This window comes from Eisenbergiella tayi, from assembly GCF_001881565.1.
Lineage (GTDB): Bacteria > Bacillota > Clostridia > Lachnospirales > Lachnospiraceae > Eisenbergiella > Eisenbergiella tayi.
On the sequence record NZ_MPDJ01000005.1, the window covers coordinates 539,890 to 647,325 of the forward strand.

Below are 107,436 nucleotides of genomic sequence, written 5' to 3' on the forward strand. Positions count from 1 at the left end.
CCTTCAGATTCCACCTCGCGATGGACACCCTTGCTTTCGGCTATATCCTTCCCACTACCGGGCGGATTCCGGACTTGCACCGGTTAGAAACGTGCGCCGCCGGGCGCACTGCAAAAGGGGGAAGCACCCTGGGGCACTTCCCCTCTTGCCTATTGCTGCAGTGTTTTTGCTATTACTTCATCTCCTGATGTCTTCCAGTCTCTTATCATATCTTCCGCATCCTTATCTCCGGTAAAATAAGACTGGAGCTGTACATAGAATGTCTCTCTGAAATCGGACCACCAGGGTTCCAGAACACCGATGGAAGAATCCGCATATGCCGCCGTACTGGCTGCCGCACGTTTTGCCTGTTCATTCAGCACTTCATCTCCGTAATCCACATCCAGATCCTTTAGTACGGTGGAGTTTCCTGTCTGAACACATACCTCCTGGCTGTATGCCTCATTTTCCAGAAAAGTCTGAATTACCTTACGGGCCGCTTCTATTTTTGTTTCATCTCCATTATTCTTAAATACGGTAAATCCTGTGCTTCCCCAGCTCATAACATGGGGATCCGCCTTTCCGTCCGGTGTTGGAATTTCATAAATATCCACATCAAAGGGCTGGATATCGCCGCTGTCAATCTGTTTTTTTACATTGACTGCTTCCCCTGTTCCCGTACTGACAAACATACAGGCCAGTTTCTGGCTGTACCAGTTGGGACGGATGTCATTATCCACAGTGGTTGCTGCACCTGCGGGAACCAGGTCCTCCTCTATCAATGTACGGAACAGATCGAGGGTAACCGCTGCTTTAGCTTCATCCACAGCCATTTCCGTATGCTCTCCATTGAGAATGCCGCTTCCCCCGCTCATCAGGAAGGAGTAATATACAGAGTCTGACGATTTGCTTCCTGCAAAAAGCTGTGTGGCATATATATTCTGTTCTTTCCCTTTTTCTCTTGCTGCCCTGCAGAATTCCAGGAACTCCTCATATGACCAGTGAATCTTATCCTCCGGCAGAAGATCGTAAACGCCCAGTTCCTTTGCCAGGGACACATTTACCGTTATGTTATAACCCTGAGACAGATTAATGGGAATATACCCCTGAATACCATTCAGCTTCCCCGTATCCAGCACTCCGTCATACAGCAGGGGACTGAGTTCCTCTGCTGTGGCAGAAAGATCTGCTGCCAACCCTCCGCCGATTGCAGGCGCAATTCTGGAATACGTATCCAGATACAGATCCGGCGTGGCTCCGGTAGCCATGGCAACCGTAACCTTCTCAGGCCCCGCATCCCATGTCAGAACCTCCGTATTCAGGATGATTCCATACTTATCCTTTACTTCCTGAGCCAGATCCCTGCTCATTTTTTCATCAAAGCCTTCATATAATGGCATATACCAGAAAGTAACTTCCGCTCCTTCCAAATCTGTCTGCTGTGTATCCGCCGCAGTTTCCTTTTCAGCAGCATCGGAAGCAGCCTGGCTTTCCTCTCCTGATGCAGCCGTCGTATCCTTTGTTTCCGCCACCTCCGCCTTATTTCCGCATGCCGTAAGCATCACACCTGCGAGCATTAACGCAAGCAGTTTTTTCCCATTCTTTTTCATAGAACCCCCTCTCTGTCCGTCCCTGCGGACATCGATTTCTTCCGTAAACAGATACCAATCTTGCAAGATAGCTATATTATAATTTTTTAGGCATAACGATAAAATCAGGCCTGTTTGGAAATTCTCCGGATTTTTATGTTAAAATTCCTCACATTTTCCTAATATTCCGGATTTTCCGCATATTCCCGAGGTCTTTTCCCCGTAAGCTTTTTAAATACTTCATAAAAATAAGAAGGATTGCTGTATCCGGCTTCCAGAGCTATCTGATAAATTTTCATATTGCTGTTTCTCAGAAGCTCTTTGGCCTGTTCAATCCTGACCATATTCAGATATTCTACAAATGTAAAACCTGTTTCTTCCTTAAAAAGGCTGCAGAAATAAACGGCGGAAAGGCCGATAGCCTCGCTGACCTGGGACAAATTCAGTTCTTCTTCCTTATAATGCTCCCGGATATATAGCTTCGCCTTTTCTATTACTCTTTTGCCTTTTTTCTGGCTTTGCTGCTGTTTATATGCTTTTATCTGCCCGCATACATCCAGCAGCACTCCCTGCAGCTCCAGAGGCTCTCTGCACTGAAGCAGTGAAAAATAAGGATCCTCCGTGAAACAGCCTTCCATATCCCAACGGATTTCCTGACATGAGGTCAGTATTTCCGACAGCAGCTTGATACACTCCTTTTGAATACAGGAAAAAGAACCCTTAGAAGCGATCATCAGACGGTTCATATAATTTCCTATCGCCTGTCTGATATCCAGAAAGCCTGAAGAATCCGAGTAACGGAGTACCTCTGCCATCTCTTTTTCCAATCGGATAGGCTCCCGCTCCTCCAGAACCAAAACGTTTTCTATCATAGTCACATGATTCCTGCCATATATATTGCTGTAATCCAATGCCTGTCTGGCTCCTTCGCAGCTCACAGGCAATTTTTTCATACTGTCCACCAGACTGCCTATCCCTGCCTGAAAATCATAATGGGAATAGGTCTGAAGCTTGTCCCGTACCCTCATCATCATTTTTTCCGCCGCTTCTTTGTCAGGACTCTTCATCTGAATAAAAACGAACCCCTGTGAAAAATCTTTCCAGAGAACCCGGCATACCAGGTGGTATTCGTTTCCGATTTCCGATATCATGTTCTGAAGAGCGAACTGAAATATCTCCTTATCCGCAATTTTCATACGTCCGAAATCAGGAACCAAAACCACTACCTGAAAATTACTTCCCACTATTTCCAGATTCAGCTTGTCCATATGCAGCATCAGTTCTTCCTCCGTCTCCTCTGCACCTTCCAGCACTTCCAGCATATATCTGTCCTGAAGGAGCGGAAGATTTTCCTGAAGAATCTCTTCCATACGCTGGAACTTTGCCAGCTCCTCCGTCTTCTTCTTGATATTATCCACAGCCTTCTGCAGGGCACCGATAAGCTCACCCGAATCCAGAGGCTTTAAAAGGAAATCCACGGTACCGGCTTTAATAGCCTCCCTCGCATATTCCAAAGTCCCAAAGCCGGTAATGAGCACAATCTGAATATCCTTTTCCCTCTCTGCAAACCTTCGGGCCAATTCCATTCCGTCTATTAGCGGTATATTAATATCTGTCAGGACAATATGAGGCTCATATTGCATGAAAAGAGCCATCGCTTCCTCACCTTCCGAAGCTTCGGCTGCCAGCTCAAGTTCCATGCTCTCCCATGGGATGCTTTCCTTTATATGTTCCCGGATCGCCTTATCATCATCAATTATCATCAGTCTGTACATGTTCTGTCATCTCCTCCGGTATGGTCAAAATAACTTTTGTATATTCTCCGAATTCACTTTCCAGGCACATAGTGCATCGGGGACCGTAATATAGCTTCAGTCTCCTGTACACATTCCAGAGCCCGTAACTGTTTCCCTGGCATTTTTCTTCCCGTATTGCTTCCTCTATCCGCATGGTTTTATCCTCCTCCATTCCCATGCCGTTATCCGTAATCTCTATACAGATTCCGTTTCCATCCCCACTTTCCACCCGGGCCATGCTTATCCGGATCCATCCGTCATTTATATTTCCTGAAAACGCATGAAGATAAGCATTTTCCACGATTGGCTGAAGGGTAATACGAGGTACCCTGACAGAAAGAAATTCTTCCGCAATATCCGTTATCAGTTCAATTTTCTTCCCTCTGCATAACATCTGCAGCCGCATATAATAGCTTATGTGATCAAGTTCGGTACGTATGGTATGAAAGGCATCCCCTTTCCCCAATGACAGCTTGAAAAATCCGCTCATGGAACGCAGTATCTGCAGGGCCATATCCATATTACTTTTTTCCATATAAAAAATAGCCACATCCAGAGTATTATACAAAAGATGCGGGTTGATCTGCGCCTGAAGGAACCTGATCTCTCCGAACTGGATTTGTTTCTGCTTTTTCTTATCCTCCGCAATATAGCCCCGAATATCATCCAGCATTTTATTATAGGTTTTTCCCAGGTAATCCACTTCATCCCTGCTTTTCCCCTGATACCTCAGCTCCAGATTGCCGGCTCCCGTACGTTCCATAATATCCTTTAAATGCTTGATATTACGGGTTAATCCCCGGGAAATGAAATAAGCGGCCGCCATGGAAAGCAAGGTGCATATTCCTGCTGCCGCAAGCATGGTGAAAAAGACAGTATCCTGTGTGGTTTTCAGGATCGTATTTTCCGGAACCGCAGCCAGATACCATCCCTTGTCCCCTACCGGAACATAAAAAAGCGCACCGGATTCCTCCTCCTTCAAATCAACCCTTTTTCCGATTTCCGCTCTGTCTCTCGCCGAAATCACAATGCCGTCTTCATCAGTCAAAAAGCTCTCCTCACCGAAAAAAGAATACATATCCTCCAGAACCTTTTCTTTCACATAGAACACCAGCATTCCTACCGGTTCATTAGAACCGGTATCCCGCAAAATACGCACATTCATAAAATAGGGTTCCCTGATACCATTCTGCAGATCTATTGCCATGGGGATCCATAATGCATAGCTGCTTTCCTCAGAAAATCCTTTTTTATATTCCTCTATTACCTCCATACAGCTGCCATAGTCATAATGCCCGAAATAATTTTCCAGGCCTGCGGAAACAGAAAATCCATCCTTCCGGTACAGAGTAATCTGGCTGATGGATGAGGCGGCATTCAAAATTCTCAGGAAATTGCCATATACCTGATTATGCAGCCCCACAGGATCCTCAACCGCATGCTTGCTCAGCAATATATTTCTCATATCCTTGTCAAAAAAAAGTGAAATCGCCGTATATTCCGCTGCATCCATTTTTTCCACAATATTCTTTCCCGCAATCTCCAGATTTGACTCCTGAAGCAGCCGGTTCATTCTTACTGCTTCCGATCTGAATCTTGTATAAAGAAGTGCAATACCTAAAAACATGATGATCAGACTGGTAATAAACAAGCTTCCTGCTATTTTCCGCATCAGGCCGGACCGTTTTTTCAATATGCATACCTCCTTTGTGTAGAAACACCCAATTTCAGCATAACATATCTGTTTTTCCAAGCCTATCAGGAATCTTATCATTTAATCTGGTAAATTAAGGTCACAGGTTATTTCTCCCTCGTATTAAGATACTGCATGATCGACATATGAATATTCCAGGCCACCTTCTCCTGATAATAATTATCACAAAGCTTCTCGGCCTCGGCGCTGTTGGACAGGAAACCGCACTCTACAATAACAATCGGTTTTCCCGTTTTTTTCAGCAGGTAATAACTGTCGTTTGCCTTGGCCTGCCGGTGATTCTCCGGATCCAGATACTGTATCATCCGGTTTTGGATCATCTCTGCCAGCTCCTTGCTTTTTACACTTCCATTGTAATAAAAAACCTGGGCGCCGTTCACATACTCCTCGCCATAGCTGTTCTGGTGGATACTGACCGCCAGATTAGGCTGTGCCTCTTCTATAATCTGAATCCGGCGTTTCATATCCTGCACCTTTTTATTGGAGGCATTTTCGTCGTAAAGGCCTCCGTCACTTTCCCGTGTCATGACCACCTTCACGTCCGACGCTTCCAGAAACATTTTCAGCTTCTCCGCAATCTGCATGTTCACTTCTTTTTCCAGGGCCCCGTTTATTCCGATTTTTCCCGGATCGTCTCCTCCATGCCCTGCATCTATGACCACGCAAAACTGTTCCGTCTTCTGCGCCGTTCCTTCGTTGACCAGCACAGCCGCCTGCCTTGCGGCAAAAAAAACGGACGTACACAGAATAATCGTCACTACGCCCTTAAGAAGCTGTTCTTTAAGTTCCTGCCTCATAGGAACCTCCCGACTTTTGCTTATTCCATTCTATGTCCTTTCCATAAAAATAAGAACTCATCGACGGATCCTTTCCTTTACAGCGCAAATATAGATCAAAAAATGTTTTGCCCGCAGTCTTCGCAGGCAAAACATTCTTTTTTTATAACATATTAGTTTGGTTCAGGCTCAGCCGTTAGCGAAACCGGACAAAACATCCCATACCTCAGGATGTCCCTTTTCATATCCCAGCTTCCATGCAGCCACACCGCCTATATTATAACTTTTCATGATATTCATCTTAACTTCCAGAGACCTGGCATCTTCGATCCAAACCTGATAGAAGGAATCACCATCCTGTACCTCGGCATAATTCTGACAGGTATCCTCATCCCAGACCGCCTCTATATTTCTGTCGGAAAGGAACTTCTGTACAGCGCTCATACCTACGGCCTGGCTCTTCACCTCACCGCCGGACGTTTCCCAAATCCGCGTGTAGAAGGGTACGGCATTAATCACTTTCTCCGGAGGCACGGACTGGACCATGGTGCTGATCCCTTCCTCCACATAACCGATGGAAGCCACGCTGCCCGGCTCCTGGGAACCGCCGTAATGCTCATCATAGCCCATGATAATTACGTAATCCGCCACTTTCCCCTGTTCCTTCCAGTCATAATGCGCATTGTAATTCTTAGGCACATAATTATCCACGGAAAGCACCAGGTTATTCGCCCTGCAGGATATGGACAACTCTCTTAAAAACTCCACATAATCTTCTCCTGCTTCACTGCTCACCTGCTCCAGATCCACATTAATCCCGTCAACTCCCAGGGCAAGCGCCTCATTTACAAGGCCCTCAATCAGCTTAGCCCTCTTACTTGTATAGGATAAAATTTCTTTTGTATTCACATCATAGGTAAAATTGTCCAGAAGCGCCCATACTTCAAGCCCTCTGCTGTGAGCCTTGTTTACATAATCCGTACTTCCGATGCTCACAAAATTTCCATCATCATCGCTCAGGAAAAACCAGGTCGGGGATATTACATTCATACCGGTAATGCCCTCCAACACCGATTCCAGTGTGGAGTTGGCGGATTCACTGGTAACCTGATGCCATCCCAGATTGATTTTGTAATCCCTGCGGATACTGGTATATTCCGGCTCCTGATAGTCCGTTACCGGGATAAGCGTCTCGCTGTGCTGGTTCTTCAGCCGCTTATTCTCCACATATCCCAGAAATCCATCCTCAGTAGCCACCTTGCTCCAATTTTCCATTTCTTCCAATATAACGACCTTATCTCCGGCTGTCATATCCGTAAGAATATCGCTTTTTACACCGCCCTGATAGCGGACAGCGGTATCCTTCCCTATTTCCGCCGCCTGATGCTCATTCCAAATAGTTGTGAGTACAGCCCTGTTCGGCTCCTGATATAATGTAAAGGAAAAATTAGTGAATTTCTTTACATAGTCAAGCGCTACATACATTATGCCGTTATCCAGAAAAGCGGGAATGTATCCTTCTTCCCCGGAAGCACCTGCCTCCGCCCGGATAATGGAATCCGGAGTGGTATATAAAAGCAGCCCTTCGTTATAATCGGCATAAAACCGGTCATTAAGGTACTCATGCACCGTATCCAAATCCAGATAGCATCTGCCCTCTGACAATTTTCCTTTTTCTTCTTTAATTTCATTATTTAATACGAGGGCTACATCCTCCCCCGTTTCCAAACCATAATATGCATTCAGGTCCATCCTCTCTTTGGAATAAGAGAAACGTTCCAGAATCTTCGTCCCTGCAGTAATGGCAATAATCACGATAATAAGGACGACAGCGATTATTACCGGAAGCTTTTTTTTCATTATCCGTAACCTCCTGACCGTCCTTATTATAACAGACTATTTAAACATCGTCATTACCTATTTTTACATAAACCGACAGAAATTGACTCTTCCATATTCCGCAGCGGCGGTACGGGGGACCGCTTTTGTGCGGATAACGGAATTCGTGATTTTTTAGTATTTTGATTATGAATCAGATAGGAAACAATTCTATTGTTTGGCAATAAGAGTTATTAACGGTATTTTACCTTATCATACCGTACTTCCCGCAATTTGCCATCCGTATCGGTGACAAAATCGGGCATGTAGACGGCATCTTCGCTGACAAAAAATTTCCTGGCGATTTCCTCCGGGGAAGCAGGCCTGTCTTCAAGATATAAATTTACACCTTTATTGTGCATTTCCCTTAAGTGCTCCTCCAGCTTAATCTCGTCATCCTCTTTGTGCATGTCTAACATCCTCCGTAATTTCTATACGAAAAAAATACCCTCAGCAAAAACTGCTGCTCTCCAAAAGGAACGTGATATATAAATGGATATTCTTCCGTATGACTGTTACGGCAATGACGACATTTAAACAGAAAAAAATAAGATGCTCCAGGACATGTATCGCGGAATAAGATAAAAAAAACAAATACAACATGAATTTTGCGAATTAAACGGAACTTAGTGATAATTTTGGAAATGATTTTTACCACGACAAGCACATAAGCCTGTAAGACATCCTCATACTATATAGATGAGGAGAAGATATAGCGCATGCAGGAAAAATCCGATGCAACTATAATGTTTGCTTAAAATATGATATAATAGAATCATAATAAATGAGATATTACAACATCTCATTCCGGCTGAAAACCGCCCTCCTTCTGACACTGATTGTCCAGAAGCATCTCTGAATGAAATTATATCCGAAAAATGGAAAAATATCAAGCAAAAATCTTAAAAAAGTTTAAACAGTTACTCAGGACGCTTGACTTATTTCTTTCTTAAGTATAATATATTTGATAATTGCAGATACTATACAGATATGTTCATTTTACAGGCATTTTCAGTCACACAAGACAACAATTTCAATATCTTTATATTAAGGATGTGAGAACATGAAAATTGAAAAAGTAAATGATCATCAGATTCGTTGTACACTTACAAAAGCTGACCTGGCAGATCGTGAATTAAAAATCAGCGAGCTTGCCTATGGTACGGAAAAAGCAAAAAGCCTTTTCCGCGACATGATGCAGCAGGCATCCCTGAAATTTGGTTTTGAAGCAGAAGATATTCCGCTTATGATAGAAGCTATCCCTCTGAACTCCGATTGTATCGTACTCATCATCACTAAGGTGGAGGATCCGGAAGAGCTGGATACCCGTTTTTCCAAATTCGCGCCAAGCGTTCAGGATGATGAGAGTCTGGATGACATGATCCAGGATCTGAATGAAGGGGCTGACGATGTGCTCGATTTATTCAAGCGTATTCATGAAGGACGCGTCAATGGCTCACAAAACGGACAGAAGGCTTCTTATCAGGATGCGGGAACAGCAGAAGATGCGACCGGCAAAGAAAATTCTGCCGACAGCCTGGCATCAGCTGATTCCTCACTCAATCTGGCAAAGATTTATTCCTTTGATTCATTGAATCATTTAACAAGGCTCGCCCATATTTTGAACGGCTTCTACCACGGTGTAAATTCCCTTTATAAGGATGGAAGTACCGGACGATATTTCCTTATCGTCACAAGTTCCTCTCATACACCCGAAGAATTCAATAAACTCTGCAACTGCCTGTCCGAATATGGACGCCAGGAAAAATCAGTACCCGCCGGAGCAGCTTATTTTGAAGAACACTACGAACTGATAATCAGCGAACGCGCTTTACAGAACTTAAGCAAAATTTAATCATGCATTGCAAAAAGGCACGTACATTTCTGCACGTGCCTTTTTTGTGATAATACATTTTATAATGCTTCGATTTTACTCATCAAATCATTAATATCCATTCCATGAACCATAGCAGCTTCTTCCAGGCTCTCTCCCTGAGCGGAAGGACATCCCAGACAATGCATGCCTGCTTCCATCAAAATGGAAGCTACATCGGGATTGGTTCTTAAAATTTCACCAATTGTCATTTCTTTCGTAATTCCAGCCATTATGCCATCCTCCTTTTCCTCTGAAACTATCAGCGGCGCATGCCTGCCGATTTCTCTTAGTATAATACTTTTCCCTGAAATACGCAAGATATGCGTTTTTCTTTAAATATAAAAATTTTCGAAATAAAGTTATATACTTTACTCTTATTGATCGATTTTTATTAAAAAAGCATAAAACCGCCCTTTGTTTGAGAAAAAGAACAGTCCGCGCCTTGACGAAGCACTTTAGGAAACATATAATACAGATGCGGGTGACGCCTGACAGAGGTCTTATCCGCCGTTTTACCCGGCAGACGGCTCCGCCGTGCTGCTGACTGATTATCTTACAGTTCATGCTGCTTTGGCAGCGAAAAGGAGGAAAATCTTGAGAACAGAATGGAATGGTTTTATTGGCGGTGATTGGGAACATGAAATCAACGTGCGTGATTTCATCCAAAACAATTACCACCCTTATGACGGGGATGAAGCTTTTCTCGCAGGCCCTACCCGGAATACTCTGGATCTTTGGGAACAGGTGCTGGATCTGAGCCGCAAAGAAAGAGAAGCCGGCGGTGTCCTGGATATGGATACAAAGGTCATTTCCACCATTACGTCCCATGGTCCCGGATATCTTGATAAATCCAAAGAAACTATTGTAGGAGTGCAGACTGATGCTCCCTTTAAACGTTCTTTACAGCCTTATGGAGGAATCCGTATGGCGCAGAAGGCGTGTGCCGATAATGGCTATACCCTCGATCCTGAGGTGGAGGAATTCTTTTCCACTCACAGAAAAACGCATAATGCAGGTGTTTTTGATGCCTATACCTCAGAAATGCGCGCGTGCCGGAGCGCCCACATCATAACAGGCCTTCCGGATGCCTACGGACGGGGAAGAATCATCGGTGATTACAGAAGAATTGCCCTCTACGGAATTGATCGTCTCATTGAGGACAAGCTTGCACAGAAGGATTCCACCGGCAGTGTAATGACTGATGATGTCATCCGTCTCAGGGAAGAAATTTCCGAACAGATTGTCGCTCTGAAAATGATGAAACAGATGGCTGCTTCCTATGGCTGTGATATTTCCAGACCGGCCGCAAATGTTCAGGAGGCCATCCAGGCCACTTATTTCGGTTATCTCTCCGCAGTGAAGGAACAGAACGGCGCCGCCATGTCACTTGGCCGCACCTCAACCTTCCTTGATGTCTATGCGGAACGTGATCTTGCACTGGGAACCTTTACGGAAGAACAGATTCAGGAATTCGTGGATCACTTCATCATGAAGCTGAGAATTATAAAATTTGCCCGTACTCCGGAATATAACGATCTCTTTTCCGGCGATCCTGTCTGGATTACCGAATCCCTGGCAGGTGTTGGCGTGGACGGACGCCACATGGCGACAAAAATGTCCTTCCGCTATCTGAATACCTTAACCAACCTGGGGCCTTCTCCCGAGCCCAACCTGACGGTTCTGTGGTCCACCAGACTTCCGCTTAACTTCAAGCGCTACTGTGCGAAGATGTCCATCCAGACCTCTTCCATCCAGTATGAAAATGATGATCTGATGCGTGTGACCCACGGTGATGATTACGGCATCGCCTGCTGTGTATCTTCTATGAGAATCGGCAAGGAAATGCAGTTCTTCGGAGCCCGGGCGAACCTGGCAAAATGTCTTCTTTATGCATTAAACGGCGGCATTGACGAGAAGAGCAGAAAGCAAATCGGGCCGAAATACCGGAAGTATGAAGGGGATGTCCTGGAATACGACAAGGTTATGGAAGCCTTTCACGATATGATGGAATGGCTGGCCGGCGTTTATGTAAATACCTTGAATGTCATCCATTACATGCATGATAAATATTGTTATGAAAGAGCGCAGATGTCCCTTCATGACAGAGATGTGCGCCGGTATTTCGCTACCGGTATCGCAGGTCTTTCCGTAGTGGCGGATTCACTTTCCGCCATCAAGTACGCAAAGGTGGAACCCATCCGTGATGAGTCCGGTATTATCGTGGATTTCAAAACAACCGGTGATTTCCCCAAATACGGAAATGATGACGACAGAGTGGATACCATAGCAAGAGAACTGGTTTCCAGTTTCATGACTATGGTCAGAAGACATCATACCTACAGGGATGGTTTCCCCACTACTTCCGTACTGACCATCACTTCCAATGTGGTATATGGAAAAGCTACCGGAGCCACACCGGACGGACGTAAGGCCGGAGAACCCTTCGCCCCCGGAGCCAATCCCATGCACGGAAGGGACAGCCACGGAGCCGTAGCTTCTATGGCATCCGTAGCCAAGCTGCCCTTTAAGGATGCGCAGGATGGTATTTCCAACACCTTTACCATCATCCCCGGAGCCCTCGGAAAAGAGGATGAGGTTTTTGCAGGCGACATTGAAATCGACCTGAATCTGAACGAATAAAAAAGGAGCTGTTTTATGGATCAGAAGGCTATGATAGATGATTTGGTCCGGATGCTGGACGCTGGTGCAGCAAAAGGCGTAGGCCATATCAACGTCGCTTATGACGAAGCCCTGCCGGACAGCAAAGAAATACAGACCTTGGGGTGCCCGGACTGCTCAGCCGCACCGCTGGCGTGCAGCGTTCCCACCCTCCATGAGGGCCTTGACGGGACCGAAGACGAATAACCCACTCAATAAAAGAAAGGAATACAAACTATGGAAGCAAACAGCGCACAGATAGATAACCTTGTTTCTTTACTTGACGGCTATGCAGAAAAAGGCGGCCATCATCTCAATGTAAATGTATTAAACCGTGAGACTCTTCTGGATGCCCAGAAGCATCCGGAAAATTATCCCCAGCTGACCATCCGTGTATCCGGCTATGCCGTTAACTTCATCAAGCTTACACCGGAACAGCAGGCGGATGTTATTTCCCGTACGTTCCACGAAGCTCTGTAACCGCATAAATCCATAATTGCATTTTAAGCAGTTATAAGGGGGACTGGCGCATATGCGGCAGTCCCTTTTCAGTCCGCTTCCATCGATTGTGAAAATCCGTTTTTCATGGTATACTTTATTACTGAAACACGGGCTTGTCCATAAGGCAGCGGAACTCTTACAGAAAGGCATGCCCGATTAACAGCAGTCTGTGATGGAGGGTTTGATATGCAGGCCAATCGCAGTAAATCATCCGGTTCCGGAACCGCGCTTTTGTCCCTTACCAGGGAGCAGATCCTCTCCTTCCGGCTTAAAAGCCATAACTTAACAGGAATATCTCCGTCCGATATTCCCGATGCCTTTGGAGGGTGGATTATGCAGAACTCACCTCCCGGGGCCTGGGAATTATCTGTCTTCTCACGGATGCCTGATATTACCCTTTCCGCATTAGATGAAGCTCTTACCGAATCCCGGACACTCATTCAGGCCTGGAGCCTGAGAGGCGCCCCCTGTATCTTTCCGGTGCAGGATTGTGACGTTTTTCTCACGGCCCTGATACCCGAAAATGAACCCTGGATATATACAAGAGGCATTGCACTCGTCCTTGAACATTTACATATGTCAATGGAGGAACTGCTCCCTCTTGTAAAAAATGCCGCCCTGATTCTGAATGAAAATGAAATAGTCGGAAAGCCTTCTCTGGATCATATCCTGGCCGAAGAAGCCGCCAAATCTCTTGACAGCGTAAAAAGAGAACTCTGGTATTCCCCGTCCTTTTTTTCACCCGAACAGACCATGGGAGAAGCCGCCGTTTCCTTTCTTCTTCGACCCTGCTCTTTAGAAAAGCTTGTTGTATTCGGCAAACGGGAAAAGAACTTACCCACCTTTACTTCTCTGCGGAGCTGGAGTCCATCTGTCTTCGATCCGGACCGCCGCGTACCGTCTCCCACAGCCGTACTGGTGAAACGCTTTCTGCACAGCAATGGGCCTGCTTCTCCGGCAATGCTTGCCGACACACTGGGCTGTTCCCCCGCCCAGGCCAAACGCATGTGGAAGGACGCGGAACGCATCTATCCGATTATCCCTGTCCGGTCAGGCAATAAAACGGCTTTTATTCTGGAAGAAGACCTTCCTTCTTTCATGGCGCCGGACTCATCTCTTACCGACTGCGATATGTCTGTTGCCATCCTTGCGCCCCACGATCCGTATCTGGATGTCCATGACCGTGAGCTCCTGCTTCCTGATAAGCAGCTTCAGAAGCAGGTCTGGAAGACAGTAGGGAACCCCGGTGTAATCCTTCGGGGAGGTATGATCGCCGGGATCTGGCGTTCAGCAAGAAAAAACGGTTCGCTGTCAGCCGAGTTTTCTCTTTGGTTCACTCCATCCGCCTCACATAAGAAAATAATAGAACGATGGTTTGAAGGCTATGCCAAATTGTACGATTTAAAGCAAAAAGAATTAAAAATAAATATTATGTAAATAACTAACAACATCTGCTCACCAGAGGGCAAATTTCTAAAGAAATTGCATTTTGCTCCGCAAAACATGGAGGATTATTATGCAGACAAATATACCGACCAATACGCAGGGACGCATACATTCCATCGAAAGCTTCGGTACCGTTGACGGGCCGGGTGTGCGGTTTGTCATTTTCCTGCAGGGCTGTCCCATGCGCTGCGCCTACTGCCATAATCCCGATACCTGGGAACTGAATGCAGGAACCCCGGCTTCCCCGGCCAAAATTATGGAACGCTACGAACGCAACAAAAGCTTTTATAAAGACGGAGGCATCACCGTGACCGGCGGGGAGCCTCTGCTTCAGTTGGATTTTCTTATTGAATTATTTACCCTTGCCAAAAAAGAAAATATTCATACCTGTATCGATACCTCCGGCATCCCTTTCGCACTCTCCAATAAGGAATGGATGGAAAAGCTGAAAACGTTGATGTCCATGACAGATCTCGTCATGCTGGATATCAAGCATATCGATCCCAAAGCACATAAAAACCTCACGGGCTGCTCCAACGACAACATTCTGCGTTTTGCCCGGTATCTGGACAGGGAAAAAATACCGGTCTGGATACGCCATGTTGTTGTTCCCACGGTTACCGATGATGAAGCCAGCCTTTACCGGTTAGGCTGGTTTATCGGAGGCCTGGGCAATCTGAAGGCGCTTGATGTGCTTCCCTATCATACCATGGGCAAAGTAAAATATGAAAAGCTGGGCATTCCCTACCGCCTGGAAGGCATTCCTCCCATGGACAGGCCCACTCTTCTTCTGAAAAAGCAGGCCATTTTAAAAGGGATCCGGGACCGCCGGAACCAGCGGCAGCCCGCCTCGTAAAATCTGTATATTTGTTCTTTAAAAAGTACAAAAAATCGCCGTATATTCACAAAAAATGTCTTGTACAAAATCATTTTCTATATTAGAATAGGTAATGATAATCAATAGAGAATAAAGGAGGATATCATTATGGCATATGTAATTAACGATTCTTGTGTAAGCTGCGGAACCTGCGAAGGACAGTGTCCTGTTGGCGCTATCTCTGCAGGAGATTCTCAGTATGTAATCGATGCTGATACCTGTATCTCCTGTGGTTCTTGCGCAGGCGTTTGCCCTACAGGTGCAATCTCTGAGGAATAATCCCGGAAAACACACATAAGAAGCATTCAAGAAAGAAGCATTCAAAAAAATGAATGCTTCTTTCTTTTTTCTCCGTTAGCAGCCGCCTTGCTCTCCTCCTGTTTTTTCTGTTCCTTTTTTTCTCTTCCGGTAAGTCTCTTCCTGCTGCGCTGCCGGAGCAGCTCGTCCAGTTTTCTGTAATGCTCTTCTTCTCTGTCGATTCTCAGCTGTTCCCTTCGTTCATTTTCTTCTTCCTGCACACGGAACTGGTAGTCCATTTCCTTCATGATGGTTTCTTTGATTTCTCTTGTGAGATCTTCATTATTTTCCCTTACCGCCTGGGAAATCAGACTGTGCAGAAGCAGCTGAAGCCGTGCTCCCTTATCCTGTATATCCCGGCCTCCGGTTTCCGAAAGTTCCTCCTGTACGTTGCGGGCGGCCTGGCTGTGTTCTCTGAGGGGAACCATTACCTGCATGCTGCTGTCCGTGAGTACTGTACGGATCGCCTTCAGCTGAAGCCCCTGCTCTTTCAGCTTTTTAATTTCCTTAAACTGCTCCACGTCCTCCTTTGTATAATACCTGTGCCCTAAATCATTTCTGCGTATGGGCAGCTTCAGTTCTTCTTCCCAATACCGGAGCACGTGGCTTTCCACTCCCACCAGCTTTGCGGTTTCCGAAATCAGGAACATATCCTTTTCCGGTTCCTGCTTTTTTCCTTCCTCCGTTCTATTTTTTGCCGTCATTTCTTCTTCGTTCCTGCCTGTCCTCTCCTCTTTTAACAAAATCACCTTACTGCTTTCTTTTTTATTTCCCATGCTTTCCTCCTGTCTGCCGTCTGACGGCACTTCCTTTTTATATAAGCTACGATGAACTGGTTTATCCGGTTATCTATATAAAAAAAGAGAACTCCGGCATAACCGTATGTTCTCTTTTGTAAGTGTATTCCTATTTTGTTGTGCACAGCTATTTCTGCAGATTTGCGAACTTGGTAAATTCGGGAAGCCATACCAGGTCAATGGTTCCGATAGGACCGTTTCTCTGTTTGGCTATGTTGATTTCCGCAATTCCTTTCTTCTCCGTATCGGGATTGTAATAATCATCACGGTATATGAACATAACCACGTCGGCATCCTGCTCGATGGCCCCGGATTCACGCAGGTCGGAAAGCATGGGCCTGTGATCCGGCCTCTGCTCCACCGCACGGCTCAGCTGGGATAATGCCAGCACGGGAACCTGCAGTTCCCTGGCCAATGCCTTCAGCGAACGGGAAATATCTGAAATTTCCTGCTGTCTGGAATCCGTTCCCCTGCCGCTTCCCGACATCAGCTGCAGGTAGTCAATGATAATCATCTTCAAATCCATTTCCAGCTTGAATTTACGGCATTTGGAACGCATATCCGCGATGCTGATACCCGGGGTATCATCAATAATAAGCTTGGACTGTCCGATCATGCCGGCGCTCTCTATCAGCTTTTCCCATTCCATGTCGGAAAGGTTGCCGGTACGCAGATGCTGGGAATCCACCTTGGACTCCATGGCGAAGAGACGGTTGACCAGCTGTTCCTTACTCATTTCCAGACTGAATATGGCGACGCACTCACCGGAGTGAAAAGCCACATACTGGGCAATATTCAAAACAAACGCTGTCTTACCCATGGAAGGCCTGGCAGCTATAAGTACAAGGTCCGACGGCTGCATTCCCGCCGTCCGGTAATCCAAATCAATGAAGCCTGTGGCAATACCGGTTACGCCCCCGCTGTTGTGGGAAGCCTTTTCGATTTTGTCCATGGCGTTCATAACCACTTCACGGATAGGGACGTAATCTCCGGTATTTCTCCTCTGAACAAGGTTAAATACCTTTTTCTCCGTCTCCTCCATGATGACTTCCATGCTGTCCTTGCCGGCATAGCAGTTGTTGGCAATCTCCTCCATCAGCCGGATCAGACGGCGCAGCATGGCTTTTTCCGCCACAATGTTGGTGTAATATTTAATATTGGCAGAGGTAGGCACCGCCGTGATCAGATCCCTGATAAATTCCAGACTGCTGATTTCCGGAGGCACATCCTTTTCTTTAAGCCTGTTCTGTAAGGTAACCAGATCCACAGGCTGTCCCTGGTCATTCAATTCCACCATGGAGTCAAAAAGCACGCCGTAGGACTTATTATAAAAATCTTCTCCGCATATCAATTCAGATGCGACAACAATCGCTTCTCTGTCCATTATCATGGAACCGATAACGGATTGCTCCGCTTCCAAACTATGGGGCAATACTCTTTTTAAAATAGCCTCATCCATCGATGCCATTGATAATTCCTTCTTTATTCTTCTACTTTAACCTTCAGTATACCAGTTACCTTCTGATGCAGCTTCACGGGTACATCATAGGTCCCGAACGCTTTGATCGCATCAGTCAGCTGAATCTTTTTCTTGTCAATGTCCAGTCCGCACTGATCCTTGAATGCGGTGGCTATTTCCTTGGAGGAAACGGAGCCGAACACCCTTCCGCCTTCTCCGGCCTTCATCTTAATCACAACGGATTTGCTCTCCAGATCCTTTGCAAAAGCCTGAGCCGCTTCCAGTATTTCTTTTGCCTTCTTTTCTTCGTTGGCATTCTGCAGCTTCAGGTCATTCAGATTCTTTGTATTGGCTTCCAGGCCCAGCTTTTTAGGCAGTATAAAGTTTCTGGCATAGCCGTCATTTACATTTACAATTTCACCCTTTTTCCCCAGGGCTTTTACATCTTCCAGTAATATAACCTTCATTATCTCAGTTCACCTTCCTCTATCATTTTATCCAATGTGCCTTTTATTGTACCAATAACAGCCCCAAGCTCCGAATTATCAATCTGACAGCCGGCTACATTCATATGTCCGCCGCCGCCCATCCGCTCCATGATTACCTGTACATTGACCTCATCAATGGAACGGGCACTGATATATATCCGGCCCTGGTATTCCGTCAGAACAAAGCTTGCCTTGATCCCCCTGATATTAAGAAGTTCGTTGGCAGCCTGCGCCCCCACGATAGTAGGACTCTGAATCCCGTCGCTTCGGCATACGGAAATGGCATAATCATTACGATAGATTTCCGCCTGCCCCACCGCATCCGCCTTGGCCTTATATTCGGCCGCATTTTCACGGAACAGCTTTCTCACCCTTGTTACATCCGCGCCGTTCCTTCTCAGGAAAGCAGCGGCCTCAAAGGTACGCACACCGGTTTTCGTCATAAAATTATTGGTATCTATCATGATGCCGGAATACATGCAGTCAGCTTCTTCGCCTTTAATGCGTACGCCGTCATTGATATACTGTAATATTTCCGAAACCATTTCGCAGGTGGAGGAAGCATAGGCCTCCACATAGGAAAGGGTAGCATTTTCAATCGTCTCTGTTCCCTGCCTGTGATGATCCAGCACCACAATGGACTTGCATACCTTAAGCAGCTCCGGGCATTCGGTAATGCTGGGTTTATTTACATCCACCACCACCAGCACAGTATTGCTGCCTGCCGTCTCCAGCGCCTGCTGGCTCTTTAAAAACATGTCCTGCTCATACTCCTGGCTGTTCTGGAACATTTCAATCAGGGGCTGTACGGAAGTCGTAATTTCATTAATGACAATCTGGGCCCTGCGATCCAGCGTCTTGGCTATGCGGTAAATACCGATTGCCGCACCAAAGCTGTCCACATCCCCGATCTGGTGCCCCATAATCAGAACCCTGTCCTTGCTGGTAATGATTTCCCTGAGGGCATGAGCCTTAACACGGGCCTTAACACGGGTGTTCTTCTCCACCTGCTGGCTCTTTCCGCCATAATAGCTGATCTGCTCCGGTGTCTTGACCACACACTGGTCGCCGCCGCGGCCCAGGGCCAGGTCAATGGCCGTTCTGGAAAACTCATAATTCTGGGAATAGCTCAGCCCGTCCAGGCCGATGCCGATACTTATGGTAACCGCCATCTCATTGCCTATGTTTACGGTCTTCACGTCCTCCAGAAGTTCGAAACGCTTCTCACTCATCTGGGCTACCGCTTTCTTACGCAGCACCGTCAGATACTTGTCCTTTTCAATTTTCTTGCAGATTCCGTCGAAACCGGAAACATACTTGTTCACTTTCCTGTCAATCAGCGCCATCAGCAGTGATCGTCTTACCTCTTCCACGCTTTCCAGCGCTTCATCATAATTATCCAGGTAAATCATTCCCACAGCCAGAGACTGATCATCATTTTCCCGCAGAGCGATCTTCAATGCCGTCTCATCAAACAGATACATGGCATACAGACATCCTCTGTAGTCTTCCTCTCCTATTATATCGCTGTCATCCGCCATTTCCCGAAGGGAAATCCTGGTGAATCTGGCGATATACTCGCTTTCCTCGTAAGAAATCTCAAATTCTGCAATGCCTTCTTCTTCCGTGGGAAGCCTGTCCTTTGTGGCGGAAGAAAAAAAGGACGTAACGGATTTGTGCAGGGCTTTCTCATTATGTATCGCCCTGGCAAATGCATTATTGTTCCATACGATCTTTCCGTCCTCATCCAGTAAAGCATAAGGAATGGAAAGCTCCCGAAGCAGTTCCTTCTGTATCTGTCCGTACTGCGTGGCAAAGCTCACCAGTTCATTAATTATAATAGGCCTGTTATACAGCATCAGATACAGAATCATCGCAAAATAGAATACAAGAAAACAGGTAATAAGAAAACCCGCCCGCATATCCAGAAAATAAATACCAATATCCACTAACAAAAGCAAAAGGCCAAGATACATGGAAATCTGCATATATATCTTCAGCCTTCCTTTTAGTTTGACTCTTTTCTTCATCTCTATCCTCATCCGTAGTCCGAGCCGGCCCACACCTTGCCAGCGGGCCATACATCGCCTGAAAATCTTCTGATTACTATACCCCGGAACCAGGTCCGGAAATACATATCTTTGATATTATACCATTTTTTTTTCCAGATTACCACACTTTTCATAGGTTTGACGGACGACGGTAGCCATGTCTTTTTTCCAATTCCTGACAAAAAAGGACCAGCCATCCCACAGGACAGCCGGTCCGACTTTTAAATTTACCGCTCAGTACGCATCCGTACAATTCCCGCTGCTTAGTCTGCTACGTAAGGCATTAATGCCAAATGTCTTGCACGCTTGATAGCAACGGTGAGTGCTCTCTGATGCTTTGCACAGTTTCCGGTGATTCTTCTGGGAAGGATTTTCCCTCTTTCGGAAACGTATCTTTTCAATTTATTTACATCCTTATAATCGATGGTATTATCTTTTCCGCAGAATACGCAAACTTTTTTTCTTCTGCGCATACCGCCTCTTCTCTTCATCGGAGAATCAGATCTCTCTGCTCTATTAAAAGCCATAGTATTGCCTCCTATCTGAAAATCACATTAATTAAACGGCAGTTCCTCATCAATTCCATCCGGAATATTCATGAAACCATCGCCGGGTGCACTGGGTTCAGGCCTGGATACCGGTGCGGAATAACCCCCGTCGTTACTGGCCGCAGCGTTCTTGCTTTCGGCAAACTCCTGGTCTTCCACAACAACATCAGTGGTGTAAACCTTAACACCGTCTTTGTTCGTGTAGCTGCCAGTCTGAATACGTCCTGTTACAACGACCTTCGTCCCTTTGCGCAGATATCTCTCTGCGAATTCAGCGCTTCTTCCGAATGCAACGCATCCGATAAAGTCTGCGGAGTTCTCGTCGTTATTGCGGTTGAACCTTCTGTCCACCGCCAGTGTATATCTGGCAATTGCCGTTGCGCTCTCTCCCTGGGAATATCTCACTTCAGGATCCCTGGTTAAACGTCCCATAAGAATTACTTTATTCATATTACCTCCTGTACTGCGAATGCATCCTCAGTACAAATTCAGGACAGCACACCGCATCCACAAAATTTACTGATTATGCTTCTTCGCGCTTAACAACTAAATATCTCATAACGTTGTCCATAATGCGAATACGGCTTTCGATCTCTGCAGGTGCAGTGGTCGGTGCGTCGAACTGAACGATGTAATAGAAGCCTTCTTTCATTTTCTGGATTTCGTAAGCCAGTCTTCTCTTACCCCATTCATCAACGTTTGTAATTGTGCCGCCGAATCTTTCGATCAGAGCCTTGCATTTGTCTACAACTGCCGCTCTTTCGTCATCTTCGATTTTCGCATTCACAACAAATGTTAATTCATATTTGCTCATGCTTTGTTACCTCCTTTTGGTCTCTGGCCCCCTTTTCGGGAGCAAGGAAATTTATATATCACGGAGTAATATGATATCACAGAAAACCGGTTAATTCAAGCCTTTTCCCGTATTTCCCGCACGTTTTTTTCCACAAGCTTCCTGGGAACCATGATTTGATGGCCGCAGCCCATGCATTTCAAACGAAAATCCGCCCCGATCCGCAGAACCTCCCATTCCCTGCTGCCGCAGGGATGCTGTTTTTTGAGTTTCACTATATTTCCAACCTGGATATCCATTTCCGCCGCTCCTGTTCTTTACGTAACAGTTCAGACAGGTCTGTACTGTTGCTTCTTTACAGCCTTGAAAAAATTTCCCCTATACTGCCCTGCACCACCAGATCCGCTTCCCGGTCCCTTGGTGTGGGAGTCTTATTCACCAATACCAGCTTATTTCCCCTGTAATAATCGATCAGCCCCGCCGCCGGATATACCGCCAGTGAAGTCCCTCCGATAATAAGCACATCGGCTTTGCTGATATACTCAACTGCCCGTGTGATCGTCTCATTATCCAGACCTTCTTCATAGAGAACCACATCCGGCTTGACAGATCCTCCGCAGCTGCATTGGGGCACTCCCTGTGAATTCAGGATATATTCCGCATCATAGAACTTATGGCAGCGTTCGCAGTAATTGCGCAGGACACTTCCATGAAGCTCCAGCACATTCCTGCTTCCCGCCTTCTGATGCAGCCCGTCAATATTCTGGGTCACTATTGCCTTCAGCTTCCCCTCTTCCTCCCACTGCGCAAGCTTCCTGTGGGCGGCATTGGGCTGCGCATCAAGACAAAGCATCTTGTCCCGGTAAAAGCGGAAAAATTCCTCCGGCATCCTCCGGTAAAAGGTATGGCTCAGAATGGTTTCCGGCGGATAGTCATATTTCTGGTTATACAATCCGTCCACACTCCTGAAATCAGGTATCCCGCTCTCCGTAGACACTCCGGCCCCTCCGAAAAACACAATATTATCCGTTTTTTCTATTATATCCTTCAGCCTTTCCAAGCTTTCTTCCATATCCGGTTCCCCCTTATTTGTGCAGGCCGCGAGCCTGGCTTTGGCGGCAGCCCTCAAGAAGGACGGCAGCACCGTCCTCTGTCACGGTGCTGCCGTCTCATGGTTATTGGCAAATTCCACATACTTCATATCTTCCTGAGTAATATGCACCTTCCACCATTCCTGCAGGTACTCAAATACTTCTCCCAGCATTTCATCCTGTGTATCCAGGGAAAGCTGCGGTACCCGGTCGATGAATTCCTGTAATTTCCTGCGGAAGGCTTCATGACATCTTATATGTTCTTCCAGCTGATCAAATCCCAGCTCCCGCATATAATCCTCTTCATATGCAAAATGCTCTGCCGTATGGAAGCTGAGCCCTTCCAGAATCTTATTAATATCGGCACATTTAAACAGCATATTTTCATCCGTAAAAAGCAGATAAGCTCTTTGGGTATGATCCAGCATTCTTGCATGCTGCTGATCAATGGTTTCGTTTCCTGTACGGTATTCTTCGCTGACTTCATATTGCTTCATTCCTAAGTATCCCCACTTCCTTTTCTCTGTATTTGTAGTGAATTCTGCCGTATCGCCGCATGTTCCCCCTCAAAAAGCCCAACGGCATTTTACTATCTGAAGATAGTATAACATAACTTTTTTTGTTTGAATACCGTAATATAGCAAACGAAAAAAGTTAATTTTTTATCAAAGTCTCTGCATACATTTCCGCTTCCCGCGCATATAATAATTCCATACGCTTCCCTTCCAGCCTTCCTTTTCATTCTGCTGCGGGAAATACGGAAACAGAAAGGTTACTGTCCATGAAAAAAATAGCAATCGCCGGAATTTCCGGCAATACAGACAATTACCGCAATGCCCTTTCACAGCTGGGGGCCGTCTGTACCACACTCACCGACGTCAGCAGCTCATCACAGTTTGACGCCCTTCTTTTACCCGGCGGCGGAGATATTGATCCGGTCCTGTTCGGAGAAACCGATCATGGTTCCCGGAGCATTGACCCCGTACTTGACAGACAGCAGCTCTCCATGCTCGATGCTTTTGTAAGCGCCGGCAAACCGATCCTCGGCATCTGCAAAGGGATGCAGGTTATCAACATCTATTTCGGAGGACGGATCATCCAGGATCTCCCTACAAATACCCTGCACCAATATACGGACCGGGATCAGGTCCATCCAAGCCATGCGCTTCCCGGAACCGTACTCCAAAAGCTTTACGGCAGTGATTTTCCCGTAAACAGCGCCCATCACCAGGGCATAGGCTCCCCCGGCAGGGATCTTTTCATTATCCAATATGCTCCCGATGACGTGCCGGAAGCCATTATACATAAGACTCTCCCCATCCTGGGCGTCCAATGGCATCCTGAACGGATGTGCTTTGAACACAACCGGACGGATACTCCCGACGGAAGCCTTCTTCTCACTTACTTCCTGTCCCTTATTCCCTGAGAACCTGCTCCCGGCGGGCATACAGCAAAAAAGACAGAGACGCTTTCCGTCCCTGCCTGCTTTTCCTTTTCCCTTTTACTGCTGTATAATAACCTCTTCCCAATCCTTAATGCCGATATAGTTCTTCGCAAATTCGGTATAGGCGTCTTTTTCATCCGTATCTATGTATTTAAAGGTATCATATATGTATTTGCGGCGTCCGTTCTGATAAGAAAGCCCCAGCGCCAGCCCCTGCGCCACCTCTCCGGCATCGTCTGTCTCCCTGGACAGGAGCATGGAATCTATGTGCTGGTTATTTTCCGCGATATAATAGGCATAGGCGAAGGCCGCCGCCTGCACATCCTCCCCATAGGTGGACGTAAATCCCATCTCGCTTAAAATGACGGACCGGACCTCTCCGTCTGGCATCAGGTATTCATCCTTCTGCAGGTAATTCGTCACCACATCAATATTATATATGGTCACCATGGAGGTATCCTCCGATTCCTGTACCATCTCCCCGGCTTCTCCCGTAAGTTCCCAGAACTTCGGCCAGGTCATAGGATAGGAATAAGGATGATGCGCCAGTCCCCACTGGATATTTCCTTCCTCTTTTATACACTCATTAAAGGCATCCATCAAATCCCTGGAATCATAACTGGAATCGGAGCTTAAGTTCCTGTTCCACTGCTGGTCCAGGGATATGTAAATCCTTGCATTGGCGTTAAAGCTCTTAATCCCGTTATAAAACAGCCTGACTGCCCTGGCATATTCCCTGGCGTAGGTATCGATATCCACATACTTCATATAATTCCAGGTAGACCGCACATTCACTTCATTTCCGATAATCCAGTTCATGACAATGCCGTGCTCCTCATCCCTGTATCTTTCCGCCAAAAATGCGGCCACCGCCTCCAGATAATCCGTTCCTGCCTCCTCCGCGGCATTAAATGCATAATAATAGGCATTTCCTCCCCGGGACAGCGGATGGATAACCTGAGGATAAGCATCCGATTTGTTATTCAGCAAAATCGCCGTTATCACAATTCCCTTGTCAGACAGAGTTTTAAAAACATAATCATACTCGGAAACCACATGGCCGTTCAGCGTATAATCCTTTCCATTATAATTATAAATAATGGTGGGATAATCGCTGTGGGTACTGGGCCCGAGAAGCCTTGCTATGGGGATATTATAAGCCGCCTGCTTTACCCCCAGATCATCCAGCTCCGACGTCCCCAGCTTCTGAGGATCCACCAACAGTCCCTTAATGGACTCCGCTTTCGGATAAGGCTCCGAATAACTGGCCAGAGCCTCCGGATTCGTTATATACTGAGGCGTACTCAGCACCTCATACTTTCCATCCTTCTTCACCGCCACCACAAATTTGGAATACAGCCGGCTGTCCGCCGTATTATCCAGGATATCCGCCTTCAGCATGAAAGACGTCTTCTTTTCGGCACGCGCAATCGGAACCGCGTCCTCCGGCACCGCATCCTCATAAGTCTTCATAGCTAACAGATACAGATTATTATCATCACTTTCCGGGAAAGCATCCGCCTCCCCCTTAAGCGCGAACTGCGTTCCGTCGGGAAGCACCTCACAGGAAAGGATTGTAACCTTCCTTTCCCCCGTTCCCTTTACCGAATGCGTTTTCTCCGACTGCTCCGCTTCCGCCGAACCGCCTTCCTGCTCCGGCTGAACCTCTTCTATACCCTCAAAAATCCCCGCAACCTGCTTCCCGATATTCTCACTTTGATATACAATAAACATAGCAGTCCCAATGACACCCAAAATAAGCAACAGTACCGCAAGATAAATTCCCAATACCTTGTTTCCTATTGCCTTCTTCTGTTTATTAGACCGATCCCCCTTTTTCCGGGGATCGGCGCCTTTATTCTGTTCCTGCTTCATATTTATTCTTAATTCCTGTTCCTGAAAATGGTTGCCTTGTTCTGCTTATATAAAAACTCTGTCTTTTATTGTAACATAAGCCTTGTCCTTGTAAAAGTATGAATAATGTCTATTTTTTATTCCAATTCATATAAAAAATATCCAATAAATACCTTACACCAACAATCCATCCCTTACTTTTTCTCCAGATAAGCCCGATAACTGGTAGGAGACATCCCATATTCCTTCCTGAAATTACGAAGAAAAGAAGAATAATCCGAAAATCCGCACTTTCCCCACACCTCCCCTATTGTCATCCCCTCCTTCAGCCCCTCACAGGAATACATCAGCCTCTTATTATTCAGATAACTATGCACCGTCATCCCCGTAAGCTCCTTAAAACGCCTCAGAAAATAATACTTGCTCATATGCACACATCCTGCCAGATCCTCCACCAGAATCGTTTCCGACATATGAGCCTCAATATACTCATTCACCCTCTGCACCAGCTCATGGTGGATACTCTCCTCCTTCGTAAAATAAAAAGAATCCCGGGAACACAGCTCATTCAGATACACAAAAAACAAAATCAGCTGCGCCTTATCAAACAGCCGCTTCCCCTCCGCCCCCTCCAGATCCGGAATCTCCGTCATAGCCGTCTTCACCAGCAGATTCTTAAGAATCTCCTCATAATGTACCGGAAAATGATAAGCACAATCCCTCCTCCCGGAAAAACACCCGCAAAGATCCTGCTCCCCCTCCGAAAGCCCCTCCAGCATCCCCTCACTGATCCAAAGCACAATCCTCCGCGAATTCTCATGCTTCCCCTCCACATAATGATAATTATGCATCACATTCCTTCCAATTAACAGAAAATCCCCCCGTTTTAAATTGTAAGTCCTGTTATCCACCAGACTAGAAAACTCCCCCTCCATCACATAAATCACCTCATAAAAATCATGATAATGAAGCCTCACCGCCCCCGTAGGCGCCCCACGCTTCTCATAAATCTCATAATCCTCCCCAATCATATACTGCCGCTCATCCTCACCGCTCATATACCGCGTCCGTATCGTCCCCATACTCCCCTCCGTTCTCCGTTCTCTAATCTCTGTTCTCTGATTCTCCGTTACAAAAAGTCTATAGCAATTTATGCATGATTTCAAGCAACAAATAAAGTTTTCAAGCATTTTTAAATCCCCTATAATAATACTAACCTACGATTCACTTATCCAACCCCTACCCTCCGGAGCCCTGAGAGCTGTTCCTGTATGGGAGCCGTTCCCGCCCGGAGGTCCTTCCTGCGGCGGATTTCTCCGCCTGTACGGCGGGCACCGGGGGAAAGTGGTTGATAAGTGAATCACGCAAAAATGGAGATATTTCTTACTGCCCCGCTTTTCTTTGCTGCGGTTCGCCCAAATGGCGCTGTCTGACGAACGAAGTGAGGAGTTTCAGCCATTTAACCGCAGCAAAGAAAAACGGGACAGTTAGAAATACCCCATTTTTACGTCTGAACATATCAACCACCTTCCCCCGGCGCCCGCCGTACAGGCGGAGAAATCCGCCGCAGGAAGGACCTCCGGGCGGGAACGGCCCCCATACAGGAACAGCTCTCAGGGCTCCGGCCACACCCCACCCCCATAAAAGAAAGCGAGGTTCCCCCATGCAAATGACATTAAGATGGTACGGAAGCAGATTTGATACCGTAACCTTGAAACAAATCCGCCAGATCCCCGGCGTAACCGGCGTGATCTCCACCCTTTACGACTCCGTTCCCGGAGAAGCCTGGCCCCTTGAGGACATTCTCTCCCTCAAAAAAGAAATTGAGGATGCGGGCCTGCAGCTCGCCGGCATTGAAAGCGTAAACATCCACGACGCCATCAAAACAGGCTCCCCGGAAAGGGATGCCTACATAGACAATTACATCACCACTCTGGAAAACCTGGGAAAAGCGGATATCCATATGGTCTGCTACAACTTTATGCCCGTTTTCGACTGGACAAGGACCGAACTCGCCAGAGTACGCCCGGACGGCTCCACCGTTCTTGCCTATACTCAGGAAGCAGTGGACAAACTGAATCCGGAAAATATGTTTGCCTCCATTGCCGGCGATACCAACGGCACAATCATGCCCGGCTGGGAACCGGAGCGCATGGAGAAAATCAAAGACTTATTCGCCATGTATGAGGATATCGATGAAGAAAAGCTGTTTGCCAACCTGAAATATTTCCTGGAACGCATCATGCCTGTCTGCGATAAGTACGATATCAACATGGCCATCCATCCCGACGATCCTGCCTGGAGCGTTTTCGGCCTGCCCCGCATCATCATCAACAAGGAAAATATCCTGCGCATGATGAAAATGGTGGATAATCCGCACAACGGCGTTACCTTCTGTTCCGGTTCCTACGGCACGAACCTGCAGAACGACCTGCCCGACATGATCCGCTCCCTCAAAGGCCGGATTCATTTTGCCCATGTGCGGAACCTGAAGTTCAACAGCCCCACGGATTTCGAAGAATCCGCCCATCTTTCCTCCGACGGCACTTTTGACATGTATGAAATTATGCTGGCCCTCTATGATATCGGTTTTGAAGGCCCCATCCGCCCCGACCACGGCCGGATGATTTGGGATGAGGTGGCGATGCCCGGCTACGGACTCTATGACAGGGCTTTGGGCGCCGCCTATCTGAACGGCCTCTGGGAAGCTATTGTAAAATCTCACAGCGGCAGATAATCCGCCGCCCTCTTAAGAACTTTTAAGAAAACAGAAAGGATATTCACTATGGAATTAACACAGAAAGGCATTTCCCAAAAGGATAACTGGCAGGCCGCAGGCTATGATCTGCCGCAGTTCGATATCCCCGCCGTTACGCAGAATACCCTGGCCGCACCGGAATGGATTCATTTCGGTGCCGGGAATATCTTCCGCGCGTTCCAGGCCAACGTGGCCCAGTGCCTTCTTAATAAAGGGATTCTCCATACCGGCCTCATCGCCGCGGAAGGCTACGATTATGAGATCATAGAAAAAATGTACCGCCCCCACGATAATCTGGGCATCCTCGTCACCTTAAAGTCTGACGGAAGCATGGAAAAAACCGTGGTGGGAAGTATCGTGGAGTCCCTGATCCTGGACAGCCAGGATGAAGCGGAATACGGACGCCTGAAGGAAATTTTCTGCGCCCCTTCCCTGAAAATGGCCAGCTTTACCATCACGGAAAAGGGCTACAGCCTGGTAAACGGCAAAGGAGAGCTGCTCCCGGATATCGCCTCTGATTTCCAGGCAGGCCCCTCCGCTCCCAAAAGCTATCTCGGAAAGGTAGTTTCCCTTGTTTATGAACGCTTCGAAAAAGGCGCCCTTCCCATCGCACTGGTGAGCATGGACAATTGTTCCCATAACGGGGATAAGCTGTATGCCGCCGTCAATGCGTTTGCCAGGGCCTGGGAAGAAAACGGGCTTATTTCCCACGGTTTCCTCGCCTATATCAATGATAAAAGCAAAGTCTCCTTTCCCTGGACCATGATTGACAAAATCACTCCCCGTCCGGATCCTGCCGTGAAGGCGGCACTGGAAAAGGACCATATTGACGGCCTGGATCCGGTTATCACCTCCAAAAACACCTATGTGGCCCCCTTTGTGAATGCGGAGGAATGTCAGTATCTCATCATAGAAGATGCCTTCCCCAATGGAAAGCTTCCTCTGGATCAGTGCGGCATTATCTATACCTCCCGCGAAACGGTAGACAAGGTGGAAAAAATGAAGGTGTGCACCTGCCTGAATCCCCTTCATACCGCTCTTGCCATCTATGGCTGCCTCCTGGGCTATACTCTCATTGCCGATGAGATGAAGAATCCTCTGCTTAAGAAAATGGTGGAGATGATAGGCTACAGGGAAGGACTTCCTGTGGTGGTGGATCCCGGCATTCTGGACCCCGGACAGTTCATTGACGAAGTGGTCACCAAACGGATTCCCAATCCCTTCATGCCGGATACTCCCCAGCGGATCGCTACGGATACCTCACAGAAGCTGCCCATCCGTTTCGGAGAAACCATTAAGGCATACAAAGAATCCTCCCGGCTGTCCCTGGAGGACCTTCATATCATCCCTCTTGTTTTTGCCGGATGGCTGCGTTATCTGATGGCTGTGGATGATCAGGGCACGCCTTTTGAGCCTTCCTCCGATCCTCTGCTGGAAACAGCGCGCTCCTTCGTGTCTTCTTACCGTCTCGGCAGCATACCGGAGGATCTGTCAGGACTGGATCCCCTCCTTGCCGACAGTAAAATCTGGGGCGTTGATTTAATCGAAACCGGCCTTGCCGATTTGGTAAAGGATTATTTCCGTCAGCTAGGCGCCGGTACCGGAGCAGTTGAAAACACCCTGCAGAAATATATAGGAGAATAGCCCATGAAAGCTTTCATGAACCAGGACTTTCTGCTGTCCAACGAGACGGCCCGCACTCTTTATCACACCTATGCGGAACAAATGCCCATCTTCGATTACCATAATCACCTGTCCGCACAGGAGATTTACGAAGACAAAGGCTTCACCAATCTCACCCGGGCCTGGCTGTACGGCGACCATTACAAATGGCGCGCCATGCGCACCGCCGGTTTCCCGGAAGAACTGGTCACCGGCCCCCGCGGGGAGTTATCCCCCGGGGAACGGGAGGAATCCGACTGCCGGCGCTTCCGTGCCTGGGCGGAAACCATTGAAGGTTCCATCGGGAATCCCCTATACCACTGGACCCACCTGGAGCTGCAGCGGTACTTTGATGTCACCACCCCTCTTTCTGCGGAAACTCACGAAGAAATCTGGAATACCTGCAACGCCAAACTGTCCTCTCCTGACTTTTCGGTCAGGAACCTGCTGAAAAAGCAGAATGTCCAAATACTGTGCACCACTAATGATCCCTGTGAGGATCTGCATTATCACCGTCTGCTCAGGGAAGAAGGCTTTTCCGTACAGGTACTGCCTACCTTCCGTCCTGACAAGGCCTATCTGATAGGGAAAGAGGATTATCCTCAATACCTGGACTCTCTGGGAAAGGCCTGGGGCAATCCCATCAGCTGTCTGTCTGATTTGAAAGAAGCACTCTGTTCCCGCCTGGATTTCTTTATCCGGGAAGGCGGCTGCCTGCTTTCGGATCACAGCCTGGAGGGCTGCATTTACGCCCCGGCCTCCGATGAAGAAGCCCAGGATATCTTTGCCAGGCGCATGGAAGGCAGCGCGCTTACACTCGACGAACGCCGCCGTTTCCAGGGGAACGTCCTCACGTTCCTCGGAAAAGAATACGCCGCAAGGGATATTGCGATGCAGCTCCATATCGGCGCCCTGCGGAATAATTCCAGCCGTATGCTGAAGGCCGTCGGCCCGGATACCGGCTTCGACAGCACTGATGATTTCATTTATGCGGGCGAGCTTTCCGCTCTTCTTAATTCCATGGACAGCACCGGAGAGCTTCCCAAAACAATTCTCTACTGCCTGAACCAGAGGGATTATGAAATGCTGGCGGCCATGTGCGGCAACTTCCAGTCCGCTCCCTTCCGCGGAAAAATACAGTTCGGAACCGCCTGGTGGTTCTGTGACAACAAACGGGGAATGGAGGCCCAGCTGGAGGTGCTTGCCTCCTTAAGCCTGCTGCCGGTAAGCATCGGCATGCTCACGGATTCCAGAAGCTTCCTCTCCTTCCCGAGACACGAATATTACCGCAGGATTCTCTGTAATAAAATCGGTCAGTGGGTGGAGGAAGGCGAATATCCCTGCAATATGGACTATCTCGGCAAAGTAGTACAGAATATCTGCTATAATAACGCCCTTCAGTACCTGAAAGGGACGGATGCATAAACAACCGTCCCTCCCCTGGAAGCAGGCCGAACACGGCCTACTTCCTCACTCAATTCACCAGCCTGCGGTATATCCCTTCTATCTGCCCTTCCTCCAAACCACAGTATGTAAGATACTGTCTTATCCCGCCATAACATTCCATGACATGGTCATAACAGAGCGCGATCGTCTCCGGATGGGAATACATCAGAGACATGGCTTCCGGCGGCATATCCACCTCATAATCGTCAAAAAAATCCTGTCTTTTCCTGCTCAGATTCACATAAGACTGCCCGTAATTGGTCATACAATCCTGCTTATCCGCTCCCGCCATCATCATCAGCAGCAGAGCTAGCACCCCCGTCCGATCCTTTCCTCCTGCACAGTGGAACAGAAGGCAGCCTTCCTGTACGTCTGCTATAAAGGTGAAAATTTCTTTGATTTTCTCCTTATCTTCCAGAAGCTGAAGGTACATTTCTCCTAAATCAACCACAGCGCCCTCTCCGGCATACCGGCTCATATCCCCGGCCTCTCCCCTTAAAAAGGGAACATTTTTCCACAAAACCCCGGAAACCCCCGCCAGTACATCCGGCTTTCTGCAGACCTCTCCGTCACTGCGCAGATCCAGTACGGAAGTAACCCCATACCGAAGCAGGAACTGTACATCGCTTTCACTCAATTCACTGATATCATCTGCCCGCAGAAATCTGTGATAAGCCGTCTGTCCCCCCTCTTCTACAGGATAACCGCCTAATTCCCTCACATTGCTTGCGAAGACAAGCGGCAGACGCACCCAGTTTTTTTCATAATCTTTTTCCATTTTTATTTCCTAACCTTTGCCGTAATATAGCTGCTCAGTATTTCAATGACGAACATGGACAGAAAAATCACAAGGATAATCGTCGTAATCGAACTGTATTTATATTGGTAAATTGCTCTGTTCAGCAGCATTCCTATACCGCTGACCCCCACCATGCCAAAGGAAATGCTTTCCGCGATATTGCTCTCAAACCGGATAGCGATCCAGGATATAAAACCGGGTATGCTCTCCGGCAGCAGCCCCTTCAGGACTATATCGATCCACCTTGTCCCGGAAGCCCGCATAGCTTCGATCGCGCCGCCTCCCTGTTCCTCTATGGTGGCGATAAAGCTTTTGGTCAGATATCCAATGACGGGAAACATCAGCCCGATCATGCCGCCCGTGTTCCCGAAGCCGATACTAGCCGCCACCATCAGCACCCAGACGAGGGCGGGTACGGCCCGTATGACCGCCACGATACCTTTGATCGCCGCTGCCAGTATGGGAAGCGGTGTGATATTCGACGCGGCCAGGAATGCCAGAATCACGGAAATCACCGCGCCCGCCAAAAGAGAGACCACAGCAAGCGCCATACTTATGCCGATGCCGGCGGCTATATCCGGCAGAATTGTCAGATTGATCGCAGCCATTCTGCGCAGAACCGGCCCCACGTTGGACAGCCGTTCCACAAATTTTCCCATATCAATTCCCAGCCCCATAAAGCTGCCGATAAAACCTGCTGCCAGCACAATAACAGCCAGCCCTTTTTTTAATCCGGTGCCTGCCGGTTCTATTCTGTATTCTTCCATTTCTGCTTCCATCGTTGTCCTTTCTCCCTTATCCGTCATCGTATCATGCGGCGTATTTTATTCGTCATAAATTCAGTGAGCAGCACAATAATAATAACCACCAGAATGATGGCACAGGCTTCCTGATATTTAAACAGCTTCAAATTAGTCTGGATGAGAACACCGATCCCGCCTGCCCCGACCATGCCAAGAATGGCGGAAGCCCGTATATTTATCTCAAAAGAAAACAAAGTCCAGTTTATCCATGAGGGAAGGAACTCCGGAATCAGCCCATGGACAAGCACCTGTCCGTAACTCGCACCTGCCGTCTGCAAAGCTTCCAGATGGCTTCCGGCAATTTCACTGATACTTTCCGCATAGCTCCGTGAAAGAAAGCCCAGTGTGGCTATAATCAATGCCAGAAGCCCCACGATTTCACCCACTCCGAACATATAAACCAAAATAGAAGCCCAAACCAGAACCGGGACATTTCTCAAAAAAGAAATAATCCCTCTGCAAAGCAGGCGCAGCGGCGTTATGGGATTCGTTTTATCCGACATGAGCAGGCCGAAAAGAAAGGACAGGGCCGTAGACAGATAGGTTGCCGCCACGGCGAAAAGCACCGTATCTATCACAGCCGGCACATAAGCCCTGATATTTTTAAAGGAAGCCGGCAGGAATTTTATGACAAAAAACCGGACAAAGGCCGGAAACCCTTTCACCGCTTCCGAAGGTGATATTTCCAGATAAGCCATACAGCCGCAGAAAACCACCGCCGCTCCCAAAAGAACCAGTAGCCCCCGGTTCACCCGCTCCCTGGAAACCGGGAATGTATCCGCTCTTTTTCCCGCCAATTCAGCCATTCTGAACCACCACCTTTTTTACAGATACCTGCCTGGACGGCCCTGATTCCTTCAATTTCATTTCATGCTCTTTCCCCTGATATATGAAGGCCGTCATCTCTTCCGTCAGTTCGTCCGGCGCGCCGTCAAAAACCACCTGTCCGTCCCGTATCCCCACGATACGGCTGGCATAGCGGCGTGCAAAATCCACCTGATGCAGGTTTACTATACAGGTAAGCCCTCTTTCCGAGGTAATATCATGCATCTGTTCCATAACAATTTCCGCAGATTTGGGATCCAGGGAAGCGATGGGTTCATCCGCCAGCAGCAGCTTGGGCTCCTTAATCAATGCCCTGCATATCCCTACCCGCTGCATCTGTCCGCCGGAAAGGGCATCCGCCCTTTTATAAGCCTGATCCTTCAGGCCGACCTTTTCCAGCAGCGCAAAGGCGGCTTTTCTTTCCTCCCTGCTGTATTTTCCCAATAGGCTTTTCCACAGGGGCATATGCCCCAGACGGCCGTAAAGCACATTTTTAACCACATTGACGCGCCCTATCAGATTATAATTCTGGAATACCATTCCGATTTCGGAGCGGAGCATCCGCAGCTTTTTCCCTCTGGCCCCGCTTATTTCCTGCCCGTCAAACAGTATTTTCCCATCCGTCGCATCGATCATCCGGTTAATACAGCGTATCAGTGTGGATTTTCCTGCCCCCGAAGGCCCGATTACCACCACGAAATCCCCTTCCTTAAAGTCGATGCTCACATCCCGGAGGGCAACCGTATCCTTGTCATAACGCTTGGTCAAATGTTCTATATGAAGCAGTACCTTATCCATTTTCTTATTCTCCTTCAATATGCAGCGCTTCCAGAGTATCATAAACCACCTTATAATCCTCTTCGCTGACATCTATAAAACGTATGGAAGGGTCCCCATGCACTTCTTCAAAATAACTCGCATCCGAATAATTGAGAAAAAATTCCTTCAGCTTTGCCTTCAGGCTTTCGGGAAGATCGCCGCGGACAACATAAGCAGGATTGGGAATCGTATCCGTCCGGTCGATAACCTTCAGCTTTCCATCCTCCAGCGCGCCTGCCTGCACCATCTGATCAATCACGGAGGCCGCTACCGCGCCCGCATCATAATCTCCCATGGCAACGCCCGTTGCAACAGAAGGATGCTGTCCGGCAAACGCCACGGTATCAAAGAAATATCCGCTGTTCTCCAACAGATCCGGATCCAGAGAAAGCTTATTTACCAGCTTGGCCTTGGGATACATATAACCGGAAGAAGACGCCTGATCCACAAAGGCAAAGGTTTTCCCTTTCAGATCCTCAAGCGTATTGATTTCCTCATTGTCCGCCTGCGTAATGAAGGCTGTATAATATTCAGAAGCCATAGGCGTGCTCACCAGAAGCTGGGCATTAGCTCTTTCTTTTGCCTGGTAGTAGCTCATGGGGCTTACCAGCATGACGTCAATGTTGCCGCTCGCCATTCCTTCAATCCCCACGGAATATTCCGTGCCTTCCATCTCCTTTACCTTAATTCCGAGAGCCTCTTCCATAGCCCTGCTGAATTCTTCATGCTTCTGCCCCACATTCGGGTTATTTTCATTCGGCATCTGAACCACCGTGATTTCTTCCGGCCAATCTTCCGCCTGCAGGTCAGTCCCTTCCTGAGCTGTACTTCCATCCTGCGCTCCTTTTCCTTCCTGCGCTGTATTTACCTCCTGCGCCGCATCCGGGGCGGAACCGTTTTCCGCCCGTACTGTCGGCCCGCAGCCGGGCAATACCGCCATAATACCTATTATCATTGTCAGCGCCGCCGCACAAACCTTATTATTTTTTCTTCTCATTTCCTTTTGCTCCTTCCACTGCATCATCTCAAGCAGCCAGCTGTTTTCCATGTGATTCCTTCGGTAGGATAACACGGCTTTTTTCCGCAATCCACATAGACGGAGTTAAAAATTCGTAAAAAATAAGGCACTGTGTACAAATTCAGACAGCCTGTATTAAATTTTACAAAATCCTGATATTTTTTAAATACAGAATCCTTTATACTTCAAATGGAAACGACGCTTAATACAGGAGAAAAGAGAATGGTGGCAAAATACAAATATATGAAACACAGTACCAACCAGCTGACAAAAATACTCACTGCAGCGGAAGATCTTTTTATCAAAAAAGGAATCGAAGCCGTAAGCTTCACGGAAATCGCTTCCTGCTGCGGCATTACCCGTTCCACGCTGTACCGCTATTTTGAGAATAAAGATGAAATTTTATGGGAAATCCATCACAGAAAAATCGGAGGCTACAGCAGCCGGCTTATGGAATACTATGAGCAGACAAACAAAACTACCTATTCACGTTTCCAGTGCTTTTTCCATCTTTTAAAGCACATTCTCTGCACCGCGCCTCATGATTTACTCTTTCAGTCCGCCTTCAGCCATACCTATACCCGGGAAACCATGGATATGGAAAACGGGATTTATAACCACATATTCAGCCCTGACGAATTCCGTTCCGGAGACATGCTCCGTTTTCTGAAAGGCAGCCTTTTTCACGACGGCTCCGTACGCCCGGACCTGGATCCGGACGAAATCTGCGCCGCTGCGATTCATTCCGGCTTCGGGGCGGTTACCGCCCTGGCCCAAAGCCCGGACCGCATTATTGTGCGTTACCATACCGATGCCGTTACGCTGGCGGATGTCACTTTTTCCCTCTTTTTAAAGGCTATAAAAAAAGAAATGCCGGAAACGGATGCATAAAGCACCGTCTCTGACATTTCCCTTTTTTATGTATATTACTGCAGTTTTCTTAATTCCTCCACCAGTAGCTTCATATCCAGCGGTTTCACCAGATACCCCGTCATACCCGCCGCCTTTGCCAGGACACGATCCTCATCGAAGGCATTGGCTGTCATGGCCAAAATGGGAACTGTCAGGGCATCCTTTTTCCCGGAAGCCCGTATTGCCCTGGAAGCATCCAGTCCGTTCATGACCGGCATCCGGATATCCATCAGCACGGCAAAGTAATGACCCTCCGGCTTCTTCAGATACTGTTCAACGGCTTCCTGCCCGTTCTCCGCACTGTCCACAGTCAGTCCGTACATTTCCAGCAGTGACTTCGCGATCTCCAGATTCAGCTCATTATCCTCCACTAACAGGACATGCCTTCCATCGAAATCCACCGCAGCATCCTGTTTGATTTTTTCACTGCAGATTTCCGTAAAGCCGCCCAGATGAGAAAAGGTATTATAAATCGTAGTTTTAAACAAAGGCTTGGATATAAAGTAATTGGCGCCTGCCCGGCATGCTTCCTCTTCAATACAGCTCCAGTCGTAGGCGGAAATAATAATGATAGTTGTATCCGGGCCGGTTATTTTACGGATCTGGCGGGTGGTTTCCACACCGTCCATATCCGGCATAATCCAGTCAACCATCGCAATATCATAAGGCTGTCCGCTGTCCATGGCCGCCCTTACTTCCCGCACCGCTTTTCTTCCTGAATCCACCCACAGGGAATAGCCGCCGATTTCTCCCAGGATATCGGAAACCTGCTCTCCCACGATCTCATCATCATCTACGATCAGGACCTTCAGCCCCTTCAGAAGCTCTTTGGATTTTCTCCTCTGTTCTTCCTCTTCATTGTCATTGATTACGCCTACAGGCAGAAGGACGGTAAAGACACTCCCTTCCTCCTTCCGGCTCTGTACCTCAACGCTTCCTCCCATGAGCTGCACCAGGTTATATACAATGGAAAGCCCCAGGCCGCTTCCCACATTGTTCCGGGCCATTTCCGAAGATTCCTGCTCAAAGGGCTGGAACAGCCGGTTCATAAAATTCTCGGACATACCGATTCCCGTATCCGACACCATCAGACGCAGATAGGCAAAACCATTCGTCCTTTTTTCTTCCCGTATCTGTACCTCCACTTGTCCTCCTGCCGGTGTAAACTTCACCGCATTGGAAAGAAGATTCATGATAATCTGCTTCAGACGCAGCTCATCACCGATATAATAATGCTCAATGGGCTCTTCATAGTGCAGTTCAAAATGCAGCCCCTGATTCACCGCCTGGGGATAAATAATAGATATAATCTCATCAATAAATTCCACAAAGTCGAATTTTTCCCTGGCAATGGACATTTTGCCCGTTTCTATTTTGGACATATCCAATATATCATTGATAAGGGAAAGCAGATAACGGGAGGAGGCGTCAATTTTGCTGAAGCAGTCCTGTATTCTGGCAGGATCCTCCTTTTTCAGCTGGCCGATAGTGGACATGCCGATAATGGCGTTCATCGGTGTCCGGATATCATGGCTCATACGGGAAAGGAAATCCGATTTTGCCTCATTAGCCGCCCTTGCCGCCGTCAGCGCATCCCTCAGCAGCTGCTCCTGACGGGCTTTTTCGGCTCTCTGTGCATCCAGCAGCTTAACCAGTTCAATAGCAAGAAGATCCTCCCCTACCGGATTGTCCACATAAATCAGCTGTACAGAGATCCAGTGATACTCTCTGTCTACCCCTTTTGCCTGAACCTCCATATATAGTTCCCGCTCCCCTTTCCGGAAACGTTCCTGTATGTTCTCTCTGCTGTAAAAAGACGCAAAATCCTCCCGATAGGAAGGATAAACGTCAGGAAGGAAGCCCGCCGCCATTTCATCAAACATGCCTTCCCTGCTTTGCAGGAAGCATTCCTGTTCCTCGATAAAGCAGTTATAGGTATTCCGTGTCAGATTAATGATCATTATCATAGGATAAGCCGTACAGGTGGCAGCCCGAAGCGACTGGTTTTCAATCAGCCTCTGCCTCTCCTGAAGCATCTGCAGCCTTTTGGTTTCCGTAATGTCAGCGAATATGGCCTGAATTACGTCAATTCCGTCCGCATTCACCAGCCTTTCCATAACTACATTGATCCAGACCTGCGTGCCGTCTATCCGCCTGCCTTCCCTTATATAATTCACAGTTCCTGAGTAAGGCTCAAGCTGTTCAACCAAATCCTTCACCTTTTGCTGATCCTCTTCAAGGACAAGCTGCAGCGGGGAGCTTATATGTCTGCAGTAATCCTCCTCGGATGAAAATCCATAGAATTCCCAAACCATCCGGTTCAGATTCACAATTTTATGAGACGGATCCGTTGTAAACTGCAGAATACCACAGGGTATCGTATCATAAAGCTGTGTCAGGAATTCCGCCTGCCTTCTCACCTCCTGATTCACCGCATCCATTTCCATCTGCTTCTGCTTGCGTTCAGTGATATCGGATATGAAGCAGTAGATCGCCTCCTGCCCATCCGGATACTCCGCCTTTTCACCAATATCCGATACCCACAAAATACTGCCGTCCTTACACATTACCCGGTATTCCAGACTGTAAGACTCTCCCCGATCCAGCTTTTGTTTTATATTTTCCCAGACACTCTCATAATCCTCCTCCAGGATATAGCCATGCCCGGACTCGCCTGTAAGCTGTTCAAACTCCTCCGGACTGTCATAACCCAGCAGAGAGCAGAGAGAATCACTGATCCATTTTGACGTAAAATTATTATCCGCACCGCATATCAGCATACCCCCCGGAAGCCTGGAAAGCATCAGCTCAATCTGACGATCCCTCTGCTCCAGGACCCTGCTCAGTTTCTCAAACGCCTCTTTCCCGGCCTGTGCGGGGAACAGCTCATCTTCCATAATATCCGAATAATCCACAGAATTATGGATATGCTTTGTTTTCAGCACTTCTCCTGTCCGTTCAAAGATAAAAGTGATCCTCTGATGGGTCCTGAAATACAAACCGGTTTCCTTCTTCGGCTGAATCCAGCTGTCTCCCTCGCAAAAGAAAATATTCTCTCCCAGCCTTCGGGTCACATATCTTTCCTCTGTCATATCACAGGGAGCCAGATCGTCCTTCCCTTCCCGGAAACAGGCGGCAACTGCAGCCTTTCCCTCCGCCTTCTGCCTTTCTCCGGCGCCCATCCATACGATATCCTCGGCAAAGGTGGAAATCAGGAATTCCACATCCGATTCACAAAAATAACTCCGCAGAATTCTGTCTGCAAAAGATTCTACCTCCTGAAGTTCTTTATCCATGCCCATGCCGCTTTCATACCTCCGTTTACTCACTGTATCCAGTATAGCAAAATCCGACTCTTAAGTCATCAGATTTTTGCCCGGCAACGCGAAATAGACATTCTCCTGCCTATCAGGTATAATTAATATGATTTTGTTAACAGGGATTTATATGCAGAAGAAAAAAATGGGGGATATGCTATGAGGAACATTCTGAAGGTCGTGTTCGGACGTGTTTTATTTACCGTTCTATGCCTGATTATACAGCTGGTCTGGATCATCGCGCTTGTCTGGAAGCTGAATCAGTATTATGTATGGTTCGCTACCGTTATTGAGATTATCGGTGTCATTGTAGTTCTGCGGATCAATGCCAAAAGCGAGTTTTCCGCGGCCCGGCTTGTATGGACTATCGTGATCCTCTCCCTTCCCCTGTTCGGCATTACCCTGTACCTGATGTTCGGAAGAACCGGCCTCACCAAAAGGACAAAAGCCTATTATGAAAAAGTGGCGGCGAAATACAGCCCTGAGCTTACGCAGGAAAAAGAAATTCTCCTGAGTCTAAAAAAAGAAAATATTTATATCCATAACCAGGAATATTATATTCAGAACTCCAGCGGCTATCCTGTATACCGGAATACGGATGTAACCTACTATCCGCAGACAGAGCCAGCCCTGGAAGCCATGCTGAAGGATTTGGAAAATGCAAGGGAATTTATTTTCATGGAATATTTTGCCGTGGAAGATACGGAAGTCTTCCACCGGATCGAAGAGATTCTGCTGAAAAAAGTATCGGAGGGTGTGGAAGTACGATTCATATATGACGACTTCGGAAGCATCGGCTTTGTAAAGCCGGAATTCATGCGGCGCATGAACCGCCAGGGCATCCAGTGCCGGATTTTCAATCCGCTCATACCTTTATTATACGTATTCATGAACCACCGGGATCACCGTAAAATCACGGTAATCGACAACCATGTCAGCTTCTCCGGGGGGTACAATCTGGCAGATGAATATTTTAACGTCACACATCCTTACGGACACTGGAAGGATACCGGGGTACGCCTGGAAGGTGACGCCGTAAAAAGCCATACCGTCATGTTCCTCGAAATGTGGAATTTTATCAGGGATACCGATGAATCCTATGAAAAATACCTGCGCCGGAACACGGCCTTCCAAAGCCTGCAGAAAGGTTTTGTCCAGCCCTATTCCGATACTCCTCTGGACAATGTAACACTGGGGGAGAACGTATATATGAATATCCTGAAAACCGCCTCCCGGTACGTTTATATCACCACACCTTATCTCATCATTGATAACGAGATGCAGAAGGAACTGTGCATGGCCGCCGAAAGGGGCATCGACGTACGCATCATCACGCCCGGCATCCCGGATAAAAAGCTTGTTTTCCTGCTCACCCAATCCTATTATGCCGCCCTGATCCGTTCCGGTGTACGTATTTACGAATATACTCCCGGCTTTATCCATGCCAAAGGTTATCTGTCCGATGATCAGGTCGCCGTAGTAGGCACCATCAATATGGATTACCGGTCACTTTATCTGCATTTTGAATGCGGCGTATATCTCTATGGCTATGATGCGATCATGGACATCAAAAGGGATTTTATCGAGACTTTCCCGTTATGCCGTGAAATCGGTCTGGACTACTGCAGGAAACGCTCTGTGTTTATCCGCTGTTTCCAGTGTATCCTGCGTCTGTTCGCCCCCCTGCTGTAGGCTGACGGTTTCAGCCTTTTTTCTGTGCATCCCTGTACGACTTCAAATGAGCCTTCATTTTTTTCATGGCCCAGTCGTAATGGCTGGAGGTTGCTGAAACACAGTATGAACCAAGGTTGGAAGTCCCTGTCCAGGAAAAATGCTTCTTCTCAAACAGCTCCTCATTGGAATAGTTTTTAATTAATTCCATCACTTTTCTGTGGCTGTCAAGAAGCATTTCCCTGGCTTCCTCATACGGTGTGGACTGATGCTTTTTCCAGAACTCCACATTCATCTGCCCATAGGTTTTCCAGTTATAAGGCGCCGGGATAAACGGCATTGCCAGGCCCTTCTTATTGTTTTTTTCCCAGTTCAGCAGCAGCTGGTGCCATTCATACAGGTGCACCAGTATATCACGTATATTCCTGTCTCTCTGCCAGTGCGCCTCTTTCATTTTTACATTTTCCCCAAAATGAAAATCCGCATTCCGTTCCTCCGGTGTCATGGAATCCACCAGTTTCCACATTTTATCAAACTGCTCCTCTGCCGCCTGGATTAAATCTGTCTTTGTCGCCGGTCTGCTCATTTTATTTTCCTCCTGATAAGTGATTTGCTTTTCTATGAACCTATCATACAACATATAAGGTGACAGCTGTATGTCACCTTATGTCATCTTTATAAAAATTTTTTATACCATCTGCCATGGACAGAAGATAATCTCTTACATGCTGCGGCTCCATTACCTTTACAGAGGTTCCGAAGGACAGTAGGAAGCCGTACAGCCAGGCGTCATTGGGCAGTTCAATCGTCACGGTAAAGGTTCCGTCTTCATTTGGGTGAACTGTTCTCTCGTCAAACTCGTCATAAACCCGATAGGCCGCCTCCGCCGCAAAAAGCAGCCGAAGAGATACAAGGGAATCCGGCCTGATATCATCTGAAACAATGGGAGGCGGCGTGAATTCCATCCCCGCAAAGCTTTCCGGCAGCACCTCCGGATAAAGCATCCTGTTTATTTTAAAGGTTCTGTAATCCTTCCTGGACAGGCAGTACGCCTGAACATACCATGCGCTGGATTTGAATACCAGCTTCAGAGGATATACGGTTCTGGACGTAAGTTCCCCATTTGAACCGGGATAGGAAAAGGAAAGCGGCAGTTTGTTTATAACAGCCCTCTTTATCATCTCAAACTTTTCCTTATCCGGATTGGTGCTTCCCCACCGGGAAAAATCCACTTCAATCCATGAGGTATCCATTTTCCGGAACAACGCGCCAAGCCGGGATATGATGCCGTCCGTATCCATATGCTGTGTGGAGGCAAGGCTCTGCAGCGCAATCAGGATCTGGTTCTGTTCCTCCTCGGATACCGCGGTTTTATTGAGGACAAAGTTATCCAGTATGGAGATTCCCCCGCCCTTCCCTTTTGTGGTGTAAATGGGAATTCCTGCTATGGTTAATGTTTCTATGTCCCGCAGAATGGTTCTTTTGGATACCTCAAAATGCTCCGCGAGTTCGTTGGCGGTGATGCTCTTTTTATCCAGCAGGATATATACGATTTCAAATAGTCTGTTTATCTGCATGTCTGCTCCTGTCCGTATGTTTTGGGGGTTGCCTGCATCATGGCAGGAAAGCATGTTTCTTCTCGTCTGCCGTCCTGCAGCTTTACTATAACATAGTAAGGTGACATATGTGCGTCATGTTATAGGAAGAAATTGAAAAAAGAACCAGATTTCTCTGATTCTTTTTTCTTACTTATAAGTATTCTTGTTTTTATCTGTCCAGCACAACTGTACCTTTTTCTTTTGCCAATAAAATATTTCCCCTGTATACCTCCGTCATACCCCCGTTTATTACCAAATCATAAAGCTGGCCATCAACCGGAATATTTTTCAGTTCTGTCCCATCCGGAGCCATAGCATTGCCGAAAATCACTTTATCCTCTCTGAATTCTATCAATTCTTCCAGAAGAGGCAGTCCCATAAGCATCCCCCAGTTATAATGATATGCTCCGGAGCATTCACCTGTAATTCCGCTGTAATTTTCCGGACAGTAACCATTTCTGTTCCATTCTTTTGACAGCATACCGGCTGCTTTGTATGCCAGTTCCCAGGCCAGCTCCTCTTCTCCGGCTCTCTTCAGTGCAAGATAAGTCCACAAAGTCTGCGGAGGCCAGATCTGTCCTCTCCAATAATGCTGCTGGGAAAAAGCGGAATCGTCTTTTGCAATAGAAGGAATCATATACTCTCCCCAGAATTTGTTTTCATCCTTCAGAAGCTGCAGGAGCCGCTCTTTCCTCTCCTTTGGCACACATCCTGTCATAAGCGGCATGAAACAGTCCGGAGACTGGCGTTTGGAGAATGTCCCGTCAAATTTAAGGTTATAATAACACCCATCCTCCTCACACCACATTCTGGCATTAATCTGCTCTGCCATATCCATCCTTTTCTTTTCATAATAAGCAGCTTCTTCTTCCCGGCCCAATGCCCTTGCCATATGGCTTAAGGATTCACAGTCCACTGCATACAGGCAGCATCTTTCCAAAGTATAGATATCCGCCATATGATATCTGCATACATAACGGGATTCATCTATCAGTTTTTCTTCTGTCAAATCCTCCATTCCGGCCACGCTGACAAAATATTTTCCGCTGGTCCACTGAGGGCTGTCATCATAGGTTTCAAAATATGCATACTGGGCCTTTGCCACATACGGCTGTAATGAGGCTCCTAAAATTCCCATTTCCGCCTCCGGATCGTATCCGAATCCCAGCATTCCCCACTTCCTGGCATCACGCCTGGGCTGCCCGTCTCCTCTGTCCGCAAACCACCACGCGTTGGCCTTCTTGGCTCCTTCATAGCATTTACAAGCCCATTCTTTATCGCCCGTATGTAAATATGTTTTCCATAATGTAATTCCCTGGACAATATGCTGCGATCTTCCGGCAGTAATCGGCGGCTCCGATCTGCCGGCAGCGCCCGGGCTGCTGTAGAGCGGGATTTTTCCGTCGGGAAGCTGTACATCATATCCTGACAGCATATTTTCCTTTGCCAGCTCCGGATAAGTCCATGAGCTGGCCCAGCTGCTCAGGAAGGTATCCCAGTTAAATTGTATCCCCCATCCATCCTCTTTCCTTGCCCAGGGGCGATCTACCATAATATATCTTCTTCCGGTATTTTCTTTATAAATCGCATTATAGGCAGGCATTGCGGAAAAGACCTGGCCGATCTCCTTCATCGTTCCGTTTCCTGTCAATGCTGATTCCGAATGGGCCTGCAGCATCCGGAAAAGACTTGCTTTTCCTTGCTCCAGCAGCAGCTTTTGCTGCCCGGAATCCGGAAGCCGGAGAAAATCCTCTGCCCTGCCGTTCTTAATGAGAAACGAAAAGGATTTCTCAAACTGAATCCCCATCATCCGGCTCAGTCCCATATCATTCCAGATATCATGCTGGTTCACATTCCTGAACATCCATGCAGCTTTGAAATCCTGCAGCTGTTTTGCTCTGTCATTGTAACCGGCACAGCTCCGGGGAGCCTGGTTCGCCATAAAAAGGAATGCCGGATTACCATTTTCATGATAGGGCGATATCAGCTCGCCGGTGAAACAGCTTTCTGTCTGCCTTGTGAAATTAACCCATTCCTTCTGCAGTCTCCATTCTCTGGGGACATACAGCTCCGCCAATACCGAGACGCCATCCTGTAAATCAACCTGCCCGAATAAACAGTCCTTACCTAACCTGCACCAGGTCAGTTTTACAGTTGTTCCAAATGCCTTCCAGGAAAATTCGTATAACTGTTCCGGCTCCATTCTTCCGATTCCAACCGTACGAAAATCAAAATCTTTATGATCCAGAATCAGCCCTTCTTCTTTTCCCGCAGCCAGAAATCTGATTCCGAACAAATCCCCGTCTTTTCCTGCTGTCATAATTCCGTTCGGATAAAGGGGATCATATGCTCCATATCCCGTTCCTTTGCTTTTCTGATCCATTTGCCCTCTTTTCTCCATATCCGGTATTTACTGTGCATCCGAATAATAATTCACAAGCTTATAATAGCCCTGCATTTCCGGTTTCACTTCTTCCTGGATTCCATCCAGCGCATCATTCACATCCTGTCCATCCCATATTTTATCCAGTCTGGGCTGTACAATCGCCATGATAGGATCATAATTTTTAACGTAATACGCTTCTCTGGAGGTTGTTTCCGTTTTAAAAAGGGAATCAAAGTAGCTCATCAGCTTCTCATTATGCCATGGGTTATCCGTCCATACCTTCAGTTTTTCCGGATCACTATACCAGCTCTTATAAATAGGCATTTGCGCCCCTGTTATAAATAAATCGCTTACTTCCGCCGGATTTCCCAGTGCAAGTACCAGCTTCACTGCAGCAGCATTCACCTTTTCATCCTTACTGTCATATACTACCAGTGGTTCTCCCCAAATCATGCTTGCGGGTTTCTTAAATACAGGCAGCGGAGCTACTCCAAAATCTCCATATTCTGCTTCTGCAAAAGTAGCGATCTCATATTGTCCCCCAATATACATTCCAAGCTGTCCGTCCATAAGCATTTGCTGGGAGGATGGCATCGCACTTGTCACAGAGGGTTTAGGAGCTACCTTCTCTACATAAATCAAATCCTGCAATGACTTTAACACTTCTTTACTCTCCGCACTGTCTATCAGAAGCCTGTCTCCCTCAGCAGCTATATAAGCACCTCCATTGGAATTAAGAAGGGTAAAGTTAAATACGGGCCCGTCAAATACCTTTGTTCCCCAAACTGAAATATTATTAATATCAAAACCGGCTTCCTCCGGATGCTTTCCATTGATATCAGTTGTCAGCTTTCTCGCTGCTGTCACATATTCATCCCAAGTCCACGGATTATTGGCATCCGTTGAGGGCTCCTCCAGTCCTGTCTGACGGAATAAATCTCTGTTATAAAATACAAGCTGGCATTCCACACCGAATGTCATTCCCCAAACTTTATCATCGTATTCAAAAAGTGCTTCCGGAAGAATATCATCAAAATCAACCTGTTCCTCCAGATAAGGCTTTAAATCCAGAAGCTGACCCTTCGCTCCATATTCCGGAGCCAGATAGCCGTTCAGCTGGGCCACATTAGGCGCGTCTCCGGCCGCCATTAAAGTATTCAGCTTTGCTGTATAATTTGCGTTGTCAATAAATTCCACCTCAACCTTTATATTGGGATTTTGTTCCTCGAAACTTGCAACCGCCTGTTTAACAGCCGTCTGTTCCCCACCGGCGCTCCAAGTAGTATACTTTAAATGAATAATATCATTTTCCCCTCCAGCTGCCTCTTCCTTCACCGTCCCGTTTTCCGTACCGGATTCTGCCTGGCCTCCGCAGCCTCCTAAAGTACCTGTAACTAACACACATGCCAATAGAATTCCTAACCATTTCTTTCTCATACCCGTCTCCTTTTCCTTTTTTTATTTTCAGCACAACCCTGAGCCACGCCGCGGACATATTTCATGGTTTATGCATGATTTCCCTTTCTCAGCCCTTTAGTCCTCCGGAAAGATTAATCCCTCCTATAAATACCTTCTGACAGCATGCAAATAAGATTATCACCGGTATGACAAGGACTGTGGATGCCGCCATCAGATAGTGCCATTGTCCGGTATACATTCCTATAAAAGAACGCAGGCCTAAAGCAGCTGTATATTTCTTTTCACTGGATAAATAAATCAATGGCCCCATGAAGTCATTCCAGCAATTGGTAAAAGTGAATATCGCCACAGTTACCAATGGAGCTTTCGATAATGGTATAATAATATTCATATAAATCCTCAGCGGACTGGCTCCATCAATTTTAGCCGCTTCATCAATATCCATGGGTATCCCCTTGTAAAACTGTCTCAGCATAAATGTATAAAAGCCCGGAGCACCGAAAGCTCCCAGAATTAACGGGGCATAAGTATCAATTCCATGAAGGATCTTCCATATCATGAACTGCGGTATAAGCAGTGTCGCAGAAGGGATCATCATCGCCGCCAGCACCATGGAAAATACCACATTCCGCCCCCTGAATTTCAGTCTGGCAAAGGCAAATGCCGCCATGGAACAGGTAAGCATTGTACCCAGTACATTAAATACCACAATGAATGCCGAGTTACATATCCACCTGGCAAAGGGCCGCAGCGTCATGATATCCACATAATTTTTCCACTGTATACGTTCCGGCAGCCACTGCATGGGTTTTCTGAATATTTCCGACTGCGTCATTACGGAAGAACGAACCATCCAAAAAAGCGGAAAAACCATTATCAGCCCTATAAGAAGCATCAATACAAAAGCAAATAAATGAGAAATCCTTTTTCTTTTCATTCCGTATCACCTCCGTAATAAACCCATCCTGAAGTCCGGAACAACAATACCGTTATCAGCGCAATTACCAAAAACAGAATCCAGCTTTGGGCACATGCCAGACCCATCCTGTTAAAATTAAAAGCATTGTCGTATAAATACAACATGTAAAAATTGGATGCGCTTTCCGGACCGCCGTTCGTCATAACATAGCCCTGTGTGAAAGTCTGAAGGGATGCAATGAGCGCCATTACCAGATTGTAAAAAATAAGGGGGCTCATCATAGGAAGCGTCACAAAAATAAGCTTTGCGAAACTGCTGCCCCCATCTATTTCCACCGATTCATATAATTCCTCAGGAATATTTCCGAAACCGGAAAGATTAATCATCACTGTATTTCCGGCACTCCAGATCCCCATCACTGCAATACACTGCAGAACCATATTTTTGTCAAAAATCCATTCCTTATGTATCCCAAACGGCGCCAGCAGATTATTCAGCAGGCCGTTTGTAGGGTCATATATGAATGTCCATAAGGCTGCCGAAGCCATAATAGGTACGATGGAAGGAATATAAATACATACTCTCCACAGGCTTTTCCATTTCAAAGGCCGGAAGTTCAGCAACAGGGCAAGAAGGAATGTAAGTATAAGCATTGCCGGCACAAACAATAATGTGTATTTCAAGGTTACAAAACAGGAATTAAGATAATGGGGATCCGTTGTAAACAACCGTTTATAATTGTCCAAACCAACAAACTGCGGCGCTGATATGATATCCCAGCTGCAAAAGCTCATAGCAAGACTGTAAACCATCGGCAGTACAATATAAATAGTCAGTCCCATGCAGGCCGGAGCTATAAAAAACCACCCCCATAAATTATTCTTCCAGCTGATATGTTTTTTTCTCATATAATCTCCTCCCTGCTTGTTCTTCTTTTTTGCTGCTGAGGTCATTATACAAACAGAAAAGATTTAAAAACAGGAATCTTTTTAGGGGAACAGCAGTAATTTCTTTATATCATTTCAAAACCAATTTACCCGGATTAGCCGGTGCTATATAATTAAACCATAACTAAAAAAGGGGATTATTTCAGGAGGGGAGCATGTACAGTATATTAATTGCAGATGATGAAAAATATGTACGGCAGGATATTATCCGCTCTGTCAACTGGACGGATCATGGCTACTTCATTGTGGGGGAAGCATCTAATGGCGCTCAGGCACTGGAAAAGATAAAAGAGCTGCAGCCTGATGTTCTCATTACAGATATCCGCATGCCTTTAACTGACGGCCTGTCGCTTATTGAACGTGCATTAAAGCTTCAGCCAAACCTGCATAGTGTCATTGTTTCCGGTTATGAAGATTTTCATTATGCCAGAGAGGCAATTCGTCTGAATGTATTAGATTATCTGACTAAGCCTATTGATGAAACATCTATTCTGTCAATGCTCAAAAAGCTTACTACAGCTCTGGAGGGGGATAACCATAACAGGACATCCGCCCCGGCTTTCAGTATGCCCAATAAAGAAGGTTCCTTTTCCGCCGGCAGTACGGCAGCCGCAGGAGGGAATCTGCATTATGCTGTCATATCTCTTTACTTTGCTTCCTGCTTTTTGCAGAAAACCCGAAAGTATACAGAGAATCTTTTTGCTTCCTGGCTCTCACATGCGGTTCATTCTCATTCCGATTTTATTGACGATCCCTGTTTCGGCACACAGTTTTGTTATATGAGCCCCACACTGATGCAGATAACCGTTTATGCCGGGCATCTTACCAAAGACCACCTTCAGCATTTGCTGAAATATCTGCAGGAGCAGCTGTCTCTCTGCGGTTTTCCCGCTCCTGCCGCCGCCCTGACCCCTCCCTTCCCGGACAAGGCCCGTTTATCCACCCTGCAGACAAGCTGCCTGCAGCTTTTAAATTCCCGTCTATTATTCGAAAGCGATTTGATATGGTACAGGCTTATACCGCCTCAGAAGGAAGCCTTTGTGTCAGAAATCACAGAACTCATGGAACAGTTCCGTAAAAATATCAGTATACGGCATTTTGAAAATACGGAATATTATTTGAATCAAATGCTGAAATCAGATAACAAAGAAGCTTTTACACCTGAGCTTCTCGAATACGTTATTTGTGAAATTTCAAATACTCTAAGAAAAATATGTTTATGCTATCAGCTGACTATAAACCAGAATATTTTTAAGGAACCGCTCACTCCCTTTTATCTGATGGCCTTTTCTGAGCTTGAAGCCCTGCGCAAAGATTTACTCAAACGCTGTAAGGCAGTTTTTTCGTTTGTGAATGCTGCGGACAGTATCGATATAATTACATTGATCAAACAATATATACAGAAAAATTATGAGCAGGACATTACCCTGGTATCTATTGCATCAGAATTTTTTTTCAATCCCAGCTATCTGTCCCATATGTTCAAGCAGCAGACCGGCGGAAACCTTTCCTCATATATCGAAGAAATCCGTATTAAAGAGGCCTTGAAGCTTTTCCGTACCCAAAAGCTTTCTATCGGTAAAGTAGCCCGGATGGTAGGATACAATGATCCTAATTATTTCTCCAAAATATTCCGCAAGCGCACCGGCTTTTCTCCGGCAGCTTATACAAAACAGGACGGAGGCAACGATGATGTTCAGTAAACAGCGTCCCCATACCATTGAAAATGATTTGATTCGTCTGACGGCAGCGGTTCTGTTGTCCGCGATTTTGTTATGCACAATAATTTCCAATGTCATTTTATATAAAATCAATTATGAAAACATTGAACGTTACAACAATGATATGCTCTCGCAGATTTCACAAAGCAGCAATTCTTATTTCCGGAATATGAACCATACCATATATAACTTTGTCTGCAGCAACCAGGTTCAGACTCAGCTAATGCAGGCATTTAAGGGTAATTCCTTTTCCAGTACCACCGCTACTAATCTGCGTAATTTTTTGATTTTGCTTTCTTATTCGCTTCCTGACTGCCGCCTTCACCTGTTCATGGAAAATCCTTCTGTCCTGCCTGTACATCTGGAAGATATGAACTTTACTCCCACTCCCGGATACCATTATCATGAAGATTTATGGTATGACAGTTTTTCAGCCCTTCCTCTCGAGCAAATGTATTACATTACCACCCCGGAAGAATGTCATTATTATTTAAATTCCAAACAGGATGGAATAATCATTGTCTATCGTATCCGCAATAATTCCAATCTGAATACTATCGGCTATCTCCTGGTTGATGTTCCTGAAAAGGTTCTGGAACAGGCCCTGAATCTGAGAAACCAGGAACAGTTTTACCTGAAAATCGAAATGCCGGAGCAAAAAACAATCCTGAATACCTTTCCGGAAAATAAGCATGGAAAATTCTTTGAAATGACCTCCTATGATCCCCTGATGGATTGGACCCTTACCGCCTATACCCAAAACAATTATTTTGAAAGCAATTCACTGATGGTAATGTTCGCTAATATTTTCTGTGCTATGCTGGTTGGTGTGGCTGCCTTCCTTTTCAGCACTCATTTTGCAAAATCACTGACAGAGCCTTTAAAGGTTCTGACATCTTCGATGCATGAAATGGAAGCAGGTTCCTTCGGAAAGCCGATTTATTGTAATGCGGATAACGAAATAGGCTATTTGATTACTCAGTATAATGCTATGAATCAAAAAATAGATGAATTAACAAAGAAAAAAGAAACAGCAGAACTGGCTCAAAAGGACGCTCATATCGCTGTTTTGCAGAATCAGATAAACCCTCATTTTTTATATAATACGCTTGAAATTATCCGCGGAATTGCTGACGGTCCCTCTGCGGATATCATAAAAAATTGCTGCAATGCCCTATCCCGAATGTTCCGTTATAACCTGAAGGGTTCGAATACGGTAACACTGGAGCAGGAACTGGAGCAAAGCAAATATTATATTTATATCATGCAGCTTCGGTTTGATTATCTCTTCCAGGTGGAATACCGGATTGATGAAACACTGCTCCAATATAAAATCATTAAATTCTCCCTGCAGCCCTTTATCGAGAATGCAATTATCCACGGCTTTACGGATTTTCAGCAGGAAGGCACCCTGTCCATTTCCATCCTCCGGAATAATGACAGCCGAATACAAATTCAGATTAGTGATGATGGGCATGGTATGTCTTTTGACACACTGGATGGCTTGAAAGAAGCCTTTAGCTCTATACAGAATAGTCCCAGCCGAAGGCTGGAAAATGACGGTATCGGTATTGCCAATACTCACCAGCGGCTTCTCCAGTATTTCGGCCGGGACTATGAGATTCGGATGGAATCTTCCCTGGAAACGGGTACTGTGGTTACGCTTCTTCTTCCAAGGGTTTTAGTTTAGAGTGAAGCTTCCTCTCAAAAGATCCCTTTCCGAACTGCTGGTGCCAATATACCCTTCATAAACCATCTTCTCCACTTCCCAATCGCCAGTCTGAGGGTTATACCATGCCAGTTCCTTCACAGGACATACAATACTCACTTTTTTGCTCTCTCCGGGCGCCAATGTCACACGCCGGAATCCGCACAGCGCCTTTACCGGGCGCTCCTGCATGGAGGCGCCGAATCCTGCATAAAACTGAATAACTTCCGTTCCTTCCCTGTCTCCGGTATTCTGTATCATACATTCTGCTGTCACAGAATCCTTATCTGTCATAAAAAAGGGAGCGGAAAGACTGAACTGTGTATAGGACAGACCAAAACCATAGGGTGCCAGCGGTTCTTTTTTCTCTTTATCCAGCTTCGTATAACCATGGTAATAGTCGTACCACTGTTCTGTAGTATTCCACACAACCTCTGGAAGATCACTTTCCTTATACGGAAGTACAAAGGGCAGCTTTCCGCTGGGATTAATATCGCCGAACAGGATTTCCGCCAGAGCCGTCCCGCCTTCCATTCCCGGATAATATGCCATCAGAACAGCGCCCACAGCTTCTCTCCACTCGTCCATGAGAATCGTGTTTCCGCCTATCAATATCACAGCGCTGTTGGAATTACAGGGGCCCACCTGTTTCAGCATCTCGGCTTCATCCCGGTGCAGCCCCAGTGAATCCAGACGATCGCCGCCATATCCGCCCAGCTCCGTATCGCTTTCATCCTTCAGCACATACTCACCCTCATCATTGTAATCATAACCGGCCACAAATACTACTGCATCCGCCTTTCCGGCCGCTGTTTTCGCCTTCTCAAGATCGGAGCCATCCTCATAAATCACTTCAGCATGCGGCAGCCTTTTCCGGATCCCCTGGAGCGGAGTCACAACATAGGCAGGAAATACCCGGCTGGAACCATGATCGCCAGTCACTTCCTCATCAGCCAGTCTTCCTATAACTGCAATTGTCTTTATCTCTTCCTCGTGAAACGGCAGTACCTTTTCTTTATTTTGAATCAGCGTAATTCCCTCCCGGGCACATTTCAGTGCCAGATTGATATGTTCTTTGCATCCTGCTTCTTCTTCCAGGGCCTTCTTGGGATCCGCTTCCGTAAATGCCAGAAGGGTACGCACAATTCGAACCGCAGCATCATCGATCCGTTCCATCGGCACCTTCCCTTCTTCCACGGCTTTAACCAGCCGATCCCCGAAGTATTTCGTCTCACACATCTCCATCATCTGCCCGCCATTGGCAGCCTCGACAGTATCACGCACTCCCCAGTTGAAATCACTCATGACAAACCCGTCAAAGTCCCATTCCTCTTTTAATACCTGGTTCAGAAGATAGTCATTATGTCCGCAGAAAACATGATGGTATTTATTATAAGAACTCATAACTGCTCCGGCCCCTGCTTCCACACATTTCTGGAAATGCCGCAGATAAACCTCCCTTTCCGTACGGATATCACAGGAAACGTTAACTTTAAACCGGGAGTTCTCCATGGAATTAAACGCAAAATGCTTGATACAGGCTATAACATTCTCTTCCTGTACCCCGCGCACCAGAGCGCTTCCCATCTCACCCAGATGAAAGCTGTCCTCCCCATAAGTTTCCTGACTCCGGCCCCAACCGGGGTTATAAGGAAGGTTTATACAGACACCGGCAAAAAGATTTCCGTTACAGGCCTTTACCTCCCGGCCGATCGCATGACCTATTTCTTCTTCCAGTTCCGTATCAAAGGTCGCTCCCCGCAGCATACTGACCGGAAAACAGGTGGTTTTTCCTGTTCCGCAGACGACTCCCCTGGGGCCGTCACAGAACATCATTGCCGGTATTCCTTCCCTTTCGATACCGCCGGAGGGATATGGGGTATAGTTATAATGGTCATCCTGGGGATTGGCCGGGCTTTCCATCTGTCCGCTTCTCCCTCCCATCAGACTCACCTTTTCCTCCAGACTCAGCTTTGATACTATTTTTTCCGCTCTTTCTGTATAAGAAAGGCGGTATTTCTTTGTGCATTTCATTATTCTTCTCATTCCTTTCCGGATTTTGGGATAAAAAATCCCCGATGTCCTTGTCTGCACCAAGACATCTGACATCGGGGTCTTTCCCATTTATCCTTTAATTCCCGCACCAAGCGACAGGGAACTTAAAAAATATTTTTGTGAAAACAGGTATATGATAAAGGTCGGGACGATAGCTATAATGGCTGCCGCCAGGATTACACCCATATCAAATGTTTTATATGGTCCTCTCATCAGCTGAAGACCGGCTGTAATAGGCATTCTGTTAATATCGTTAAATACAATGGTCGGCCACAAGAAATCATTCCATACACCGGTAAAATTAAACAGGGCAACTACAGTAAGCACCGGCTTGAGCATCGGTACCAGAATCAGGGCGAACGTCCGTATTTCATCCGCACCGTCTGTCCGGGCCGCTTCATCATATTCCTTTGGAATTCCCTGCAGGAACTGCCGAACCAGAAAAATATTCGTCACACTGGCAAAACCCGGCACGATTGCGGCAAATATCGTATTTACCCAGCCTAAGGAAGAAACAATTTTATACAGGGGTATCAGATTTACAATGGACGGGAACAAGGATACCGCCATGACAACATAAAACATCCTGTCCAGAAATTTAGACTGGAACCTGGTATATCCATAGGCCGTAACAGAAACAAGAACAACGGATATTATTGTCGACAGCCCTGCCATCAGTGTTGAATTCAAAAACCATCGTATTACCGGAAAGTTGTTTTTATTCCAGATTACCTTAATGTAATTATCCAATACCCATTTTACCGGTATCATATGAAAACCCATTGTCTTAATTTCCGTTTCCGATTTAAAGGAAGTAAAAACACCCCATATCAGAGGAAACAGCCAGGCAAGAGCCAATACCAGCAGGAAAAGAAAGGCAATGATTTTGACCATTTTCGTATTTTTGCTCATAGTTCACGCTCCTATCTCTCTTTCATACAGAAATTAATTCTCTTTTCGATTCATGGCAAAAAACTGAAACGCTGAAATGATCAGAATCACAACTCCCAGACAGATTGCCATTGCAGACGCCATGCCTGCAATGGGCTGTCCGGTTCCGAAGGCCAGTTTCCGGATTTCCATAATCAATACGGTAGTAGATCCGTTAGGGCCGCCTTCTGTCAGCATCAAAGGCTGTCCATAAATATTAAAGCCGGCAATTGTAGTCATAACAATTGTATAGAGGATCTGGAAACGGATGGAGGGAACCGTAATGTAGAAGAAACGCTTTATGCTCCCGGCTCCGTCTATCGATGCCGATTCATACAATTCTTTCGGCACGCCTCCCAATGCGGCTTGATAAATAACCATATTAGTCCCTATCGCCCACCATGTGGACATCAGTACAATCATCAGCCATGCCCAGGGCTGCTCTACTGTCAGAGCGGAGTTAATTCCAAAGACGCTGGGGACACCGAAACGTTTATTCAAAATCTGAATCCATATGATGGAAACAGCTGATAAGGATAAAAGGCACGGCAGATAAAAAACGGACTGAAAAAATTTCGATCCCCTGACCTTTACATTCAGAGCCAGTGCCAGTACCAAAGGCACGATGATACTGGGCGGCACATTAAGCACCACCGCAAGGAATGTGTTTTTTAACCCATTCATAAACTGCCTGTAATATGTGGATTCCGTACTGAACAGAATTTCCTTATAATTTGCAAGCCCTACCCATTCAGGAGTCCCCAGAAAATTCCATTTTGTAAAGGATATGTACAATCCATAAATAATAGGAATCAATGAAAAAATAAGGAATATAATCAGATGAGGCGTAACAAATAAAAATGGAAGTATTTTACGCCTTGTCTTCATAGAAAGCTGCTTGTTTTGCTTATCTGTTTTCTGTTTCAAAGCCGTTCCTCCTGCCCCGCAGTTCTCCTACTGGGCCTGCGCGATTTTATCTTCCACTTCTTTCTGAACCTGTGCCAATGCATCATCGATACTCATATTGCCGTATAGTACGTCATTGAGCACAACTCCAAAAGCATCCGAAGCATATCCCCCGTAACGGAAGGTATTGATAACAATTGCATTTTCTTCTTCCGGGGACTCAATGAACAAATACTGCTTCATATTCTTGAACTCGTCCATATCATCTACCGCGTTGCTGGCGGGAACCTGTCCTGATTTTGCCCATACATCAGAGTGCACCCTTACATAATTCAAAAAGTCAGCGATCACTTTTTCCTTTTCTTTGCTTCTTTTATCATCCTTCAGCATGATGAACTGATTGGTAAAGGATACATTATAATATACAGAAGGGTCATAAGCCAATGTATTGCACATTCCCCAGTTCAAATCCTCTGCCTTATCCAATGAATTCTTGTCCCATACTCCTGTGTGGGTGAACACCGATCCCTTCATCATAAACAGCTGCAGATTATCTTCTCCGTTATCGCTTCCGCCGCCCTGATCGATGATGTCTTTCATCGTCTGAAGCGCCTGTTTGAATTCCGGCGTATTTATTGTGGGATTATCGTTTTCATCAAAAAGTTCCCCGCCCTGCTGTTTTGCAAGAGACACCATCTGTTCATAGGCGAAAAATGCAGGAGTATGCGTGGCAATTCCATCCGCTTTAGCCTTGGGAAGGATTTCCATCATTTCCTCTACTGTAATCACATTGTCATCCAATGCGCCCGGTGCATATTTGTCAACCAGATCCTTGTTATAAACAATACCTGTTACCCCAACATCCATGGGGATAGAATACTGTTTTCCGTCCCAGGTTCCCACATTCCATGCAGCCGCACGATAGCTGTCTTTGGAAAGCTCCGGCACATAAACCGTCAGGGTTTCATCAACAGGTTCCAATAATCCCTGCTCGTAAAACATACGGAGTCTTGAAATATCATTAATTAAGGCCAAATCAGGAATCCCCGTCCCGGAATTGACTACGGTAGGTATCTTCGTATATAAATCCCCGCCTTCCATCGTCACATTTTTAATTTTGTATTCCGGATTTGTTGCATTAAAACCATCTATTAATGCAACCATATTTTCTCCATCCGGACCGGTGCAAAGATTCCAGAACTCAATTTCCTTTTTCTCACCGCATCCTGTGGCTCCTACTACCGTCAATGCTGTGACGGCTGCTGCCATAAACAATTTTGCTGCCTTTTTCTTAAACATAATTCTCCTCCCATGTCTGAATCATTATTCTTATTCCCAACCCCCATAAGGGTTCATCCGGTAAAATAAATACATAATATGTCCCATATCCTGCAAACGAAAAAATTCCATAGTTTTTTCTGTCTTACTTTTCAAGTCTGATTTCACAGTTTTTCCATGCAATATAGTGATTTTTTCAGGTATTTTATGCATTTATTTCAACAACGTATTTACTATACCCCACCTCTATAGTAAAATGCTTCTTAAATCAGTACATAATATTCCCAAATATTGCAGGGGAGGGATTTCTTATGTCTTTCTTTTATGAAAAACGTGATTATAATTATGAAGCTTTTTTTGTAGACATGGATTTCGTTCCTCATATGCATGAGAAAATTGAAATCATGTATGTATGTGAAGGCATCGTCGATACAAAAATTGGAAACTGTCAGAAAATGATGGCCCCCGGCGAGCTTTCCATTGCCTTCCCTGACGTCATACACAGCTACCGCCGCGCAGGAGTTCCCAACTATCTGCTCACAGTGATTTTCGATTCCGCACTGGTGGAAAATTATAAGCTTCTGCTTTCTTCCAAACAGCCCGAATATCCTTTTCTTGCGGCGGATCAGGTACATCCGGACATCATACATGCCTTCAACACCATCGTTCTTGACCGCTACTGGACATATGATCAGCGTCTGCTTCAGGGTTATCTTTATGTCATAATGGGGCAGATCTTAAATTGTTTTAACCTGATTCCACGGGAAAAGCCGGATTTTTTTCTCCCGGATCTTCTCACCTATCTTTCCTGCCACTACATGGAGAACCTTTCCCTGGATGACCTCTCTCATGAGTTTGGAATCAGCAAATACCATATTTCCCGCTGTTTCTCACAGAAGATCGGCTGCAGCTTCACTAATTATCTGAATGCCCTGCGAATTCAAAATGCCAACAAAATGCTCTTAACAACAGAGCTTCCTGTAACAGATATCAGCTATCAGTCCGGTTTCGAAAGTCTCAGCACTTTCTACAGAGTCTTTCAGCAGTTTCATGGAATTACCCCTTCCGAATATAAACGGAATATGAAAAAAAGCTATTCTCTGCTTTAATATTTCCATCTGCCGCCACAGGCGTACAGAATTATCAAATGGAAAAGGCGGCGCAATGTACTTCCGTACATGACTCCGCCTTTTCCATATTTAAGTATGCTGCCGCTTTCACAGCACTTCCGATTCGTCCGTTATTTCATATATTTACTCAGGTTTTCCGCACTCACACGTGCATTGCGCAAAGAATCCTTCTCATTCCACAGCTCCGTGATCAGCCACTTCGTTCCATATGTCCCGGCTGCCTTCACGATGCTTTCCAGATCCTGCACTCCGTTTTCCCCTACCGCGCAGCCGTCATGCTGCTGTTCGCAGATCGTGTTATGGCGAACCATCAGATAGGAATATTCCTCCTGCAAAGGATGAAAATCTTTGAAATGAAGGATATCCACATGCCCTTCATATTTTTTCAGCATCTCCACAGGATCCACGCCTCCGCAGATCATCCATGCGGTATCGAATTCCGGCTGCAGGTTTTCAAGTCCCGCTTCCTCCAGCATGCCTTCCACCACATATCTGCCTTTATAATCTTTCAGATAACCGAAGGCCGAGCAGTGCACCTGAAGCTGAATTCCATTTTTATGAAACAGGATCGCGATTTCCTTCAGTCTGTCATAGGTTTCCTTCTGTTCCGCATAGGTGGCGCGGTCGCCCCAGAATACAGGGCCTACGGCGGCATAAGGGATTTCCAGCTTCAGACACTCCTCCAGCACCGGTTTCGGATCGATCAGCATCGGTTCAAAGGGAATATGGGCGCCCAGCGCTTTTACATCATATTCCCGGAGAATTTTTACAGCCTCCTCTGCATCGGTATTGCATCTCTCCTTCAGGGTGATGCTGTCGCCCAATGCATATTCGAAGCCGTTATATCCCATCTCTTTTACTTTTTTTATAGCGGAGGCCATTCCTTCCTGTACGCAGATATCATGGATACTCCACATCTGGATGCCTAATTTTAAATCACTCATTTTTCCTTCCTTTCCCTTGCGCCTTTATGGCACAAATGCACCTCTGTGGCACAAATGCGCCTTTACGGCACAAAAACTGAATCCATAAAACCCTCTTTTACGGTATGATATTTCCGGCCGCCCGGTAAAGGTCGTACCATTCCTTCCGTTCCAACACAACATCCAGGCCCTCGCAGCCTTCCTGTCTGTGTTTTTCATTCATGGTTCCCAGAATTACCTGCATGTTCACCGGATGGCGGAACAGCCATGCCGCGGCAATCCCTGTTTTCGACACGCCGTATTTGGATGCCAGAGAATCGATCAGGCTGTTCAGCTCCCCATATTCATCCAGATCCCCGATAAAGGAGCCTCCGAAAAAGCCTTTCTGATAGGGTGACCATGCCTGTACATTGATTTCCTTCCACTGGCAATAAGGAAGCAGTCCGCCTGTCCGTAAAACACTCTGGTCAATATCCATATTGACCGCCATCCCTTCATCGATTAACGGTGTATGGGCAAGGCTGATCTGAAGCTGATTGACAACAAGAGGCTGTTTCATATATTTCTGCAGCAGCTCCATTTGCATGACATTATAATTGGAAACGCCGAAATAACGTACCTTCCCCTGCTCGTGCAGGCGTTCCAGCGCTTCTGCCGTCTCCCCCGGATCCATGAGAGCATCCGGACGGTGCAGCAGGAGAATATCCAGATAATCCGTATGCAACCTGGCGAGTATATCGTCCACAGCCTTCCGGATATACGCCGCGGAAGCATCATAATAGCCATCCCGGATGCTGCATTTGCTCTGCAGGATCATCTTCTCCCGCACAGACGGCTTCATATCCACCGCTTTAGCGAAGATCTCCTCACAGCTTCCGCCGCCGTATATATCCGCATGGTCAAAAAAGTTGATTCCCAGCTCCATCGCATGTTCGATCTGCCGCTTTGCCTGCTCCACAGAAAGCTCTGCCAGTCTCATGCAGCCGAAAGCCGCTCTGGACGCGGTCAGCGAAGTGCCTTTTAGTTGTATGTATTCCATATCTTCCTCTCCTGCTTTATCAGGCCGACAGCCCGGATAAGCTCTTATAAATACTTTTTGATGAGGTCGGCGCTTGCCCTGGCATTTTCCAGGGAATTCTTTTCATTCCACAGCTCCGTCACAATCCATTTCGTACCTGCTTTTTCCGCCGTTTTAATGATGTCCCCCACATCCTGCACTCCGTCGTCACCCACACCGCAGCCGTAATTTTCCTCACAGATGGTATTGTGGCGCACCAGGACATAAGGAGAATATTCGGGAATTTTGTGATAATCCTTCAAATGGAGAATGTCCACATATCCCTTATATTTCGCCAGATATTCATGGGGATCGATCTCGGAACAGATCATCCATGCCGTATCAAACTCCGGCTGGAGGTATTCCAGAGAACATTCCTCAAACATCCCTTCCACCGTATTCCGTCCCTTATAATCCTTCAGGAAACCGAATGCGGCGCAATGTACCTGAAGCTGTATCCCGTTTTCCTTAAACAGACGGGAAAGGCGCACTGTTTCCTTATAAAGCCGGCGCTGTTCTTCAAAGGGCGTCCTGTCTCCGTAAAAAATGGGCGCTATCGCCGCATAGGGCACCTCATATTCCACACAGTCCTTCAATACCGGATCCGGATCCTCCAAAAGCCTTTCAAAGGAAATATGGGAACCGATCGCCTTCACCCCATATTCCTGCAGCGCCTTTTTCACCTCTGCCGGTTTGGCGCCGCACCGTTCTTCCAGAGTGGCACAGTCGCCGAGGGCGAATTCAAAGCCTTCATAGCCCATTTCCCGGATCAGGCGCAGGGCCTCCGGCATACCTTTTTCTATACATACGTCATGGATACTCCACATCTGCAGACCTAATTTCATATCACTCATCTCTGATTTCTCCTTTTTTTGCTGTCCGTCAGGCAAACTGTTCCAGTTCGTCCGCTCTCACTTCTCTGTTTTCCGCTGCGGAAAGATAGAACGCTTCTATAATCGCAGCCACGTTGAGCATCTCTTCTTCCGTAATCAGGCGGGGCGTGCCTTTTTGAATCGCATCCGCCATATTTTCGATAATTCCCTTATGACCAAAATCTTCCATGGCTCCCGGCTTCGCGATTTCCACTTCCAGCTGGGCATCCACAAGATTATCTCCCTGCTGCCCGTACAGGCTGATGGGATTCTCCAGGTTTTCTCCCTTGCGGTATACCATTCCGTTCTTTGTTCCCGCGAACCGGTAAGCATCCGCCTTGGGAAGGTTGACCGCCCAGGCAAATTTCATCTGCATCTGCATCCCGTTCTGAAACCGTACAAGGCCTGCTGCATAATCCTCCACGGTAAATTCTTTTCTGTCATAATCATTTCTCGGAAGGAACGGCTGATTTCCCGTCATGGCCGGCAGAGTTTCCTGATTCGCGTCATATCTGTCCGCCACCTTGCGCCATGTATTTGCAGATACGCTCGTAAAAGCAGGATTTCCCAGCACATACAGCGCGCTGTCCAGATAATGCACGCCCAGATCGCAGAACGGGCCGCCGCCATTATCTTCCGCGGAGTGGAATCTTCCCCAGGTGGGAACTCCCCTTCTCCTGATATTCTCAATTTCCGTATAATAAATCTCTCCCAGCTCCTGGCTGTCCACTATCTTTTTCATTTCCTGAACAGCGCCGATCCTGGAATTCTGGCAGGTCATCAGCAGCTTTCCGGCCTTCTTTGCCTCAGCCAGCATTTCCTGTGCATCGCGCAGAGTGAGCGCCAGCGGCTTCTCACACAGTACATTGGCTCCTCTGCGAAGCGCTTCTATCGTAAAATGTTTGTGCGTGTTGTTAGCCGTACACACATGCACCAAATCAGGCTTTTCCTTATCCAGCATTTCCATGGGATCCGTATAGATGTTTTTGATCCCATAGGTTTTTGCGAGATGGATCAGCGCGTCTTCACGGCAGTCCGCCACACCTGCCAGCTCCAGGCGGTCCTTTAATTTATTGATGGCCGGAATGTGCTGTGTTCCCGTGATAAATCCGGCTCCTATAATACAAACTCTCAGTTTTTTATTTTCCATTTTCCTGCTCCTCTTTTATCTGTCTCCGATACTGGACAGGCGTACAGCCGTACTTTTTCTTGAAAACAATATAAAAATAATTCGTGCTGTTGATTCCCACAGCCTGACTGATCGTACTGACCGTATCCTGTGTTTCCGCAAGAAGCTCCGCCGCTTTGCGCAGCCTCAGCTCCATAAGATAATCATTACAGCTCACATGGACGGTGGTGAAAAAAAGCTTTCCGAAATAAGCCGGTGAAAGCCCGGCTATATCCGCCAGCATTTCCACGCTCAGACTGCTGTCCATATAATGCTCTTCCATATAACTGCGGGCGGCACTCACTGCATCGTTGGACGCACCGTCCTCCTGTTTCCTTTTCCGTTCTTCCATAATCCGGTCCGCCAGCTTCTCCAGAAGCTGTGAAAGCTCCTCCATCGAACCGACGCCGTCCATGGCCCTGCGGATCTGATCAGCCGGCTGGCTGCGCAGGCTGCTGTTCTCCGGGCTGTAGTTCTGCACCATTTCATGGTACAATCTCGCTGCAAAACCGATGATATTGTCCACATCCATTTTTTCCAGCCGTTCCACAAAATGATGAATTTCACGCCGAATACCCTGGCTGTCCCCGGCAAACAGGGATTCTCCCAGATTTTTCGCCGCTTTATAGGGATATTCCGGATTCCGGATCCTTCCATAGTCATACTCCGCGTCAATGATCACTCCGCTTCCCAAAAACAGCCTCTTGCGCTGTCCTTCCATGGCCGAAAGCCAGGAACTTCTCAGCTCCCCCCAATGGCTTACGCATTTCCCATAGCAGGCTTCGATGACAAGGCTCATATGACACATAAATTCATTCTGTAATTCTCCGATGCCAAGCAGCACCTCGGAAGGCACGGCCGGCGTCTTCAGCTTCAGTACCACCATCCTGCAGTTGGTCTCCGTCATAACCGGCAGATTGACACAATAGCTCCCTATCAGCTCCTGCAGTATATTCCCCAGCGCAAATTCGATGATCTGCTGATCCTTTTCCGAAAACCGTTCCAGAAAATCATCGTTATCGGCAAAGCTGATAAGCAATACTCTGTAATATGCGGCATCAAAACTGAATTCACAATATTCCGGAGGGTTTTCCTGCTCCTGGGGTATGATCTCCCCCCGCGCCACAGCCTTCAGCCAGCTGTCACTGAGAAACCGGGCAGAACGGCTGCGGTATTCTTCCAGCGCCGAGGTTCTTTTTTCATAGGTTTCAAAAGCCTGGTCAAAAGCTTCTATTTCGTTGATATGCTCCTCCGCATCCTTGTGCTCCAGCTTCCGGTAAAGGCTCCCCAGGGGGCTGTATATACGCTGGGCCAGAAGAAAGGTCACCAACAGGTTCACTCCGATCATGAGGGCCTCAATTCCTGCCACAAAAAACAGCAGCTCCTTTGCTGCCGGCAGGATTTCCTGTCCTGCGCGGACACTTACAAAATACCAGCCGGGTACGGAGGATTTCAGGCAGGCCACCATATATTTTTCCCCGCCGACGCTTTCCCGCGCCGTAAAGGAAGTCTCCGTCATCCGCAGCTTTTGCGCGTCCGGAAGAAGCTCCCGGCAGGATGTGCTGCCGTTTCCCGCATCAATCAGGATCTCCCCGTCTTCTCCAAGGACAAATACCTGGGCGTCATGCCCGATCCTCTCCTGCGGCTGAAACAGTTCCCGGAAGTAGCTTTCTTCCACATCGATCACAATCAGCCCGCTGGCATATCTCCCTTTTGGTACATAAACAAAAGTTAGTACCGGTATCGTCTTCGAATCTTCAATATTTTCATTTTTTTTCACGTTTCTTTTAAAGAAGAAAAGTCCATTTTCTTCCTCTTTATTCCTGACCTGCCGGATCGGAGCCTCCAGTCCGGTATACACGCCCCTGGTTCCCAGGTAACGGTCCGTATTCAGATTAACGACTCCGATAAAGCCAAACTGTGCGTTCGCGGTCTGAAGCACCTTTAGGTTTTCCAGCAGCCTGAACTCCTCCAGCCTTCCCAGATCTTTTCTTTCCATAAAGGAGGAGGCATAACCGGACGCCAGGATATAGTTGATGGCAGGCGAAAGGCTTTCATAAATCCTTTCCGCCGATGAATCCAGCTGCGACAGATTTTCCAGAGAATAGGCCGCCTGCTCCTTCTGGGAGGTATCCCTGAAAATGAGATACAGCGCTCCGCTGACGAACAGAGTGGAAATCATGTTCAGCAGCAGAAAGGACAGTACGATCTTCCTGTAGAGATAGAATTTCTTTATTTTCCGCAACACAGCCATCCTCCTTCCGTTCCCGCATCTCAGCCTCCGCCGGCAGGAAAGGTTTATCACTTTATTTCATCTTATCAAAGTGCTGGCTGTCTGTCCATGTACCGCATCCGGCAGCCCGATTTATCCGATAATTTCCGCTCTTGTCACCTGACCGCCGCGTTTGGCCGACAGATAAAAGGCTTCCAGTATCGCCGTCAGATTCCGGATTTCCGCTTCTGTTATCATCATCTCCTCCACGCCGTCACAGACGTTCAGGAAGTGCCGGATCAGCAGGTAATGACCGGGATTCTCCATTCCCTTCACCTCATATCTCGTATGAAGATCCAGTATGGTATCGGCCATATCCTTCCCCATCATTCCATAGAGACGATATTGGTCGCGCGCAAGCTTATCATAGACAAAGCCGGCTTTGCTTCCCGCCAGACGGATTCCGTCGCATTCCGGCGCATTCAGCGCCCAGGAAAATTTGAAGTTAACAAACAGGCCGTTTTGAAAACGAATGCTGCCCGCCGCATGATCCTCCACGCTGAATTCACTGCCGTGGTAAGGCCTGCGCAGAAAGGCATCCTGCGTGCCGGCTGCGGGCTTCTCTTCCTCTTCCGTCTGTTTCGCCAGCATGGCCGCCGTCATTCCGTAAATACTTTCAAACTCCGGATTCCCGAGCATAAAAAGCAGGGAATCCACAAAATGCACGCCCACATCACAGAACGGGCCGCCGATACTTTCGCTTGCGAGATGAAAGGCTCCCCAGTCAGGAATTCCCCTCCTTCTCACACATTCCAGCTCTCCGAAGTAAACATCCCCCAGCAGGCCTTCCTTCACCAGATTCCGGATGGTTTCCCTCTGCCCGAAACGGTTATTATGGCAGGGAATAAATAATCTCCCGCACTGCCGGGCCGTCTCGTATACTTCACAGATATCCGCATAAGTCATACATACGGGCTTTTCACAGATGACATGGGCTCCTGCCTTCAGGGCCGCAATGGTACAATCCTTATGATACCGGTTCGGCGTACACACGGACACAATATCCGGCCTGCACTCTTCCAGCATCTGTGCGGAATCCGTATACACCTTTTCGATCCCGTTCCTCTTCGCCACGAATTCCGCCGCTTCTTTTCTGTTGTCACATACCGCTATAATTTCACACCGATCCGACAGGGCCTGATAGGCCGGGATATGGCTGGTCGCTCCGATCAGCCCTGTCCCAATCACAGCCACTCTATATTTTCTGTTCATTTTATGCTGCCTTTCCGACCGCAGCCGCGGCCTGATTATCTAGGGAAGAATCTGTAAAAACTGTTCTGTTCCCGGTGAGAAATAAATCTCAAACACACTTTCCTTCGCTCCCTTGGGAACATAAGCCACATCAAACCGCTGATCCGGCTGATCCTTCACCGATACAGGCTCATATGTTTTTCCGGAACGCAGGTCGGCAAGGCGGCTGCATTCCCCTTTTACAACGATCTTTATATATTCTCTGTATTCCCTGTAGGAACGTACAAGAAAGGTATCGTTGTCATACAGGAACAGATTATAATGATCCTCAGCCTCCAGATATACTCTCTGATTCTTTGCAAAGTTTTTCCGGAACAGATCCGCCACTTCCACAGGAAACTGGTACAGGTCCGAATAATTATCGGGAATATTCCATATGTAAAGCTCTCCCTGACCGTAATCATCCCTGAGCCAGACAGGATAATTGCAGTATTCCGTAATCATTTCCGCGTCGGACCAGGTCGCATTGGTTTTATAATCCATACCGTGCATGGTTATGGCTGCCGGGCCGTGGAAGAATTCCCTTCTGTCCCCGATATAGGGATCCGTACAGAAATAATCTCCCGTAACCACCTTCTCCGTCACTCTGGCGGAGGTCATATCCTCTATTCCCCTGCCCTGCATGTTTTTCACAAAACCGCTGGTTACGATGGCATGTCCCCCGTCCGCCACATAGTTTTTCAGTTTATCCATCACCTGGGGATCCTTACAGGCCGACGCCGTCAGGAATATACTATCCGCTTTTTCATCAAAAAATGGCGTGGGCTCCAGCGGAATGCCCAGCATTCCCACGTAATTATAGAGCTGATCCTCTCCGCAGTCCGCGTTGAACGGATGATACACACTCACCCCCTGCGGTTTTCCCATCCGGCTCCTGTCTTCATCCGCCAGCCTCAGCTGACAGCCCAGCATGGGAAGATACGGGGAATCGGTCAGGCCTCCGAAACCGAAGAGACAGATTTCCTTCGCCCCGGCATAGACGGCGAGCAATACCTGCTCCGCATACCAGTTGATATTATTGGAGCTGTCCCCATTGTCCACCCAGGCGCCATTGTTCTTTCCGGGCGCTGCATTTTCCAGATACCGGAAAAGCGAATAGCTCAGGTAACGGGGAAGATGCTGCTGGCTCATCTTCGGATTCCTGGATTCCGCCGCCGTATAGATGGCATCGAATATATCCTTCTGCTTTTCCGGGTTATAACCGGTTTCCTGCCATGACTCAAACCAGTTCGGATATTTAATGACACATTTACAGTCCGGATTCACCTCCTTGGCCGTATCACATACAAGATGCGCGATTTCCTCCATAAGCTCCAGGCGGTACTCCGACCAGCTTCTGTTCCCTTTTTTGCGGATACATTCCTTACATCTGCAGCTGGTGAAAAAGAAATCGTCCAGAATGAATTCATCAAACAGCTTTGCCGTCTGCCTGATTTCTTTTTTCAGTTCTTCCCTGAAATTATCCCGGGAATAGCAGTACACATCAAATATCCGGTGGACAGTCTCATCATCCAGATCCGTGGTTGCGGTAAAGCCGCCCGCAACCTCGATTCCTCTCTCCTTAAAAATTTCAATAAATCTTTTAGCCTTCTCTTCGGAAAGCCTGTGTTCTCCCCGGAACGGCTCCAGATAAATTTTATCCAGGCCGCCCAGATAAGCGTCAAAATAATCAATCTGCCTTACAATATCCTCTTCGGCCGCTGATACCAGATATTGTGCATGTGCATAAGATGCAATTTTAAAATTTTTATACAGTCCCATTTTTTTACCTTAATCCTGTCTCAGATATGCCGTGCAAACGGCATAAACACTATTCTTGTCACTGTCCTCTGAACTCTTCAAACTGTCTTCTGTATTCATCGATCACCTTATCCATTCCGGCCGCTTTCAGATTAGCTATGGCATCATCAATGTGGCTGTCATAATCCACAAGGCCGAATTTAATAGGATAAATGGACGCGATCACTTCTGTCTGAAGGTTTGCGATTTCATTTGCTACCGGTGTCTGGTCGAAGGTAAAGCCAATAATAGGGCTGACCGTAATCTTGCCGCTCATAGGCTGTGTTTCCACTTCCAGACATTTTTCAGAAATTCCTTCCTCAAAAAGCTTGTAGTCGATCAGGCCCATCTGCCATTCATCATAATGCCAGGTATTATTTCCATCCGGCCCTTTGACAAATTCCGCGATACGATCGCCTACTATATTGTAATTACGTCCTTCAATTCCATAAGTGAACAGACGGTAATTCTCTTCATTGCTGTAAAGCCAGTCCAGAAACTTGATTCCCGCTTCCGGATTCTTGCAGGAGCTGGGTACCGCGTTGCCATTGAAAATGGAGAAGAAACGATAATTTCCAAGCTCTTCATTCAATACAAAATCCGATAACGTATTTCCTGTATTTTTCTTCAGGCTCATTTCCATGGCCGGATAGGTATAGGTATCAAAACCGAACAGGAACCTTCCGTTTTCCCCTTCACTCGCCTGGAATTCATGATCCAGTGTGAGGATATCGGGGTGAAGCAGACCCATATCATACATTTTCTTATAGGTCTCGCAGTCCTTCTTAAAATCTTCGCTTTCATACCAGGAGGATACGGTTCCGTCCTGATCGATCCTTACCAGCCCCAGTGTATTTTCCACCGTGAAGGGAGCGTCATCATAGGTTCTGTGCATCCAGTCGGGAACAGAATTGAGCTGATGAGGCCAGCAGTATACATTTTTGCCTGTCTCTTCCTTAATCATCTTCTGCATTTTAACCGCATCATCCAGCAGCTCGTCTATCGTCTGAGGAATGGTACAGCCCGCTCTGTCAAAGACCTCCTGCTGATAGTAAACCCGGCCGTAATCCTTGCTGATATTGTTCGTGGAAGCCGCTGGTACGGCAAGAATTTCCCCTTCTACGGTAAAATCACTCCAGAAATCTCCCATCACTTCTTTCAGATGAGGATATTTGTCCACATATTCGTTGATGGGAATAATGGCATTCTGGCTGCGCAGCACGGATGCCGACTTCAGATCCTGCATTACATGAATCAGTTCAAACTCTTCGCCTGTGGACAGCATCAGGTTTGTTTTCTGATCCCATGCATCCCAGGGTATCCGGATCAGCTCCACTTCCAGGTTCATCCCGTCTTCCAGCAGCTTCTTATTCACCTGCTCAAGGACATAAGCCTGATCCGACCACTCATTACCGGGCGTCACATATCTGACCTTCTGGATTTCTCCGCTTTCCGCCTCCGCAGCCGCTGTTTCCTTGTCCTGCACTGCTGTATTATCCACAGCACTTGTTTTCGCACTGCTTCCGCAGCCTCCCAGCAGCCCTGCCGTCATCGCCGCAGCGAGTATGAGCGCCATGCCCTTGCCTGCTTTTTTCCGTTTCATAAAATGTTACCTCCCTTATTTTTCTATTGAATTGTTTTTTTCTTATTATTTGTCTGCTTTTCTCCTGCATCCGCATTCTAACCCTTAACAGATCCCATAATGATACCCTTTACAAAGTATTTCTGCAAAAAAGGGTAGAGGAAAATAATCGGTCCCACAGTCATCACCACAGTCGCCATCTTCACACTTTCCGTGGGCAGCACCATTCCTGTAGATGCCCCGTTTACCATCGTCAGCATTTTAATATCCGACTGTATCTTCATCAGCAGCATCTGCAGCGGATAGAGGCTGGAATTGTCCACCAGCATAATCGCATTAAACCAGCTGTTCCAGTACCCGATGCCATAAAATAATGTGACGGTCGCCAGGACAGGCTTACACAGCGGCATACAAATCTGCGTTGCAATTCTCAGTTCCCCGGCTCCGTCAATCCTTGCAGATTCCATGAGCGCCACCGGCACATCCTTAATAAAGTTCCTCACCAGAAACATGTTAAACGGTGTGAAAACCATGGACGGAATGATCAGCGCCAGCATGTTGTTATACATGTGCAGCTGCCGGCATATCAGGTACCAGGGTACCAGACCCGCATTGAAAACGGAAGTGATAAAAAAGTAAAGTGCAAAACCGTTTCTGTATTTCACCTTCTGATTGGCCAGCGGATAAGCCGCAAAGTAAGTCATTATCACCGCCAGGAACGTCCCTGCCACCACCATGACAATCGTCACCCCATAGCTTCTGAACAGAGGGGACCCCGGATAAATCATTCTTCGGTACGCTTCCAGGGAAAAGGCCTCAGGGAAAAACGAATAGCCGTTCATTCCGATTGCCCTTTCATCCGTAATGGATACCATGAAAACAAGCACCATCGGCAGAATGCAGCACAGGGAAAAGAGAGTCACCAGCGTATATATGATAATTCCCGACAATTTTATTTTTTTCATTTCTTTCTCTCCTCCTGGCTCTTAAAACAGCGCGCCGTCCGGATAACTCTTTTTTACAATATAATTGGTAGTGAAAACCAGTACAAAACCCACCAGGGACTGATACATTCCAACTGCCATGGAAAGCGACGGATCCCCCGTCACACGCAGCATACGGAACACATAAGTATCGATGATATCCACCTTCGGCAGCAGCTGCCCGGAATCCTTTACAAGGGCATATACCATACCGAAATCTCCGTAGAACATCTTTCCCACATCCATCAGAAGCAGGATACATACGGTGGGCATCAGCAGCGGAAGCATTATTCTTCTTATGATCTGGAACCTGCTCGCCCCGTCAATTGCCGCCGCTTCATAAATACTGCTGTCAATTCCGGCGATGACTGCCAGGTAAATAATCGAACTGTATCCGGCCGTCTTCCATATCCTTGCGATAACAATGATAGCCCTCCAGTATTTTGCCTCCGAATACCAGGATATCGGTTCCAGATGCAGCGCCGTCAGTATGGAATTAAATATTCCGTAATCTGTGGAAAGCAGCGCATATAATATGTAGCTTACGATAACCCAGGATATAAAATAGGGAAACAGCAGTGTCGACTGCGCAACCTTCAGAAAATATTTGTGTTTCACTTCATTAACCAAAAGAGCCAGCAGGATTGCGAACGCCGTTCCGAATATAATATAGTACACATTCATCAGCACCGTATTCCTGGTAACCTCCCATGCCCGGGAGCTCTTAAAGAAAAACTCAAAATTGCTCAGGCCCACCCACGGGCTTCGTATCCCCTTCCTGAAATCAAACTTTTCAAAAGCGATTATCATATATGGTAAGGTAGCATAGCCGAATATAAATGTATAAAGGGCTGCAGGCGTCAGGAAAAGATAATTCCATTTGTTTTTTCTCAATTCCCGGAACACTTCTTTCACTTTCTTCATTTTTTCACCTCCTTCCCGCTTGATTTGGTTCAATGCCGATTATATCTGCCAATTCCTTTCACGGTAAACAGAACAATTTCAGAAAAGCTATAAAAATCAGGCATATTCAACGCAAATCTCAAATTTTTATAGTTAATAAAATTTTTTACTGGATATATTGCACAGTAATGTCAATTATTTATAGTGCACTTTTGCTTCATGTTTATTATTAATGCCAACCACCCGATACCACGCCCTGTGAGCCGTCCTTATACCCAATAAAAAAAGGAACCGGATTTCTCCAGTTCCTAATTTCCCATTCCCTTATCCCTTCCGTCCGCCAGTTTCCTTTTATATTCCACCGGAGTCATTTTCATCTGCTTGGCAAATGCCCGGTCAAATGAACGGAGCGAATTGAAGCCCGCTTCATATGCCGCTTCCGTAACCGTCCTGCGGCCATCCTGCAGAAGCCTGCAAGCCCGCGACACTCGCAGCGTCCGGACATATTCCCCGAAAGTCATATGAAGCTTTTCCACAAACAGATGGGATATGTAAGAGCCTGAAATATGAAGCCCCGCCGACACCGCCTCCAGCCGCAGATCATCCTCCACATGTTCCACACAATAATTCAGTATCTGCCTGAGCGTCTGCGTATCCGCCGCCGATGTGCCCTGCAGCCTCATCCGGGCCAGCAGCCTCCCCAGTAATATAAGGAAATTCCCCTTCATTTCCGCCCCGGAAAACATATCCGTCTCTTTCTGCGCAAGCTCCATAATGTTCTCCATAGCCTGTTTCAATTTCCTGTCCCCCATACCCCCTTTGATCAGCGCATCCTCCGGCACCATTCTCTGAAATACCTGGGAAAATTCCTCCGTCAAATCCGGCTGGAAAATAAAGATCATATAATACTCTTCCTCCACCTTCTCATAACGATGGATCTGATTGGGGAACACAATGAATACATCCCCCTCCTGCAGCCTGTATTCCCTGGAATCCACAAAGGCGGCCGCCTCTCCCTTCAGCATTCCCACCAGTTCAATATGATCATGCATATGCGCATCATAGGAGAGATCCCTTCCATAATGAATCTGCAGCGGCACCGGCCGCTTTTCATAAAAAAATTTCACAAAGTCCCCTTTCCGCCCACCTTTTTGCCATAAAGCTTCCTTATTTATTATATGAATGACATCCGTCAGTCAAATAAGCATATTTTGACTTGCTTAATTCCTGTTTTGGCTTGTATTATAACATATTTTGTCTTATTTTAACACTATAAGCTGTGCTGCAGGCCAAACAGCAAACCGGCAGTGAAAAATGTCTGCTGCCGTCCGAAGCATCCAATGGGCCTGCCCCGCAGCATCGGAACAGCTACTGCAAAGAATAGGAGGATTTATTATGTTTTGTCCAATTGCCTTACAGCTTTATTCCGTGCGGAATGAGCTGCAGAAAGATTTTCCCGGTACCCTGGCACAGGTGAAGGAAATGGGTTACGACGGCGTTGAGCTCGCTGGCTTATGCGGTTATTCCCCCGAACAGGTGAAAAAGATGTGCGAAGAAGCCGGACTGGTTCCTATCTCCGCCCATGTCCCGCTGGCGGAAATGTCCGCGGATCCCGAAAAGACCATGAAAGACTATGCCGGAATGGGATGCCGCTATATCGCTATCCCCTACCTCACCGAGGAATTCCGTCCGGGTGCAGAAGGTTATGATAGCTTTAAAAAAGAAGCCTGCCATCTCGGAGAACTCGCCAACGCTAACGGCATGACCCTCCTGTACCACAATCATGACTTCGAATTCGCCAAAAAAGACGGAGAATATCTTCTCGATATCATGTACCGCGATATTCCCGCCAGCCTGCTGCAGACCGAACAGGATACCTGCTGGGTAAAGGCCTCCGGAGTAGATCCCGCCGCCTATATCCGCAAATATTCCGGCCGGGCGCCCATCGTGCATCTCAAAGATTTCTACAAATCCGGAAATGCCGGTGTTTCCTACGCGCTGATCGGCCTGGAAGGAGAACAGCATGAAAAGAAAGAGGAAGGAACCTTTGAACTCCGTCCTTTAGGACAGGGAATGCAGGATATCCCTTCTATCCTGAAGGCTTCCGAAGAAGCCGGCGCCGAATGGCTTGTGGTGGAACAGGATGATCCCACTAAAGGGCTCACCCCCATAGAATGTTCCCGCATCAGTTTACAATACTTAAAATCTCTGGATTAAATCCAAAATATAAGCAGGAGGAAAAAAATGTCTGACAAAGTATTATCCCAGTTCAAACCGGAAACTCACGAAGAAAACACCATTGACTGCTCCCGCAGGCTGAAATTCGGCATCATAGGTACCGGATGGATAGCCGAATCCCATGTGGAAGCGCTGAAGCAGATGCCTGATGTGGACATCGTAGCAGGCACCGATTTAATTCCCGGAAAGGCCGAAGCCTTCTTTAAACGCTATGGCGTGGAAAATGTACGTCTCTATCCTTCTCACAAAGAAATGCTGGAGGCTGAAACCGATCTGGATGCGGTATGTGTCTGCACCTATAACAAAACACACGCAGAATGTACCATCGATGCTCTGAACAAGGGCCTTCATGTCCTTCTGGAAAAGCCCATGTGCGTCACCACCCAGGAAGCCCTGGATATCGTCCGTGCAGAAAAAAAGAGCGGAAAAATCCTCTCTCTCGGCTTCCAGCCCCGTATGGACGAGAATATGAAGATGATTAAAAAAGTCGTGGATTCCGGTGAACTCGGACGCATCTACTACATACAGACCGGCGGCGGCCGCAGACACGGCATTCCCGGAAGCACCTTCATTGAAGAAAAAACAGCAGGCATCGGCGCGCTGGGTGATATCGGCTGCTACTCCCTGGACATGGTCCTGAACGCCATAGGCTATCCCAAGCCCCTGACCGTATCCGGCTACCGCTCCAACTATCTGGGCACCGATCCCGAATTCAATACCCCGGAGGATGCCGCCAGATTCGACGTAGATGATTTCGCAGCAGCCTTCATCCGTCTGGAAGGCGGTATCATCCTCGATTTCCGCATTGCCTGGGCCATGCATCTGGATACTCCCGGAGATACCATCATCATGGGAACAAAAGCCTCCCTGCGAATCCCTTCCACAGAATGCTGGAACGGCTCCATCGGCGGCCCCATGAAAATGTACAAGGACGTGGCAGGCTTACCCGTGGAATTTGAATTCCCCATGTATCCTCAAACGGACAATGGCCAGGGTATTTTTTATAAGAAGCTTCGTTCCTTTATCGATGCAATTAAAGAAAACGGAACCGCTCCCGTGCCCTCCAGCCAGATCCTTTACAATCAGGCTATCATCGACGGTATTGTACAGTCTGCAAAAGCCGGCAAAGAAGTGGAAATCCATCTGGAAGAAATCTAACAGGGTGTATTCACAATTGAATTTTTTTGATAAAGCAAGGGGACTGCCATGGCAGTCCCCTTATCCTGTTAATCGTTTATCCGTCAGCAGGAAGCAGAAGCGCCACGGTTGTCCCCTTCCCCTCTTTACTGTCAATCACCATACCGTATCTCTCCCCGTAATAGAGCCGGATTCTGTCATTGATATTCTTAAGGCCCGTTCCTGAAACCTCTTTGGAAAATTCTCCCGCCTTACTGTCCAGTTCCTTCCGCAGCAGGAAAAGCTTATCCGCAGACATGCCGATACCCGTATCCTTTACCACAATACGGAGCATATCCTCTGATTTCCTGATAAATACCAGGATTTTACCTGCTTCAGACTGCCTGGCCAGCCCATGATTAATTGCATTCTCCACAATCGGCTGGAGGCATATCTTTAAAATATGATACGAGTAAAGCTCTTCCGGCACATCAATAATATAATCTATCTTCTCACCGAACCTGGCCCGGATTATCAGCATATATTGTTCCAGATTATGCAGTTCCTCTTTTAATTCCGCCATAGGCTCTTTATTCTGAACCGCATACCGGAACAGATCCGACAACGCGGTGATCATTTCACCGGCCTCATATACCCCTTTCATCTCAACCATACATTTAATCATGTCCAGAGTATTATACAAAAAATGCGGATTTATCTGGGACTGCAGTGATGCAATAATCGCCTCCTTCTCCTTAAGCTGAGTCGTATATACCTGATTGATCAAAACATCAATCCGTTCCGCCATCTGGTTAAAAGCCCTGCACATATCCGCCGTTTCATCATTTCCCTTTACTTCCGTCCGGATATGGAAATCCCCTTTTTCCATCTTTTCAATATTCCTGTGCAGCTTTTTTATAGGCTCCAGAAGCACCCGGGTAAGCAGGAAAGCCCCTGCTATAATCAAAATAATACTCAGCAGAATAATTCTGGTAAGCACTTTCTGCAGAATATCCAATTCCTTTAATATCTCAGTTTTATCGTTATAAAACCGGACCGTCAACGCGCTGTTTCCCATTTCATAATCACGGATAAAACAATTATATTCTACCGCATCTTCCCCTGCCGAGAATGGATCTGATAACTCCTTCCACTCCTCGTTCCCCATTTCAGGATAAATATATAAATCATTTCCATCCCTGTCTGTAACCGCCGTCCTGACCTTCTGAAGTTCCCACAGATCCTTCATGATTTCATCCAACTGGCTCCTGTCAAATAACAGAAAAAACCAGGCCACCGTCGTTTTTTTCAGGCTTGTGCTCCTGATTTTCCTGACATAAACATACCGGTTTTCCCATTCCTCCATCCCGTCAGGCGCTTCTATTCCGGGTAGACTGCCCACTGTCTGAATCTGATAATATTTATATCTTCTGTCCAGTTCCTCATCCAGCCGCTCAAAATCAACATTTCTCGTAATAAAATCCGGAAAATCATTCACATAATAAGCTTCTGCGCCGGATTTGCATATCCCAATCCCTTCCACTCGGTCTGCAAGCTGCAGGAAATCCATCTCTACCCTTATGTTTCTCTCCAAAAGCTGCTGAAGGGCAAACCTGCCCGCCAGATCCTGCTCCTTTTCCAGCTGATCCTGAATTTCCTGGTTAAAGCAGATATTGGAAACCTGCTCCATTTTTCCCAGATAATCTTCCACCTGTCCTCCCAGACTTTCTTCCACCAGCTGGTTTTGCCGAAGAACGGTGGCCGCTGTTTTATGATAGTATCTGGCCGAAACATATATGGAAAGCATCAACAGAGGAATCAACGCCGTCAGAAGCATGGAAAAAAACATCTTGTTATAGATTCCGAACCTGATTTTTCTTCGTCTCATTCGAATTAATCCCCTTTTCTTCCCGATAAGAAGACGGTGTCATACCTGTATATTTCATAAATATCCGGCTGAAATACTTCGGTTCCCTGTACCCCGTATGCTCACCTACCTGCGCGATAGTCAGCCCGGTGGAAGCCAGAAGCCTCTTTGCCTCTCTCAATCTTATTTCCGTCAGATATTCAATAAAATTCCTGCCCGTTTCTTCCTTGAACTTCTTACTGAAATAGCTGGTATTTATATGAAACATCTCACTGATATAGGTGAGGCTTAATTCCTTTTCGTAGTTATTCTCCATATATTCTTTCACATTATCGACCACATTACTGCCTTCCATGCGTTTTTTCTCTTCCAGAAAATCAAGTAATTTCTCAGCATACGAAATCGTCTTTTCTTCCAGGGACGATACATGAAAATACCCCCTGGCCATTACGGAAAGCTGTGCCCCGTCCGTAATCAGACGGTCTGCCGGCACTCCCCCGTCTGCAATCACCAGCTTCATCATTTCTCCTGCCAGCATAAGATGATAGGCATACAAATATTTCGCTTCAACAGCTCCCTCCCTGAATCCGGCATAGAACTTCTTAATCTCTGTTCTCACCTTTTCCCTGTCCAGACTCCGCAGATAAAAAACAATCCTGCCGCAAAGCTGCTCCATATTTTTACCGATTACCGTATTATTTCCGGCCGTTTCCGCCTTCACCCTGTCTGCTGCCTGTTCCATCAGTTTTTCCGTCAGGCAATCCATCGCCTTCCACACGTCGCCTGTACTTTCATATCTTCCGGTCATGGCAAAGAGCATTCTCTCCTCCTGCCAGTCGTTCGCAAGATGCATCGCCGCCGCCCTGGTACCCGCACCTCCTTTTTCCAATATAAAAGCATACCAGCTTGCCTCATTCCAGGAAACCAGATAGACAGCCTGCTCGGGGAAATGATATTTTTTAAAAATATCCATAACCGTTTCATAGCTTTCCCCTTCCTTCTGCAGAAGGGCAACATAATAAGGACTGTCTCCCAATCCGTTCCTTTCCAGCGTTTCCATCAGCTTCTGAAGCGCGCTGTCCTCCTGGAACATCAGGCAGTCCCTGTAACATCTTTCCACCACTATTTTGAAATGATCCCGGGCATAACGCTGTTTTTCTTCCTCCCCCAAAAGCTCTATGATTTTTTTGAGAGCCCCCGTAAATTCATCTCTTTTTATGGGTTTTAAAATATAATCAACGGCATTCCAGTGCAGGGCCTCCTTTGCATATTCAAAATCACTGTATCCGCTGATGATCATGACTTTTGTAGTCCGCCCCTGTTCTCTCAGCCACCTTGCCAGCTCCAGGCCGGTCATCCCCGGCATACGGATATCGGATATCAATATATCTGCCTCTTCCTTTTCCAGAAACTCCTTTACCTTCAGGCCGTCATCCAGACTGGCCGCAACCCTTATTTCCTTATCATAATTCGACAACACCTGTTCCAGCCATTTTCTGATCCATACTTCGTCATCCGCTATTACCGCTGTATACAAATCTCCTCCCCCTTCCCGTTTATCTGATTATAAACAAATTAAAAACAAAGGACAACCCGCACCTGCGTCAGATTGCCCTTTCGTATAAATCAGGAAGATTACTTCAGCTTAATCTTATTGGTCAGATCCGTATCCATATCCTTCACGGTTGTATCTATATCCGCTCCCGCAGCAATATTAGATGCATAAGAACGGGCGATGGTCCACGGTTCTACCGGGCTCTTAAAGGAAGGATCCACCCAGGAAATCATCCTGCCGCTGGTAAGATATTCCGCAACCGGATCCACTACCGCATTAGAAGTACTGGAACCGTCCTTTAAAGGACTGAAGGAATTCTGGCTCTGTACATATTTATCCAGACTTTCCTTTCCCGTCATAAATTCAATGAATTTCTCGGCCTCCGCGCTGTGTTCCGTTTTACTGTTAATACACAGCTTGACACCGGCGTTAATCATAATCAGGGAATCATCGTCCATTACCGGTACCCCGGTCAGGATATAATTCATGTCGGGCGCCCCTTCATTGATGGATGAAACAAACCAGGAACCGCCGGGCATAAATGCCGTATCTTCTTTTACAAATTCAGCTATATCATCCTTTGCAGCCTCAGTTACCAGCGCTTTTTCCGGATTAATATATCCCTTGTCAATCAGATCCTTCAAAAGAATAAACCCGTCTTTCATATAGGAACCAAAGGAAAGCTCACCCGTATTGATCTGCTCTATTTTAGCCGCTTTCTCCGCATCCTGGTATAAAGGATACAATCCCCTGGTAGCTGCGAAAACCGCCAGTCCTGTTCCGTCTTTTCCGCTGCAGGCAATTGCCGTATGCCCCGCATCCGTAACCGCCTTACAGGCATCCAGAAACTCCTGATAATTGGCGGGAGCCTTTTCAATTCCGCACTCCTTTAACAGATCCATATTCACAAACATACCAAAAACCGCGATTTCCATGCCAAGTCCGCTGATCTGTCCGTCAATGGTCATCAGATCCTGCACCAGCTCCGTATAATCTGCAACCGTAGACACACCAGACAGATCCTTTACATATCCGGCCTCCTGCAGCTGCCCCAGATAGGCCTGCGCCATAAAAATATCATCTCCCTGCCCGCTTGCGAGCCTGGAAGTGAGCACGTCCTGATAACCGCCCGAATTGGAAATTCCTTCATAAGTAACATGGATACCCGGATTCTCATTATTAAACTGTTCAATCAATTCCGGCAAAGCACCCTGCTCAGCCCCTGTTTTGAACCCGAACATGGTAAGCTCTACCACTTCCCCGTCCGTCTCCTCCGCCTTTTCCTCCGCAGCGGATTCCTTCACCTCCTGCTGTACGGTTTCCTTCTTCGTCTCCTCTGCCGGCGTCTGAGTCTCAGCCGCGCTCCCGCAGCCTCCCAGCAGCATGGCAGCCGTCAGAAGTATTGATATTACTGTTCCCATCCCTTTCTTTTTCATCATACCATCTTACCCTCCTTACTTTTATTTTACATCTTCACAGAACCCGTCATCATACCTGAAATGATCTGTTTCTGGAAGATAAAGTACACGATCATCAGCGGCAGAATTGCCATAGTCGTTGCAGCAAACATGATATTCCATTCAATCTGCAGATCACCCTTGAACATAAAAATCGTCAGCGGCAGGGTTCTCGCCGCTTTTCCCTGCAGCAATACCAGCGGATACATAAAATCATTCCAGACGCGCAGAGTCATTACAATTATCATTGTCACCATCGGCGCCTTTAATAACGGAAATACGATTTTCCAGAATACCTTAAACGGCGTCGCCCCATCCATTCTTGCCGCTTCTTCCAGCGCCACAGGGACGGTATTTATAAAGCCGCTGAACAGAAAAATAGCATACGATGCATTTGCCGCAATATATACGAAAATCACCCCCAGCAGAGTATTCCCCAGATGAAGCTTCTGCAGCCACAGAACCATAGGCACAATGGCCACCTGCTGCGGCAGGGACAGCCCAATCATAAATAAAATATTGATGATCAGAAATAATTTTTTCATTTTCGTACATCTTACAATTGCATAAGCCGCTATACATCCCAGAAAAGATACCGCTAACACGGAGCATGCCGTCAGCGTTACGGAATTACGAAATGCCAGCGGATAGTTCATTTCACGGAAAGCCTCCGTATAATTGGAAAACTGGAAGCTCATTTTCACTCCGACCGGATTGCTGACCACCTCCGCCTTGCTTTTTAAAGAAACCAGCAGCATCATTATCATTGGATAAAAAATAACCAAAGTCACCAGATACATAAAAATCGTAAATAATAATTTATCCCTCTGCTTCTTTTTCAATAGATTTCCGCCTCCCTCTTTTTCAGCCGTCCGATAAGCACCGTACCGGTCAAAATAATAACAAACATAAGAAGAACGGTCATCGCGGAAGCATATCCGTGAAGATTTAATCCCATATTACGTATGACATAAGTCCCGACGGTTTCCGTTGCATTCAGAGGCCCGCCGTTTGTCATGGCATAAACAATGTCAAATACCTTCAAAGACTGCGTGAATGCCAGCGTTATGTTAATTGTCGTTGCCGGCGCCAGCATCGGAAACGTGATATAACGGAAAAGATTCATTCTGCTGCATCCGTCAATCCTGGCTGCCTCCGTAATATCCTCAGACATATTGCTCAGATTAGACAGATAAATCGTTGCGGAATAACCAATCCACATCCATACATGCGCACACACCACACAGACCAGCGCCGTATCCACACTTCCCAGCCATGCCTTATCCATCCTTCCTATCCCCACCGCACCGAGCATACGGTTCAGCAGCCCCTCAGGCATAAATATAAACTGCCATACGAATGCCGTGATAATCGGGGAAATCATACAGGGGGCAAACACAAGCATTCTCATAAATCCCCGCCCCTTAATCTTTGCGTTCAGTCCCAGCGCCAAAAGAAGCGCCAGGCCATTCTGCAGCAAGGTCGCAAGTCCCGCAAATAAAATCGTATTCCACATAGCCTTCCGAAACACCTTATCCGAAAAGGCTACGATATAATTATTCAGCCCTGTAAATTTTACATCCAGGCTCAGCCCATTATAATTGGTCATACTCAAAAACAGGCTGGAAACCACCGGTACTATGAAAAACACGATATATATAAGAAACAGCGGCGCTATCAACAGCAGATAATAATAAAAATTCGAATAACTCAGCCCTGATTTCTTTTTCACTGATGCCTCCTCATATCTCCGGCGCCCCCACATTCCAGGCAGCCTGCGCATTTTCTCCCAGCCGAACCATATGATTCATTAACCTGCACAAAAGCTCCTGCTTTGTTTTCTGCTGCGCGGGATGATCCCAAAGATTGTGCCGTTCCCACGGATCCTGATTCATATCATACAGTTCCCCGTATTCCCTTTCTGCATAAAAAACAAGCTTGAAATCCTTCGTCCTTATTCCTCTCAAATCACGGGCCTCCATGTAAATATCATCCTGCCTTTCAGGCACGCCCTCATAAAAACCGGTCAGACTTCTTCCCTGCATATTATCCGGCACCGCAATCCCTCCTGCGGTTAAAAAGGTGGCCGCAATTTCCACCGAACTGACAAAGCTTTTCTCATGGTATCCCTTAAAATCCTTTATGGGCGGCTTTAACAAAAATGGAATCCGCATTAAAACCTCTGAAAGATACTGCGCTTTAGCAGCCACTCCAAAGTCTCCCATATAGTCCCCATGATCCGATGTATAAATAATAAGCGTATTTTCATATTCCCCGCTCTTTTTCAATACCTCAATTACTTCCCCTATCTTCCTGTCAATCAGGGATACATTGGCATAATAAGCCTTTCTCATCTTTCTGATTTGGCTTTCCGAAAGACCACCTTCGACTGACCTGCCGTCTTCAGAAACTTTCCCGTACTTGGAAAATATATCCTTGAAATGCGGCGGTTTCTCCAGAATATCCGCCGGTTCTGTCTGCGGCATATCCATATCCTCTTCATCATAAAGCTTATCATCCGGCAGGCCGATTCCGTCAAACGGCATGTGAGGACCGGGAAACGATAATGTCAGGAACCAGGGTTTATCTGCAGGCTTCTGATTTCTCAGCCATTCCACACCTTTATCTCCGATATACGCATCCACATAATACTTTTCTTCTTCCTTCCACCGGTAAATACCTGCATCATCAATTTCTTCGAAGAGTTCATCTCCTTTTTTGAAGCCGTTTTCCGACAGAAAACTTATATAGCTGGGGACCTGATCCATTACCGTCAGATTGGCCGGCAGGCCAAAATCCGACTCCCTCACCTTATCATCAATCACTGCCGGAGGAAAATGATTATCCACAATGTCCATATAATCATAACCCTTCTCTATTTCCGACTTCCAGAAATGCTGTTTGCCAACAACCGCCGTATAATATCCGCCCTCCTGCAAAAGCTTCATAAACGTCGTCTCTTTTTTGGGCAATGGCGTTATATAACAGGGAGCCCCGCACTGAGAAGGATACCTTCCGGTAAAAATCGCCGCTCTTGCCGGTATACAGGAAGGATTGGTGGTATACGCATAATCAAAAACAACCGACTCTTCTGCAAGAGCATCTAAATTGGGTGTCTTTACACAGGGATTCTGATAGCCAACCGCGTCAAAACGCTGTTCATCTGTCATAATAAATAGCAAATTGCACCTTTTCATTTTAATCCTCTCTGTATTTCATTTTTCTCTGTTTGTATTTTTATTGTAACCCGGTAACTGCATCCCCTCAATTCTCTTATTTTTGTTACATGGCGGAATTTTTTTGGATTTTAAGAAAGAAAGGATGACATGGGATTACTGCTGGTCCGCCGCTTCATCCCTATATGCCATTTCCGGCCAAAATCTGCAAAAAACGGCCAACCCATTGCAATTCATCATCTGTTATTCTATTTTGATATTAATTAGTAAGACAAAGAATAGAAGATTATAAAGGGTTATGTGGATTTTGTACTCCGGAGCAGAGCGCGATATTGTCATTAACAATTGAGGAAAGGGAGAATGGTATATGAAACTATGGAAGAAAGCGGTATCGGTACTGTTGGGTTTCTGCATGATGATTGGAGGGCTGGCACTGGCTCCCAGGATGGATGTCAGAGCGGCAGGCCTTCCGGTACAGGTATATGTCAGTCCCGGGCAGACCGTAACGATTAACAAAGATTGGACTAATATTTATGTGAAAGACAGCAGCGGAGCGTGCGTTCCCTTTACCGCGTATTATTACGACAGTAATGGCAATAAACAGGGTGAGAGGGTAAGCTCCAAAGAGAATGACAGCGAATATGGAAAGATGAATGAAGCAGTCTATGCAGATTTTATTTATGAGTCTGTAAGGTGTGAACAAATTAACGGCGACTACTTTGTACATATCTATGAAGGAGAGGATACCCACCCCAAAAAAGATACCCCTCCCTCTGACAGTGGGGGTTCCGGCAGCGAAAGCTGTCACCACAATTTCGAGTGGGTGACGGTACAGGAAGCAACGGCAATTGCCGATGCGGTTCTCGCATATGAATGTACAAACTGCGGCCGTGTCACGGATTATATGAAGGAGCCGAACTCTGCTTTTGCTCAATTTAATAAGGAAAGTACCGCATCTATCGAAACTGCTCAGAAAGACGCAGCAGTGACATTGGATACTGATATCTGGAACAGCTTCCAGGGAAGTGTTTTAAGCGCACTGTCTTCCAGGCCGGACATTACTTTAGTAATCAAATACAGATATGAAGGAAAACGATATACAGTCACTATTCCTGCCGGCAGCGATGTGCTTTCCCTTATCGATGAGAACGGATACTGCGGTTTCCGCACTCTGGATTCCCGGTTTGGTGGGAGCGAACTCACAGTCGGATAATTATAAGGCCGCAATCGGATAATAGGATTGGAGTCTGTACCGAAAAACAGACTCCAATCAGTCCGCCTTCTGTGGCATAATTGTATTTATTTTTTTCATTAAGTTTGGAAAGTCTGATTCCGTATGATGATGGCTTTGCCGGCAAACAAAAAACCATCACAGAACCTTAACAGATCCAGATGGTTTTTCGTTCTATAGTCTTATGCAAATATATTGGTACATTCCAAAAATAAACTAATATTTTTGGAATATTTTGTATTTCTATTCGCCCATTAACCAGGATGAACTTTTAGAATAAGTTAATCTTCTCCTCAATTAAGCATATTCAAAAAATCAGAAGGTGCATAGACCGGCACTGAGGACTTTGTATAATCCTTCAAATTCCGTGTAACAATGCAGTCAATATCACATTGGAGTGCAGATTCTACCATAACCGCATCTTCAAAATCAGAAATATCCGAAGAAATGGCACGCCTGCAGTCCATACCAGCAGTATCAAGCAGATCAAACAGACCGAATAATGTATTTAAAATAGTTCTTGTTTCTTTGTCATTATGAGTATACCTATGTGTAAGATAGTAAATATCTGTTGCTGATTTTGCAGTGATAAACCCGGAAAACCGCTTATTAGCCGTAGCGAGAAAAATTTCCTGGGCTTCCGCACAGAACGGCTGCTTGCTTTGGAGCGCATCTACAATAATACAGGTATCAATCAACGCTCTCATATTTTATTTAACCTTTCCTTTTTTGATTCTTCCAAAGTGATATCGGCTGGAAGGACCCCAAACAGAGACTTTGCCATGTCCACCCGATCCTGATAAGGATTGGTAAGTTTGGCTACAACTTTTCCATTCCGGGTAATATAAATATCTTCCTTTTCAGCAAGCATCAGATACTTACTCAGGTTCATTTTTAACTCAGTTGCAGTAATTGACATTACGAATGCCCCCTTTCCTTTATACAGTATATAGATGTGTTCACTATTATCATACTCAATTCGTACGATTTTATCAATATATTCGTACGATTTTTATAATCTGTTTATATATTGGAAAATAAATGAATACGGTTCTCTTCTGTCACTGTACTCATTATATACATCCGAAATTGTCGCCTTCGACCTACAGCTTGAAAAAAGTACTATCAGCTAAAAACTCAATAAAAGAGATTAAAATACAACATTCTTAAACACATAATAAGGCAGAATTTTCGGAATAGGTATTCTGACCTTATTTAATTGTCAAACTGTCTAAAACAGGATTATATTGCGTATAAAAATAATAATTGTAAACCAAAAATAAACCGGCTGAATTATCCGGATAATATCCGAAATCCAGTCGGTTTATTTTAAACTATTTTTTTAATTTCAATGGCCCCAAAAGACCAGAGGGTGACAAAGGAAAGTACCGGGATAAGCTGTCACGTTCTTTGTAGCCCAGGTTATTTACCACTTCAATCCTAAGTTTATTCCAGCCTTCAATTAGTATTTCATCGATGAAAAAAAAGTAAGGAGGCACTATTTTGGCTCCGCAATAGATATCATTTACCCATATTTCAACAATTTCTCCTACCCTGCCCAAATCAATACACCGGTAATCGGACGCATTTGTCAGCCAAAAAGAAGCCTCATATCTTATTCTTCCACTGAATTCAGGAAGCAATTCCGGATTTGATAAGTTCACTAATCCCATTTTCCCATTATAAAGGCTAAATCTGGTATTATCCCACAAACTTACCTGGTATTTCAAATCAAGCTGTAAACCTTCTGTTTTGTCTGAAAAAAAGCCATCGCTTTTTTCCAGCAATCCAGATTCATAATCGCCGGAAAGAAAAATTTTCAATTCCCCGGGGAACAGATGAAGATGCAGTAATCCATTTGCAAATTCTGCACAATACAGTTTATTATCCCATGGGTCATAAAAAACCCCCTTCTCTTCCTGTATTCTCACGTCTCCGCTCCATTCCCTGTTTCTATCCTCGTTCAGGAAAACAAAAAAATGTGTATTCATTCTTCTGTAATGATAGATCCGCAATAATGTATCGCTGATCGGTCCGGACAACAATTTCACTATGCCAGCCGAATATAGCGTTTTTATCAGTTCTTCATAGGAAATACTATAACGCCTTCCTTCCGGTTTCTTGTATATGTCAGGTACTCTCCCTACAAAATAAACCGTCGCCCCATCTTCTGCCAGACAGTTTATCTTGTCCAAAAGTTTTTCCGGCAGATATTCACAGCCAGGAACAAGAAGAACACGGTATGTTTCCTGATAAACACGGATTCCCCCATCACAGCAAATGGCTCCGTATAATTCATCCTCAGGCAAAATATCAAAATCCACCTGATTCCAGGCAAGTTTACCCGTCAGTTTTTCCAAAGGAAGATATTCTCCTCCCGCCCACTCGGCTTCCGCATGATAAAGGATAGCTACAGGTGCCTGATGGATACCATCAGACAGAAGATGACAGCATCTTCGCATATAGGAAATCAGCCGGCCAAATAAAGGAAATTGCGGTTGGTTGCCTCTTGCAAAAAAATGAGGAGGACAATCCGGATCTGGATATTTAGGTGAAAAAGCATGAGGAACAAAATAATTGATACCACTTACCAGCATCTCGTCTGCAATCTGTTTCATCATGGGCAGTCCCTCTGCCCAGCCGAACGCCCCAAAAATTTCGCACATTGCCCTCCCTTTCTTTCTTTTGCTGAAATGTGCATGAGATGCAGCCAACTTAGGCAGCGTATAGGTAAAAAACAGGGGATCCACCATATCTTCTATGACCGGCGCAGCATAAGGTATCTTATGAATACCTGGATATATCTGTCCCAATACAATATCCATCCCAGCCATATCCTGTCCGTCCAACCCACGAAAATAATGAGCGGCACCATATCCCAGACGCATATGGGCGTTCATATCCTCAATTAAATGTCCCACTGACATAACCCCGTGCTCTCTGCACCAATTTCCGAGCAATTCTGAAAAGTTATGTCTCACTCTTTTAGATACAATATCCATATATGCCATTCTAATCCAAGGCGTCTTTTCTCCTATATCCTGCCACAAAGCCGGAAGCAGCCCTCTTATGGAAACTGTCTCCATATCCAGTCTGCTGCCCAGAATAGGCAGCAGATCGTCATTCCATGGTATAAGCATATTTGCTTTTCCCAACTTTGAATAATAGGTTTGATCATCGTTTCCGAAACCGGGTTCATCGAAGAAAAATCCCGCAAAGACGTTTCCGAAATATTTTTTAAAACGTACATAATGAGGTTCATAGATGCTCTCAATCATAGCCTTACATGATTCTTCCGAAAGCAAATCAATATAGTCTTCCTTCCCGGGAACCGTATCATAAGTCCGTATTACAAAAAAAACTCTCCATATTCCGGGTGGAACGTCAAAGTATACCAACCCCCTGTTAAAAGACTGCAGTAAATCTATCTGCTGGGTGAAAAAAACTTCTGCTTCCTCATTCCTCCTCCATGCCGAAATGGAAACATAACTTTCTCCGGCCTTCAGTCGGTTTGCAAGAAGCGCGCACCCTTCCAAAGGCCCTGGTACGTCCATATATTCCAGCCTGAGTGAAACCTTTTTAAGCTCCGGATGTTTATGAATCCATCCGTTTGCATAGCCGGTAGGAAACTTCTTATCATCCAAAAGCCATACCCTCATATTTCTTTTTCCGGCTTCTTTCAGAATGAATTCCATATCCGTCCACCAATTAGCCTCACAGAACTTTTCATGTACCCGGCTTTCCACACAGAACTCTCTGATCCCGCTTCTCTGTATAGCTTCGATTTCTTCCAACAGAATTTCATGAGTTTCCCCATGCTGCCAAAAAAAGGGAAAGATATATTTACCAGGCTCCTGTCCATTCAGGCAATCCTCCAGATATTTATCCATGCTTTCCACCATATCCCTCTTTCATTTTTGGAAAAAAATAATTTCTGCACTTCCCCTCGAATGTCTGCCAATCAGGGATACCTGAACCATCAGTTCTGCCTTTTCCCCATCATAGTTTTCCAAATCCAGTTCAAACTCTTTTTCCGCTTTACTACCCCATAAATTATTAAGAGGAAGCCGTACACAGGAAGCTCCTTCACAAGAAATATCCCGCGGCAGGTATAGTCTGATGGAAACCCACTGTTGTTCGTGCATTTCCATTCCGTTAACCACAGTAACCCGGAACCTGCGTTTTTTCCCTTTCTCAAAATAAGGTTCTTCCAAATAGTCTATGGCCATCCAGAAAGCAGGGAAATCATATCTTACGACAAAAGGAGAAAGCAGACACAGTTCCTTGACATTCAGCCTTTGATCCTTTCCTCCTCCATTCGTATTTTCCATATAAGTTTCACAGGAATCCGCACGTAATTCCATCCCTTTTTTACAATAAATAGTATAATCACCATCCTGCTCCATTTTGCAATATGCGGATCCCAGGAATGCCGGCATCTGCGCGGCCACCCGGTGAGTCAGCTCCGTTACCGTATCCGGTATCCAGATTCCTCCTTCTGTTTTGTTTATACACAAAGTAACGATTTTATCATTGATAGGTTCCAGCCATTTATCCGGAATACCGTCAATACCAGAAAGAATCCCCAGCAGCGCCCCCAGGGTTGCTGCTGTGCAATCCGTATCCTCTCCGCAATTGACAGCAAGGCACAGTGATTTTCCGAAATCGCCTTCCCCATACAACCATCCTAAAATCATAAAGCCTATATTTTCCGGCGCATCAAACCCAGGTTCCCCTATATCAAGTTGCTCATCCCGGACAAGCCTTTCAATCTCCGCATTAGTCAGATTCTGGATTCCAAAAGTACCCGGAGCCGTCTGGTGCACATATTTTCTGGCTTCATCAAACGGAAGTTTTTCTTCATAACAGCTGCACGCTGCTTTCACACACCGGGCAACCGCACACCCTTCAGGTATATAAGAAAGGCCAATGGAGATCAAATCAGGAATCTCCTCTTCTGCGAACGCCGCACTTTGCACGGCAGCGCAAAACACCTCCCCATATACGCCTTCTCCTGCATGATCCACAATTCCATCTTCATAAGCATATCTCGCCGCAATATCCGGATGTCCCGGGGCAAGGCATGCCCAAATCTCCGAACGAATAAAGCAGCCGCATGAATTACGATATGCATTATTCGTATAGCCGCTCATTGGCGGAAGAACTCCATTACGCAGATTTGCCTTCCCCATCCCATATTCTACCCAGTTAGGAATCACATAGGAGAGCCAGTACTCTCCGAGAATCATAGCATTTACATTCCTGCCATACCTTTCCGCAGCAGCCAGCCAGATAATCTGCAGATCCAAATCATCATTCGGAGGAGGTCCCATACTAAGATCCTGGGTATAAAATTCCACCCGATTCATCTGTCTTTTTCCCTCAAAGGGTGCTCCCAACACTCCTCCCGCATTTTTCCCGGCCCAACAGCCGGCCACTTTTTTCTTGTAGTCATTAAAATTCATTTCCGTCTCCCCTTTTCATAAATGACTTATTGCTTTATTGCCCCACTTACCACTCCCTGTTCAAAATATTTCTGCAGAGAAATATAAATAATTATAGTGGGAATCATAATTATAAATAACGCTGCAAAAAGGTTGTCATATCTTTGGGAATATGCGCTCATGAAATACTGCGGAAGCAGCGTTACCGTTTTTTTTGATGAGTCGGAAAAAAACAGCATAGGCCACATATAATCGTTCCACGCCCCCAGGAAACTCCAAAGAACAATCACAAATAATACCGGTTTGGCAACCGGGACAAGAATACTATGCAGAATTCGGAATGAACCTGCCCCGTCTATTCTGGCGGCTTCCATCAATTCATCCGGTATATCGTCAAAGTAGTTCTTAGCCATGAGCAGATTAAACGGAATTCCATAAGCAACCTCCGTCAGTATCACTGCAAAAATACTGTTTATCAATCCTAAATCCCTAATAATCATAAAGCAAGGATACATAACCGTAGCCGGAGGAATCATTAACGCGCTCAGCAGCATCAGATAGATAAAACCCTGTCCTTTAAAATGATATTTAGACAGGCCATAGGATGCTAAAACAACTACTCCTACATTCATGGGAACTGACAGAATAACTATCAAAATACTGTTGATAAATGCCGGGAGGATCTGTTCCGTATGGACAACTTCCCTGTAGCTGCTAAAATAATTAAACTCCGTAAATGCGGAATCTATAAACAGGGAACGCATAATACCCAATGCAATAGGGGTTATACCGATTATGCAGCATCCTGCCAGAAATAATGTGCCGATAACTCTTGCACTTACATCCTTTTTCATTTTGCTTCCTTTTCCCTTTCCCAAATTATGTTTATAAATCTCTGCCTTTGTTATACATTTTCAGTTGCAGCGCCGTCAGTATCAGCGATATTCCCATCATAATGGTAGCAACAGCTGAGGCTCCTCCCATGTCATATAACTTAAAAGCTTTGTTATAAACGTATATCGTAAAAGTAACTGTAGTATTTCCCGGGCCGCCGTTTGTCATTACCCAAACCAGATCGAATAGTTTAATATAGGTAATTACATTCATAATGACCAGCGTATATGTCGTTCCCCGAAGCAGAGGTATTGTAATATAAAAAAATTTTTTTAATTCCCCTGCTCCATCTATTTCTGCGGCTTCATACACAGTGGAAGGAATTCCCGAAATGCCTGCAGTATATAATATCATTGCAAAGCCAACGCCCTGCCAAAGCAAAATCATCAAAATTACATACAATACCAATTTAGGATTAATAAGCCACTGCTGTGCCAATCTATCCAGACCAATTCTACGAAGCAGTACATTCACTATTCCGTTATTGGCTTCCAGCAGAGTCCGGAATGTATAGCCGATAATAACAGGCGACAATACAACAGGCAGATAAATCAGCACTTTTGCAATTTTTGATATTTTCAGTTCCATTTTCACAAATACTGCAATTATCATTCCGAAAATACAGTCAAATATCACAAACAAGCCTGTAATAAATACAAAGTTCTTAAGTACCGTTTTGAATGCCGGATCTCCAAAAACTTTTTGATAGTTTTTCAATCCGGTCCATATTGGCTCTCCAAGCCCGGACCATTTATGAAATCCTATAAATATATTAAAAACCACCGGATATGCAATAAATATAAAAAAAATAATTACCGCAGGCAGCACATATACATATCCTAACCTTTGTTTCCTCCGCATTTTCTAGCTCCTTTCGATAAAAATGGCAGGGTAAATCCCCACGTGAATTTGCCCTGCCACCCTAACTAGACTCCTTACTGCTCATCTGCTACTGCCTGAACCCGTGCCGCGCCATCTTCAGGAGATAACGCTCCCATTGCAATTTCCTGAAGTACTGTAAGAAGCTCCGCTTTCGTCTCCACATTGGTCAGTTCGCGCACGCCTCTGCTGTATTGGACCATATCCTTTAAGCTTTCCTCCATCTTTGGACCGCTTTCCCCATAAAAGGCAGTGCTCAACTCAATTCCTTTTCTTGCCGTCTGCATCACATATTCCGTCTTCGAAAATTCTGTCATATATTCGGATGCAAAAAACATGGCGAACTTATAAGCCATTTCTTTTGTTTTCTCATCTCCCGCTCCCTTATTCACACAGATCATATCAGACAGTGCCACTTGTACTGCAGGTTCCTTGCCCTGAGGTGCAGGAAGCGGCACTACCGCCCACTGATAATCTTCTTCAAATTTAGGGCTCTTTTCCGCGTTTACGTATTCCCCCATATTCCAATGGCCGTTAAATAAAAATGCGGCATTCCCTGCTTCAAACATATCCAGGGCATCATTATATATACTAAGGCCCAGGGCACCGTCAACAAAAATTTCATCTGTAAAATACTTCTGCCACTGTTTTAATGCTTCCACCATTTCCAGATCAGTCCATTTTCCGTTACCGCGTTCCACCTCATACACTTTTCCTGGTGCAAACTGGTTAAATAATGTCACAATAAAATCCTGGTTGGCCCAATCGTCCTTGGCTCCCATGGCAATAGGCATAATCCCCTTTTGCCTTAAAACCTTACTGCACTCTGCCAGTTCTTCATAGGTCGTTGGTATTTCCAAACCATTCTCATCCAGAATGGTTTGATTTATATACATGGAACCAGCCACGCTTAAGTAAGTGGGAGCTCCCAGCCATCCAATCCCATCCGCTTCAATCTGCGGCCATATCACCTCTTCAAACTGATCCCTCCAGTTGTCTCCGAGATCCTTTTCCAGATAAGAATCCAATGGCTCCACGTAATCTTTGAACTGCTCCAACAGTGCTCCCGGCTGAAGTTTAAATACCTCCGGTCCTTCGCCGGCCGCCATAGTCACCTTCAGCTTATTTACATAATCATCATAGACATGACCGCAGTTATCAATTACGACATCCACATTCGGATATAGTTCTTCAAATCTCTTTTCTGCATCTGACAGTACCTTTTCATCTCCCCATTCCATATAGGTAATCGTAATTTTTTCATCTGATACCGGCTCTTCGGTTTTTATCTCTGCAGACTCTGCCGCCCCTGCACTGCTTTCCTTCAAAGCCGTATCCTCCGCTGTCTGGCCTGCATCCGGACTCCCACAGCCGGCCGAAGTCACCAGCATTGCCATAACCATAAATAATGCCATTCCTTTTCTCATAAAACCTTCTCCCTTCCTTGAATTGATGCCTTTATCTTAAATGTTTTGTCCGGAGAAGTAATTATACTGTGTTTAGATTCCATGGCACAATTTTATGATTCTTTCCGGGTAATGCAGCTTTCTTTATATTTCGCCGGTGTAACGCCGGTAATATTCTTAAATAATCGATTAAAATAATGCTGATCAGGTATTCCTACCCTTGATGCGATTTCATACATTCTTAAATCGGTATTCCTGAGAAGCTTTTGGGCTTCCTTAATACGATAGTGAATTAAATAGTCGGTAAAACTCATCCCCGTTTCTGCCTTGAACATCTGGCTGAAGTAAACCCGACTTAAATTGACATGCCGGGAAATCTCCTCCAAAGTAATATTTCCTTCATAATGTTGCCTGATATACCTGATAGCACTGTTTACCTCTTCTCTTTCATAAGTTTCTCTTTGATGCCTGTCTAAATATTCTTCTATCCACCGGGCGCTATTCACAAGCTTTTCCCTGCATTCCGAATAAGTTGCTGAGCCAGTATGAAGGTCATATCCCGTGTCTGTTTTTTCTCCATAGCTTTTTTCCAGTCCACCCAAGATCGAAAGAAGCACTGCCAAAATATAGTCTTCCGCCTTTCGGAATAATTGAGGATGAAGTCGCTCCTCTCTGGCATGTTCCAAGAGTCGTTCCATAATTTTGCTGATTTCCTGCCCATGTTTAAGCATTTCATAAAATCCGCTGGCTTCCGTATAAATATAATCCGAATCCTGTGAAAAAACAGTTCCTGTACAAAGATATACATTACCATATCCTTTGTAAAACATATTTTCCAAAGCAAGTTCTGCCTGTTCCACTGCTTTTTTTGTATTTTTCAAGTCACATTGCGCCTTACTCATACCTGCTGCCGCCTGAATACCCAGATACTCATCAAGCTTTTCCAGCGCTTTATTCAGCGTATTATATCCCTTTTTCTCTGTTGACAATTCCCTTTCCAGGCCATCGCATGCAAAAAAAACTTTATAATTAAGGCTATTTTCCACACAAACTATACCATGCCCTTCTGCCTGCATTACTTCTTCAATAATATTGGAAACTGAAAATTCAAGCAATTCTATGTCATATCTGCCTTCTTCAATTAAAAAGGCGCCAATCCTGTCATTCATCAGTCTGATATTTCCAACCAGGAAAGTTATTTCCTGGTTGGAAATCCCAAATTGCTCCAAATCGTTCCCTGTTTCCTGTATGGCATTTTCCTCATTCACCGCCAATTTTTGGAATATCCGGCGTTTTATGGCATTCAGATTTCTTTGCAGTCGCCTCTTCATAAGCTGGTTTTCTTTTCTTACTTCTTCTACACTGTTACCAGAAACATCTTCATGGATTTCATTAAGGGTCTTTAGTATTTTGTCTTCTGACAGCTGATGCTTCAACACGTAATCTACAGCGCCAAATTTCATGGCATCCCGAACGTATTCAAAATCATCATAAAAGCTCAGCACTACTATTTTAGTTGGATATCCCGCTTCTTTCATTTTACTTATCAGTTCAACCCCGTTCATTCTGGGCATCTGGATATCGGTAATCATAATATCCGGGCATTCCTGTTCCAAAAGCGCAAGAGCTTTAATCCCATTATCGGCTTCTCCTATTACATGATATCCGTTTTCTTCCCAGGGAATTGCATTTTTCAGGTATTCCCGGACAGAAAAATCGTCTTCCACTATTAAAACTGTCTTCATTTCTTCCCCTTCAAATATACACATTTTCTATTTCTTCCTCAATTGCTGCAAAATGCAGGGCTATCTTTGTATTGCCGTTTTCCCTGCAAATACGCACACCATATCTTTCCCCGAAATGCAGTTGTATCCTTCTGTTAATATTCTTCAAACCAATATGCTCTTCCCAATCCTCCGCTTCTCCAGACAGGCTTTCCTTTACTTCCTCAAGCCTTTCCTCCGACATCCCCACTCCATTATCCGTAATCCATATCCAAATGTCCTCTTCTATTTTTTCCACTGTCACCTGTATCTGCAAAAGGCTACTGCCCATTCCATGCAGGATGCAATTCTCTACCACAGGCTGTAAGATCAGTTTCAAGGAACGATATCTCCCGACATCCTCTGGGACGTAAACAGAGTAGACAAATTTATTTCTGTATCGGAATTTCTGCAAAATCAGATAATCTTCCAATAATCCTATCTCTTCTTTCACTGTAATATATTCTTTTTTATAATCCAGACTTTTCTTAAGCAGGCTTATCAGGCTTTCTATCAGCTTCGCATATTCCTTTTCGCCATGAAGCAGAGCATCGCACATCAAAGAATTCAGGATATTATACAAAAAATGAGGGGATATCTGACTCTGAAGATTATGAAGCTCCGCCTCATTTTTTTTACGCTGTTCTGCCTCAAATTCACAAAATAACTCATTAATTTTCTGAATCATCAGGTTAAAGCCTTCACAAAGCCGGCCTACCTCATCCCCCGAAACCACAGTCACTGTTCTTGAAAAATCACCCTTTTTTACGGCATCCATTGACTTTTCCAGTTGTTCGATGGGCCGTGTTATCCCCTGAGAGATCTCTATCGCCAAAAAACTGACACAAATAGCCAACAAAACAAAAATTATCAGAACCACCACAAAAATCATATCGGTAGAATGAAAAATTTCATCATATGGAACAATATGTACTATCCACCATCCATTCAGCAGTTTAGAATAATTCAATATATATTTCTTTCCCTCTATCTTTTTAATAATTCTTCCATTATCACTCTCCATCGCAATATTTTCCTGGTAAACCTTATCCATCACTTCGTTTGTAACAAATTTTTCGTCCCCCACGATTACATTTCCATCACTGCCCACCAGTTGAATATCAGCATTTCCCAGATAATTGAAGTCATGCAGCATTTCATTCAGAAAGCTTTGTCCCGTAATGTCCACATAAATAGTTCCAAGCTGCTTTCCTGTACCAAATTCATAAATCTTTCTTCGGTAGACAATGGAAACCATATCTTTATTCTGATAAGAGTCTATAATATAGAACCACTTTTGATATTTATTGTTTGGAAGTTTAATATCTTCATATTCCTGTCTGCTCAGCGCCCGGCTGGCAGAACGGTTATAACCAAAGGAATAGCCCTCACCTCCATTTTCCGATTGGATTTCTATACTATTAATATATCTGGCGGCTCCAAGAATAGGCTTCATATAATTTTCTTCCAGTTCTTTTCTGTCATGGTACAACGTCACTGAATCCGTCTCTTCCTTCTGCAAAAAGGAAGTCACCGCGGGCATAGATATAATCTGGATCACGCTTTCTTCAATATTTTCCAGCAACTGGTTCATGCTCACGGACATCAGATAAACTGTATTATCAGAGGCCTGAATAACCTGTTCTTTCATATTACTGCGGAAAAAGGCTGTAGACAGCACAGTGGCGATACATAAGGGAATCACTGCAATAATTGTCAATATAAAAAGCAGACGCTTCCGAAGACTCATATTACTCAAAAAAACGGCCGCCCCATGCTGTAATTTTATAGCCTGGTATTCTATTTTTACCCATAATTGCTTCATAAACATCCTCCCTAGAAATCTTACCATCATTATGCCTGATTCCATTTCAAATATCAATGAAAGGCAATAAAGGGGCAGTATCCAAAAAATGGATTTGCCCCTTCCTGTCTTTATTTCAATTATATCTGTCGTTTTTACCTGTCAGCCTAAAGAAGCCCTTGATATTCCATCGTACAATCTTTTATGTGCATGGGAAAAAAATTAAATCTGTTTATCTCATATTGATATCCCGAATACAATTAATAAGATAGATATATATTTAACAAATTATGTATTATACGCATTATTTCCCACCTATATAACAAAAACATATCCAAATGGTAACTGATATCCATCTCATAATTCTAAGCTGAGTATTAAATTCACGATCCCTTTTTTGATATTCAGCTGTCAGCTTCTCTCATAACCTTCTCACAATTTCCAGCGCAATGTAATGGCCTGCCCAAAACTTCGGGAGTCATACAAGTCTTCTTTCTTAATGTGCATAATTATATCATCCCTATCTCATTCTACATTTCTCCCTTTGCGGCAAGAACGTGTGTAATAGCCTCTCGTGTACCTTTATATCTGTAATTATTTATGAGGTACCATTGTCCATTCATGAAAAATAAAATATAATCGAAGAGAACTTTAGGACATTTCTGCAACATTTCAGCTTTAGAATAAAATTGATAACATTGTTTCCGGAGGAAGTGAACGCATGAGAAAGATACTTATTGTGGAGGATGACACCCTCCTGAATAAGACGCTGGCCTACAATCTGGCATCGGAGGGCTACGAAACGGTATCGGCCTTTACCTACGCCTCAGCCGTGACACATCTGCAAAAGAATGAGTTTGACTTGGTGCTGCTGGACATCAACCTGCCTGACGGCAGCGGCCTGGACTTGTGTGAGGAAATCCGGACCAGGGGCCAGAACAGCTACGTCATGTTCCTGACCGCCAATGACAAGGAAAGCGATATGCTGGGAGGCTATGAAGCAGGCGGCGCGGACTATATCACAAAGCCCTTTTCCATCGCCGTGCTGTGCAGAAAGCTCTCCGCCGTCTTTACCAACATGGAGCGGCGGAACCCCCGGCACGACCTGTACGATGACGGCATCCTGAAAATCGACTTCTCCGAGCAGACGGCATTATTGTCCGGAGAATCACTGGACTTAACGCCAAAGGAATACCGCACCCTGTTCCTGTTCGTCAAAAACCCGCGCATGATCTTGACGAAGCGGCAGCTATTAGAAAGGCTATGGGACATCGACGGCGACTTTGTGGATGAGCATACCCTGACTACCATCATAAGCCGCATCCGAAAGAAAATTGAAACCGACGAGCATAAGTATATCAAAACAGCCTATGGCATGGGCTATCAGTGGACGGGGGGTGCGCTGAAATAAAAATGCAAAATATTTCAATTCGCAAGTTTTTAAGGATAATTTGCGCCGGTACCGTCCTGACCGCCGCTGCTGTGCTGGCAGTGCTGTATTGGCTGACGCGGGATAGCCGGATTGTGCTCTGTGGGCTGATTCTAACAGCCGTCTTCTTTATGTGGGGTGCTGTCTTTTTGAAATACTTTCAGCTCAAGTTGTCCCGTTTCACCGACAGTCTGTGCCGGACATTGGATGGAATGATGGACGGCAACGAGAGGCCCCATGTCGATTATGAGGCGGAAACCCTGCTGGCCCGTATCAGCCACCGGCTGGAACGGCTTTATAACACCATGCAGGAGAATCGGTGCAAGGTGGAGGAGGAAAAGGCCGAACTGCAGTCGCTGGTATCTGATATTTCTCACCAGACGAAAATTCCCATCGCCAACTTAAAAATGCTCAATGATACTCTGATGACCCGCCCCGTGTCCGTGGAAAAGCGCCGGGAATTCTTGCAGGCTACAGGGAGCCAGCTGGACAAGCTGGACTTTCTCATCCGGGCGATGGTAAAAACCTCACGTTTGGAAACCGGTGTGATTGTGCTGGAAAAGAAGCCCGCGGCCATTGCCGATACACTGGCTGCTGCCGTCAACGGTATTTTGGCCCCAATGGAGCAAAAGCAAATCACCCTATCCGTGGACTGCCCGGAGGATTTGACGGTTGCCCACGACAGTCGCTGGACTTCCGAAGCCCTGTTCAATCTGCTGGACAATGCGGTGAAATATACCCCTGCGGGCGGAAACATCCATGTCACGGTACAGGTTTGGGAGTTTTATGTAAAAATTGATGTGGCCGACACCGGCCGGGGTATCCCGGAGAGCGCCCAGGCCACCATCTTCAAGCGGTTTTACCGGGAGGCGTCCGTACATACTGTGGACGGCATCGGCATCGGCCTGTACCTCGCCCGTGAGATCATTACCATGCAGGGCGGCTACATCAAGGTGATTTCAGAGATCGACAAAGGCTCCACATTCTCGGTGTTCCTGCCACGGAGGTAATAAAGCGGTGGTCTGCCCGGGCAGGCCATCGCTATCTTTTTCGAAAAAATTTTAAAAGAAATTGATTTTAGGACATTTCTGCAACAATTCCGTTTTACGATATGCCTATCAAACAAAGAAAGACAGGTATTCCAATGAGTATTTTACAGACAACAGCACTAAAAAAATACTACGGCACCGAGCCGAATATCACTCGTGCCCTCGACGGCGTAACCTTTTCCGTGGAGCAAGGCGAGTTTGTTGCCGTGGTCGGAACCTCCGGTTCCGGCAAGTCCACGCTTCTTCACATGATGGGCGGGCTGGACACCCCCACTTCCGGTTCCATCATGGTGCGGGAAAAGGAGCTGGCGAAGATGAACGACGAGCAGCTCACCATTTTCCGCCGCCGCAACATCGGTTTCATCTTCCAGAACTATAACCTCGTGCCGATCCTCAACGTCTACGAAAACATCGTCCTCCCGGTGGAACTGGACGGCGATACGGCAGACCAGAAATTCATGGATGAAGTCGTTCAGATGCTGGGGCTGAAGGACAAGCTGAAAAATATGCCCAATAATCTCTCCGGCGGTCAGCAGCAGCGTGTGGCCATCGCCCGGGCTCTGGTGACAAAGCCCGCCATCGTTCTGGCGGATGAGCCTACCGGCAATCTGGACAGTAAGACCAGTACCGACGTGCTGGGCCTTTTAAAACGCACCAGTAACGAATTTAACCAGACTATCGTGATGATTACCCACAACAATGAGATCGCCCAGCTTGCCGACCGCATCGTACGGATTGAGGACGGCAAAATCATGGGGTAAGGAGGTGATATGATGACATTACCCTTTGACAATGATACAAGCCGCATTGTAAAAAAGCTTGCAAAAAGAAGTTTAGCGGCTGAAAAGCGCCGCAATTTGCTCATTTGCTGCACCATCGCCTTTGCGGTTGCCCTGATGACGGGGCTGAGTTTTTTTGCCGCTGCACAGAAAGCAAAAGTAGAGCGGGACATCCGCGGTCAGTATCAAGTCATGATACTGAGGTCAACTCAGGAGCGGGTCGACAGCCTGGCCGCACAGCCGGAAGTGGAGCGCTGGGGCCTGTCAAGTACTTTCCCGCTCTCCCGTTATCAGGACAGCGTACTCAGCGTACTCTATGCAGACACCAACTGGATGGCTTTGGGGAATAAGCCCGCAGTTGAGGGGCAAATGCCACAAGGTGAGCATGAGATTCTGGTGGAAAGTGCTTTTTTAGATTACTTCCATCTGCCGCATGAAACCGGGCAACAGATCAAACTCGACCTCGGACGCGGGGAACAGACCTATATGGTAACGGGCATTCTTCAAACCGATAATCTCTCCCGTATGTTTGAAATTATCGTTTCAAAAGCCTTTGTAACAGCGTATTCCGACGGAACACCTGAATTTGAGTTTCGTATGTGCTATCGGGGAGGGGAGCAGATGGACGCAGACCATCTGAAGGAGGATATCCTTACGTTTCTTGCAGCACAGGAAGTTCCGGAGCAAGATATTTTCTTCAGCTCCAATTATTTTAACATGGAGGGTTTCCGCAACAATGCGGGCGGGTATGCCCTGCCTGCTGCCCTCGTGATCCTATTGGCCTGTGGTATGGTGATTTATAACATTTTCTATATCTCGGTCAAGGGTAAGGTGAAAGAATATGGCCGTTTAAAGGTCATTGGCGCCACACCCAGGCAGATCAGGCGGAGCGTCCGTTATGAAAGCATATACCTCTTTCTCCTTGGGATACCGGCCGGCCTTGTGATCGGCAGCGTAATCGCCTTTGCTTGTCTGCCCGCCTACTGGAGTTGGGCAGATAATTCTAAGGCTGCGGTTGTCATCCTCGCCATGACCGGGCTGATGATATTTCTGTCTACCGATACTCCGGTTCGGATGGCTGCAAAGGTATCTCCAATTGAAGCAGTGCGCACATCAAACTATGCCAGGGAAGGAAGGCACGTGAACTCACGCCGGCCTCACCGTAGGCTCACACCGTCTGTCCTCTCTAAGATGAATTTTGAACGCAGCGGAAGAAAAGCGGCAATTACGCTGGCCTCTCTCAGCTTGAGCGGAATCCTGCTGCTCACGGCAGCGACGCTCTATCACTCCATCAACTTTAACAGTATGGCAGCGAAGTACATGGGGGACGGGGGGAATTATATGATTTCCTGGCAGGATGCCGTAGACATGGAGAAGATTCCGGAGCAGGCGTTGGATAATCCACTCTATGACGACCTGCGTGAGCAGATTTTGGCATTGCCTGATGTGGATGCGATTACCTCTTATGACGCTGTTACAGTGGAGATCGATTTGCCGAGAAAGGCGGACACCTTCATCATAACCGCCATGAGTAGGGAACAATTCAGCCAGCAGCTTCCGGATAATCGGATTGCCGCAGGAACTGCGGACTACGATGCATTGGCAGAGGGTAATGGTATTCTAATCTCGGACAGCAGCGACCATATCCTGTCCGGCTATGACTATACGACCCAAATAGGCGATGTGCTCCATCTGAAAACTTACGGCGGACAGGATATGGATTTGAATGTTATGGGAATTGTAAAGGAAGGAAGCCGGGATGCCACCGGCGTGTTGGCGTCACTCTTTATTCTTCCCGAGGAGACACTCCACAAACTATACCCAGAGGTCAAAAACTTCCAGATGGTTTGGAATGTCCATGCCGCTCAAGACAGCGACGTACTGCGTACGCAATTGTTCCAGATTGTGGAAAATCCGGCGCTGACCATCATTGCCCGCAGTGATCTGACGGCTACCCTTCAAACCTCTTTTCGGGAATTGGTAAGGCTGGTCTATCTCTTTACGGCATTCCTTTTTGTCTTCGCACTGGTCAATTTAACAAATACTCTGATAACCAACCTGTTGACCCGCAGACAGGAATTAGGGATTTTACAATCGGTGGGTATGACCCGCAAACAGCTTTCCAGAATGCTTTCATGGGAATGCCTTCGGTATATTTCCGGAGCATTGGGGGCAACAGTCATACTTGGAAGCGCATGCGGCGCAGTACTTATTCTGATCCTGAATCGCCTAAACGTATTAGGCGTTCCAAGTTATTGTTTTCCGATGTGGGAGCTGACGGCCTTCGTCTGCGCACTTTTAATCATTCATTGCCTATATATATTATTTGCAATATGTTATATGAAACAGCAATCCATTGCAGCATGCATCAGGGCGGCAGGCTAAACTGAACCCACAGTCCGGATGGCTTTGATACCTCGAATTGCTGACGGTTCTGGAAGCTATATTCAAACAGTATGGGCGTAAGGAGACGAAACTATGATTTTACCATTTGAAAATGACACCAGCCGTGTCATTCGCAGAATTACTTCTGCACATCTGAAACATGACAGGCTAAAAACGGTTATTACTATTTTTGCCATCACTTTGGCAGCATTTCTAATGTCATCAATATTACTTCTGATTTCAGGAATAATCACTGTTAACCAGAATGGCGGCAATAGCGTCACAGGTTCTTATCACGCCCTGGTTTCTGGCGTAACACAAGAACAGTACAATAAATTATCCACAGATTCACACATAGAACTATTAGGGCTTACTGCTCCATTGGGAAGTGTTAATGTTGGTAAAGATCGCCTGAACCTTTCCTACTCAAATATAGATTGCCTTACTTTGAACGGGCTTTCTGTTTCGGAAGGGAAAATGCCCTTGCAGGAAAATGAGATTCTGATTGAAGAAGAATACCTGTTCAGTCAGAAGATTGATGCCAAAATTGGGGATACCATTTCCTTGCCTTCTCCTGACGGACAAGATAAAACGGATTTTAGAATATCCGGTTATTTGGAAACGGCAGCAAAAGGAACGGAACGAACCTTATATGCAGCTATTGTTTCTGAAGAATTTTTTAAGGCAATCGGTGGATGGGATACTTTTCCGCAAACAGTAATGTTTCGGATAAAGTCTGATGCACTGACAAATCAGGCGGACGTTACAAGTATGGCAATACAAACATCCGCAGATGCCGGAATTGAACAAACACCATCTCTCAATAAATCCTATATCAACCTTATCCAGCCTTCTGTTCTGATGATTGCTGCGGCAGTTGCCGGGCTTGCAATTATTATTATGGCAGGTGTATTGGTTATCTATTGTATTTTCTATATTTCGATTATCAGCTCCATAAAGGAATATGGACAGCTGCGGACAATCGGCATGACGGCAAAGCAGATAAAGCAGCTTGTTTTTAGGGAAGGTTCTCTATTGGCACTGGCAGCAGTTCCGATTGGTTTGATAATGGGAATGATATTCTCTTATGTCTTGATTCCGCAGGGATTTAGACTGAAACATGTGCTGTGGGTATGTCCGGCAGTTATCATATTATCTTATATGACAGTACGCTTGTCGGTTAGGAAACCAGCGATGATTGCGTCTGCGGTATCTCCCATAGAGGCCTCCCGGTATGAAGCAGATGGCATTCATGTACACAAGCACAGACAGCGTAGATTAACCCCTCTTTCTTTGGCAGGGAATCAAATCTTTTGCTATAAAAGAAAGAACCTGCTGACCATAGCTTCCCTTGTGATGACGGGTATTTTGCTGCTAGGTCTGTCGTCTGTCCTCTCCTCCATAGACGCAAAAGAAATGTCCTTATCCGGATTTCCAAGGGGACAGTTTCTTGTTGGATTTACAAATCAAGAGTTAAGAGAAAAATCTTTGGAGCTGGCACAAAAAGAAAGCCCCTTTACTGATGAAGTATATACTGCATTAAGCCATGTCTCCGGGATAGAACAAATCGCCATTGACCAGCAGCTTCCCGTAACCAACGACTTACAAGCATCAGAATCAAACGCAGCGATTGTAGGATTTGGGCAAGAGGATATGGATTTGATACAAAGCTGTGCCGCAAGCGGAATCGTTCCTGATTATAAAACATTAAGATCAGAGAATCAACTCATTATCGGCAGGGCGGAAGACTTTGTAGAATATTTTGGCGTACAGCCAAAAGTGGGAAAAACGGTCACACTAAGGGTCTTTGACGGTACGCATAGTGAGAATATGCAATTTGAAATAGCAGCGGTTCTAGACCAAAACAAAATAGGCAGCCATGGAGATAGAATTGATATGATGATGCTGCCTGACGATTCTATGGAAAAGATTGTACAGAGTAATTTGACCTATCAATATGTAATTTCCGTTGATAACGATTTTGAACAACAGGCAGAAGCAGAAATAGAACAAATTATATTAAACAATTCACGCTTAAATGTTGACACTCTCTCGGCTGCTATTGCTCAAAACGAAAATTTCCTTCAAGGGATGAAACTCGCACTTGCGGTCATGATTACATTTATTGGCTGTTTTTCTGTATTAAATTTACTGAATACAATTTTAACAGGAATTATTGTGAGACGCAAAGAATTTGCCCTTCTGCGTTCCGTGGGCATGTCACAAAAACAGCTTTCTGCAATGGTTCACAGTGAAGGGCTGATTGTAGTTTCTGCCGGACTTATTTTATCGCTGGTTGTTGGCGGCGGGACCGGATACTTTCTTTGCATTTTCCTGAAAAACAGTTTGATGAACTATTTGAACTACCAGTTCCCCTTTGGTATTACGATTCTTTATTGCGTAATTGTCCTTCTGTGCAGTGGAGCTATTACGGCGACAGCATTGAAGTATCAGTATTTTAGGAGAATCATCTCTACAAATTATGTTTTATCATAGTATCTGCCTGTATCATTATATCAAAGGCTTCTTTTACTTCTTCCATGCTTGGAACCGGGGGAAGGTTATTTTCAATCATCTGTAACAGGTACTCAAATTGTTCACCTGTTGGTTTCCGACTGCACCGTATGTTTATCATCTCATACTCTTTTTCGGGATACCGGTAAAATTCAATTAAATCTCCTTCCTCCTGATGTTCCTGCCGGTCTTTGGCGAATATGATACGTATCCTTCCCTTGGGTCCTGCAAATTCCTTTACATTTTGAGCGGACAATGTATTGCTGTAGCCAGCTTCATAGTACCCTACAGATCCGTCCGACATACGCATGGTTACAAGCCCATAATTGTAATTGCCGGCGGGGACATCTATTTCACTGCGCACGCCTGTGGCTTGTATATCCGTTACCTTTGCGCCGGTAAACCATTGTATAATATCTGCATAATGAACGCCGCAGTCTAATAATGGAGATACCTCTTGGAGCATTGACAGATAGCGTTCCCAATTCATTATGTGATGATTTTGCACCATTCGGAATATGACAGGCTTTCCGATCGCCCCTGCCTGAATCATCTCCGCTGCCCGCTGATATGTCTTGTTATGACGCAGGATATGCCCAACTAAAACCTTGATCTCCGGATGTTCTTTCACAAGCCTAAAAAAAGTGCTGCCTGCTTCTAAAGTGTCACAAATTGGTTTTTCACAAAGTACATGCTTATGATATTGAATACAGGCACGCAGTATGTCAAGATGACTTTTAGGTCTGGTAGCAATAATGACAATATCCACCTTGTCATCTGATATACACTCCTTATAATCACTGGTGATATAATCAACACCATACTTTCTTTGAAACATGGCCGCCCGCTCTAAATCACAGTCACATGCGTACGTAAATCGGATATTTTCTTTATAATAATTTTCCTGAATATGCGCCTCCCCCATACCTCCGCAGCCAATTATTGCCACATTATATCTCTTTTTCAATACAAGTATCCTCCTTCCGGTTGAGCTTTTTACAGCACTATCTTATAATAGAAAATACGGGATGATAAGAGATTATTGTACGCCGGATTTATACTTTTGTTCATAGTTAAAATAAAAGAGAGAACAGAAATGCAAAATACAATCTATATCAAACATGAAATTGCCAATGTAATAAACATAGCGAAAATTATAACGATACATTATTTTGAATATGGAAAGGATTATAAATTTCATGGGGAAAGCCATGACTTCTGGGAAATTATATATTCAGACAAGGGGCATGTGTGCATAACCAGCGGCGAACACGAATTTATGCTGGAACCGGGAGAACTGGTATTCTTACGCCCAAATTTATATCATAATATCTGTTCGGATGGAAAACACGCGGCTAATGTATTTATCATTTCTTTTGATACAAATTCTTCCGCTATGCGTTATTTTGAAGATAAGGTAATAAAAATACCAGACGGTCTTAAAGGGCTGATTTCACAAATAATAGCAGAGGGTAAATCTGCATTTATACTTCCCATGCCTGATCCTAAGTTACGTGAGCTGATACCCAAAGAGGATTCCATGATCGGAGCTCAGCAATTAGTCCGATTAAATCTGGAACAATTCCTGATCCTGTTATTGAGACATGAGCAGCAAACTAAAATCAATAATCAGCTTTTTACTTCAAAATCAAAATTTGATAATCATATTGCTGCTCAAATCAAAAAATTACTGGAAGATCATTTATTTGACAAAATTACTGTTTCACAAATCAGCGAACAGCTTCATTATGGCAAAACCCATTTGTCCACTGCATTTAAAAAGGTTTATAACCGAAGTATTATAGACTACTATACATTTATAAAAATTGAGGAAGCAAAACGCCTGATTCGGGAAGAAAATTATTCTATAACAGAAATTTCAACAATCCTAAAGTTTGACACACCGCAATATTTTTCAAAGCGTTTCAAGCAATATGTTTCTATGTCTCCAAAAGAATATCTTTTCTCTGTAAAGGTTGATTGACTGTTTTAAAGATATATTTTCCACTCGTCTTCTCAGAAATACAAAAAGCCATCAGGAGATAAAAGCTGTAGCAAAAATATCAGGTGACGATTATGATGTTGTGGTAAAAACTTATTCTTTTGTTCAATTTTCTTTTCTATGTAGATCAAAAAAACCCCGAAAAATTAATGTTTTCGAGGTTTTTAAAGAGGCGCAGACCGGATTTGAACCGGTGGATACTGGTGTTGCAGACCATTGCCTTACCACTTGGCTACTGCGCCTTGTTTATTATATTATATGCAGAACACAATCTAAAAATGACTCCGACGGGAATCGAACCCGTGTTACCGCCGTGAAAGGGCGATGTCTTAACCGCTTGACCACGGAGCCTCTTTTCTTTTCCAGGTTCCTTCCCCTGGCTCCACGCTTCTCCCAGCGCTCTCTCACTCCTCAGGACTCTGCCTTCACAGCTAACTCCCCGAGTAGGGCTCGAACCTACAACAACTCGGTTAACAGCCGAGTGCTCTACCATTGAGCTATCGAGGATTACTTCTTACCACTTCTCTTTAATCACTTATATGAACCCATACCCTCAAAACCGAACATTGAATTTAATCTCTTTCTCCAAAACTTGCTTTCCTATACCTTCAGGATAAGCCCTCGACCGATTAGTACTGGTCAGCTACATACATTACTGCACTTCCACCTCCAGCCTATCTACCTCATACTCTCTAAGGGGTCTTACTTATTGGGATATC

General features: G+C 46.0%; 87 protein-coding genes, 3 tRNA genes and 1 other annotated feature. Of the genes, 25 read left to right on the plus strand and 65 right to left on the minus strand.

Features of this window, described 5'->3' with window-relative positions; all coding sequences use genetic code 11:
• Positions 1-149: 149 nt before the first annotated feature.
• From BLA28_RS20480 to BLA28_RS20505, 6 genes are all read right to left on the minus strand, one after another.
• On the minus strand, positions 150-1,589 hold the full coding sequence (locus BLA28_RS20480; protein ID WP_069157858.1) for an ABC transporter substrate-binding protein: 1,440 nt from the start codon (positions 1,587-1,589) through the stop codon (positions 150-152).
• A 158-nt stretch (positions 1,590-1,747) separates the two neighbouring features.
• Entirely contained in the window at positions 1,748-3,343 is a 1,596-nt protein-coding gene (locus tag BLA28_RS20485; RefSeq protein ID WP_069157859.1) for a response regulator, read from the minus strand.
• Positions 3,321-5,057 carry a sensor histidine kinase gene (locus BLA28_RS20490; protein WP_169897278.1) on the minus strand — a complete coding sequence of 579 codons (1,737 nt, stop codon included), beginning with the start codon at positions 5,055-5,057 and terminating at the stop codon, positions 3,321-3,323. Before BLA28_RS20490 ends, BLA28_RS20485 begins: the two co-directional genes overlap by 23 nt.
• Positions 5,058-5,164: 107 nt before the next feature.
• Positions 5,165-5,875 (minus strand): N-acetylmuramoyl-L-alanine amidase, encoded by a 711-nt coding sequence (locus BLA28_RS20495; protein ID WP_009251935.1) that lies wholly within the window; start codon positions 5,873-5,875, stop codon positions 5,165-5,167.
• 168 nt (positions 5,876-6,043) lie between these two features.
• The gene (locus BLA28_RS20500; protein ID WP_044971349.1) at positions 6,044-7,714 is read right to left on the minus strand and encodes a glycosyl hydrolase family 18 protein; all 1,671 of its coding nucleotides are present in this window, start codon (positions 7,712-7,714) and stop codon (positions 6,044-6,046) included.
• Positions 7,715-7,926: 212 nt separating this feature from the next.
• Positions 7,927-8,142, minus strand: coding sequence for a hypothetical protein (locus BLA28_RS20505; RefSeq protein WP_069157861.1), 216 nt, complete (start codon positions 8,140-8,142; stop codon positions 7,927-7,929).
• A gap of 653 nt (positions 8,143-8,795) precedes the next feature.
• Here BLA28_RS20505 and BLA28_RS20515 point away from each other — a divergent pair.
• Positions 8,796-9,587: an adaptor protein MecA gene (locus BLA28_RS20515; protein ID WP_009251938.1), complete on the plus strand. Its 792-nt coding sequence runs from the start codon at positions 8,796-8,798 to the stop codon at positions 9,585-9,587.
• Positions 9,588-9,646: 59 nt separating this feature from the next.
• On the opposite strand, the gene BLA28_RS20520 is transcribed toward BLA28_RS20515, so the two are convergent.
• Positions 9,647-9,838: a DUF1858 domain-containing protein gene (locus tag BLA28_RS20520; RefSeq protein WP_044971345.1), complete on the minus strand. Its 192-nt coding sequence runs from the start codon at positions 9,836-9,838 to the stop codon at positions 9,647-9,649.
• Between the two features lie 364 nt (positions 9,839-10,202).
• On the opposite strand from BLA28_RS20520, the gene pflB reads away from it, so the two are divergent.
• The 6 genes from pflB (at position 10,203) to BLA28_RS20550 (ending at position 15,369) form a co-directional block, all read left to right on the plus strand.
• Positions 10,203-12,248: a formate C-acetyltransferase gene (gene pflB, locus BLA28_RS20525; RefSeq protein ID WP_044971344.1), complete on the plus strand. Its 2,046-nt coding sequence runs from the start codon at positions 10,203-10,205 to the stop codon at positions 12,246-12,248.
• Positions 12,249-12,263: 15 nt separating this feature from the next.
• Complete coding sequence (locus tag BLA28_RS20530; protein ID WP_044971342.1) at positions 12,264-12,473, plus strand: hypothetical protein; 210 nt, start codon at positions 12,264-12,266, stop codon at positions 12,471-12,473.
• Between the two features lie 30 nt (positions 12,474-12,503).
• On the plus strand, positions 12,504-12,746 hold the full coding sequence (gene grcA3 / locus BLA28_RS20535; RefSeq protein WP_069150854.1) for an autonomous glycyl radical cofactor GrcA3: 243 nt from the start codon (positions 12,504-12,506) through the stop codon (positions 12,744-12,746).
• Between the two features lie 207 nt (positions 12,747-12,953).
• On the plus strand, positions 12,954-14,204 hold the full coding sequence (locus BLA28_RS20540) for a winged helix DNA-binding domain-containing protein (RefSeq protein ID WP_069157862.1): 1,251 nt from the start codon (positions 12,954-12,956) through the stop codon (positions 14,202-14,204).
• A 79-nt stretch (positions 14,205-14,283) separates the two neighbouring features.
• Positions 14,284-15,069 carry a pyruvate formate-lyase-activating protein gene (gene pflA / locus BLA28_RS20545; RefSeq protein WP_069157863.1) on the plus strand — a complete coding sequence of 262 codons (786 nt, stop codon included), beginning with the start codon at positions 14,284-14,286 and terminating at the stop codon, positions 15,067-15,069.
• A gap of 129 nt (positions 15,070-15,198) precedes the next feature.
• Positions 15,199-15,369: a DUF362 domain-containing protein gene (locus BLA28_RS20550; protein WP_009251952.1), complete on the plus strand. Its 171-nt coding sequence runs from the start codon at positions 15,199-15,201 to the stop codon at positions 15,367-15,369.
• A gap of 41 nt (positions 15,370-15,410) precedes the next feature.
• On the opposite strand, the gene BLA28_RS20555 is transcribed toward BLA28_RS20550, so the two are convergent.
• The 10 genes from BLA28_RS20555 to BLA28_RS20600 all read right to left on the minus strand — a co-directional run bounded on the left by BLA28_RS20555 (position 15,411) and on the right by BLA28_RS20600 (position 23,111).
• Positions 15,411-16,163, minus strand: a complete 753-nt coding sequence (locus BLA28_RS20555; protein WP_069157864.1) for a helix-turn-helix domain-containing protein — start codon at positions 16,161-16,163, stop codon at positions 15,411-15,413.
• A 148-nt stretch (positions 16,164-16,311) separates the two neighbouring features.
• The gene (gene dnaB, locus BLA28_RS20560; RefSeq protein ID WP_025482483.1) at positions 16,312-17,643 is read right to left on the minus strand and encodes a replicative DNA helicase; all 1,332 of its coding nucleotides are present in this window, start codon (positions 17,641-17,643) and stop codon (positions 16,312-16,314) included.
• 23 nt (positions 17,644-17,666) lie between these two features.
• A complete protein-coding gene (gene rplI, locus BLA28_RS20565) occupies positions 17,667-18,110 on the minus strand; it encodes a 50S ribosomal protein L9 (RefSeq protein WP_009251955.1) in 444 nt (147 codons plus the stop codon).
• Entirely contained in the window at positions 18,110-20,161 is a 2,052-nt protein-coding gene (locus BLA28_RS20570; protein WP_044971336.1) for a DHH family phosphoesterase, read from the minus strand. Before BLA28_RS20570 ends, rplI begins: the two co-directional genes overlap by 1 nt.
• A 284-nt stretch (positions 20,162-20,445) precedes the next feature.
• Entirely contained in the window at positions 20,446-20,709 is a 264-nt protein-coding gene (gene rpsR, locus BLA28_RS20575; protein WP_009251957.1) for a 30S ribosomal protein S18, read from the minus strand.
• Positions 20,710-20,736: 27 nt separating this feature from the next.
• Entirely contained in the window at positions 20,737-21,180 is a 444-nt protein-coding gene (locus BLA28_RS20580) for a single-stranded DNA-binding protein (protein WP_009251958.1), read from the minus strand.
• A gap of 73 nt (positions 21,181-21,253) precedes the next feature.
• Positions 21,254-21,544, minus strand: coding sequence for a 30S ribosomal protein S6 (rpsF, locus tag BLA28_RS20585; RefSeq protein WP_044971334.1), 291 nt, complete (start codon positions 21,542-21,544; stop codon positions 21,254-21,256).
• 95 nt (positions 21,545-21,639) lie between these two features.
• Positions 21,640-21,822 (minus strand): DUF951 domain-containing protein, encoded by a 183-nt coding sequence (locus BLA28_RS20590; RefSeq protein WP_009251960.1) that lies wholly within the window; start codon positions 21,820-21,822, stop codon positions 21,640-21,642.
• Between the two features lie 56 nt (positions 21,823-21,878).
• Complete coding sequence (locus tag BLA28_RS20595) at positions 21,879-22,595, minus strand: NAD-dependent protein deacylase (protein ID WP_044971333.1); 717 nt, start codon at positions 22,593-22,595, stop codon at positions 21,879-21,881.
• A gap of 81 nt (positions 22,596-22,676) precedes the next feature.
• The gene (locus tag BLA28_RS20600) at positions 22,677-23,111 is read right to left on the minus strand and encodes a bacteriohemerythrin (RefSeq protein ID WP_009251962.1); all 435 of its coding nucleotides are present in this window, start codon (positions 23,109-23,111) and stop codon (positions 22,677-22,679) included.
• Between the two features lie 284 nt (positions 23,112-23,395).
• On the opposite strand from BLA28_RS20600, the gene BLA28_RS20605 reads away from it, so the two are divergent.
• Positions 23,396-24,040 (plus strand): gamma-glutamyl-gamma-aminobutyrate hydrolase family protein, encoded by a 645-nt coding sequence (locus tag BLA28_RS20605; RefSeq protein WP_069157865.1) that lies wholly within the window; start codon positions 23,396-23,398, stop codon positions 24,038-24,040.
• A 75-nt stretch (positions 24,041-24,115) separates the two neighbouring features.
• Here BLA28_RS20605 and BLA28_RS20610 read toward each other — a convergent pair whose 3' ends face one another.
• Complete coding sequence (locus tag BLA28_RS20610) at positions 24,116-25,933, minus strand: DUF5722 domain-containing protein (RefSeq protein ID WP_069157866.1); 1,818 nt, start codon at positions 25,931-25,933, stop codon at positions 24,116-24,118.
• Between the two features lie 173 nt (positions 25,934-26,106).
• A complete protein-coding gene (locus tag BLA28_RS20615; RefSeq protein ID WP_016360137.1) occupies positions 26,107-26,994 on the minus strand; it encodes an AraC family transcriptional regulator in 888 nt (295 codons plus the stop codon).
• A gap of 581 nt (positions 26,995-27,575) precedes the next feature.
• On the opposite strand from BLA28_RS20615, the gene uxuA reads away from it, so the two are divergent.
• Genes uxuA through uxaC form a run of 3 tightly spaced genes read left to right on the plus strand, consistent with a single transcriptional unit; the run spans position 27,576 to position 31,757 of the window.
• Positions 27,576-28,649, plus strand: coding sequence for a mannonate dehydratase (uxuA, locus tag BLA28_RS20620; protein WP_044971330.1), 1,074 nt, complete (start codon positions 27,576-27,578; stop codon positions 28,647-28,649).
• A 48-nt stretch (positions 28,650-28,697) separates the two neighbouring features.
• Positions 28,698-30,314 carry a mannitol dehydrogenase family protein gene (locus BLA28_RS20625; protein ID WP_069157867.1) on the plus strand — a complete coding sequence of 539 codons (1,617 nt, stop codon included), beginning with the start codon at positions 28,698-28,700 and terminating at the stop codon, positions 30,312-30,314.
• Between the two features lie 3 nt (positions 30,315-30,317).
• Entirely contained in the window at positions 30,318-31,757 is a 1,440-nt protein-coding gene (gene uxaC, locus BLA28_RS20630; RefSeq protein WP_071699389.1) for a glucuronate isomerase, read from the plus strand.
• 49 nt (positions 31,758-31,806) lie between these two features.
• On the opposite strand, the gene BLA28_RS20635 is transcribed toward uxaC, so the two are convergent.
• Genes BLA28_RS20635 through BLA28_RS20655 form a run of 5 tightly spaced genes read right to left on the minus strand, consistent with a single transcriptional unit; the run spans position 31,807 to position 36,072 of the window.
• Positions 31,807-32,556, minus strand: a complete 750-nt coding sequence (locus BLA28_RS20635; protein WP_069157869.1) for a tyrosine-protein phosphatase — start codon at positions 32,554-32,556, stop codon at positions 31,807-31,809.
• 2 nt (positions 32,557-32,558) lie between these two features.
• Positions 32,559-33,356 carry a PhnE/PtxC family ABC transporter permease gene (locus tag BLA28_RS20640; RefSeq protein WP_081330048.1) on the minus strand — a complete coding sequence of 266 codons (798 nt, stop codon included), beginning with the start codon at positions 33,354-33,356 and terminating at the stop codon, positions 32,559-32,561.
• 23 nt (positions 33,357-33,379) lie between these two features.
• Positions 33,380-34,186 carry a phosphonate ABC transporter, permease protein PhnE gene (phnE, locus tag BLA28_RS20645; protein ID WP_069157870.1) on the minus strand — a complete coding sequence of 269 codons (807 nt, stop codon included), beginning with the start codon at positions 34,184-34,186 and terminating at the stop codon, positions 33,380-33,382.
• Complete coding sequence (gene phnC, locus BLA28_RS20650; protein WP_069157974.1) at positions 34,179-35,003, minus strand: phosphonate ABC transporter ATP-binding protein; 825 nt, start codon at positions 35,001-35,003, stop codon at positions 34,179-34,181. Before phnC ends, phnE begins: the two co-directional genes overlap by 8 nt.
• Positions 35,004-35,007: 4 nt before the next feature.
• The gene (locus BLA28_RS20655) at positions 35,008-36,072 is read right to left on the minus strand and encodes a phosphate/phosphite/phosphonate ABC transporter substrate-binding protein (protein ID WP_242880608.1); all 1,065 of its coding nucleotides are present in this window, start codon (positions 36,070-36,072) and stop codon (positions 35,008-35,010) included.
• Between the two features lie 192 nt (positions 36,073-36,264).
• On the opposite strand from BLA28_RS20655, the gene BLA28_RS20660 reads away from it, so the two are divergent.
• Positions 36,265-36,933, plus strand: a complete 669-nt coding sequence (locus BLA28_RS20660; RefSeq protein WP_069157871.1) for a TetR/AcrR family transcriptional regulator — start codon at positions 36,265-36,267, stop codon at positions 36,931-36,933.
• 35 nt (positions 36,934-36,968) lie between these two features.
• Here the strand turns inward: BLA28_RS20660 and BLA28_RS20665 are convergent, their stop codons facing one another.
• Positions 36,969-40,256, minus strand: a complete 3,288-nt coding sequence (locus BLA28_RS20665) for a PAS domain-containing hybrid sensor histidine kinase/response regulator (RefSeq protein WP_069157872.1) — start codon at positions 40,254-40,256, stop codon at positions 36,969-36,971.
• A gap of 174 nt (positions 40,257-40,430) precedes the next feature.
• Here BLA28_RS20665 and cls point away from each other — a divergent pair, with 174 nt between their 5' ends.
• Positions 40,431-41,963 (plus strand): cardiolipin synthase, encoded by a 1,533-nt coding sequence (gene cls / locus BLA28_RS20670; RefSeq protein WP_069157873.1) that lies wholly within the window; start codon positions 40,431-40,433, stop codon positions 41,961-41,963.
• Positions 41,964-41,973: 10 nt separating this feature from the next.
• Here the strand turns inward: cls and BLA28_RS20675 are convergent, their stop codons facing one another.
• From BLA28_RS20675 to BLA28_RS20700, 6 genes are all read right to left on the minus strand, one after another.
• Positions 41,974-42,528, minus strand: coding sequence for a ClbS/DfsB family four-helix bundle protein (locus BLA28_RS20675; RefSeq protein WP_069157874.1), 555 nt, complete (start codon positions 42,526-42,528; stop codon positions 41,974-41,976).
• Between the two features lie 73 nt (positions 42,529-42,601).
• Positions 42,602-43,519, minus strand: coding sequence for a helix-turn-helix transcriptional regulator (locus tag BLA28_RS20680; protein ID WP_069157976.1), 918 nt, complete (start codon positions 43,517-43,519; stop codon positions 42,602-42,604).
• Positions 43,520-43,709: 190 nt separating this feature from the next.
• Positions 43,710-45,923, minus strand: coding sequence for an MGH1-like glycoside hydrolase domain-containing protein (locus tag BLA28_RS20685; RefSeq protein WP_069157875.1), 2,214 nt, complete (start codon positions 45,921-45,923; stop codon positions 43,710-43,712).
• A 27-nt stretch (positions 45,924-45,950) separates the two neighbouring features.
• Positions 45,951-47,363 (minus strand): ABC transporter substrate-binding protein, encoded by a 1,413-nt coding sequence (locus tag BLA28_RS20690; protein WP_069157876.1) that lies wholly within the window; start codon positions 47,361-47,363, stop codon positions 45,951-45,953.
• Between the two features lie 88 nt (positions 47,364-47,451).
• Positions 47,452-48,282: a carbohydrate ABC transporter permease gene (locus BLA28_RS20695; RefSeq protein ID WP_069157877.1), complete on the minus strand. Its 831-nt coding sequence runs from the start codon at positions 48,280-48,282 to the stop codon at positions 47,452-47,454.
• Positions 48,279-49,172, minus strand: coding sequence for a carbohydrate ABC transporter permease (locus tag BLA28_RS20700; protein ID WP_069157878.1), 894 nt, complete (start codon positions 49,170-49,172; stop codon positions 48,279-48,281). Before BLA28_RS20700 ends, BLA28_RS20695 begins: the two co-directional genes overlap by 4 nt.
• Before the next feature lie 194 nt (positions 49,173-49,366).
• Between BLA28_RS20700 and BLA28_RS20705 the strand changes: the two genes are divergently transcribed.
• Together BLA28_RS20705 and BLA28_RS20710 are read left to right on the plus strand one after the other, a co-directional pair.
• Complete coding sequence (locus BLA28_RS20705; protein WP_069157879.1) at positions 49,367-50,914, plus strand: response regulator; 1,548 nt, start codon at positions 49,367-49,369, stop codon at positions 50,912-50,914.
• A complete protein-coding gene (locus tag BLA28_RS20710) occupies positions 50,901-52,622 on the plus strand; it encodes a sensor histidine kinase (RefSeq protein ID WP_169897279.1) in 1,722 nt (573 codons plus the stop codon). Before BLA28_RS20705 ends, BLA28_RS20710 begins: the two co-directional genes overlap by 14 nt.
• Here BLA28_RS20710 and BLA28_RS20715 read toward each other — a convergent pair.
• The 4 genes from BLA28_RS20715 to BLA28_RS20730 all read right to left on the minus strand — a co-directional run bounded on the left by BLA28_RS20715 (position 52,614) and on the right by BLA28_RS20730 (position 57,830).
• Positions 52,614-54,674, minus strand: coding sequence for a beta-glucosidase family protein (locus BLA28_RS20715; protein WP_069157977.1), 2,061 nt, complete (start codon positions 54,672-54,674; stop codon positions 52,614-52,616). The genes BLA28_RS20710 and BLA28_RS20715 overlap by 9 nt on opposite strands.
• 90 nt (positions 54,675-54,764) lie before the next feature.
• On the minus strand, positions 54,765-55,607 hold the full coding sequence (locus tag BLA28_RS20720; RefSeq protein ID WP_044967535.1) for a carbohydrate ABC transporter permease: 843 nt from the start codon (positions 55,605-55,607) through the stop codon (positions 54,765-54,767).
• A 33-nt stretch (positions 55,608-55,640) separates the two neighbouring features.
• Positions 55,641-56,552 carry a carbohydrate ABC transporter permease gene (locus tag BLA28_RS20725; protein WP_242880609.1) on the minus strand — a complete coding sequence of 304 codons (912 nt, stop codon included), beginning with the start codon at positions 56,550-56,552 and terminating at the stop codon, positions 55,641-55,643.
• A gap of 27 nt (positions 56,553-56,579) precedes the next feature.
• Positions 56,580-57,830, minus strand: a complete 1,251-nt coding sequence (locus tag BLA28_RS20730) for an ABC transporter substrate-binding protein (RefSeq protein WP_044967537.1) — start codon at positions 57,828-57,830, stop codon at positions 56,580-56,582.
• Positions 57,831-58,120: 290 nt separating this feature from the next.
• Between BLA28_RS20730 and BLA28_RS20735 the strand changes: the two genes are divergently transcribed.
• Entirely contained in the window at positions 58,121-58,918 is a 798-nt protein-coding gene (locus BLA28_RS20735; RefSeq protein WP_044967539.1) for a helix-turn-helix transcriptional regulator, read from the plus strand.
• A 131-nt stretch (positions 58,919-59,049) separates the two neighbouring features.
• Here the strand turns inward: BLA28_RS20735 and BLA28_RS20740 are convergent, their stop codons facing one another.
• From BLA28_RS20740 to BLA28_RS20790, 11 genes are all read right to left on the minus strand, one after another.
• Positions 59,050-59,883: a sugar phosphate isomerase/epimerase family protein gene (locus BLA28_RS20740; protein ID WP_069157881.1), complete on the minus strand. Its 834-nt coding sequence runs from the start codon at positions 59,881-59,883 to the stop codon at positions 59,050-59,052.
• A 97-nt stretch (positions 59,884-59,980) separates the two neighbouring features.
• Positions 59,981-60,901 carry an aldo/keto reductase gene (locus BLA28_RS20745; protein WP_069157882.1) on the minus strand — a complete coding sequence of 307 codons (921 nt, stop codon included), beginning with the start codon at positions 60,899-60,901 and terminating at the stop codon, positions 59,981-59,983.
• A 44-nt stretch (positions 60,902-60,945) separates the two neighbouring features.
• On the minus strand, positions 60,946-61,773 hold the full coding sequence (locus BLA28_RS20750; RefSeq protein ID WP_069157883.1) for a sugar phosphate isomerase/epimerase family protein: 828 nt from the start codon (positions 61,771-61,773) through the stop codon (positions 60,946-60,948).
• Between the two features lie 28 nt (positions 61,774-61,801).
• A complete protein-coding gene (locus tag BLA28_RS20755) occupies positions 61,802-62,941 on the minus strand; it encodes a Gfo/Idh/MocA family protein (RefSeq protein WP_069157884.1) in 1,140 nt (379 codons plus the stop codon).
• On the minus strand, positions 62,931-65,207 hold the full coding sequence (locus BLA28_RS20760; RefSeq protein WP_169897280.1) for an AraC family transcriptional regulator: 2,277 nt from the start codon (positions 65,205-65,207) through the stop codon (positions 62,931-62,933). The genes BLA28_RS20755 and BLA28_RS20760 overlap by 11 nt, the downstream gene beginning before the upstream one ends.
• Before the next feature lie 117 nt (positions 65,208-65,324).
• Positions 65,325-66,443: a Gfo/Idh/MocA family protein gene (locus BLA28_RS20765; protein ID WP_069157886.1), complete on the minus strand. Its 1,119-nt coding sequence runs from the start codon at positions 66,441-66,443 to the stop codon at positions 65,325-65,327.
• 39 nt (positions 66,444-66,482) lie between these two features.
• A complete protein-coding gene (locus BLA28_RS20770) occupies positions 66,483-68,243 on the minus strand; it encodes a hypothetical protein (protein ID WP_081330054.1) in 1,761 nt (586 codons plus the stop codon).
• Between the two features lie 58 nt (positions 68,244-68,301).
• On the minus strand, positions 68,302-69,864 hold the full coding sequence (locus BLA28_RS20775; RefSeq protein WP_069157887.1) for an ABC transporter substrate-binding protein: 1,563 nt from the start codon (positions 69,862-69,864) through the stop codon (positions 68,302-68,304).
• Between the two features lie 77 nt (positions 69,865-69,941).
• On the minus strand, positions 69,942-70,808 hold the full coding sequence (locus BLA28_RS20780) for a carbohydrate ABC transporter permease (RefSeq protein WP_069157888.1): 867 nt from the start codon (positions 70,806-70,808) through the stop codon (positions 69,942-69,944).
• 21 nt (positions 70,809-70,829) lie between these two features.
• A complete protein-coding gene (locus tag BLA28_RS20785; protein ID WP_044967556.1) occupies positions 70,830-71,750 on the minus strand; it encodes an ABC transporter permease in 921 nt (306 codons plus the stop codon).
• Between the two features lie 287 nt (positions 71,751-72,037).
• Positions 72,038-72,856, minus strand: coding sequence for an AraC family transcriptional regulator (locus BLA28_RS20790; RefSeq protein WP_069157889.1), 819 nt, complete (start codon positions 72,854-72,856; stop codon positions 72,038-72,040).
• A gap of 268 nt (positions 72,857-73,124) precedes the next feature.
• Between BLA28_RS20790 and BLA28_RS20795 the strand changes: the two genes are divergently transcribed.
• A complete protein-coding gene (locus BLA28_RS20795) occupies positions 73,125-73,946 on the plus strand; it encodes a sugar phosphate isomerase/epimerase family protein (RefSeq protein ID WP_069157890.1) in 822 nt (273 codons plus the stop codon).
• A 27-nt stretch (positions 73,947-73,973) separates the two neighbouring features.
• Entirely contained in the window at positions 73,974-75,125 is a 1,152-nt protein-coding gene (locus BLA28_RS20800; RefSeq protein WP_081330055.1) for a Gfo/Idh/MocA family protein, read from the plus strand.
• Between the two features lie 76 nt (positions 75,126-75,201).
• Here BLA28_RS20800 and BLA28_RS20805 read toward each other — a convergent pair whose 3' ends face one another.
• The 6 genes from BLA28_RS20805 to BLA28_RS20830 form a co-directional block, all read right to left on the minus strand.
• Complete coding sequence (locus tag BLA28_RS20805; RefSeq protein ID WP_069157891.1) at positions 75,202-76,971, minus strand: sensor histidine kinase; 1,770 nt, start codon at positions 76,969-76,971, stop codon at positions 75,202-75,204.
• Positions 76,937-78,487: a response regulator transcription factor gene (locus BLA28_RS20810; RefSeq protein ID WP_069157892.1), complete on the minus strand. Its 1,551-nt coding sequence runs from the start codon at positions 78,485-78,487 to the stop codon at positions 76,937-76,939. The genes BLA28_RS20805 and BLA28_RS20810 overlap by 35 nt, the downstream gene beginning before the upstream one ends.
• 98 nt (positions 78,488-78,585) lie before the next feature.
• Positions 78,586-79,944: an ABC transporter substrate-binding protein gene (locus BLA28_RS20815; RefSeq protein WP_069157893.1), complete on the minus strand. Its 1,359-nt coding sequence runs from the start codon at positions 79,942-79,944 to the stop codon at positions 78,586-78,588.
• 26 nt (positions 79,945-79,970) lie between these two features.
• The gene (locus BLA28_RS20820; protein WP_069157894.1) at positions 79,971-80,804 is read right to left on the minus strand and encodes a carbohydrate ABC transporter permease; all 834 of its coding nucleotides are present in this window, start codon (positions 80,802-80,804) and stop codon (positions 79,971-79,973) included.
• A complete protein-coding gene (locus BLA28_RS20825) occupies positions 80,801-81,694 on the minus strand; it encodes a carbohydrate ABC transporter permease (RefSeq protein ID WP_242880610.1) in 894 nt (297 codons plus the stop codon). Before BLA28_RS20825 ends, BLA28_RS20820 begins: the two co-directional genes overlap by 4 nt.
• Positions 81,695-81,704: 10 nt before the next feature.
• Positions 81,705-83,159 carry a sulfatase family protein gene (locus BLA28_RS20830; RefSeq protein WP_069157896.1) on the minus strand — a complete coding sequence of 485 codons (1,455 nt, stop codon included), beginning with the start codon at positions 83,157-83,159 and terminating at the stop codon, positions 81,705-81,707.
• A gap of 346 nt (positions 83,160-83,505) precedes the next feature.
• Here BLA28_RS20830 and BLA28_RS20835 point away from each other — a divergent pair, with 346 nt between their 5' ends.
• Positions 83,506-84,351, plus strand: a complete 846-nt coding sequence (locus BLA28_RS20835; protein WP_069157897.1) for a hypothetical protein — start codon at positions 83,506-83,508, stop codon at positions 84,349-84,351.
• Positions 84,352-84,662: 311 nt separating this feature from the next.
• Here BLA28_RS20835 and BLA28_RS20840 read toward each other — a convergent pair whose 3' ends face one another.
• The 9 genes from BLA28_RS20840 to BLA28_RS20880 all read right to left on the minus strand — a co-directional run bounded on the left by BLA28_RS20840 (position 84,663) and on the right by BLA28_RS20880 (position 96,580).
• A complete protein-coding gene (locus BLA28_RS20840) occupies positions 84,663-85,076 on the minus strand; it encodes a PIN domain-containing protein (protein WP_069157898.1) in 414 nt (137 codons plus the stop codon).
• Positions 85,073-85,288: a type II toxin-antitoxin system Phd/YefM family antitoxin gene (locus BLA28_RS20845; protein WP_044970667.1), complete on the minus strand. Its 216-nt coding sequence runs from the start codon at positions 85,286-85,288 to the stop codon at positions 85,073-85,075. The genes BLA28_RS20840 and BLA28_RS20845 overlap by 4 nt, the downstream gene beginning before the upstream one ends.
• Positions 85,289-85,703: 415 nt before the next feature.
• Positions 85,704-88,271 (minus strand): glycosyl hydrolase, encoded by a 2,568-nt coding sequence (locus tag BLA28_RS20850; RefSeq protein WP_081330056.1) that lies wholly within the window; start codon positions 88,269-88,271, stop codon positions 85,704-85,706.
• Positions 88,272-88,280: 9 nt separating this feature from the next.
• Complete coding sequence (locus BLA28_RS20855) at positions 88,281-89,834, minus strand: ADP-ribosylglycohydrolase family protein (RefSeq protein ID WP_069157899.1); 1,554 nt, start codon at positions 89,832-89,834, stop codon at positions 88,281-88,283.
• Between the two features lie 26 nt (positions 89,835-89,860).
• Positions 89,861-90,667, minus strand: coding sequence for a carbohydrate ABC transporter permease (locus tag BLA28_RS20860; RefSeq protein WP_069157900.1), 807 nt, complete (start codon positions 90,665-90,667; stop codon positions 89,861-89,863).
• 31 nt (positions 90,668-90,698) lie between these two features.
• The gene (locus BLA28_RS20865; RefSeq protein WP_069157901.1) at positions 90,699-91,568 is read right to left on the minus strand and encodes a carbohydrate ABC transporter permease; all 870 of its coding nucleotides are present in this window, start codon (positions 91,566-91,568) and stop codon (positions 90,699-90,701) included.
• A gap of 74 nt (positions 91,569-91,642) precedes the next feature.
• The gene (locus BLA28_RS20870) at positions 91,643-93,013 is read right to left on the minus strand and encodes an ABC transporter substrate-binding protein (protein WP_069157902.1); all 1,371 of its coding nucleotides are present in this window, start codon (positions 93,011-93,013) and stop codon (positions 91,643-91,645) included.
• A 92-nt stretch (positions 93,014-93,105) separates the two neighbouring features.
• Positions 93,106-94,737: a response regulator transcription factor gene (locus tag BLA28_RS20875; RefSeq protein ID WP_169897282.1), complete on the minus strand. Its 1,632-nt coding sequence runs from the start codon at positions 94,735-94,737 to the stop codon at positions 93,106-93,108.
• Between the two features lie 10 nt (positions 94,738-94,747).
• The gene (locus BLA28_RS20880; RefSeq protein ID WP_071699390.1) at positions 94,748-96,580 is read right to left on the minus strand and encodes a sensor histidine kinase; all 1,833 of its coding nucleotides are present in this window, start codon (positions 96,578-96,580) and stop codon (positions 94,748-94,750) included.
• A gap of 700 nt (positions 96,581-97,280) precedes the next feature.
• On the opposite strand from BLA28_RS20880, the gene BLA28_RS20885 reads away from it, so the two are divergent.
• The 5 genes from BLA28_RS20885 (at position 97,281) to BLA28_RS20905 (ending at position 104,697) form a co-directional block, all read left to right on the plus strand.
• Complete coding sequence (locus BLA28_RS20885; RefSeq protein ID WP_069157905.1) at positions 97,281-97,970, plus strand: response regulator transcription factor; 690 nt, start codon at positions 97,281-97,283, stop codon at positions 97,968-97,970.
• On the plus strand, positions 97,967-98,998 hold the full coding sequence (locus BLA28_RS20890; protein WP_069157982.1) for a sensor histidine kinase: 1,032 nt from the start codon (positions 97,967-97,969) through the stop codon (positions 98,996-98,998). The genes BLA28_RS20885 and BLA28_RS20890 overlap by 4 nt, the downstream gene beginning before the upstream one ends.
• Positions 98,999-99,132: 134 nt before the next feature.
• Entirely contained in the window at positions 99,133-99,798 is a 666-nt protein-coding gene (locus tag BLA28_RS20895; protein WP_069157906.1) for an ABC transporter ATP-binding protein, read from the plus strand.
• Between the two features lie 9 nt (positions 99,799-99,807).
• Positions 99,808-102,201: an ABC transporter permease gene (locus tag BLA28_RS20900; protein WP_081330058.1), complete on the plus strand. Its 2,394-nt coding sequence runs from the start codon at positions 99,808-99,810 to the stop codon at positions 102,199-102,201.
• 93 nt (positions 102,202-102,294) lie between these two features.
• The gene (locus BLA28_RS20905; protein ID WP_069157908.1) at positions 102,295-104,697 is read left to right on the plus strand and encodes an ABC transporter permease; all 2,403 of its coding nucleotides are present in this window, start codon (positions 102,295-102,297) and stop codon (positions 104,695-104,697) included.
• Here BLA28_RS20905 and BLA28_RS20910 read toward each other — a convergent pair.
• Complete coding sequence (locus tag BLA28_RS20910) at positions 104,675-105,682, minus strand: Gfo/Idh/MocA family protein (protein WP_069157909.1); 1,008 nt, start codon at positions 105,680-105,682, stop codon at positions 104,675-104,677. The two genes, BLA28_RS20905 and BLA28_RS20910, sit on opposite strands and share 23 nt — an antisense overlap.
• 129 nt (positions 105,683-105,811) lie before the next feature.
• Between BLA28_RS20910 and BLA28_RS20915 the strand changes: the two genes are divergently transcribed.
• Positions 105,812-106,699, plus strand: coding sequence for an AraC family transcriptional regulator (locus tag BLA28_RS20915; protein ID WP_069157910.1), 888 nt, complete (start codon positions 105,812-105,814; stop codon positions 106,697-106,699).
• Positions 106,700-106,887: 188 nt separating this feature from the next.
• On the opposite strand, the gene BLA28_RS20920 is transcribed toward BLA28_RS20915, so the two are convergent.
• The 3 genes from BLA28_RS20920 to BLA28_RS20930 form a co-directional block, all read right to left on the minus strand.
• Positions 106,888-106,959 (minus strand) — tRNA-Cys (locus tag BLA28_RS20920).
• A gap of 37 nt (positions 106,960-106,996) precedes the next feature.
• Positions 106,997-107,068, minus strand: a tRNA-Glu gene (locus tag BLA28_RS20925).
• An 84-nt stretch (positions 107,069-107,152) separates the two neighbouring features.
• Positions 107,153-107,224 (minus strand) — tRNA-Asn (locus BLA28_RS20930).
• A 114-nt stretch (positions 107,225-107,338) separates the two neighbouring features.
• Positions 107,339-107,422, minus strand: a sequence feature (23S ribosomal RNA rRNA prediction is too short).
• Positions 107,423-107,436: the final 14 nt, after the last annotated feature.

What these genes read in the sequence shown, in the direction of transcription:
- BLA28_RS20785 (WP_044967556.1), bottom strand. Translation starts at nt 71,750, where the DNA reads ATGAAGAAAGTGAAAGAAGTGTTCCGGGAATTGAGAAAAAACAAATGG.
- BLA28_RS20590 (WP_009251960.1), bottom strand. Translation starts at nt 21,822, where the DNA reads ATGGATATCCAGGTTGGAAATATAGTGAAACTCAAAAAACAGCATCCC.
- BLA28_RS20830 (WP_069157896.1), bottom strand. Translation starts at nt 83,159, where the DNA reads ATGAAAAGGTGCAATTTGCTATTTATTATGACAGATGAACAGCGTTTT.
- BLA28_RS20580 (WP_009251958.1), bottom strand. Translation starts at nt 21,180, where the DNA reads ATGAATAAAGTAATTCTTATGGGACGTTTAACCAGGGATCCTGAAGTG.
- BLA28_RS20635 (WP_069157869.1), bottom strand. Translation starts at nt 32,556, where the DNA reads ATGGAAAAAGATTATGAAAAAAACTGGGTGCGTCTGCCGCTTGTCTTC.
- BLA28_RS20735 (WP_044967539.1), top strand. Translation starts at nt 58,121, where the DNA reads ATGTCTTTCTTTTATGAAAAACGTGATTATAATTATGAAGCTTTTTTT.
- rpsR (WP_009251957.1), bottom strand. Translation starts at nt 20,709, where the DNA reads ATGGCTTTTAATAGAGCAGAGAGATCTGATTCTCCGATGAAGAGAAGA.
- BLA28_RS20595 (WP_044971333.1), bottom strand. Translation starts at nt 22,595, where the DNA reads ATGGAAGAAAGCTTGGAAAGGCTGAAGGATATAATAGAAAAAACGGAT.
- BLA28_RS20600 (WP_009251962.1), bottom strand. Translation starts at nt 23,111, where the DNA reads ATGAAGCAATATGAAGTCAGCGAAGAATACCGTACAGGAAACGAAACC.
- BLA28_RS20715 (WP_069157977.1), bottom strand. Translation starts at nt 54,674, where the DNA reads ATGAAATGCACAAAGAAATACCGCCTTTCTTATACAGAAAGAGCGGAA.
- BLA28_RS20640 (WP_081330048.1), bottom strand. Translation starts at nt 33,356, where the DNA reads ATGGAAGCAGAAATGGAAGAATACAGAATAGAACCGGCAGGCACCGGA.
- BLA28_RS20855 (WP_069157899.1), bottom strand. Translation starts at nt 89,834, where the DNA reads ATGAATTTTAATGACTACAAGAAAAAAGTGGCCGGCTGTTGGGCCGGG.
- BLA28_RS20570 (WP_044971336.1), bottom strand. Translation starts at nt 20,161, where the DNA reads ATGAAGAAAAGAGTCAAACTAAAAGGAAGGCTGAAGATATATATGCAG.
- BLA28_RS20550 (WP_009251952.1), top strand. Translation starts at nt 15,199, where the DNA reads ATGGCATATGTAATTAACGATTCTTGTGTAAGCTGCGGAACCTGCGAA.
- BLA28_RS20905 (WP_069157908.1), top strand. Translation starts at nt 102,295, where the DNA reads ATGATTTTACCATTTGAAAATGACACCAGCCGTGTCATTCGCAGAATT.
- uxaC (WP_071699389.1), top strand. Translation starts at nt 30,318, where the DNA reads ATGAAAGCTTTCATGAACCAGGACTTTCTGCTGTCCAACGAGACGGCC.
- BLA28_RS20495 (WP_009251935.1), bottom strand. Translation starts at nt 5,875, where the DNA reads ATGAGGCAGGAACTTAAAGAACAGCTTCTTAAGGGCGTAGTGACGATT.
- BLA28_RS20690 (WP_069157876.1), bottom strand. Translation starts at nt 47,363, where the DNA reads ATGAGAAAGAAATGGTTAGGAATTCTATTGGCATGTGTGTTAGTTACA.
- BLA28_RS20770 (WP_081330054.1), bottom strand. Translation starts at nt 68,243, where the DNA reads ATGGGACTGTATAAAAATTTTAAAATTGCATCTTATGCACATGCACAA.
- BLA28_RS20625 (WP_069157867.1), top strand. Translation starts at nt 28,698, where the DNA reads ATGGAATTAACACAGAAAGGCATTTCCCAAAAGGATAACTGGCAGGCC.
- BLA28_RS20900 (WP_081330058.1), top strand. Translation starts at nt 99,808, where the DNA reads ATGATGACATTACCCTTTGACAATGATACAAGCCGCATTGTAAAAAAG.
- BLA28_RS20805 (WP_069157891.1), bottom strand. Translation starts at nt 76,971, where the DNA reads ATGAGACGAAGAAAAATCAGGTTCGGAATCTATAACAAGATGTTTTTT.
- BLA28_RS20705 (WP_069157879.1), top strand. Translation starts at nt 49,367, where the DNA reads ATGTACAGTATATTAATTGCAGATGATGAAAAATATGTACGGCAGGAT.
- BLA28_RS20665 (WP_069157872.1), bottom strand. Translation starts at nt 40,256, where the DNA reads ATGGGCATGGATAAAGAACTTCAGGAGGTAGAATCTTTTGCAGACAGA.
- BLA28_RS20675 (WP_069157874.1), bottom strand. Translation starts at nt 42,528, where the DNA reads ATGAGCAGACCGGCGACAAAGACAGATTTAATCCAGGCGGCAGAGGAG.
- BLA28_RS20755 (WP_069157884.1), bottom strand. Translation starts at nt 62,941, where the DNA reads ATGGAAAATAAAAAACTGAGAGTTTGTATTATAGGAGCCGGATTTATC.
- uxuA (WP_044971330.1), top strand. Translation starts at nt 27,576, where the DNA reads ATGCAAATGACATTAAGATGGTACGGAAGCAGATTTGATACCGTAACC.
- BLA28_RS20795 (WP_069157890.1), top strand. Translation starts at nt 73,125, where the DNA reads ATGTTTTGTCCAATTGCCTTACAGCTTTATTCCGTGCGGAATGAGCTG.
- BLA28_RS20605 (WP_069157865.1), top strand. Translation starts at nt 23,396, where the DNA reads ATGAAAAAAATAGCAATCGCCGGAATTTCCGGCAATACAGACAATTAC.
- grcA3 (WP_069150854.1), top strand. Translation starts at nt 12,504, where the DNA reads ATGGAAGCAAACAGCGCACAGATAGATAACCTTGTTTCTTTACTTGAC.
- BLA28_RS20840 (WP_069157898.1), bottom strand. Translation starts at nt 85,076, where the DNA reads ATGAGAGCGTTGATTGATACCTGTATTATTGTAGATGCGCTCCAAAGC.
- BLA28_RS20710 (WP_169897279.1), top strand. Translation starts at nt 50,901, where the DNA reads ATGATGTTCAGTAAACAGCGTCCCCATACCATTGAAAATGATTTGATT.
- BLA28_RS20695 (WP_069157877.1), bottom strand. Translation starts at nt 48,282, where the DNA reads ATGAAAAGAAAAAGGATTTCTCATTTATTTGCTTTTGTATTGATGCTT.
- dnaB (WP_025482483.1), bottom strand. Translation starts at nt 17,643, where the DNA reads ATGGATGAGGCTATTTTAAAAAGAGTATTGCCCCATAGTTTGGAAGCG.
- BLA28_RS20780 (WP_069157888.1), bottom strand. Translation starts at nt 70,808, where the DNA reads ATGAAAAAAATAAAATTGTCGGGAATTATCATATATACGCTGGTGACT.
- BLA28_RS20685 (WP_069157875.1), bottom strand. Translation starts at nt 45,923, where the DNA reads ATGGATCAGAAAAGCAAAGGAACGGGATATGGAGCATATGATCCCCTT.
- BLA28_RS20875 (WP_169897282.1), bottom strand. Translation starts at nt 94,737, where the DNA reads ATGAAGACAGTTTTAATAGTGGAAGACGATTTTTCTGTCCGGGAATAC.
- BLA28_RS20540 (WP_069157862.1), top strand. Translation starts at nt 12,954, where the DNA reads ATGCAGGCCAATCGCAGTAAATCATCCGGTTCCGGAACCGCGCTTTTG.
- BLA28_RS20660 (WP_069157871.1), top strand. Translation starts at nt 36,265, where the DNA reads ATGGTGGCAAAATACAAATATATGAAACACAGTACCAACCAGCTGACA.
- BLA28_RS20860 (WP_069157900.1), bottom strand. Translation starts at nt 90,667, where the DNA reads ATGAAAAAGGATGTAAGTGCAAGAGTTATCGGCACATTATTTCTGGCA.
- BLA28_RS20815 (WP_069157893.1), bottom strand. Translation starts at nt 79,944, where the DNA reads ATGATGAAAAAGAAAGGGATGGGAACAGTAATATCAATACTTCTGACG.
- BLA28_RS20845 (WP_044970667.1), bottom strand. Translation starts at nt 85,288, where the DNA reads ATGTCAATTACTGCAACTGAGTTAAAAATGAACCTGAGTAAGTATCTG.
- BLA28_RS20515 (WP_009251938.1), top strand. Translation starts at nt 8,796, where the DNA reads ATGAAAATTGAAAAAGTAAATGATCATCAGATTCGTTGTACACTTACA.
- BLA28_RS20730 (WP_044967537.1), bottom strand. Translation starts at nt 57,830, where the DNA reads ATGTTTAAGAAAAAGGCAGCAAAATTGTTTATGGCAGCAGCCGTCACA.
- BLA28_RS20530 (WP_044971342.1), top strand. Translation starts at nt 12,264, where the DNA reads ATGGATCAGAAGGCTATGATAGATGATTTGGTCCGGATGCTGGACGCT.
- BLA28_RS20610 (WP_069157866.1), bottom strand. Translation starts at nt 25,933, where the DNA reads ATGAAGCAGGAACAGAATAAAGGCGCCGATCCCCGGAAAAAGGGGGAT.
- BLA28_RS20680 (WP_069157976.1), bottom strand. Translation starts at nt 43,519, where the DNA reads ATGCAGATAAACAGACTATTTGAAATCGTATATATCCTGCTGGATAAA.
- BLA28_RS20520 (WP_044971345.1), bottom strand. Translation starts at nt 9,838, where the DNA reads ATGGCTGGAATTACGAAAGAAATGACAATTGGTGAAATTTTAAGAACC.
- BLA28_RS20740 (WP_069157881.1), bottom strand. Translation starts at nt 59,883, where the DNA reads ATGAGTGATTTAAAATTAGGCATCCAGATGTGGAGTATCCATGATATC.
- rplI (WP_009251955.1), bottom strand. Translation starts at nt 18,110, where the DNA reads ATGAAGGTTATATTACTGGAAGATGTAAAAGCCCTGGGGAAAAAGGGT.
- BLA28_RS20765 (WP_069157886.1), bottom strand. Translation starts at nt 66,443, where the DNA reads ATGAACAGAAAATATAGAGTGGCTGTGATTGGGACAGGGCTGATCGGA.
- pflA (WP_069157863.1), top strand. Translation starts at nt 14,284, where the DNA reads ATGCAGACAAATATACCGACCAATACGCAGGGACGCATACATTCCATC.
- BLA28_RS20895 (WP_069157906.1), top strand. Translation starts at nt 99,133, where the DNA reads ATGAGTATTTTACAGACAACAGCACTAAAAAAATACTACGGCACCGAG.
- BLA28_RS20850 (WP_081330056.1), bottom strand. Translation starts at nt 88,271, where the DNA reads ATGGTGGAAAGCATGGATAAATATCTGGAGGATTGCCTGAATGGACAG.
- BLA28_RS20655 (WP_242880608.1), bottom strand. Translation starts at nt 36,072, where the DNA reads ATGGAAAACAGCTGGCTGCTTGAGATGATGCAGTGGAAGGAGCAAAAG.
- BLA28_RS20555 (WP_069157864.1), bottom strand. Translation starts at nt 16,163, where the DNA reads ATGGGAAATAAAAAAGAAAGCAGTAAGGTGATTTTGTTAAAAGAGGAG.
- BLA28_RS20500 (WP_044971349.1), bottom strand. Translation starts at nt 7,714, where the DNA reads ATGAAAAAAAAGCTTCCGGTAATAATCGCTGTCGTCCTTATTATCGTG.
- BLA28_RS20800 (WP_081330055.1), top strand. Translation starts at nt 73,974, where the DNA reads ATGTCTGACAAAGTATTATCCCAGTTCAAACCGGAAACTCACGAAGAA.
- BLA28_RS20915 (WP_069157910.1), top strand. Translation starts at nt 105,812, where the DNA reads ATGCAAAATACAATCTATATCAAACATGAAATTGCCAATGTAATAAAC.
- BLA28_RS20870 (WP_069157902.1), bottom strand. Translation starts at nt 93,013, where the DNA reads ATGAGAAAAGGAATGGCATTATTTATGGTTATGGCAATGCTGGTGACT.
- BLA28_RS20700 (WP_069157878.1), bottom strand. Translation starts at nt 49,172, where the DNA reads ATGAGAAAAAAACATATCAGCTGGAAGAATAATTTATGGGGGTGGTTT.
- cls (WP_069157873.1), top strand. Translation starts at nt 40,431, where the DNA reads ATGAGGAACATTCTGAAGGTCGTGTTCGGACGTGTTTTATTTACCGTT.
- BLA28_RS20745 (WP_069157882.1), bottom strand. Translation starts at nt 60,901, where the DNA reads ATGGAATACATACAACTAAAAGGCACTTCGCTGACCGCGTCCAGAGCG.
- BLA28_RS20480 (WP_069157858.1), bottom strand. Translation starts at nt 1,589, where the DNA reads ATGAAAAAGAATGGGAAAAAACTGCTTGCGTTAATGCTCGCAGGTGTG.
- BLA28_RS20835 (WP_069157897.1), top strand. Translation starts at nt 83,506, where the DNA reads ATGAAACTATGGAAGAAAGCGGTATCGGTACTGTTGGGTTTCTGCATG.
- BLA28_RS20485 (WP_069157859.1), bottom strand. Translation starts at nt 3,343, where the DNA reads ATGTACAGACTGATGATAATTGATGATGATAAGGCGATCCGGGAACAT.
- BLA28_RS20505 (WP_069157861.1), bottom strand. Translation starts at nt 8,142, where the DNA reads ATGCACAAAGAGGATGACGAGATTAAGCTGGAGGAGCACTTAAGGGAA.
- phnE (WP_069157870.1), bottom strand. Translation starts at nt 34,186, where the DNA reads ATGGCTGAATTGGCGGGAAAAAGAGCGGATACATTCCCGGTTTCCAGG.
- BLA28_RS20880 (WP_071699390.1), bottom strand. Translation starts at nt 96,580, where the DNA reads ATGAAGCAATTATGGGTAAAAATAGAATACCAGGCTATAAAATTACAG.
- BLA28_RS20615 (WP_016360137.1), bottom strand. Translation starts at nt 26,994, where the DNA reads ATGGGGACGATACGGACGCGGTATATGAGCGGTGAGGATGAGCGGCAG.
- BLA28_RS20720 (WP_044967535.1), bottom strand. Translation starts at nt 55,607, where the DNA reads ATGAGCAAAAATACGAAAATGGTCAAAATCATTGCCTTTCTTTTCCTG.
- rpsF (WP_044971334.1), bottom strand. Translation starts at nt 21,544, where the DNA reads ATGAGCAAATATGAATTAACATTTGTTGTGAATGCGAAAATCGAAGAT.
- phnC (WP_069157974.1), bottom strand. Translation starts at nt 35,003, where the DNA reads ATGGATAAGGTACTGCTTCATATAGAACATTTGACCAAGCGTTATGAC.
- BLA28_RS20885 (WP_069157905.1), top strand. Translation starts at nt 97,281, where the DNA reads ATGAGAAAGATACTTATTGTGGAGGATGACACCCTCCTGAATAAGACG.
- BLA28_RS20865 (WP_069157901.1), bottom strand. Translation starts at nt 91,568, where the DNA reads ATGCGGAGGAAACAAAGGTTAGGATATGTATATGTGCTGCCTGCGGTA.
- BLA28_RS20775 (WP_069157887.1), bottom strand. Translation starts at nt 69,864, where the DNA reads ATGAAACGGAAAAAAGCAGGCAAGGGCATGGCGCTCATACTCGCTGCG.
- BLA28_RS20750 (WP_069157883.1), bottom strand. Translation starts at nt 61,773, where the DNA reads ATGAGTGATATGAAATTAGGTCTGCAGATGTGGAGTATCCATGACGTA.